Origin of the sequence: Porphyrobacter sp. AAP60 (genome assembly GCF_001296025.1) — a bacterium.
Lineage (GTDB): Bacteria > Pseudomonadota > Alphaproteobacteria > Sphingomonadales > Sphingomonadaceae > Erythrobacter.
The window spans coordinates 1-114087 of sequence record NZ_LJHV01000023.1; the positions used below are offsets into that span (position 1 = coordinate 1).

At 64.0% G+C, this 114087-nt stretch carries 105 protein-coding genes, 4 tRNA genes and 1 riboswitch (1 of these 110 only partly in view); of the genes, 47 read left to right on the forward strand and 62 right to left on the reverse strand.

Annotation, left to right across the window (positions count from 1 at the left end; translation table 11 throughout):
• Positions 1-440 (reverse strand): glycine zipper family protein (locus IP79_RS13240; RefSeq protein ID WP_197273826.1); only part of this gene is annotated, 440 nt, incomplete at its 3' end.
• A 290-nt stretch (positions 441-730) separates the two neighbouring features.
• Here IP79_RS13240 and IP79_RS13245 point away from each other — a divergent pair.
• Entirely contained in the window at positions 731-2368 is a 1638-nt protein-coding gene (locus tag IP79_RS13245; RefSeq protein WP_054119784.1) for an FAD-dependent oxidoreductase, read from the forward strand.
• 109 nt (positions 2369-2477) lie between these two features.
• Entirely contained in the window at positions 2478-4034 is a 1557-nt protein-coding gene (locus IP79_RS13250) for a hypothetical protein (RefSeq protein WP_054119785.1), read from the forward strand.
• Positions 4035-4053: 19 nt separating this feature from the next.
• On the opposite strand, the gene IP79_RS13255 is transcribed toward IP79_RS13250, so the two are convergent.
• Both IP79_RS13255 and IP79_RS13260 read right to left on the reverse strand, forming a co-directional pair.
• Positions 4054-4383 carry a hypothetical protein gene (locus tag IP79_RS13255; protein ID WP_054119786.1) on the reverse strand — a complete coding sequence of 110 codons (330 nt, stop codon included), beginning with the start codon at positions 4381-4383 and terminating at the stop codon, positions 4054-4056.
• A 122-nt stretch (positions 4384-4505) separates the two neighbouring features.
• Entirely contained in the window at positions 4506-6122 is a 1617-nt protein-coding gene (locus IP79_RS13260) for a phosphoenolpyruvate carboxykinase (protein WP_054119787.1), read from the reverse strand.
• 334 nt (positions 6123-6456) lie between these two features.
• On the opposite strand from IP79_RS13260, the gene IP79_RS13265 reads away from it, so the two are divergent.
• The 7 genes from IP79_RS13265 to IP79_RS13295 all read left to right on the forward strand — a co-directional run bounded on the left by IP79_RS13265 (position 6457) and on the right by IP79_RS13295 (position 11832).
• Positions 6457-7242 (forward strand): response regulator transcription factor, encoded by a 786-nt coding sequence (locus tag IP79_RS13265; protein WP_082337242.1) that lies wholly within the window; start codon positions 6457-6459, stop codon positions 7240-7242.
• Positions 7235-8788 carry a sensor histidine kinase gene (locus IP79_RS13270; protein ID WP_054119788.1) on the forward strand — a complete coding sequence of 518 codons (1554 nt, stop codon included), beginning with the start codon at positions 7235-7237 and terminating at the stop codon, positions 8786-8788. Before IP79_RS13265 ends, IP79_RS13270 begins: the two co-directional genes overlap by 8 nt.
• Entirely contained in the window at positions 8785-9267 is a 483-nt protein-coding gene (locus IP79_RS13275; RefSeq protein WP_233994214.1) for an HPr kinase/phosphorylase, read from the forward strand. The genes IP79_RS13270 and IP79_RS13275 overlap by 4 nt, the downstream gene beginning before the upstream one ends.
• Positions 9264-10190, forward strand: coding sequence for an RNase adapter RapZ (gene rapZ / locus IP79_RS13280; RefSeq protein WP_054119789.1), 927 nt, complete (start codon positions 9264-9266; stop codon positions 10188-10190). The genes IP79_RS13275 and rapZ overlap by 4 nt, the downstream gene beginning before the upstream one ends.
• Positions 10191-10282: 92 nt before the next feature.
• Positions 10283-10708: a PTS sugar transporter subunit IIA gene (locus tag IP79_RS13285; protein WP_054119790.1), complete on the forward strand. Its 426-nt coding sequence runs from the start codon at positions 10283-10285 to the stop codon at positions 10706-10708.
• An 11-nt stretch (positions 10709-10719) separates the two neighbouring features.
• Positions 10720-10998 (forward strand): HPr family phosphocarrier protein, encoded by a 279-nt coding sequence (locus tag IP79_RS13290; protein ID WP_054119791.1) that lies wholly within the window; start codon positions 10720-10722, stop codon positions 10996-10998.
• 33 nt (positions 10999-11031) lie between these two features.
• Entirely contained in the window at positions 11032-11832 is an 801-nt protein-coding gene (locus tag IP79_RS13295) for a TrmH family RNA methyltransferase (protein WP_054119792.1), read from the forward strand.
• A 4-nt stretch (positions 11833-11836) separates the two neighbouring features.
• On the opposite strand, the gene IP79_RS13300 is transcribed toward IP79_RS13295, so the two are convergent.
• Together IP79_RS13300 and rmuC are read right to left on the reverse strand one after the other, a co-directional pair.
• Positions 11837-12364, reverse strand: coding sequence for a DUF3291 domain-containing protein (locus IP79_RS13300; RefSeq protein ID WP_233994215.1), 528 nt, complete (start codon positions 12362-12364; stop codon positions 11837-11839).
• Between the two features lie 9 nt (positions 12365-12373).
• Positions 12374-13813: a DNA recombination protein RmuC gene (rmuC, locus tag IP79_RS13305; RefSeq protein WP_054119793.1), complete on the reverse strand. Its 1440-nt coding sequence runs from the start codon at positions 13811-13813 to the stop codon at positions 12374-12376.
• A 107-nt stretch (positions 13814-13920) separates the two neighbouring features.
• Between rmuC and IP79_RS13310 the strand changes: the two genes are divergently transcribed.
• Positions 13921-14319: a four-helix bundle copper-binding protein gene (locus IP79_RS13310; protein ID WP_054119996.1), complete on the forward strand. Its 399-nt coding sequence runs from the start codon at positions 13921-13923 to the stop codon at positions 14317-14319.
• Between the two features lie 45 nt (positions 14320-14364).
• On the opposite strand, the gene IP79_RS13315 is transcribed toward IP79_RS13310, so the two are convergent.
• The gene (locus IP79_RS13315) at positions 14365-14937 is read right to left on the reverse strand and encodes a peptide deformylase (protein WP_054119997.1); all 573 of its coding nucleotides are present in this window, start codon (positions 14935-14937) and stop codon (positions 14365-14367) included.
• Between the two features lie 41 nt (positions 14938-14978).
• On the reverse strand, positions 14979-15575 hold the full coding sequence (gene recR / locus IP79_RS13320; protein WP_054119794.1) for a recombination mediator RecR: 597 nt from the start codon (positions 15573-15575) through the stop codon (positions 14979-14981).
• Between the two features lie 53 nt (positions 15576-15628).
• Here recR and fmt point away from each other — a divergent pair, with 53 nt between their 5' ends.
• The 4 genes from fmt to IP79_RS13340 all read left to right on the forward strand — a co-directional run bounded on the left by fmt (position 15629) and on the right by IP79_RS13340 (position 19070).
• Positions 15629-16534 (forward strand): methionyl-tRNA formyltransferase, encoded by a 906-nt coding sequence (gene fmt / locus IP79_RS13325; RefSeq protein ID WP_054119795.1) that lies wholly within the window; start codon positions 15629-15631, stop codon positions 16532-16534.
• A gap of 125 nt (positions 16535-16659) precedes the next feature.
• Positions 16660-17151, forward strand: coding sequence for a hypothetical protein (locus IP79_RS13330; RefSeq protein WP_054119796.1), 492 nt, complete (start codon positions 16660-16662; stop codon positions 17149-17151).
• A 36-nt stretch (positions 17152-17187) separates the two neighbouring features.
• The gene (gene truA, locus IP79_RS13335) at positions 17188-17949 is read left to right on the forward strand and encodes a tRNA pseudouridine(38-40) synthase TruA (RefSeq protein ID WP_054119797.1); all 762 of its coding nucleotides are present in this window, start codon (positions 17188-17190) and stop codon (positions 17947-17949) included.
• Complete coding sequence (locus IP79_RS13340; protein WP_054119798.1) at positions 17946-19070, forward strand: zinc-binding dehydrogenase; 1125 nt, start codon at positions 17946-17948, stop codon at positions 19068-19070. Before truA ends, IP79_RS13340 begins: the two co-directional genes overlap by 4 nt.
• 206 nt (positions 19071-19276) lie before the next feature.
• Here the strand turns inward: IP79_RS13340 and IP79_RS13345 are convergent.
• Together IP79_RS13345 and IP79_RS13350 are read right to left on the reverse strand one after the other, a co-directional pair.
• Positions 19277-19363: transfer RNA gene (locus IP79_RS13345), tRNA-Leu, on the reverse strand.
• Positions 19364-19470: 107 nt separating this feature from the next.
• Positions 19471-20409 (reverse strand): zinc-ribbon domain-containing protein, encoded by a 939-nt coding sequence (locus tag IP79_RS13350; protein ID WP_082337243.1) that lies wholly within the window; start codon positions 20407-20409, stop codon positions 19471-19473.
• 167 nt (positions 20410-20576) lie between these two features.
• Here IP79_RS13350 and ftsE point away from each other — a divergent pair, with 167 nt between their 5' ends.
• From ftsE to IP79_RS13370, 4 genes are read left to right on the forward strand one after another with little or no spacing between them, the layout of a single operon-like run.
• Entirely contained in the window at positions 20577-21314 is a 738-nt protein-coding gene (gene ftsE / locus IP79_RS13355) for a cell division ATP-binding protein FtsE (protein WP_054119998.1), read from the forward strand.
• The gene (locus tag IP79_RS13360) at positions 21311-22255 is read left to right on the forward strand and encodes a cell division protein FtsX (protein WP_156318342.1); all 945 of its coding nucleotides are present in this window, start codon (positions 21311-21313) and stop codon (positions 22253-22255) included. The genes ftsE and IP79_RS13360 overlap by 4 nt, the downstream gene beginning before the upstream one ends.
• Positions 22256-22262: 7 nt before the next feature.
• Positions 22263-22796, forward strand: coding sequence for a YdcF family protein (locus IP79_RS13365; protein ID WP_054119800.1), 534 nt, complete (start codon positions 22263-22265; stop codon positions 22794-22796).
• Positions 22793-23485: a lysophospholipid acyltransferase family protein gene (locus IP79_RS13370; RefSeq protein WP_054119801.1), complete on the forward strand. Its 693-nt coding sequence runs from the start codon at positions 22793-22795 to the stop codon at positions 23483-23485. Before IP79_RS13365 ends, IP79_RS13370 begins: the two co-directional genes overlap by 4 nt.
• A gap of 257 nt (positions 23486-23742) precedes the next feature.
• Here IP79_RS13370 and IP79_RS13375 read toward each other — a convergent pair whose 3' ends face one another.
• The 3 genes from IP79_RS13375 to IP79_RS13385 all read right to left on the reverse strand — a co-directional run bounded on the left by IP79_RS13375 (position 23743) and on the right by IP79_RS13385 (position 27621).
• Complete coding sequence (locus IP79_RS13375) at positions 23743-25827, reverse strand: putative bifunctional diguanylate cyclase/phosphodiesterase (protein WP_233994216.1); 2085 nt, start codon at positions 25825-25827, stop codon at positions 23743-23745.
• Positions 25828-25990: 163 nt separating this feature from the next.
• A complete protein-coding gene (locus tag IP79_RS13380) occupies positions 25991-26983 on the reverse strand; it encodes an asparaginase (RefSeq protein WP_054119803.1) in 993 nt (330 codons plus the stop codon).
• 50 nt (positions 26984-27033) lie between these two features.
• The gene (locus tag IP79_RS13385; protein ID WP_233994217.1) at positions 27034-27621 is read right to left on the reverse strand and encodes a GNAT family N-acetyltransferase; all 588 of its coding nucleotides are present in this window, start codon (positions 27619-27621) and stop codon (positions 27034-27036) included.
• 139 nt (positions 27622-27760) lie between these two features.
• On the opposite strand from IP79_RS13385, the gene IP79_RS13390 reads away from it, so the two are divergent.
• Both IP79_RS13390 and IP79_RS13395 read left to right on the forward strand, forming a co-directional pair.
• A tRNA-Val gene (locus IP79_RS13390) sits at positions 27761-27836 on the forward strand.
• Positions 27837-27942: 106 nt separating this feature from the next.
• The gene (locus IP79_RS13395) at positions 27943-28695 is read left to right on the forward strand and encodes an SDR family oxidoreductase (protein WP_054119804.1); all 753 of its coding nucleotides are present in this window, start codon (positions 27943-27945) and stop codon (positions 28693-28695) included.
• A gap of 10 nt (positions 28696-28705) precedes the next feature.
• On the opposite strand, the gene IP79_RS13400 is transcribed toward IP79_RS13395, so the two are convergent.
• Complete coding sequence (locus IP79_RS13400; protein ID WP_054119805.1) at positions 28706-29272, reverse strand: TlpA family protein disulfide reductase; 567 nt, start codon at positions 29270-29272, stop codon at positions 28706-28708.
• On the opposite strand from IP79_RS13400, the gene argH reads away from it, so the two are divergent.
• From argH to IP79_RS13420, 4 genes are read left to right on the forward strand one after another with little or no spacing between them, the layout of a single operon-like run.
• Entirely contained in the window at positions 29253-30680 is a 1428-nt protein-coding gene (argH, locus tag IP79_RS13405; RefSeq protein WP_233994218.1) for an argininosuccinate lyase, read from the forward strand. The two genes, IP79_RS13400 and argH, sit on opposite strands and share 20 nt — an antisense overlap.
• Positions 30677-30928, forward strand: a complete 252-nt coding sequence (locus IP79_RS13410) for a hypothetical protein (protein ID WP_054119806.1) — start codon at positions 30677-30679, stop codon at positions 30926-30928. The genes argH and IP79_RS13410 overlap by 4 nt, the downstream gene beginning before the upstream one ends.
• Before the next feature lie 12 nt (positions 30929-30940).
• Entirely contained in the window at positions 30941-32200 is a 1260-nt protein-coding gene (gene lysA, locus IP79_RS13415) for a diaminopimelate decarboxylase (protein WP_054119807.1), read from the forward strand.
• Positions 32201-32207: 7 nt separating this feature from the next.
• A complete protein-coding gene (locus tag IP79_RS13420; RefSeq protein ID WP_082337226.1) occupies positions 32208-33137 on the forward strand; it encodes a precorrin-2 dehydrogenase/sirohydrochlorin ferrochelatase family protein in 930 nt (309 codons plus the stop codon).
• Here the strand turns inward: IP79_RS13420 and IP79_RS13425 are convergent.
• From IP79_RS13425 to IP79_RS13435, 3 genes are all read right to left on the reverse strand, one after another.
• Positions 33134-34141, reverse strand: a complete 1008-nt coding sequence (locus IP79_RS13425) for a MarR family transcriptional regulator (RefSeq protein WP_054119808.1) — start codon at positions 34139-34141, stop codon at positions 33134-33136. The genes IP79_RS13420 and IP79_RS13425 overlap by 4 nt on opposite strands.
• A gap of 114 nt (positions 34142-34255) precedes the next feature.
• Positions 34256-34810: a L,D-transpeptidase family protein gene (locus IP79_RS13430; protein ID WP_054119809.1), complete on the reverse strand. Its 555-nt coding sequence runs from the start codon at positions 34808-34810 to the stop codon at positions 34256-34258.
• Between the two features lie 33 nt (positions 34811-34843).
• Positions 34844-36133: an adenylosuccinate synthase gene (locus IP79_RS13435; protein ID WP_054119810.1), complete on the reverse strand. Its 1290-nt coding sequence runs from the start codon at positions 36131-36133 to the stop codon at positions 34844-34846.
• 154 nt (positions 36134-36287) lie between these two features.
• Between IP79_RS13435 and IP79_RS13440 the strand changes: the two genes are divergently transcribed.
• Positions 36288-37190 carry an alpha/beta hydrolase gene (locus IP79_RS13440; RefSeq protein ID WP_082337246.1) on the forward strand — a complete coding sequence of 301 codons (903 nt, stop codon included), beginning with the start codon at positions 36288-36290 and terminating at the stop codon, positions 37188-37190.
• Between the two features lie 82 nt (positions 37191-37272).
• On the opposite strand, the gene IP79_RS15560 is transcribed toward IP79_RS13440, so the two are convergent.
• The 4 genes from IP79_RS15560 to IP79_RS13455 form a co-directional block, all read right to left on the reverse strand.
• Complete coding sequence (locus tag IP79_RS15560) at positions 37273-37755, reverse strand: hypothetical protein (protein WP_156318343.1); 483 nt, start codon at positions 37753-37755, stop codon at positions 37273-37275.
• A 98-nt stretch (positions 37756-37853) separates the two neighbouring features.
• Positions 37854-38969 (reverse strand): ATP phosphoribosyltransferase regulatory subunit, encoded by a 1116-nt coding sequence (locus IP79_RS13445; RefSeq protein ID WP_054119811.1) that lies wholly within the window; start codon positions 38967-38969, stop codon positions 37854-37856.
• A gap of 224 nt (positions 38970-39193) precedes the next feature.
• Positions 39194-40780 carry a phosphoglycerate dehydrogenase gene (gene serA, locus IP79_RS13450; protein WP_054119812.1) on the reverse strand — a complete coding sequence of 529 codons (1587 nt, stop codon included), beginning with the start codon at positions 40778-40780 and terminating at the stop codon, positions 39194-39196.
• Positions 40781-40925: 145 nt separating this feature from the next.
• Entirely contained in the window at positions 40926-42104 is a 1179-nt protein-coding gene (locus tag IP79_RS13455) for a phosphoserine transaminase (RefSeq protein WP_197273828.1), read from the reverse strand.
• A gap of 186 nt (positions 42105-42290) precedes the next feature.
• On the opposite strand from IP79_RS13455, the gene IP79_RS13460 reads away from it, so the two are divergent.
• Complete coding sequence (locus IP79_RS13460) at positions 42291-43478, forward strand: glycosyltransferase family 4 protein (RefSeq protein ID WP_054119814.1); 1188 nt, start codon at positions 42291-42293, stop codon at positions 43476-43478.
• 34 nt (positions 43479-43512) lie between these two features.
• Here the strand turns inward: IP79_RS13460 and IP79_RS13465 are convergent, their stop codons facing one another.
• Entirely contained in the window at positions 43513-43947 is a 435-nt protein-coding gene (locus IP79_RS13465) for a hypothetical protein (RefSeq protein ID WP_054119815.1), read from the reverse strand.
• Positions 43948-44032: 85 nt separating this feature from the next.
• Positions 44033-44692, reverse strand: a complete 660-nt coding sequence (locus IP79_RS13470; RefSeq protein ID WP_054119816.1) for a PadR family transcriptional regulator — start codon at positions 44690-44692, stop codon at positions 44033-44035.
• Positions 44693-44806: 114 nt separating this feature from the next.
• Between IP79_RS13470 and IP79_RS13475 the strand changes: the two genes are divergently transcribed.
• The 3 genes from IP79_RS13475 to IP79_RS13485 all read left to right on the forward strand — a co-directional run bounded on the left by IP79_RS13475 (position 44807) and on the right by IP79_RS13485 (position 47102).
• Positions 44807-46120, forward strand: a complete 1314-nt coding sequence (locus tag IP79_RS13475; protein ID WP_054119817.1) for a replication-associated recombination protein A — start codon at positions 44807-44809, stop codon at positions 46118-46120.
• Positions 46117-47004 carry a hypothetical protein gene (locus tag IP79_RS13480; protein ID WP_054119818.1) on the forward strand — a complete coding sequence of 296 codons (888 nt, stop codon included), beginning with the start codon at positions 46117-46119 and terminating at the stop codon, positions 47002-47004. The genes IP79_RS13475 and IP79_RS13480 overlap by 4 nt, the downstream gene beginning before the upstream one ends.
• 22 nt (positions 47005-47026) lie before the next feature.
• Positions 47027-47102, forward strand: a tRNA-Thr gene (locus IP79_RS13485).
• A 53-nt stretch (positions 47103-47155) separates the two neighbouring features.
• Here the strand turns inward: IP79_RS13485 and IP79_RS13490 are convergent.
• From IP79_RS13490 to IP79_RS13505, 4 genes are all read right to left on the reverse strand, one after another.
• The gene (locus IP79_RS13490; protein WP_233994219.1) at positions 47156-47548 is read right to left on the reverse strand and encodes a ribonuclease HI; all 393 of its coding nucleotides are present in this window, start codon (positions 47546-47548) and stop codon (positions 47156-47158) included.
• Between the two features lie 10 nt (positions 47549-47558).
• On the reverse strand, positions 47559-48485 hold the full coding sequence (locus tag IP79_RS13495) for an acetyl-CoA carboxylase carboxyltransferase subunit alpha (protein ID WP_054119819.1): 927 nt from the start codon (positions 48483-48485) through the stop codon (positions 47559-47561).
• Positions 48486-48501: 16 nt separating this feature from the next.
• Positions 48502-52185: an SDR family NAD(P)-dependent oxidoreductase gene (locus IP79_RS13500; protein ID WP_054119820.1), complete on the reverse strand. Its 3684-nt coding sequence runs from the start codon at positions 52183-52185 to the stop codon at positions 48502-48504.
• Positions 52186-52289: 104 nt separating this feature from the next.
• Positions 52290-57746, reverse strand: coding sequence for an AMP-binding protein (locus IP79_RS13505; protein ID WP_324608196.1), 5457 nt, complete (start codon positions 57744-57746; stop codon positions 52290-52292).
• Positions 57747-58098: 352 nt separating this feature from the next.
• Between IP79_RS13505 and IP79_RS13510 the strand changes: the two genes are divergently transcribed.
• The gene (locus IP79_RS13510; protein ID WP_233994220.1) at positions 58099-60294 is read left to right on the forward strand and encodes a putative bifunctional diguanylate cyclase/phosphodiesterase; all 2196 of its coding nucleotides are present in this window, start codon (positions 58099-58101) and stop codon (positions 60292-60294) included.
• 73 nt (positions 60295-60367) lie between these two features.
• Here IP79_RS13510 and queF read toward each other — a convergent pair whose 3' ends face one another.
• Entirely contained in the window at positions 60368-60853 is a 486-nt protein-coding gene (queF, locus tag IP79_RS13515; RefSeq protein WP_054119822.1) for a preQ(1) synthase, read from the reverse strand.
• 146 nt (positions 60854-60999) lie between these two features.
• On the opposite strand from queF, the gene IP79_RS15565 reads away from it, so the two are divergent.
• The 9 genes from IP79_RS15565 to IP79_RS13560 all read left to right on the forward strand — a co-directional run bounded on the left by IP79_RS15565 (position 61000) and on the right by IP79_RS13560 (position 69442).
• Entirely contained in the window at positions 61000-62148 is a 1149-nt protein-coding gene (locus IP79_RS15565; RefSeq protein ID WP_156318344.1) for a hypothetical protein, read from the forward strand.
• 48 nt (positions 62149-62196) lie between these two features.
• Positions 62197-63054, forward strand: coding sequence for a sulfurtransferase (locus IP79_RS13525; RefSeq protein WP_054119824.1), 858 nt, complete (start codon positions 62197-62199; stop codon positions 63052-63054).
• A complete protein-coding gene (gene metC / locus IP79_RS13530) occupies positions 63051-64241 on the forward strand; it encodes a cystathionine beta-lyase (RefSeq protein WP_054119825.1) in 1191 nt (396 codons plus the stop codon). The genes IP79_RS13525 and metC overlap by 4 nt, the downstream gene beginning before the upstream one ends.
• Complete coding sequence (locus IP79_RS13535; protein ID WP_054119826.1) at positions 64238-65371, forward strand: mechanosensitive ion channel family protein; 1134 nt, start codon at positions 64238-64240, stop codon at positions 65369-65371. The genes metC and IP79_RS13535 overlap by 4 nt, the downstream gene beginning before the upstream one ends.
• Positions 65372-65438: 67 nt before the next feature.
• Entirely contained in the window at positions 65439-66206 is a 768-nt protein-coding gene (gene cobA / locus IP79_RS13540; RefSeq protein WP_054119827.1) for a uroporphyrinogen-III C-methyltransferase, read from the forward strand.
• Positions 66203-66502, forward strand: a complete 300-nt coding sequence (locus tag IP79_RS13545) for a DUF2849 domain-containing protein (RefSeq protein WP_054119828.1) — start codon at positions 66203-66205, stop codon at positions 66500-66502. Before cobA ends, IP79_RS13545 begins: the two co-directional genes overlap by 4 nt.
• Before the next feature lie 97 nt (positions 66503-66599).
• Positions 66600-68231, forward strand: a complete 1632-nt coding sequence (locus tag IP79_RS13550) for a nitrite/sulfite reductase (protein ID WP_054119829.1) — start codon at positions 66600-66602, stop codon at positions 68229-68231.
• Entirely contained in the window at positions 68221-68676 is a 456-nt protein-coding gene (locus IP79_RS13555; RefSeq protein ID WP_054119830.1) for a DUF934 domain-containing protein, read from the forward strand. The genes IP79_RS13550 and IP79_RS13555 overlap by 11 nt, the downstream gene beginning before the upstream one ends.
• Complete coding sequence (locus tag IP79_RS13560; RefSeq protein WP_054119831.1) at positions 68666-69442, forward strand: phosphoadenylyl-sulfate reductase; 777 nt, start codon at positions 68666-68668, stop codon at positions 69440-69442. The genes IP79_RS13555 and IP79_RS13560 overlap by 11 nt, the downstream gene beginning before the upstream one ends.
• Before the next feature lie 9 nt (positions 69443-69451).
• Here IP79_RS13560 and IP79_RS13565 read toward each other — a convergent pair whose 3' ends face one another.
• The gene (locus IP79_RS13565; RefSeq protein WP_156318345.1) at positions 69452-70042 is read right to left on the reverse strand and encodes a hypothetical protein; all 591 of its coding nucleotides are present in this window, start codon (positions 70040-70042) and stop codon (positions 69452-69454) included.
• A gap of 224 nt (positions 70043-70266) precedes the next feature.
• Between IP79_RS13565 and IP79_RS13570 the strand changes: the two genes are divergently transcribed.
• Positions 70267-70848 (forward strand): hypothetical protein, encoded by a 582-nt coding sequence (locus IP79_RS13570; RefSeq protein ID WP_054119833.1) that lies wholly within the window; start codon positions 70267-70269, stop codon positions 70846-70848.
• On the opposite strand, the gene IP79_RS13575 is transcribed toward IP79_RS13570, so the two are convergent.
• The 31 genes from IP79_RS13575 to IP79_RS13725 all read right to left on the reverse strand — a co-directional run bounded on the left by IP79_RS13575 (position 70845) and on the right by IP79_RS13725 (position 104616).
• Positions 70845-71762: an NAD-dependent epimerase/dehydratase family protein gene (locus IP79_RS13575; RefSeq protein ID WP_054119834.1), complete on the reverse strand. Its 918-nt coding sequence runs from the start codon at positions 71760-71762 to the stop codon at positions 70845-70847. The two genes, IP79_RS13570 and IP79_RS13575, sit on opposite strands and share 4 nt — an antisense overlap.
• Before the next feature lie 10 nt (positions 71763-71772).
• Positions 71773-72891: a glutamate 5-kinase gene (proB, locus tag IP79_RS13580; protein WP_054119835.1), complete on the reverse strand. Its 1119-nt coding sequence runs from the start codon at positions 72889-72891 to the stop codon at positions 71773-71775.
• Positions 72892-72903: 12 nt separating this feature from the next.
• Positions 72904-73968 (reverse strand): Obg family GTPase CgtA, encoded by a 1065-nt coding sequence (gene cgtA / locus IP79_RS13585; protein ID WP_054119836.1) that lies wholly within the window; start codon positions 73966-73968, stop codon positions 72904-72906.
• A gap of 165 nt (positions 73969-74133) precedes the next feature.
• Positions 74134-76053 (reverse strand): TonB-dependent receptor plug domain-containing protein, encoded by a 1920-nt coding sequence (locus tag IP79_RS13590; RefSeq protein ID WP_233994221.1) that lies wholly within the window; start codon positions 76051-76053, stop codon positions 74134-74136.
• Positions 76054-76215: 162 nt separating this feature from the next.
• A riboswitch (cobalamin riboswitch) is annotated at positions 76216-76408 on the reverse strand.
• Positions 76409-76598: 190 nt separating this feature from the next.
• Positions 76599-76674: transfer RNA gene (locus IP79_RS13595), tRNA-Ala, on the reverse strand.
• Positions 76675-76778: 104 nt separating this feature from the next.
• Complete coding sequence (locus tag IP79_RS13600) at positions 76779-77732, reverse strand: hypothetical protein (RefSeq protein WP_233994222.1); 954 nt, start codon at positions 77730-77732, stop codon at positions 76779-76781.
• Positions 77733-77873: 141 nt separating this feature from the next.
• Complete coding sequence (locus IP79_RS13605) at positions 77874-78620, reverse strand: Bax inhibitor-1/YccA family protein (RefSeq protein WP_054119839.1); 747 nt, start codon at positions 78618-78620, stop codon at positions 77874-77876.
• A gap of 138 nt (positions 78621-78758) precedes the next feature.
• Positions 78759-79559: a pyrroline-5-carboxylate reductase family protein gene (locus tag IP79_RS13610; protein WP_054119840.1), complete on the reverse strand. Its 801-nt coding sequence runs from the start codon at positions 79557-79559 to the stop codon at positions 78759-78761.
• Between the two features lie 12 nt (positions 79560-79571).
• Positions 79572-80078 (reverse strand): YbjN domain-containing protein, encoded by a 507-nt coding sequence (locus IP79_RS13615; protein ID WP_054119841.1) that lies wholly within the window; start codon positions 80076-80078, stop codon positions 79572-79574.
• 158 nt (positions 80079-80236) lie between these two features.
• On the reverse strand, positions 80237-81811 hold the full coding sequence (locus tag IP79_RS13620) for an SPOR domain-containing protein (protein WP_233994223.1): 1575 nt from the start codon (positions 81809-81811) through the stop codon (positions 80237-80239).
• A gap of 147 nt (positions 81812-81958) precedes the next feature.
• The gene (gene ftsZ / locus IP79_RS13625; protein ID WP_054120006.1) at positions 81959-83752 is read right to left on the reverse strand and encodes a cell division protein FtsZ; all 1794 of its coding nucleotides are present in this window, start codon (positions 83750-83752) and stop codon (positions 81959-81961) included.
• A gap of 158 nt (positions 83753-83910) precedes the next feature.
• Positions 83911-85236, reverse strand: coding sequence for a cell division protein FtsA (gene ftsA, locus IP79_RS13630; RefSeq protein WP_054119842.1), 1326 nt, complete (start codon positions 85234-85236; stop codon positions 83911-83913).
• Complete coding sequence (locus tag IP79_RS13635; protein WP_054119843.1) at positions 85236-86159, reverse strand: cell division protein FtsQ/DivIB; 924 nt, start codon at positions 86157-86159, stop codon at positions 85236-85238. Before IP79_RS13635 ends, ftsA begins: the two co-directional genes overlap by 1 nt.
• A complete protein-coding gene (locus IP79_RS13640; RefSeq protein ID WP_054119844.1) occupies positions 86137-87123 on the reverse strand; it encodes a D-alanine--D-alanine ligase in 987 nt (328 codons plus the stop codon). Before IP79_RS13640 ends, IP79_RS13635 begins: the two co-directional genes overlap by 23 nt.
• Positions 87120-88085: a UDP-N-acetylmuramate dehydrogenase gene (gene murB / locus IP79_RS13645; protein ID WP_082337249.1), complete on the reverse strand. Its 966-nt coding sequence runs from the start codon at positions 88083-88085 to the stop codon at positions 87120-87122. The genes IP79_RS13640 and murB overlap by 4 nt, the downstream gene beginning before the upstream one ends.
• Positions 88082-89515 carry a UDP-N-acetylmuramate--L-alanine ligase gene (gene murC, locus IP79_RS13650; RefSeq protein ID WP_054119845.1) on the reverse strand — a complete coding sequence of 478 codons (1434 nt, stop codon included), beginning with the start codon at positions 89513-89515 and terminating at the stop codon, positions 88082-88084. Before murC ends, murB begins: the two co-directional genes overlap by 4 nt.
• A complete protein-coding gene (gene murG, locus IP79_RS13655; protein WP_054119846.1) occupies positions 89512-90735 on the reverse strand; it encodes an undecaprenyldiphospho-muramoylpentapeptide beta-N-acetylglucosaminyltransferase in 1224 nt (407 codons plus the stop codon). Before murG ends, murC begins: the two co-directional genes overlap by 4 nt.
• Complete coding sequence (locus IP79_RS13660) at positions 90732-91955, reverse strand: FtsW/RodA/SpoVE family cell cycle protein (RefSeq protein ID WP_054119847.1); 1224 nt, start codon at positions 91953-91955, stop codon at positions 90732-90734. The genes murG and IP79_RS13660 overlap by 4 nt, the downstream gene beginning before the upstream one ends.
• Complete coding sequence (murD, locus tag IP79_RS13665; protein WP_054119848.1) at positions 91952-93322, reverse strand: UDP-N-acetylmuramoyl-L-alanine--D-glutamate ligase; 1371 nt, start codon at positions 93320-93322, stop codon at positions 91952-91954. Before murD ends, IP79_RS13660 begins: the two co-directional genes overlap by 4 nt.
• Before the next feature lie 10 nt (positions 93323-93332).
• Positions 93333-94403 (reverse strand): phospho-N-acetylmuramoyl-pentapeptide-transferase, encoded by a 1071-nt coding sequence (gene mraY, locus IP79_RS13670; RefSeq protein WP_054119849.1) that lies wholly within the window; start codon positions 94401-94403, stop codon positions 93333-93335.
• Positions 94404-94454: 51 nt separating this feature from the next.
• A complete protein-coding gene (locus IP79_RS13675; RefSeq protein WP_197273829.1) occupies positions 94455-95939 on the reverse strand; it encodes a UDP-N-acetylmuramoyl-tripeptide--D-alanyl-D-alanine ligase in 1485 nt (494 codons plus the stop codon).
• Complete coding sequence (locus IP79_RS13680; protein WP_054119850.1) at positions 95939-97414, reverse strand: UDP-N-acetylmuramoyl-L-alanyl-D-glutamate--2,6-diaminopimelate ligase; 1476 nt, start codon at positions 97412-97414, stop codon at positions 95939-95941. Before IP79_RS13680 ends, IP79_RS13675 begins: the two co-directional genes overlap by 1 nt.
• On the reverse strand, positions 97414-99129 hold the full coding sequence (locus IP79_RS13685) for a peptidoglycan D,D-transpeptidase FtsI family protein (RefSeq protein WP_054120009.1): 1716 nt from the start codon (positions 99127-99129) through the stop codon (positions 97414-97416). Before IP79_RS13685 ends, IP79_RS13680 begins: the two co-directional genes overlap by 1 nt.
• Positions 99130-99134: 5 nt before the next feature.
• The gene (locus tag IP79_RS13690) at positions 99135-99671 is read right to left on the reverse strand and encodes a hypothetical protein (RefSeq protein WP_054119851.1); all 537 of its coding nucleotides are present in this window, start codon (positions 99669-99671) and stop codon (positions 99135-99137) included.
• Complete coding sequence (gene rsmH, locus IP79_RS13695) at positions 99668-100624, reverse strand: 16S rRNA (cytosine(1402)-N(4))-methyltransferase RsmH (protein ID WP_054119852.1); 957 nt, start codon at positions 100622-100624, stop codon at positions 99668-99670. Before rsmH ends, IP79_RS13690 begins: the two co-directional genes overlap by 4 nt.
• Positions 100624-101028, reverse strand: coding sequence for an MraZ C-terminal domain-containing protein (locus tag IP79_RS13700; RefSeq protein ID WP_233994224.1), 405 nt, complete (start codon positions 101026-101028; stop codon positions 100624-100626). The genes rsmH and IP79_RS13700 overlap by 1 nt, the downstream gene beginning before the upstream one ends.
• Before the next feature lie 478 nt (positions 101029-101506).
• Positions 101507-102286: a hypothetical protein gene (locus IP79_RS13705; RefSeq protein WP_054119854.1), complete on the reverse strand. Its 780-nt coding sequence runs from the start codon at positions 102284-102286 to the stop codon at positions 101507-101509.
• The gene (locus IP79_RS13710) at positions 102267-102671 is read right to left on the reverse strand and encodes a hypothetical protein (RefSeq protein WP_233994225.1); all 405 of its coding nucleotides are present in this window, start codon (positions 102669-102671) and stop codon (positions 102267-102269) included. The genes IP79_RS13705 and IP79_RS13710 overlap by 20 nt, the downstream gene beginning before the upstream one ends.
• Positions 102672-102703: 32 nt before the next feature.
• Positions 102704-103744 (reverse strand): cysteine synthase A, encoded by a 1041-nt coding sequence (locus tag IP79_RS13715; protein ID WP_054119856.1) that lies wholly within the window; start codon positions 103742-103744, stop codon positions 102704-102706.
• Positions 103745-103904: 160 nt separating this feature from the next.
• Complete coding sequence (locus tag IP79_RS13720; RefSeq protein WP_082337228.1) at positions 103905-104273, reverse strand: DUF1905 domain-containing protein; 369 nt, start codon at positions 104271-104273, stop codon at positions 103905-103907.
• A gap of 25 nt (positions 104274-104298) precedes the next feature.
• The gene (locus IP79_RS13725; protein WP_054119857.1) at positions 104299-104616 is read right to left on the reverse strand and encodes a 2Fe-2S iron-sulfur cluster-binding protein; all 318 of its coding nucleotides are present in this window, start codon (positions 104614-104616) and stop codon (positions 104299-104301) included.
• Between the two features lie 106 nt (positions 104617-104722).
• Here IP79_RS13725 and IP79_RS13730 point away from each other — a divergent pair, with 106 nt between their 5' ends.
• The 3 genes from IP79_RS13730 to IP79_RS13740 all read left to right on the forward strand — a co-directional run bounded on the left by IP79_RS13730 (position 104723) and on the right by IP79_RS13740 (position 108390).
• On the forward strand, positions 104723-105340 hold the full coding sequence (locus IP79_RS13730; protein ID WP_054119858.1) for a DNA-3-methyladenine glycosylase family protein: 618 nt from the start codon (positions 104723-104725) through the stop codon (positions 105338-105340).
• Positions 105341-105538: 198 nt separating this feature from the next.
• Complete coding sequence (locus tag IP79_RS13735) at positions 105539-107500, forward strand: S9 family peptidase (protein WP_054119859.1); 1962 nt, start codon at positions 105539-105541, stop codon at positions 107498-107500.
• 83 nt (positions 107501-107583) lie between these two features.
• On the forward strand, positions 107584-108390 hold the full coding sequence (locus IP79_RS13740; RefSeq protein ID WP_054119860.1) for an SDR family oxidoreductase: 807 nt from the start codon (positions 107584-107586) through the stop codon (positions 108388-108390).
• A gap of 131 nt (positions 108391-108521) precedes the next feature.
• Here IP79_RS13740 and IP79_RS13745 read toward each other — a convergent pair whose 3' ends face one another.
• Entirely contained in the window at positions 108522-108821 is a 300-nt protein-coding gene (locus IP79_RS13745; protein ID WP_054119861.1) for a 4a-hydroxytetrahydrobiopterin dehydratase, read from the reverse strand.
• Between the two features lie 74 nt (positions 108822-108895).
• Between IP79_RS13745 and ccmA the strand changes: the two genes are divergently transcribed.
• The 3 genes from ccmA to IP79_RS13760 are packed head-to-tail and all read left to right on the forward strand — an operon-like array spanning position 108896 to position 110810.
• Positions 108896-109501 carry a heme ABC exporter ATP-binding protein CcmA gene (gene ccmA / locus IP79_RS13750; protein WP_054119862.1) on the forward strand — a complete coding sequence of 202 codons (606 nt, stop codon included), beginning with the start codon at positions 108896-108898 and terminating at the stop codon, positions 109499-109501.
• Positions 109498-110148: a heme exporter protein CcmB gene (locus IP79_RS13755; RefSeq protein ID WP_054119863.1), complete on the forward strand. Its 651-nt coding sequence runs from the start codon at positions 109498-109500 to the stop codon at positions 110146-110148. The genes ccmA and IP79_RS13755 overlap by 4 nt, the downstream gene beginning before the upstream one ends.
• Entirely contained in the window at positions 110148-110810 is a 663-nt protein-coding gene (locus tag IP79_RS13760; protein WP_233994226.1) for a hypothetical protein, read from the forward strand. The genes IP79_RS13755 and IP79_RS13760 overlap by 1 nt, the downstream gene beginning before the upstream one ends.
• Before the next feature lie 116 nt (positions 110811-110926).
• Here the strand turns inward: IP79_RS13760 and map are convergent, their stop codons facing one another.
• Positions 110927-111754 carry a type I methionyl aminopeptidase gene (gene map, locus IP79_RS13765; RefSeq protein ID WP_054119865.1) on the reverse strand — a complete coding sequence of 276 codons (828 nt, stop codon included), beginning with the start codon at positions 111752-111754 and terminating at the stop codon, positions 110927-110929.
• 32 nt (positions 111755-111786) lie between these two features.
• Positions 111787-112737: a PdaC/SigV domain-containing protein gene (locus IP79_RS13770; protein ID WP_197273830.1), complete on the reverse strand. Its 951-nt coding sequence runs from the start codon at positions 112735-112737 to the stop codon at positions 111787-111789.
• A gap of 63 nt (positions 112738-112800) precedes the next feature.
• On the opposite strand from IP79_RS13770, the gene IP79_RS13775 reads away from it, so the two are divergent.
• A protein-coding gene (locus tag IP79_RS13775) for a leucyl aminopeptidase family protein (protein ID WP_054119867.1) crosses the window boundary here: on the forward strand, positions 112801-114087 show its 5' portion. Its footprint extends 99 nt past the window's final position; 1287 of the gene's 1386 nt are visible here — the first part of the coding sequence; its start codon is at positions 112801-112803; the stop codon falls past the right edge of the window.

Here is a 114087-nt window from a genome sequence, read left to right on the forward strand (position 1 = left end):
GCGCCGCCGACCAGCGTGCCCACCGCCGCACCAATAATTGCGCCCGTAGGCCCCCCGAATGCAGCCCCAACGCTTGCACCTACGCCTGCACCGCCAAGAATTATGCCTGCTGCTGTTCCAGAATCCATCGATGACTGCACTTCTGGCTGCGACTCGTCTGGCTTCAGGCGACTGCCAACAATCAAGCGCATGGCCGGAATGAAATCTGACGTAATAAATTTCGACGTCGTCGATTTCATGAGGTGTTCAAGAATTTTTCTGTTTTCGGATTCATTTTTGGATTCCATCAGCTTTATGATTATTTCACCGTCACTCGATGTAATAATTTTATGTTCCTGAAGGATTTTCAAACCGTCCAAAGCAAAGTTTTTCGGCTTCTTTTTTGAAAATTCGGTAACAACGCCCTCGATGACACTTCTGGATAGCTTTCTGCCATTCATTTTTCATTCCCCCAATACTAATTGCAAAACGGCGTGACGAATACGAACCAATTCGAATCTTTGCCACTTGAATAAATTATCATCTAATCCGTTCAATAATTGCAAAAACACGTCAAAATCGTATCTATTTGACGAATTAAATCTATCTCTGGATCTATCCCATTCGCGCTCGGTTTCTCTACTGCAGTCCCCGCGCCGCTTTGCTGAAAAATTGCAAACCCACGGCCCTGACCCCATCTTGCAACCTCCGGCGGGCATCCTCCTCGCGCGGATGACGGCCGGAGGCGCGCATGGAAACACTCGGACAAGACCTTGAAACCATGCGCCGGGTGCCGCTCGCACCTGATCATGTCGATGCCATTTGCGCCATCGGCGGCGAGCGGCTTTACAAGGCGGGCGACATCGTGATGGACATTGGCGAGCCGATGGACCGGTTCGTTTATGTTCTCGAAGGGGACATCGAAGTGGTCGATCCCCACACCGGGGAGCGGTTGCTGCCCTCCAGCCTCGGCCCGACGCAATTCATGGGCGAAATCGGCTTCCTCAACGGCGGCACCAACATCATGCGGATGCGCGCAGCGATCGATACCCGCGTGATCGAAGCGCCGCGCGGGGCGATGCTGGATCTGATGAGCCGGGTGCCGGAATTGTCCGATCACCTCATCACCGTGTTCGCGGCACGGCGGCGCAAACAGTTCGAATCGCATAATGACACGATCAAGGTGATCGGTGCGGATCGCAATCCCCAGGTGCAGGCGGTGGAGCGCTTTCTGTCGCGCAACCGCATCCCGTTTCAAAGCTACGACATGGACGCAGGCGACCGCGAAACCGCGACCCTGTGCGACCTGACCGGCCATCAACCCGGCGTGATCGTCGGCGCGAAAACGCGGCTGGTTGACCCCACGCCGCGCAAGGTTGCCCAGTATCTGGGGCTCGATCTCGGCATCTGTTCGCAGCGCACCTATGATCTGCTGATCGTCGGCGGCGGGCCTGCGGGCGTGGCGGCGGCGGTCTATGCCGGAAGCGAGGGGATCGAGGCGCTGGTGATCGAAGATACGGCCGTCGGCGGACAGGCCGGCACATCCAGCCGGATCGAGAATTACATGGGCTTTCCCACCGGCATCAGCGGCACCGATCTGACATTTCGCGGGCAGGTGCAGGCGATGAAGTTCGGCACGCGCTTCGTGATGCCGCGCCGGGTCGAGGGTGTTTCGCGGCGCGAGGACGGGGCTTATTGCGCGACCCTCGACGATGGCGACGAAATCTGCGCCCGCGCCCTGCTGGTGGCAACAGGCGTGCAATACCGCCGCCTGCCGCTTGACCGGCTGGAGGCGCTGGAAGGCGCAGGGGTGTTCTATTCGGCCACGGAAATGGAGGCCCGCTTCTGCGCCAGAACCGAAGTGGTGGTGATCGGCGGTGGCAATTCGGCCGGGCAGGCGGCCATGTTCCTCAGCCGTGCAGCAGCCCATGTGCATCTGGTGGTGCGCGGCAGCAGCCTTGCGGCGTCGATGTCGAGTTACCTGTCACAGCGGCTGGAGGCCGATCCGCGCGTCACCATTCATTATCACAGCGAAGTCACCGCGCTGCATGGCGAGAATTGGCTGGAGGCGATCACGTTAAAGAGCGGGGGCAAGACCGGCGACAGCGATCAGCGCATCGATTCCCGCGCATTGTTCATCATGATCGGCGCAGCGCCCAACACCGGCTGGCTTTCGGGCCTCGCGGCGACTGACGAAAAAGGCTTCGTGCTGACCGGCGCAGCGGCAGGGCAAGACGATGGCTACGCCACCACCGCGCCCGGCATTTTCGCGGTGGGCGATGTGCGCTCGGGTTCCGTCAAGCGGGTGGCGAGCGCGGTCGGCGAAGGGTCTGTCGTGGTAAGCCGCATCTGGCAATATCTGGAAGACACGCGGATATCCGGGGAGTGATTTTTCCGCCCGCACAATTCGTCGCAAGCCTCTGGTGCTATGCGGCAAATTGAATAGACTGCCGCCATCCGCATGGGCATCGCAGACCCGGGCGGAAGGGGGCTTCACCATGATTACCGGCATTTTCCGACTTATCGCAGCAGGCATCGCCCTGCTCGCAGCGCAACCCGTTTGGGCCGAGTGGCACGAAGCGTCGAGCGATCACTTCGTGATCTACGCCGACGACAAAGAGGCCGATATCCGGACCTTTGCCGAAAACCTCGAACGCTATCACAGTGCCATGGCGTTCGTGCTGCGGGCCAAGGTCGAAAAGCCCAGCCCGTCGAACCGCGTGACGATCTTCGTGGTCGGCGACCAGCGCGATATGCGTGCGTTGAGCGGCAGCCGCACCATCGGCGGCTTCTACATCCCGCGTGCAGGCGGCAGCCGCGCTTTCGTGCAGGATATCCGCAACACCAAGGGTTATCCGCATTTCTCCACCATCGTGCTGCTGCACGAATACGCCCACCACTTTTTGATCTCATCCACCAGCTTTGCTCAGCCGCGCTGGCTGAGCGAGGGATCGGCGGAGTTCTTCGCTGCGGCTGGCTTCAATACTGACGGCAGTTTGCTGATCGGCCGACCGGCGCAGCACCGCGGAGGCGAGCTGGCATTCGCCGATCCCGTCCATGTGCGCGAACTGCTCGACCCGGAACTATACGAAAAGCAGAAGGGCAAGAAATACGACGCGTTCTACGGCAAAAGCTGGCTGCTCTATCATTACCTGACATTTTCGGATGACCGCGGCGGGCAACTCGGACAATATCTCGTCAACCTGTACAACGGCATGCCTGCCCTTGCCGCAGGTGAGAGCGCGTTCGGCGATCTCGATACGCTGGAGCGCGAGCTCGCCACCTATCTGCGCAGCAAGCGGATGCTGACTTTCGTGCTACCGCCAGACAAACTCAGCACGGGCAGCCCGATCACCTTGCGCAAACTTCCCCCCGGTGAAGCCGCGATCATGCCAGTCGTGATCCGTTCGCAGCGCGGCGTGAACGAAGAACAGGCCGCAGAATTGCTGGTCGAGGCGCGCGCCATTGCAACCCAGCATCCGGAAGACCCCGGCGTGCTCGCCGCGCTGGCCGAGGCGGAGTATGATGCAGGCAATGACCCCGAAGCCATCGCCGCGGCAGACGGCGCCATCGCCCGCGATCCTGCGCGCACAAACGCCTATGTCCAGAAAGGCTATGCGCTGTTCCGGCAGGCCGGCGAGGCAGACGAAAAGGCAGCCGCCTATGAAGCGGCAATGAAACCCTTTGGAGCGCTCAATGCCATCGAGAACGATCACCCGCTGCCGTTGATCTATTACTATCGCAGCTATGCAGAACGCGGTGCCGCACCGCCCGAAAACGCGCGGGCGGCGCTGGAACGTGCATCAAGGCTGGCTCCGTTCGATCAGGGCTTGCAGCTTAATGCCGGGATGATGCTGATCAAGGAGGGCAAGTTCGCGATTGCGCGCGATTTCCTGCTCCCGGTCGCCGCCAATCCGCATGGCGGGGGAGCGGCGGAGCGGGCGAGGCAAATGCTCGACTTGCTCGACAAGACGCCGCTCGAGGCCGTCATCGACCTTGGGGCACGACCTGACGACGAGGATATCTCCCCGTCGTCAGATGCGGCGAAGGAATAACACCCCCGCCCGCTTCCGTTCAGCTTTTGCTGCCGCCGAACAGGCCCTTGGCCATGCCCATGATGTCGTTCAGCGGGTTGCCGTCCTTGTCCTGATCGAGGATCGAGGCAAAATTGCTGAGCGATCCCTCGCCGCCAATCGCGGTGACGATCTGGCTGAGGATATCCGGGCTCATTCCGGTCTTTTCCGCCGCCAGCGTCACCGTATCGCCGTCCATGGTGTGGGTCTTGCCCAGTGCGGCAATCGCCATTTCGGCCATCTTGGGATCAATCCCCAACTTGGCCGCAAGGTTCACCACATCATCGGGTGCGCCGCCGATGTTCTTCAGAATCCCGTCAAGAATGCTCATTTTCCCGTCTTCCCCTTTGTCGATTCGCACACGCTTGTGCCGCAATTTCGCGACGATCCAAAGAAAAAGCCCCGCTCCGGTCTTGCGCCGGGCGGGGCTCTCCTCTCCAAACCGGGACGGGATCAGGCGGCGACGGGAGCCGGGGCTGCCTGGCGCACGCCTTCGTCAACATGGGCTTCGAACTGCGCGAAATTTTCGATGAACAATTGCACCAGTTTGGTGGCGGTCGCGTCATATTCCGCCCCGTCGGCCCAGGTGCTGCGCGGATCGAGGATGGTCTGATCAAGGCCTGCTTCGGCCAGCGCGGGCACGAATACCGGCACATCAAAGCCGAAGTTGGGATCCTTGCGGAACTCGACCTCGTCCATCTTGCCATCAAGCACCGCGTTCAACAGCGCACGGGTCGCCTTGATCGGCATCCGGTTGCCGGTGCCATACTTGCCGCCGGTCCAGCCGGTGTTGACCAGCCAGCATTCGGCGCTCCCCTTGCCGATGCGTTCCTTCAGCAGGTTGCCATAGACGCTGGGATGGCGCGGCATGAAGGCTGCACCGAAGCAGGTGCTGAAGGTGGCTTCAGGCTCGGTCACGCCAATTTCGGTTCCGGCGACCTTGGCGGTGTAGCCGCTGAGGAAGTAATACATGGCCTGATCCGCCGTCAGACGCGCGATCGGGGGCAGCACGCCGAAAGCATCGGCGGTCAGCATGATCACGTTCGACGGTGCCGGGCCGAGGTTCTTCTCGGACGTGTTGGGGATGAATTCGATCGGGTAGGCGCCGCGGGTGTTTTCGGTCTTCGACGAATCGGTGAAGTCCAGCTCGCGGGTGCTCTCGTCCATCGCCACGTTTTCGAGGATCGTGCCGAACATTTGCGTAGTGGCGTAGATTTCCGGCTCACCCTCGGCCGAGAGGTTGATCATCTTGGCGTAGCAACCGCCTTCGAAGTTGAACACCGCGGTATCCGACCAGCCATGTTCGTCATCGCCGATCAGCGTGCGGCTGGCATCGGCGGAAAGCGTGGTCTTGCCGGTGCCCGACAGGCCGAAGAAGATCGCGGATCTGCCGTCGGCGCCGATATTGGCGGAGCAATGCATCGGCATGACGCCCTGCGCAGGCAGCAGATAGTTCAGCAGGCCGAACACGCCCTTCTTCATTTCGCCCGAATATTCGGTGTTGCCGATCAGGATCAGCTTTTCGGTAAAGCTGACCGCGATCACCGTATCGCTGCGGCAGCCGTGGCGTTCCGGATCAGCCTTGAAGCTGGGCAGATTGATGATGGTATATTCGGGCGCGAAGCTGGCCAGTTCGTCCGCCGTGGGGCGCACCAGCAGCGTGCGCACAAACAGGCTGTGCCACGCCATCTGCGTGATCACGCGCACATTGACGCGATATTCGGGCTGCGAACCGCCGAACAGATCAGCGACGTAAAGTTCTTCCTGCCCTTCGAGCGCAGTGAGGAAATCGGCCTTGAGATTGGCGAAATGCTCTGGGCTCATCGGCTGGTTGATCGGGCCCCAGTTGATCGTGTCTTCGGTCGCGGCATCGCGGACGATGAACTTGTCCTTCACGCTGCGGCCGGTAAACTTGCCGGTTTCCACCAGCAGCGCCCCATCCTTCGTCAGCTTGCCTTCGCCCTTGGCGAGCGCCTGTTCCACCAGTGCGGCGGTGCCGAGATTGGCGTGAAGGCGGGCACGGGTGGCAAGGTTCTGGGCGGCCAGCGGGGTAGCGAGCGAGGTCAACATACGTCTCCTGGGCGGGGCAGCATCATGTGCGGGGCAGGGTCAAACGAAGGGGTCAAACAGACAGGTTCAAACAAACGGGAACAGACCGGCCGTTTCCAGCGAATCCATCCTTCCCGCGGTAACATCCCCGTAGCATTTGCGCATACGTATGCAACCTTGGGCGAATGGTGCTGCGATCACCACCTGATCCCTGCCGCGCGCCTTAGTTTGCGACTCTGTCTGCGTCAAACCGGGTGCGGCATAGCAATTGTGCGGCGCGGCCAATGCCAGCTTTCCCGCAGAACCTGCGCAGGCGATTGTTTCCCGCGTGCGTTGGCGCTACCCATGGGACACCATGTCCGACAGCACCAGCAGCCATCTGGACGATCCACGCGTCCCTGCCGAAGATCCCCGGCCCGAAGAAGCCCGTAAGCTGCAGATCGCGCTGGTTGATGATGATCGCAATATCCTCACCACCGTTTCGATTGCGCTGCAATCCGAAGGCTTTGCCACGCGGCTCTATTCCGATGGCGAAACCGCGTTGAAGGCGCTGCTCGACAATCCGCCCGACTTGGCCGTGTTCGATATCAAGATGCCGAAGATGGACGGGATGGAACTGCTGCGGCGGCTGCGCGCCCATTCTGCCCTGCCGGTGATCTTTCTCACCAGCAAGGACGATGAAAGCGACGAGGAGGCCGGGCTGCAGCTGGGCGCGGATGATTACATCGCCAAGCCGTTTTCCTTGCGCCTGCTGGTCGCCCGCATTCGCGCGATCCTACGCCGGGCAGAACCGTTGGCTGCGGGCGCCGATCCCACCGCCGCGCGCGAACCGGCGCAGCCCAATCTCAGCCGCGGCCGTCTGTTCATGGATCCTGCGCGCCATCAGGTGATGTGGGATGGCAAGGCTGTGAGCCTGACAGTCACCGAATTCCTGATCTTGGAAGCGCTCGCCATCCGCCCCGGCGTGATCAAAAGCCGCAACCAGTTGATGGACGCGGCCTATCCGGACGACGTGTTCGTGGATGATCGCACCGTTGATAGCCACATCAAGCGGATGCGGCGCAAGTTCAAGCTGGTCGATCCTGCCTTCGATGCAATCGATACGCTCTACGGCGCGGGTTACAGCTTCACCGATGCCTAACCGGTCGCGCGCAGGGGGCGAACAGCTGACTGCCACAGGGCGGTTTGCGCTGACCGGCCGTATTCTGGCGGTGAATATCCTGCCCCTGCTGGTGATGGGCGGCGGGCTGTTTTACCTGGATGGCTATCGCACCCAGCTGATCAACGAACGGTTCAAGCTGGCCCGGATCGAAGCCCAGATCACTGCCGAGGCGCTGGCCGGCGCAACACGCGAACGGCAGGAAGCGCTGCTGGTGCAGATCGGCAAGGAACAGCGCATGCGGTTGCGCCTGTTCGATACCGAAGGACGGCTGACAGCGGATAGTTTTGCACTGGCCGATCCTTCGTTCCGGTTCAACGACATCAGCGATGATGATTGGGAACAGCGCTTTGCCCGCTGGCTGGATCGCACAGTCGATACCATCGTCAGCGCGCAGGCAGTGCAGGATTATGTCGAACCCGAAGCGCAGGAAGCCGATGCCTGGCCCGAACTGGCCCGCGCGCGCGAGCTCGGCCTGTCGCAAGTGCGGCTTTACGATTGGCGCGATGGCACGCCGGTGATCACCGCCGCCGCACCTGTCGGCCTGCAAGGGGCAACCTTGCTGACCGTGCGCAACGCGGTCGACATTACCGAAAGCGTGCGCGATGCTCGGTCCACGCTGGGTTCGGCGATGCTGCTGATCCTCGGCGCATCGGCGCTGCTTTCGCTGTTTCTGGCGCGCACCATCGTAACCCCGCTCAGATTGCTGGCACGGGCTGCGGTGCGGGTGCGGCAAGGGCGCGAACGCGAGGTCGAAGTGCCGCGTCTGCCGCAGCGTAGCGACGAGATCGGCCTGCTCGCGCGCACGGTTTCGGACATGACCACCGCCCTGCGTCAGCGGATCGACGCGGTCGATAGCTTTGCCGCTGACGTGGCGCATGAAATCAAGAACCCGCTGGCATCGCTGCGCAGCGCGGTGGATACTCTGCAACGGGTGGAAGACCCGGCCTTGCGCGAGGAACTGATCGGGATCGCCGCACACGATGTGCGCCGGATTGACAGGCTCGTAACCGAAATCGCCGCTGCCAGCCGCGTCGATGCGGAAATCAGCCGGGCGACACTGGAACGGGTGGATCTGGCCGATCTGTTCGCAAACCTGATCCGCAGCCGCGAAGACCGGGCAATGAATGGCGGGCGAAGGATCGAGATTTCCGCCAGTATCGGCGGACACATTGTCATGGGGGTGCCGACCCAGCTGGAACGGGTGGCCGAAAACCTGATCGACAATGCCGTCTCGTTCTCCCCGCCCGAAGGGGTGGTCAGCGTGGCCATCCGGCAAAGCGATCGGCAGGTGATCACCGAAGTCTGCGACGAAGGGCCGGGTATTGCGGCCGAACGGCGCGAAGACGTGTTCCGGCGGTTTCATTCCGACCGGCCCGATGGCGAGAGCTTCGGCAACCACTCCGGCCTCGGCCTCGCGATTGGCCGCGCCATTGCCGAGGCGCATGACGGATCGCTGGTCGCCGATGCCCGTCCCGATGGCGGCCCCGGCGCGTGCCTGCGTCTGCGGCTTCCGGCGGCATCATGACAGACGCCGGCGCAATCGTGATGCAGGCGACAGCGGTTGCGATGGGTGGTTGCGCTTTGCTGATCGAAGGGCCGCCCGGCAGTGGCAAATCCAGCCTCGCCCTCGCCCTGATCGATGGCGGCGCGCAGTTGATCGGGGATGATGCTGTCACCCTCGCCCGCGTTGACGATCGTCTGATCGCCAGTGCGCCGCCCAATATTGCCGGGCTGCTGGAAGTGCGCGGAGTGGGCCTGATCCGGCTGCCGGTTGCCCTGCCCGCTCCGGTAGCACTGCTTCTCACTCTCGGAGGCACAGCGGCGGAGCGTTTGCCCGGCGCCCTGCAATGCCGTGACATTGTGGGCGTGGCCGTGCCGGTGCTGGCCTTCGATCCCGGTGCCATCGCGCCCGCCCCCCGTGCACGCGCGGCGCTGGCGCTGCACGGCATCGCGACCGAAGGCGCTTCCCTTTCGGCTTCAACCGCGCAAGATGTAGCGCCATGACCGACGCGCCTTCCCCTCCCCCTGATACCCCGGCCAAGCAGGAATTGCTGCTTGTCACCGGCCTTTCCGGCGCGGGCAAGTCCACCGCGCTCGCGGTGCTGGAGGATCTGGGCTGGGAGACGATCGACAACTTCCCGGTGCGCCTGCTCAAACGACTGGTCGCCATGCCCGAAGAACCGCGCGGCCCGCTCGCGATAGGGTTCGATTCGCGCACCCGCGGCTTTGTCCCGGCTGATGTTATCGCGCTGGTCAAAGACCTCAGCGAGCGGGACGATGTGGCGCTGACCTTCCTGTTCCTCGATTGCTCCGGCAGCGAACTGGAACGGCGTTACAACGAAACGCGCCGCCGCCACCCGATGGCCGATGGCCGCCCGGTGATGGAAGGCATCGCGGCGGAACGCGAATTGCTCGAACCGCTGCGCCGCTGGGCCGAAGTGATGATCGACACCTCGGCCATGACCAGCAATGATCTGCAAGGGCAGGTGCGCAAGCTGTTCGGCGCGGGCGAAGGCGAAGCCGCCATGACGCTGACGCTTTCCAGCTTCGGCTTTGCGCGCGGGATGCCGCCGCTTGCCGATCTGGTGTTCGACATGCGGTTTCTCGATAATCCGCACTGGGTGCCGGGACTGAAAGAATTGACCGGGCAGGATGCGCCAGTGGGCGAGCATATCGAACGCGACCCCGCCTTTGCCGATGTGTTTGCGCGCATCCGCGATCTGCTGCTGGTGCTGCTCCCGCGCTATCAGGTGCAGGGCAAGCCCTATGTCCATGTTGCCTTCGGTTGTACCGGCGGAAGACACCGGTCAGTTTACACCGCCGAACGGATGGCAGAAAGCTTGCGCGCTGCCGGATTTTCGCCCACTGTCAGACACCGCAATCTGGGCTCCCGCGCAGCCGACGAGATCGAACGCGATCGTCGTTAGTCGCACGCCCGCAGCGGTCTGGCATTGTCCAGATGAATGCAAAAGCGTAAGGCTCGCACCCCGGCGGCCTAGCAACGGACCTTTTTTCACGCATGATCGGCTTGATCCTGGTTACTCACGGTCGCCTCGCTGACCAATTTGTAGAAGCGATGGAACATGTTGTCGGCCCGCAGGACGGGATCGTCACTGTGTGCATCGGCCCCAATGACGATATGGAACAGCGCCGCGCCGATATCGCCGATGCGATCCAGGCGGTCGACAGCGGCGGTGGTGTCATTATCCTTACCGACCTGTTCGGCGGCACGCCGTCCAACCTTGCGATCTCGCTGCTTAATGCCGGACGGATCGAAGTGATCGCCGGGATCAACCTGCCGATGCTGATTCGCCTCGCCGGTGCGCGCAAGGTGATGGATGTGACCGCGGCAGTGCTTGCCGCACAGACTGCCGGACGCAATTATATCACCATCGCCAGCGAATTGCTCGGGCAGGAAACCGCCCCCGTCCGGGCCAAGGCCTGAAGGCGCGGCGCATGGGGGAAGCACGGCAAACCGTTCTGATCGTCAACCAGCGCGGGCTGCACGCACGGGCCAGCGCGAAGTTTGTCGGCATGGTGGCTGGCTTGCCCGAAGGGATGAAGGTCACTGTATCCAAACCGCCGCACAGCGCGGCTGGCGGATCGATCCTCGGCCTGATGATGCTGGGCGCGGCAAAAGGCGATACGGTGGAGGTTGCGGTCGAAGGCGATAATGCCGATGCCGTTCTGGCTGAACTGGTCGCGCTGGTCGCCAGCGGGTTCGGCGAGGATTGACGCGGGGCTGATCGGCCTTCAGCAATACGCCCCATGCGCAAGCACATCACCGGCTTTTCCAATCCGACCGTCAAATATCTGCGGTCCCTGCGCGACAAGAAGCATCGCAAGCAAAGCGGCCAGTTTCTGGTCGAAGGGCTGCGACTGCTTGAGGATGCACGCGCCAGCGGGCGCTTGCCGCAAACGCTGGTGATGGCAGAAGGGCGCGAACACGCCTTGCTGGCGCGCTTGGAAGCCGAGGTTGTGGCGGCGGGCGGCGAAGTGATTGCGACCACGCCCGATATCCTCTCCAAAATCACAGGCAAGGACAACGCGCAGAGCGTGGCCGGCGTGTTTGATGAGTGGGGTACATCGCTGGAGGCACTGGACCGCAGTGCTGCGCCGATCTGGCTGGTGGCGCAGGCCCTGCGCGATCCGGGCAACTTGGGCACAATGCTGCGCACCTGCGATGCGGTTGGCGCGGGCGGGCTCATCCTGATCGATGACTGCGCCGATCCTTTCAGCGCCGAAGCCGTCCGCGCGAGCATGGGCGCGGTGTTCACTGTGGGTCTGGCACAGGCGCGGTGGGAGGAGTTTCTCCCTTGGCTGCGCGGCGGTGCTGGCCAGCTGGTCGCGGCCAGCTTGCGCGATGCGGTGCCCTATCGCGGAGCGGCATTCGCTGCGCCGTGCTTCATTCTGGTCGGCAACGAATCGCAGGGCCTGCCCGAGGAATATGAAGCGGCGTGTGACCTGCGGGTGACGATGCCTATGCTGGGACGGGCAGATTCGCTGAACGCGGCCGTGGCGGGCGCGGTGCTGGCTTATGAAGTGCTGGCGGGGGTTGAAAGCAACTAGCGACTCAAGCGCGGCCCATACACCAGGGGTCCGGGTTCATATCAACCGGCGATTCAGCGCGGTCCGGTTGCGCAAACCGGGCTTTGAAGGTGAAAGCATGCGGCGATGGGCCGTAGCGATCCAGCATCCACAGCCGGGACAACCCTTCGCTGATGGTCGGCTCGTTCCCGGCCTCAATCCACCAGAGCGCCTGATAAGCGCCGTCGAAACGTTGAAAATACTCGCGGCGGCGCGCCATTTCTGGCGTATGCGCGCTGCGATAGACAAATTCGAACAGCGCGTCAGCATTGCGCCAAACTGACATGTTGACGATGAGCAGCGGATCAGGCGCGATCGCTATATCGGTGGCATTGCCAGCTTCGCTTTGCAGCCGCCAAACGAAGCCCGGAGATCTGTCGGCGAGCGCATTGATCCGTTCGAGCGCGTCGAAGAATGGCTGAACCTGCGGATCGCCTTCGGGCGCAGTAAGCCGCCCGATATTGATCTGGGCAAGATGCCAGGTGTCCGCCGCTGCTTCAGAATCTCTCATCATTCACTACCCCTATTCGGCCGCGTCGTTGCTTGCCGCAATCGCGGGATACTCCGCCTCAACCGCGTCCGCATCGGCAGCATTGTAGCGCGGCGCGCTTTCCACCAGCGGCACATCCTCGATCGCGCGTTTGCCGATTTCGACGCCCTTTTCCGCCAACCGCCGTCCGGACGACAGCACGTTGCGTTCAAAGCTGCCGACGAACTTGTTGTAATTGTTGACCGCGCTTTCCAGCCCGCCGCCAACGCGCTTGAGGTGCTGAGCGGCGGTTTCGAGCCTGCCATACAATTCCGCACCCATCCGCCCGATTTCTTGTGCCTCCTTGGCGAGTCCATCCTGCCGCCATACTTGCGCCACGGTCCTTGCAATTGCGACGAGATTGGTCGGCGTCGCGAGCAGCACGCGGCGCTCAAAGGCGAAGTCCCAAAGCTTCGGATCGGACTCAAGCGCTGCGGTGACGAAATGTTCGCCAGGGATGAACATGATGACGTAGTCAGGCGCTTCGTCAAACTGGCTTTGATAGCTTTTGGCGCTCAGTGTTTGGACATGATTCCGCATTGATTTGGCGTGCAGATCAAGGTGACGTTTGCGCTCTGCGTCATTGTCCGCCTCGAACGCTTCTTGGTATGCATTGAGCGAAACCTTTGAATCTACAACCAGCTTTTTCTGGCCCGGCACGTTAATAATCGCGTCGGGGCGCAGGCGCCCTTCGTCGGTTTCAATCGAATGCTCCATGATGAAATCTGTATGTTGCGCAAGGCCGCACTGTTCGAGAAGGTTCTGCAAAGCGCGCTCCCCCCAGCGCCCCCGCGCTTTGGGGGCGTTAGTCAGCGAATTGCCAAGCCGCTGCGCCTCGCGTCGGACGTCCTCTTGACCCTTGCGCATTTCCTCTATCACACCGGTCAGCTGCCCGAAGGCATCGGTGCGCTTGGCCTCCAGTTCGGCCACCTGCTTTTCGTAACTCGCCAGCCGGTCACCAACAGGGGCGAGCAACGCTTTCAGCTTTTCCTCGCTGGCTTTTTCCGAATGGCCAAGGCGTTCTTCTGCCCTCTTGAGGAATGCCTCCTGCGCCTTGCCCAGCACAGCCGCGCCGGTGTTTTCAAACTCTTTCAGCAATTTGTCGCGCGATTCTTCGAGCAGGCGTTTCTGTTCGGCAAAACCGGCGCGTTCAGCCCGGAACTGCGCGTTTTCGCCGCGCGCCGTTTCGAGTTGCTGGGCAAGCCCGTCGGCCCGCGCCGCCCGTTCGCCCAATGTCGCAACCTCGATCCGTGCTGCGCCCAATTCTGCAATGGCGCGTTTGAATTCGCTGGCCTGCTCCACGCCTGCCGCTTCGGCCGCCGACAGCCGCTTACGCAGGTCCGCAAGCGGGCGCGAGGCCACAAACCAGCCCGTCCAGACGCCCGCCAGAAGACCCGCAACCAACAGCGTCACAGCAAAAAATGTTTCAGTCATCGTCGGAACATAGGCCGAACATTAATTGCAGCCAACCCCTCCTTTTTCCCCAGATTCGGAACATTGCCCGGTCGCTCATGTTCAGTCTGGGTGAAGGAGAAACAGCCATGTCCATCAAGAAGATGATACAGGAGCATCCCAATGTCGGGGCTGACTTCAATGAAACGCTGGCGGAAGCCGTGCGCCATGCCATGTATTGCGCAGCCATTTGCAACAGCTGCGCCGACGCATGTTCAGCCGAAGACGGCGATATGAGCGCCTGCATCCGCCTCTGTACGGATTGCTCGGACATCTGCACTGCAACCTATCGCGTTGCGACCCGCCGGACGGCAGGCAATGTTGCTGTAATTCAAGCACAGCTTCGGGCGTGCATTACTGCTTGCGAGCAGTGCGCTGGCGAATGCGCGAAGCATGACAACGATCATTGCCGCCGCTGCGCACAGATGTGCCGGGAATGTGCAGATGATTGCCTGAAGGCGCTCAACAATATGGCGCAGGCTGCCTGACGATTACGCTGCAACCACCTGCCAAGCTGGCAGGTGGTCGCCCAATTACGCCGCCTGACGGATTTTCTTCAGCTTCTTCAGCGCCATCGCCTTTTTCAAGCGCGAGAGGTGATCGATGAACAGGATGCCTTCGAGGTGATCCATCTCGTGCTGCAAACAGGTTGCCATCAGGCCTTCGAGCGCCTCTTCATGGGTCGCACCGTCGAGATCCTGATACCGCACGCGGCACGTCGCCGGGCGTTCGACATCGGCGTAGATTTCGGGGACCGAAAGGCAGCCTTCCTGATAGATCGACAAATCCTTGGCCGGATCGAGAATAACGGGGTTGATGAATACCCGCGGTTCTTTCTTCGTTGCTGGGTGCGTGTGCGAATGCCCGTCATGCGCGCATTCGACCGGCTCTGCATCGGGATCGTCCGGTTGCAGATCGATCACCAGCACCCGCTTGGGCACGCCGACCTGGATCGCGGCAAGACCAATGCCGGGGGCATCATACATCGTCTCGAACATGTCTTCGACGAGGGTGCGCAGATCGGCATTGAACTCCTCCGGTTCAACCGGGATCGAGATGGTTTTCAACCGGGGGTCCGGCACTTCAAGGATTTCGCGGATAGCCATGCTGCGCAGATAGGCGAGCATTGCAGAGATTTCAACGCAGCTTAACCGACCGGCCTTCTTGCGCGTAAGGCCTGCGCCAGCGTGCCTTCGTCGAGGTAATCAAGCTCGCCGCCCACCGGCAGGCCGTGCGCCAGCTGCGTGACCCGCACGGGGAAGGCTTCGAGCCGCTCGGCAATGTAATGCGCGGTGGTCTGCCCTTCGAGCGTGGCATTCATCGCCAGCACCACCTCGTCCACCCCGCCGCCGTCGACGCGGGCGAGCAGGCTGGCAAGGTTGAGGTCTTCGGGCGCGATGCCGTCGAGCGCGGAAAGCCGCCCGCCCAGAACGTGGTAGCGACCGGGAAACAAACGCGCGCGGTCAAGCGCCCAGACGTCCGCCACTTCCTCCACCACACAAAGGAGCCGCGCATCGCGGCGCGCATCGGTGCAGATACCGCAGGGGTCACGTGTGTCGACATTGCCGCAGGTCCGGCATTCCACCAGCGTTTCGGACACTGCCGCCAGCGCCTCCAGCAGCGCGGGCAGCGCCTGTTCGCGGTGCTTGACCAGCCACAGCACCGCCCGCCGCGCCGAACGCGGGCCCAGGCCCGGCAGCCGGGCGAGCGCGGAACTCAGAGCCTCGATCTCTTGCGATGCCATGGGTGTAGAGATAGGGGCTGCGCTTCGCTTAACAAAGGCTGCGGGCAAGGCTTATGCGCATCATCTTCATGGGGACGCCCGAATTCGCAGTGCCGGCCCTGCGCGCGTTGCAGGAAGCGGGGCACGAGATCGCCTGTGTCTATACCCAGCCGCCGCGTGCCGCTGGCCGGGGGAAGCAGCTGCGCGCAACGCCGGTGCAGGTGGCGGCAGAATCGCTGGGCGTGCCGGTGCGGTGTCCGGTGTCGCTGAAAGGTGAAGAAGCGAAGGCGGAATTTGCTGCCCTGAATGCCGATGTGGCTGTGGTTGCGGCTTACGGCCTGATTCTGCCGCAAGCGGTGCTGGATGCACCGCGCCACGGCTGCCTCAACATTCACGCCTCACTGCTGCCACGCTGGCGCGGGGCTGCGCCGATCCACCGCGCGGTTATGGCGGGGGACGAGGTGACGGGCGTGACGATCATGCAGATGGAAGCGGGGCTCGATACCGGACCGATGCTTCACAAGATTGTCGTGCCGGTCGGGCGCAAGACCACGGGCGAACTGTTCGGGGAGCTTGGCGCAGTCGGCGCTGCCGCGATGCTGGAGGTGCTGGCTGATCTGGGGGCCTTTCCGCCCGAGGCACAGGATGATACAGCAGCGATCTATGCACCCAAGATCGACAAGGCAGAGGCGAAGATCGACTGGGCCAAACCCGCCGAGGTGATCGAGCAGCAGGTGCGCGGCCTTGCCCCCTTCCCCGGCGCATGGTTCGTGCTGGAAGGCGAACGGGTGAAGTTGTTGCTTGCAGAGCTTGCTGACGGCTCCGGTGCGCCCGGGGAAGTGATCGATAACGACCTGACGATCGCCTGCGGTGCGGGCGCGATGCGGCCCGTTCGCCTGCAACGCGCAGGTAAGCCAGCGATGGACCGGAGCGATTTTCTGCGCGGCAATCCGGTTCTAACAGGCATTGTCATCCAATAGCGGCGTCTGGCCCATTGACCCTGCCAGCGGCCGGTGGGATCAAACGGTCATCCGAAGGGGGAAAGCTTTCGCGCCGGTGACGGCTGGGAAGCACGCGCTCTGTTGCTGACACAAGGAATCCCGCAATGCGATCAACCTCTCTGGTCGGCCTGTGCGTGCTTGCTCTTGCATCCTGCGGACAAGCACCTGAAGGACTGGCCGAAGATAGCGCCCGGAACAACAAGGACGGTGCTGTTTCAGTCACCACAGCCAGCCTGTCTGCCACGCGCAGCAATCCGCCCGAAGACCAGTATATCGAATGCGTGAATGCCAAGCCCAATGGCACCACGACCCGCCATTTCTTCATCATCTATGGCGGCGCGCTGAAAAGCTATTCTTCGTTCCGGAACTATGCCCGCGATTTGTGCGATCCCGGCCAGCCGGATTGTGCGATGGGATGGCAGGGCGACAAGATCGGTTCCTACAGCAAGAACGGTAATGGCGTGATCAACCAGTTGCTGGTCGATCTGGACAGCATGACGATGGAACGCGCGGTGACGACCGCCGCACGCGGGGTCGAAATCTCGCAAGCGACCTGCACAGCCTCACCGCTTCCCGAAGGTATCATCATCGACTAAGGGCAGCGGCATGTTGCACGCTGCCGCTCTTTGTCGATGAACCGCTTTGCCCTCACTCTGGAATTTGACGGCACGCCGTTCCAGGGCCTGCAACGCCAGCGCCACGGTCCAAGCGTGCAGCAGGCGGTTGAAGAGGCGCTGTTCCGGATCGCTGGCGAGACGGTTACGCTGAACTCCGCCGGGCGCACCGATGCAGGCGTCCACGCGCTGGCGATGCGGTGCCATATTGATCTTGAAAAAGACATCACCCCGTTCCGGCTGATGGGCGCAATCAACGCTCAGCTTCGGCCCGATCCCATCGCTGTCACCGCCTGCGAAATCGTGCCGGACGATTGGCATGCGCGCTTTTCCTGCACCGGGCGGCGCTATCTTTATCGCATCGTCAATCGCCGCGCCCCGCTGGCCCTTCTGCGCGACCGGGCATGGCAGGTGTCACCCGCCCTTGATGCCGATGCGATGCACCGGGCTGCACAGGTGCTGGTGGGGCACCATGATTTTACCACCTTCCGATCAGTTCATTGTCAGGCCGCCGATCCCGTAAAATCGCTGGATTTGCTGGACGTCGAACGTGTCGGCGATGAGGTGCATATCCACGCCGCCGCCCGTTCCTTCCTGCATCACCAGGTGCGCAGCATGGTCGGCTGTCTCAAGCTGGTCGGCACAGGGACATGGGACAAAGCCCGCCTTGCCGCCGCCCTTGCCGCGCGTGACCGTGCTGCTCTAGGGCTTAACGCACCCCCGTACGGCCTCTACTTCGTGGAGGCGATTTACCCGGATTCGAGAGAGGAATCACAATGACGACCAATGGGACTACCACTGGAAAACAGCTTTTCACCACCCTCACCGCCGACGGCAAACTGACGCTGGAAGTTGCGGAAAGCGAGTTCCCCGCGCCCACCGGCAATCAGGTGCTCGTCAAGATGGAAGCCGCACCGATCAATCCGTCGGATCTGGCAATCCTCACCAGCGCGGCTGATTTTGAAACTGCCGAATACACTTCAGGCAAAGTTGTCGCCGCCATGCCCGAGCCGTTCCTGACCGGGAACAAGGGCCGCCACGGCCAGCGCCTGCCTGCCGGCAACGAAGGTGCGGGCACGGTTATCGCCACAGGTGACGGCGACATGGCCAAGGCCCTGATGGGCGCGCGCGTCGCCTGCGTTCCGGGCCATGCCTTCAGCCAGTATGCCATCGCCGATGCAATGATGTGCATCCCGCTGGGCGAACATTCTTCGGAAACGGGCGCATCAAGCTTCGTCAACCCGATGACGGCGCTGGGCTTTGTCGAAACTGCGAAGATGGAAGGCCATTCGGCGATCATCCACTTGGCTGCCGCATCGAACCTCGGCCAGATGCTGAACCGCATCTGCGTGGAAGACGGGATGAAGCTGGTCAACATCGTGCGCAAGGAAGAGCATGTCGAACTGCTGAAGTCGCAGGGCGCAACCTATGTGGTGAACTCCTCGGCCCCCACATACATGGCCGATCTGCGCGCCGCGATTGCGGAAACCGGCGCTTACCTCGGCTTCGATCCGATCGGCGGCGGACAGGCCAGCGACGGCGTGCTGAAAGCGATGGAACAGGTCGCATCGAGCCAGATGGGCGAATTCTCGCGCTATGGATCAAACCAGCAGAAGAAAATGTACATCTACGGCAGGCTCGATCTCAGCCCGACGATCCTGACGCCGTCCTATGGCCTGCAATGGAGCATCGCAGGCTGGCTGCTGACCCCGTTCCTCCAACGCGCAGGGATGGAAACCGTGGGCCGGATGCGCAGCCGCGTGCAGGCCAACCTCACCACCACCTTCGCCAGCCATTACAAGGCCAAGGTGACGCTGGAAGGGATGCTGGAGAAAGTCGCGATCTGCGATTACCGCCAGATGAAGACCGGCGAAAAATATCTGGTCACCCCCTGGGGGTGACAACTTCCCTCCTGTTTGAGGAGGGATCGGATGCTGGGGCGCGACATCTGCCAAAGATCGCGCCCCAGCCCGTACACGTGCAGCCTCTGGCGAGGACTTCTCGTGAGCGCGCATAGGCAAGGATCAAGAGCGAGGCCGGCGTGCCAGCCTACGGGGTCGGGACCCTCGTAAGAGGGAAAGACCTGGCGTCCAGCTTTGTCCGGAAATGGTGCGGTCGAGAAGACTCGAACTTCCACGGGCTTTCGCCCACAACGACCTCAACGTTGCGCGTCTACCAATTCCGCCACGACCGCACTCGGGTTTGCAGGAGCATCCAGATGGTGGCCCCTCGGTAGGAGCGGGCCCCTAGCAAGGGGTTTTAGCCTGCGCAAGCTCTTTGACAGGTCACAGTGTTCGGGGCTTATCTGGGAGCCCAGCCCAGATCGGCGACGGCAGCGCCGCGCGGTATGTTGGCGATGGCTTCGGTTACCGTCACAGTCTCGCCCGGGGCGAGTTGACGCTTGGCGGGAACCACCACCCAATCGCCTACTTTGCGTTCGCGTTGATCGCTGAAAACGACGAGCAGATTGGGCGCGGCCAGTGTTTCCCGCGCCGTATTGGTGATTGTGCCGCGCACCCGGAAGATGGTCTCGCCGCTGGCGAGGGTTTCCTTGCGTTGATCGGCCTTGGGAAAATCGAGTTCAAGTCCGGGCTGGCCGATTCCGAAAGTCGGACGGCTGATCGGAAGCCAATCGGGCAACCCGTAATAATTGACCGCAGCTATGGTGCCGGTTGCCAGCGCAGCAAAGATGGCGGCAGCAAAGGTCCACATCCGGAGCGTATTGCGACGCCGGGTGAAAGGTGGCCGGTAATCGAACCGCGAGGTTTCCTCGTCATCACCGTAATCATCGGCCAACGGTGGATCGGCTGGAAAGGCTGGAGCCGGCCTGTCCTCGTCGAGAACGGCGGGGGTGTCCATCTGCGGCACCACCCGGTCTTGCTCCGAAGGCTCCCTGAGCCCGCGGCGCATGGCGCGCACGCCGACGGAGGAATCTTCTTCGGCAGCCGGGGCAACGCCGACACCCTGCGGCGTGCGCCAGTGACTGATCGACGGGCTGGCAGGTTCCTGTTCCGGCTGAGCTTCAGGCTCGGGCGGCGGAGCAGGGGCTTCAGGTGACGGAGCAGCCGTTTCTGGCGGGGGCGCCGGTGCATCCTCAAGCGGCTGCACCAGATCCAGCGCGGGAGGGTCCTGGAACCAGCTGTGCTTGCATTTCGCGCAACGCACGGTTCGCCCTTCGCTACCGATGGCAGCTTCTGGTACCGCGTAACGCGTGTTGCAGGCTGGGCAAGCAATGATCATGTCGAACATTGCAATAGTCAGCGCACAATGTTGCACAAGAGCACGCGATGCTTTGCAGGGCATTTGCCGCCTGTTTTCCACATTGCAACTTCCTTTTAGGCCGCATCGGGGGGTGTTATTGCGATGTTCGACTTCCCCCGGGCCTGCCCCGCTGATAGATGCGCGCGATGAGTGACCGTCCCGCCGAGATCGTGAAATTCGACAATGTCGGGCTGCGATACGGCACCGACCCCGAGGTTTTGAGCAATCTCAGCTTCACGCTTTACCCCGGAAGCTTCTATTTTCTGACCGGCGCCAGCGGTGCAGGGAAGACCAGCCTGCTGAAATTGCTCTACCTTGCCCAGCGCCCTTCGCGCGGGGGCATCAGGATGTTTGGGCAGGACCTTATCACCATGCCGCGTGATCGCCTGCCCGATCTGCGGCGGCAACTTGGGGTGGTGTTCCAGAACTTCCGGCTCGTGCCGCACCTTACCGCCTTTGATAATGTCGCCCTGCCGCTGCGGTTGGCGGGAGCGGATGAAAAGCGGGTGATCAAGGCGGTGTCCGACATGCTCGACTGGGTCGGCCTTTCGCACCGCTCCCATGCTGTCCCGGCAACGATGTCGGGTGGTGAGCAGCAACGGGTGGCGATTGCCCGCGCGGTGATTGCCCGCCCGCGCATCCTGATTGCCGACGAGCCGACCGGCAATGTCGACCCCGAAATGGCGCTGAAACTGCTGCGCCTGTTCGAAGCCCTGAACCACCGCGTCGGCACAACCGTGGTGGTGGCAACCCACGATGTCCACCTGCTCAAGAAGGTGCCGGATTCGCTGATCATGCGCCTCAACAAGGGGCAATTGTCGGACCCCACCGGTGCGCTGCGCTATCCGCCGCGGCCTTCGGCAACATCGGGAAGCGGGACATGAACGCGCCCCCCCTGCCCGAAGCGCCCGACGGCGACGTCGCCGGTGGCTATGCCGGCCCTGCGCATGGCAAGTCTACTGCACGGCTCTTGCCCGCGACGCGGTTTTCCGGGCCGATCCCCTGGGTGATTGCCATCTTGATGGCGCTGGTGGTGATTGCCGCTGCGGGCGGGCTGGCGCTGCGCAATCTTGCCACCAGCGCCGGATCGCAACTTTCGTCGGCCGTAACAGTGCAGGTGATCGAGCCCAATCCCGATCTGCGCCTTGCCCGCGGCGAGCAGGCAGTGCGGGTCCTGACCGGTCTCGATAGCGTGCAGGCGGTGCGGCTGGTGCCTGAGGCCGAGCTTGTCGCGTTGCTCGAACCCTGGCTTGGGGCAGGCGCTGCGAGCGGGGATGTGCCGATCCCGGCGCTGATCGATGTCGAACTGAAACAGCGTGCCGGCGCGGCAGAGATCGCGCAGATCGAAGCTGCTTTGGCCGAAACGGTTCCCGGTGCGCGGGTCGATGCGCAGTCCGACTGGTTGCGCCCGGTTTATGGCGCGCTCGCGGCGCTGCAATGGCTTGCGGTAGGACTGATCGGGCTGGTGGCGCTGGCAACGGCGGCGGCGGTGTGGCTGGCGGCGCGCAATGCCTTCGCCGGCGCGCGCGACACGGTGGAGATCATCCACCTGCTCGGCGCCACCGACCGGCAGATTGCGGCTGTGTTCCTGCGCACGGTCTTGCACGAAGCAGCCTTCGGAGCACTGGTCGGCGCAGCCATGGGCGCGGGCGCGGTGTGGCTGCTGGGCCAGCAATTTGCGGCGCTGGATAGCGGGATGACAAGCGGGGGCGGGCTTGCGCTTGCCGATTGGCTTGTAATTGCCGCTGTACCGCTGGCCGGTGTGCTGCTGGCACTGCTCACCGCGCGGATCACCATTGCGCTTGCCCTGCGAGACATGCTTTAGGCCTTGGATGATCCGCCGCATTCTTTCACTGATGTTTCTGGCCTGGGCGGCCGGCTTCCTGTGGTTCGCCGCCGCTTTGCCGCAACCCGCGTCCGACGCGGAAGTCACAGATGCTGTGATCGTCCCGACCGGCGGGGCAGGACGTATCCCGCACGGGTTGGAGGTGCTGGAAAAACGCTCGGCCAAGAAAATGCTGGTGAGCGGCGTTGATCCCGAAGTGCGCCCGGCCGAATTCGCAGCCGAATTCGGGGTCGGGCAGGATCAGATGGAATGCTGCGTGACGCTCGGTTACGCGGCGGTCGATACCCGCTCCAACGCGGCTGAAACCGCCAAGTGGGTGGCGCAGAACGAAGTGCGATCGCTCAGGCTTGTAACGACCGACTGGCACATGCGCCGCGCGGCAGGCGAGCTTGATCGCACCCTGCCCGATCACGTGCGCGTGGTTCGCGACGCTGTGCCGTCGCAGCCCGATCTTGGCACCTTGTTTCTGGAATATCACAAGTTGATCGCGAGCCGCGCGGCAGGGCTGGCAGACCTTTGAACTGGTTGATCGCGGCGCTGCGCTCGTTCGTCTTTTACACATTGTTCTACGGCGTTTCGGCGCTGCTGGTGGTGGCCTCGGTTGTCGCAGTCATCGCCCGCAAGGCATGGCTTCGCCCGGTGGTGGCGACGTGGGGCGACTGGCACTTGTGGTGCGTGCGCCACCTGCTCGGCATCGAGGTGGTGCTTGATGGCACCCTGCCCCAGGGCCCGGTGCTGATTGCAGTCAAACACGAGGCCTTCTTCGAGGCGATTGATACCCCGCGCCTGTTCACCGACCCGGCGGTGTTCGCCAAGCAGGAGCTGTTCCGCATCCCGGGCTGGGGTCATTCGGCGCTGGTTTATGGCCTGATTCCGGTGGCGCGGGAGGAAGGGGCCAAGACGCTGCGGGCGATGCTGGCGGTGGCCAAACAGCGTGTGGCCGAGGGGCGCCCGCTGGTGATCTTCCCCGAAGGCACGCGGGTCGCGCACGGCACGCAGCCGGGATTGCAGGCAGGGTTCGCCGGGCTTTACAAGCTGCTGAAGCTGCCGGTGGTGCCCATCGCTGTGGATAGCGGCGCGACCTATCACCATGTGGTCAAGCGCCCGGGCCGGATCACTTACAAGATCGGTGAGGCGATCCCCGCAGGCCTGCCCCGCGACGAGGTCGAAGCGCGGGTCCACGCGGCGATCAATGCGCTGAACCCGTAGGCGATGGCCGCAATGTTTCACGTGAAACATTGCGGCACCGGATGGGGACGGCAGGGTCTAGACGCGGGCAAGAGACGGTCAAGACGGGGTCAAGACGGGGCAAGCGGCGGTCGGGGCGCGGCTGCTTTCAGGCAAGCAGAGGCGCTTGCGGGATGGCGGGCTGTGAGTGGTAAAGCGAATGGCGGATTTAGCCACCAAGCGGCAAAGGCTGACCCATTGGCCGGCGCCTATCGCAGAACTGCAATAGCTGCGTGCGCTCAGCTGGCCTTTCTGGGCCGGGGGTATCGGTTCTGCAGCGCGGCAAAGGCGGGAAGTGCCATCAACCCCGGCTGAAGGCAGCCGTCACCCGGCTGACAGCTTTCGTCCGCCAGCCACGCTTGCAGCTTCACGATGTCCATCGGCCGTCCCAATGCATACCCCTGCGCCAGGGTGCATCCCATGCGCTTGAGAGTGAGGCAATCTTCCATTGATTCAACCCCTTCCGCGATACATTCCACGCCTAGCGTTTCGCACATGCTCGTAATCGCGGTTACGATCTTGCCTACGCCCGGCTCTGCCAGATTACAGACGAAGCTGCGGTCGATCTTGATCTTGTCGATGGGAAGGCGGCTGAGATAGCTCAGGCTCGAAAAGCCGGTACCGAAATCGTCAAGAGCAATCGCGACCCCCATCCTGCGCAGGCGCTCGATATGCGTAATCGCGGTCTGGTAATCCTGCATCAGCGCGGTTTCCGTGATCTCGAAGGTCATGCGTTCCGGGGCAATGCCCTGCTCCACAATCGCCGCGATAAGCATATCGATTGTGCCGGGGCTGACGATGTCGCAGGTAGAAAGATTGAACGACAGGCCAAGGTCGCCGGGTAGCGCCGCCGCATTGGCAAGCAACTTCGCGAACAAAGTCGTGGTGATATTGCCCATTATGTTCAGCCGCTCGGCCACTTTGATGAAGCGCGTCGGATCGACTTGGCCCACCAAGGCGCTGTTCCAGCGCGCCAGAGCTTCGACGCCGCGCACTTTCGCCGTGTCGAGACAGATGATCGGTTGCAGTTCAACCTCGAGCTCGCTGGCAAGGTCGGCGGACAGAAGCGCGGATTCAAGCTCGGTCTCGGCGCGCAGGCGGGTTTCAAGCGCGGGCGTGAAGAAGGCATAGGCGCCGCGCCTTTCCGACTTTACATCGTAAAGCGCATAATCGGCCCGGTCGAAGACCGAGATTGCTGTTGTCCCGGCGAAGGGGAACGATGCAAAGCCGATGGAACACCCCAATGACAAACGATGTCCGTCAATCAGGAAAGGTTGATGCAGCAGGGTGATGACCTCTGACCCGATGGCTGCGGCGGTGGCATTGTCACCATCGATCAGCAGCCCGAATTCGTCACCGCCGAGCCGGGCGACCAGCAATGTGTCGCTGGCAATCGATTGCAGCCGTTTGCCGACCTCGACCAGCAGATGATCCCCTGTCGCATGGCCGTGGATGTCATTCACCGGCTTGAAGCGATCCAGATCCAGCACCCCGACCACAAAGCCATTCCCGGCCGCTGCGGATCGTTGAACGCGGTCTTCCAGATAAGACAGAAACAGGCGCCGGTTGGGCATACCCGTCAGCACATCGGTCATCGCAAGGCGGGCGTTTTCGACTGCGAGCCGCTCTGCCTTGCCGCGTTGCTGCGCAAGCTCGGCCCGCGATGTTATCAGCTCGGTGAAGGCTTCATGTGCGTTGAGCGAAACGCGGATCATCAATGTGGTTACCATCCCGGCGATCAACGCAACCATCAGGAACGCCTCATTGCCGCTGACGAGCTGATAGATCGCATAGGGCACCATCGTTGTGAGATTCACCAGCAGCGCCGCCTGCGGCAGATGCATCAGGCAGAAGATGCAGCCGGTCGCGGTCATCACCAGACAAATCGCCACGCCCGCACGCTGGGTCGGATCGCCGTAAGCATCGAGCAGGAAGGAGTATGCGACATAGGATATGCAGATCGGGAGAACTGCAAGGGTGGTGCGGTGGAGCAAAGCGCGGGCTTCGGCCACGCTGATCTGATCCGGTTCGGGCAGGAACCAGATCCACCACACCATCCGGACAGTGCCAACGGCCACAAAAAGGCCCGCGACCGTTCCGATAAGCAGAAGAGGTCCGGCGCCAGCCATCAGATAAAGGCTTGCAATCGCGATGATGATCAACAGGAGATACAGCAGCGGCACCTGCCGCTTGAGGTTGGCATATTGCCCGATCAGAACGTCCGGGTCTGTCGAATAGGCCCAGCTTGATGGCTTCAGCCAATGGGCGCTCACCAGTCGTCTGGCAGCAGATGCCACGCGCGGACGTTTTGTCTGCTCTGTCACAGGCAACGAAGCTCCAGAACGCGACCCTGAATGCCTCCGTTTAGCTGAGGTGATCGAACAAGGTCTTAACGCCGAACTACTGGTTCCGACGTGATGGCGGCGCCGGGGTCGCTGCCCGAAGGGCCGCTTTTGGCGGAAAACGGGGCTGAGCTGCCGCCGTCTTTCAGACTTTTTCCCCGTCAAATGCCGCCTGAACCTGCGCCGCATCGGTAATCCCGTTCGCGATCAGCACCATCAGCAGCATCCGCGCCTTGGCCGGCCCAAGGGCGCGGGCGGCGACCAGGCCGAGCGCATCGTCATCCACCTCGACATTGCGGTCGACAATGCCTTCATCGACGCGGGTGGATCGCACCACCGGCACGCCTGATGCCGCCGCATTGGCCAGCGCGCCCAGCACACAGGCGGGCGCATTGCCCTGTCCCATTCCGGCCAGCACCACGCCTTTGCAGCCGATGCCGAGCAGCGCCTTGACCGGCTGTTCGTCCATCCCCGCCCCCGCGGTCAGGATCGCCACGCGGGGGAGCGATTGGGGCCAGTTGAAACGCGCACTTTCGCCAACACGGTGCGCCGGGCCGAACCAGTCCAGCCCGGCGGGCGTGACGCGGGCAATGGCGCCGCGCGGGAAGCTCTTGAAGGCATCAATGCTGCTCGTCGCGGCCTTGCGGGCATCGCGCGCGGCCAGCACTGCGTCACCCATCACCAGCAATACGCCGCGCCCTGCTGCTGCAGGATCGCTCACCACCCGCACCGCATTGGCGAAATTGCGCATCCCGTCCGCCCCCACCGCATCGGCGGGCCGCATCGCGCCGACCAGCACGATGGGCTTGCCCGCAGGCAGCGTGAGATCGAGCAGGAAGCCGGTTTCCTCGGCCGTGTCGGTCCCGTGGGTGATGATCACACCTGTGATCGCAGGATCAGCCAGCGCGCCCGTGCAGGCCGCATGCAGCGCCTGCCATTCAGGCCAGCCGATGTCCTGCGAGCCGATCCGCGCCACTTCCTGCCCCGCCAGATCCGCCGCCAGCCCCAATGCGGCAAGATTGGCCAGCATCGTCTCCAGCGCCAGCCCGCCGGGCTGATAGGCCGCCGCCGTCGCGCTCGCGCCAGCACCCGCAATCGTGCCGCCGGTGCCCAGAACAAGGATGCGAGGATGTGTCATGCCCCGCCCCTAGCCGCCTGCGCCTTCTGCGGCCAGACAGGTTTGCAGCGTCAGCCCGTATCTTGCGCAAACTGTGCGAAAATCGCCGGAAGGCCGGGCACATCGCGCTCGGCCTTCAGCGCGGTGAGCGCTGCGGCAATATCGATTTCCAGCAGCGATACGCCCGCTTCGTACCCCGCCCCCTCCGCGCCGAGCGAACGGGCCAGCGTCAGCGCCGGGCGGTTTTCGGGCAGGATGTTGACGACAAGCTGTTCCAGCCCTTCGCGCTGGCAATCGAGCAGCAGCACGGCACACAGCAGACGCGCCAGACCGCGCCCGTGATATTCGTCGATCACAGCGACCGAGAATTCGGCAGAGTCGGAATCGTCGGCATCGCGAAAAGCGTGCACTACGCCGAGCGCGGGCATATCGGGCAGATCGGAGCGCAGCGCGCCCCAGGCGATGTGGTTATGCCCGTCCACCGTCACCAGCGCCCGCAGCACCTGCGGCGGTGCCTCGCGCATCCCGGAGAAAAACCGCAGGTAGCGCGATTGGGGGGAGAGTTTGGCGATGCCGTCTTTCAGGCGCTGTTCGTCATCCTTGCGCACCGGGCGGATGCACACCGGGGTGCCATCGTTAAGCTGGGTCTGGATGATCATGGCGCTGCCTTCCGGTGCCGGAGTTGCATCCGCCGATACCAGATTCGCCGGGCGCTCGCATCCTGCATCCCGGCGCATCGGCACAATGGATGCTTGACCCCCGCCCAATCGCCGCTAAATCCGCCCACACCACGCCGTGGGGCGGTTAGCTCAGTTGGTAGAGCATCTCGTTTACACCGAGAGGGTCAGCGGTTCGAGCCCGTTACCGCCCACCACGCGCACGTTGCAGCGCAACAGTTCCGGCCCCATTTGATCAGGCGCACATCGCCCGCAAAGCAGGCATGATGGCGCGTGACTGACCAACCGACAGGGAGAACAGCGGTGGATCTGCAACTCGACGGGAAAACCGCGCTGGTGCTGGGCGCAAGCAAGGGGCTGGGAAAGGCGATTGCCGATAGCCTTGCAGGTGAAGGCGTGGATGTCATCACCGTGGCGCGATCACCCGGCGCGGGAGATGCCAGCCGCCACATCGCCGCCGATCTCGACGATCCGGCCGCACCCGATCAGATCATCGCGGCGGTGCGCGCCACCGGGTGCCCGATCGACATCATCGTGCTCAACAGCGGCGGGCCGCCGGTCGGCAGTGCGGCAGGCACTGCTCCCGCCGCCTATGCTGCCGTGTTCGACCGTATGTTCAATGCCCAGCTGTCGCTGACGCAGGCTTTTCTGCCCGCGATGCGCGAACGCGGGTTCGGGCGGATCATCGCCGTTGCCTCGACCAGCGTGGTCGCGCCGGTTCCCGGCCTTGTGCTGTCAAACACCGTGCGCGCCGCGCTGGCTTCGTGGTGCAAGACGCTGGCTTCCGAAGTGGCCGGCGACGGGGTGACGGTGAACCTGCTGCTGCCCGGCCAGATTGCCACTGACCGCCTCGCAAGCCTGCATGCAGGCCGCGCGCAGGCCAGCGGATTGGCGCCTGAAGACGTGCTTGCCAGCGCCAGGGCTGCCGTGCCCGCTGGCCGGTTCGGCAGGCCCGAGGAGTTCGGCGATATCGCCGCATTCCTTGCCAGCCCGCGCGCTGCTTATGTCACCGGATGCGCTATCAAGGTTGATGGCGGGATGACAGCCGCGCTGTAGCGCCCCCGGCCTATTTCGCCGCGAGACTTTGGCGGATCAGAGCAATTGCTTCGGGCGAATCCCATTCGTAACCGCCCGCCACGCGCAGCACTTCCTTGCCGCCGGCATCGAACAAAATCGTCAGCGGCAGCGCGCCTTCGGGCGTGAACTGCGCCGATAATGCGGTTTCGGGATCGAGCCACGGCTCCAGCCGCTCGAAACCTTTCTGCGCGAAGAACGGCCCCACTACCTCGGCCCCGCGCAAGTCCTGACTGACGGTGATCACCCGCACTTCGCCATCCAGCTCTGCCGCAAGGGTATCAAGCTGCGGCATTTCCTTGACGCAGGGCGCGCACCATGTGGCCCACAGGTTGATGAGCACCGGTCCATCCTGCGCGGCGAGATCGAGCGTCTGGCCCGCCGCATCGCTGAACTGCATCGCTGGCAGCGGGGTTCCGGCAAACTTGCGATCAACCACGCCCGCCGCCGCTGGCGCGCTTTCAGCGCCTTCAGCCGGTTGCGCTGGGCCCTCGCCCGCCCTATCGCATCCCGCCAGTAGCAGGAGCGAAAAGCCGAGAATGAACGACAAGCGGGACATGACAGGCTCCGATGAAAAGGCGGCCAACGCCATGTGGGGCGGGCGCTTCGCTGCTGGCCCTAGCGCGATCATGCGCGAAATCAACGCCTCGATCCCGTTCGACAAGGCGCTGTGGCGGCAGGATATCGCCGCCAGCAAAGCCCATGTCGCGATGCTGGGCGTGCAGGGGATCATCGCAGGCGAGGATGCGCTGGTGATCGCCAATGGTCTGGATGCGGTTGCCGCCGAATACGAGACGGACGGCGTGCCCGAGGATTGGGACCGCGAAGACATCCACATGACCACCGAAGCGCGGCTGGCCGAACTGATCGGCCCGGTCGCGGGGCGCTTGCACACCGCACGCAGCCGCAATGATCAGGTGGCAACCGATTTCCGCTTGTGGGTGCGCGATGCTTTTGCCGAACTCGGCGCAGGGCTGGCCGCGCTGCAACAGGCGCTCGTCACCCGCGCTGGCGAGCACGCGGCCGACATCATGCCCGGCTTTACCCACTTGCAAACCGCGCAGCCCGTAACGCTCGGCCACCATCTGATGGCCTATTACGAGATGTTCCGACGGGATCGCGCGCGGATCGCGGATGCGACGGCGCGGATGAACGAATGTCCGCTGGGCAGCGCGGCGCTGGCGGGCACGGGCTTTCCGATTGATCGCGAAGCCACTGCGCAGGCGCTGGGCTTCGATCGTCCCACCGCCAATTCGCTGGACGCCGTGTCCGACCGCGATTTCGCGCTGGATTACCTGTGGTGCTGTTCTTCCACCGCGCTCCACCTCTCGCGCCTCGCCGAAGAATTGATCCTGTGGGCCAGCCAGCCGTTCGGCTTCATCCGCCTGCCCGATAGCCTGTCCACCGGCTCTTCGATCATGCCGCAGAAGAAAAACCCCGACGCCGCCGAACTGGTGCGCGGCCATTCCGGCCGGGTGATCGGCGCGCTCACCAGCCTGATGATCACCATGAAGGGCCTGCCGCTCGCCTATTCCAAGGACATGCAGGATGATAAGCCCCCGGTGTTCGAGGCCGCCGGCCTGATGGGCCTGAGCATCGCGGCGATGACGGGAATGATCGCAGGCGCAACCTTCAATACCGCCCGGATGCGCGCCGCTGCCGAGATGGGCTATGCCACTGCAACCGATCTGGCTGACTGGCTGGTGCGGGCGCGCGGCATCCCCTTCCGCGAGGCGCATCATATCACCGGCGCTGCGGTGAAACTGGCCGAAAGCCGGGGCATCGCGCTCGATCAGTTGCCGCTTGCCGATCTACAGGCAATCGACGGGCGGATTGATGACAGCGTGTTCGAAGCGCTGTCGGTGGATGCTTCGGTTGCGGCGCGCGCATCCTATGGCGGAACCGCGCCCGATCAGGTCCGTTTGCAAGTCACCCGCGCCGCCCGTGCGCTGGGATTGGAGGAATGATGCGAACCGCGATTGCCCCCGGGCTTGCCGTGCTGCTTGCCGCCCTGCTTTCCGCTTGCGGGACGCGCGAGCCGCTGACCCCGCTTGAAGGCGCCAGCCTGCCGACCGCGCCCTATGGCGCACAGACCAAGCCATCCGCCGAAGAACTGCTGCGCCGCGATGCGCTGGCGGCGCCGGAACGCAGTGTCGAATTGCGCCGCCGGTCGGAAGAACGGCAGGATGATCCCTTCGATCTGCCTCCCGAATAAAAAGCGAACCCAATGGACCATTTTGCGATATTTGACGGCGTTATGCACACCGAGGATGTGCCCCTGCCGGTGATTGCCGAAGCAGTCGGCACCCCCGTCTATGTCTATTCGCGTGCCACGCTGGAACGCCACGCGCGGGTGTTCCGCGAAGCGCTGGCTGCGGTGCCGGACAAGCTGATCGCCTTCGCGGTCAAATCGAACCCCAATCTTGCCGTGCTCAAGGTGCTGGGGCAGCAGGGTATGGGCGCGGACGTGGTCTCGGTTGGCGAAATGCGCCGCGCCTTGGCTGCGGGGATCGCGCCCGAAAAGATCGTGTTCTCCGGCGTGGGCAAGACCGCGGCCGAGATGAACGCCGCGCTGGATGCCGGGATCGGGCAATTCAATATCGAGAGCGAGGAAGAGGGCGAAGAACTCGCCGCTCTGGCCGCCGCCAAGGGCATGACAGCGCAGTGCACGCTGCGGATCAACCCCGATGTCGATGCTGGCACCCATGACAAGATTTCGACCGGCAAGGCCGACAACAAGTTCGGTGTGCCGATCAGCGAGGCCGGGCAGATTTTCGGCAAACTGGCGGGCCTGCCGGGCGTGAACCTGCGCGGCGTGGCCGTGCATATCGGCAGCCAATTGGCTGATCTGGCTCCATTAGAGGCGGCATTTATCAAACTCGGCACCCTGGTGGCGGCGCTGCGCAGCGCGGGGCATGTGATCACCCATGTCGATCTGGGCGGCGGGCTGGGCGTGCCTTACCGCGTTGGTGAAGTGCTGCCTGCTCCGGCAGAATATGGCGCGATGGTGGCGCGGGTGACGGCTGACTGGGGCGTGAAGCTGATCTTCGAGCCCGGCCGGGTGATTGCGGGCAATGCCGGCGTCCTGCTGACGCGGGTGGTGCGGGTAAAGCGCGGGATCAAGGATCCTTTCGTGATCGTCGATGCGGCGATGAACGATCTGGCGCGTCCAGCGCTCTACGGTGCCTATCATCACTTCGAGGCGGTGCAGCCTTCGGGCGCGCGGATGACGGCCAATATCGTCGGCCCGATCTGCGAAACCGGCGATACATTTGCCATGGGCCGCGAGTGCGACAAGTTGGAAGCCGGCGAACTCGCCGTGTTCCGCACCGCGGGCGCATATGGGGCAACCATGGCCTCATCCTACAATTCACGCGGGTTCGTCGCCGAAGTGCTGGTGCATGGTGACAAGTTCGCGGTGGTTGCCGACCGGATCGAGGCAGGCGCGATCATGGATGCGGAACGCGTGCCCGAATGGCTGATCTGAGCCGGTCATGAGCACCATCGCCAGCCTGCCGCTGTTCCATCAGATTGACGGGCAACAGGTGCTGGTGCTCGGCGATGGGCCTGCGGCGGAGCCGAAACGGCGGCTGGTCGAACGGGCTGGCGGGGTGATTGTCGATGACCTTGCCCGCGCTGTGGATGAAGGCGTTCGGTTGGCCTTTATCGCCTATGATGATGCCCGCGCATGCGAGGTTGCGGCGATCAATGCGCGCTGTGCGGGGATGCTGGTCAATGTCGTTGACCGGCCGGAATTATGCGATTTTACAACGCCTTCCATCCTGGACCGTGACCCGCTGCTGATCGCGGTTGGCACTGGGGGGGCTTCTGCTGGCCTCGCCAAGCATGTGCGACTTCGGCTGGAGCGGGCGCTTCCGGCGAGCCTCGGCTTGCTGGCAAAGGGTCTGGAGGCCGCCCGTCCTGCATTGCGCAAACGCTTTCCCGACGGGGCAGACCGGCGGCGCGTGGTGGATGCGGCATTGCGCGAAGGGGCTGTGCTCGACCCGCTTGATCCGCAATCTTTTCAGCGCGTTGATGCATGGCTTGCGGGTTCGCAAACAGCGCAATCAGGCGCGGTCTTCGACCTCACTCTGGCCAGTGCCGATCCCGAAGACCTGACCTTGCGACAGGCGCGTTTGCTGGGGGAAGCGGATGTTCTGTTGCTGGATGGTGATGTGCCGCCTGCGATCCTTGCCAGAGCCCGCGCAGATGCAGCCCGGTTGGTCTGGGATGCCACGGAAACGCCAAAATTGGCGGGTCTGGAGGGGGTCAAGACAGGGTCTGGCGCGACCGAGACGGGGTCTGGAGCGATCAAGCAGGGGTCTAATCCCGCTTCTGGCGCAACCGGACAAGCCAGCTCTGATACTGCCCCCGGCCTCACCCTGATCCTGCGCTGGCGGCCCGCCCCGCCAATTGTTGGTTAGGCTGCCAGTTCCAACGGCGTGCGCAAGCTGGCGAAATAACCCGCCATCGCGGCAATCGCCTTTTCGCTGAGTGCAATGAAAGCGCGCCGCCGGTCCGCCGGATCGGGCACGCGCACGAAGATGCCGCTTTCCACCATCTGGCTGAGCCAGCGCAGCGCCGTGGTGGCTGGCACGCCCGCCGCGATGCACAGAGATGTGACCGAGACCTGCGCCCCTTCGCCATGCGCTGCGGTGAGATCGAGCAGCATGTCCCACGCCGGATCGCCGAACAGTTCGGGATCGAAGAACCGCGTGCGGGCCTGACGGTTGGCGATCATCTGGCGGATAATCCGCGGATCGGGCAACACAAGTTCCGGCTTCGTCCCGCCAAAGCCGCCGACAGCTTCCGGCCCGCGATAATCGCGACGCACATCACCAACCGCCGCTGCGGGCGCGGACGCCGCCCCGGTCATCCGGTCAAGCGAGTGGGCAATCGCTTCGACCTGCTGCGACAGGCGCAGCAAGGCGATACGGTCTTCCTCTCCCATTTCGCGCAGGCGGGCGGCCCCGGCCTCTCCCATCACGCGGCCCACCGCGATCACGCGCTCAGCGCGGCTGGGGCTGACGAGGATCTGTGGATTGGACTGGTCGAGCACGGCAAACACATCATCCAGCCCATCCAGATTGGTGGCGACGATCAGCTTGGCCCCCGAACGCGCCACCCGCATATCGAGCCGCGCGAGGCCCGCCAGCATCATTCCGTCAATCCCCCGCGAGCCGGTGACCATGCAATCGACCACCACCACATCGCCCAGCAGCGCGATCGGCCCTTCGAGCAGCGCCCGCAGCGAACCACCATCGATGCTCCGGAAACCGGCTCCGCCAAGATCGGTAGCGATCTGCCGGCGAAGACCTTCATCCGCGCCGAAAATCGCGACACGCGCCGGCAGGCCCGCGCCGTCATCAGCCATGTCATAGGCAAAATCAGCCTGCGGGGATTGGGAGGATGTAGCGTTGGTCAGCATCGAATCGACTCCAACAATGTTGGAACGATTATGGAACAAAACCGGATCAGGTCAAGTAAATATGCGTAATCGCAGTAGGATCACGCCTCCGTCAGCCCTTCAGACTAGCCCCTTTCACGGCCGGATTTCGATCACGGTGCCATCAGGCACGATGCGCCACAGTTCCTCGATTTCGTCGTTGGAAAGCGCGATGCAGCCATCAGTCCAGTCGCCCGGCACGCGGCCGAACGGCAGGCCATTGGGCTGGCCGTGAAGGAAGATATCGCCGCCGGGCGAGCGTCCGTATTGGCGGGCAAATTCACGGTCGGCAGGCGCGGGATAGGAGATTTTCAGGCTGAGATGATAGGCGCTGCCGGGGTTGCGCCCTTCGATCACGTAGCGGCCTTCGGGCGTGCGTTCATCGCCTTCGAACTGCTTGTGCCCCTGCGGCTGATCTCCGAATTGCAAGCCCCGCCACACCTTGACCGGATGCCCGCCGGCATAGCCGATCATCATCCGTTCGGACTTGTCGACCAGCAGATAATCGATCTGGGAGAACGCCCGCTGCGGCACGATCCGCGCCGCTTCGCGCGCCAGCGGCGGCTGCGAAACAGGTGCTTCGGCCTGCTTGGGCTGAGGCGCGGCGCAGGCAGCAAGCGCGAGCAGAGGCAAAAGGGCGAGGCGCGTCATCCCGGAAAGGATAACGCGCCCTGCCCCGTTCAATCAATCCACAAACGGATCCCGCATCAGGATCGTGTCGTCACGTTCGGGCGAGGTCGAAACCAGCGCCACAGGGCATTCGATCAGTTCCTGAATGCGCTGGATATACTTGATCGCGTTGGCGGGCAGATCGGCATAGGAGCGCGCACCTGCGGTGCTTTCGTGCCAGCCGTCCATCTCTTCATAGATCGGCTCGCATTCGGCCTGATCGGCGGCGTGGCTGGGGAGGTAATCATACACCTTCCCGCGCAGCCGGTATCCGGTGCAGATCGCCACGCGGTCGAGGCCGTCGAGCACGTCGATCTTGGTCAGCGCGATGCCGGTCACACCGCTGATGGCGCAAGATTGACGCACCAGGACGGCATCGAACCAGCCGACGCGGCGCTTGCGCCCGGTGACGGTGCCGAATTCATGGCCGCGCTCGCCAAGGCGCTGGCCGATGTCGTCTTCCAGTTCCGTAGGGAACGGGCCGCTACCGACGCGGGTGGTGTAGGCCTTTACGATGCCCAGCACATAGCCGGTCGAATTGGGGCCGAGCCCGCTGCCGCTGGCTGCCGTTCCGCTGACGGTGTTGGAGCTTGTGACAAACGGATAGGTGCCGTGATCGACATCGAGCAGCACGCCCTGCGCACCTTCGAACAGGATTTTGGCCCCTGCGCGGCGCACCTTCTTCAACCGCTTCCACACCGGCTGGGCGAATTTCAGCACGAAAGGCGCAATTTCGCGCAGTTCTTCCAGCAGCGCGGCGCGGTCAACCGGCGGCTGGCCGAAGCCTGCCCGCAGCGCGTCATGGTGGGCGCACAGCCGATCAAGCTGCGGCTCCAGCGTATCGAGATGCGCCAGATCGCACACGCGAATGGCGCGGCGGCCGACCTTGTCCTCGTAAGCCGGGCCGATCCCGCGACCGGTGGTGCCGATCTTGCCCTTGCCCGCCGCCGTTTCGCGCAACCCGTCCAGATCGCGGTGCAGCGGCAGGATCAGCGGGCAATTATCCGCCACGGCAAGGTTTTCATCGGTGATCGAAACGCCCTGCCCTTCCAGCTTGGCGACCTCGTCACGCAGCGCCCAGGGATCCAGCACCACGCCGTTGCCGATCACCGACAGCGTGCCTGAAACGATGCCGGAGGGCAGCAGCGAGAGTTTATAGGTCTTGCCGTCGATCACCAGCGTATGCCCGGCATTGTGCCCGCCCTGAAAGCGCACGACCACATCGGCGCGGCTGGCGAGCCAATCGACGATCTTGCCTTTGCCCTCATCGCCCCATTGGGCGCCGATCACGGTGACGTTGGCCATTTGCTTCCTTACAATGCAGGGGAGAAACCGCCGGGACGCCTAGGCGGTTGGGCCTGTCAGGGCAAGGGCGCGAACACGTGCGCTGCACGGCGCGGCGAAAGGTTTTTGGCGATGCTGCGTTAAGACAAGGTATCGCACTGCAAAAGGAGCCATGATGAACACTGCTGCCAAAGCCCTGCTTGCCGCGATCGCATTGGCAGCGATTGCCGCCCCGATCCTTGGCCAGCAGGGCGGCACAGCCGGAGATACAGGCGCAGGATCACAACCGGCCGCGCCCGCACCGCGGACGATTTACTATGGCAGCGATTCGCTTCAGGCGCTTGACCTGTGGGTGCCCAAAGGTGCGAAAAAGGCGCCGCTGGTGCTGTTCGTGCATGGCGGCGGGTGGAAGCGCGGGTCAAAGGATAACGCGGGCAGCCGCGCCCTGCCGGGGCACTTGGTGGCGCAGGGTTATGCCTATGCCTCGATCGATTACCGGCTCGTGCCCCGCAACAGCGTGGAAGAGCAGGCGAGCGATGTCGCCGCGGCGCTGGCCTATCTGCTGGAGCGCGCCGATGCGCTGGGGATCGATCGCAGCCGTGTGGTTCTGACCGGACACAGCGCGGGCGCGCATCTGGTGGCGCTGGTGGGGACGGATGAACGCTATCTGCGCGCCGCAGGCCTCAGCTTTGCCGATATCGACGGGGTGATGCCCAATGACGGCGCGGCCTATGATGTGCCTGCGCAGATGGCGCAGGCGGGGCGGTTCATGGGCAAGACCTACGAACAGGCTTTCGGCACCGATCCCGCGCGCCAGCAGGCGCTTTCGCCCACCTTCCACGCCGCCGCGCCCAATGCGCCCGCATTTCTGCTGATCCACGTCCAGCGCGAGGACGGCGTGGCGCAGAACGCCGCCCTGGCCGAGGCTCTGCGGCGCGGGGGTTCGCAGGTCGAAATCGGCAGCTTCCCCGGAAGCGGCCGGCGCGGGCACATGGAGATCAACCGCAAGCTGGGCGAGCCGGATTACCCGGCCACCCCTGTTATGGATGCGTGGCTGAAGAAGGTGTTCGCAGGGTAGCATGTGCCAGTCGGGAACGGCTGCTTTCGGCAACACGCACTGCTAAGCGCCGTGGCGGCTTTTGGGTGGAAAACGGCCATTCCTAACGCGATAAATTAGGTGGAGTATTCTTGCTGAGATATTTTAGGATTTCCTCACGCTGCGCGAGATAGCCCTCCTGCCGATCTCCAGCCATTGGAGCATCCGACTCTAAAGCCTGTGAATTGTAGCGTAGCGCATCGTTCAGCAATCTGACTCTGTCGGATGGGCTAATTTCCCGATCCATTGCAGAGTTGGTCAAATGGCTAGCTTTCTCAACGAGGCATTCCGGATTTAGGGCTTTCAAACAACGGTCGAAGTACATGGCCGATTTGTTTTCATCGCCGGCAAATGAATAATGGAAAGCCAATTCCTTGTCGCCCCAACTTTCTCCGTCCGCCGCGGCTCGCTCAGCTTTAGCTAACAGTGCGGGAGGAAGCGGATAGGGAGTTCCGGGAAATGAGTCGTCCGAAATCTCGGAAACAGAGGCGTCCGAACAAGCCCACAAAAGAGTGGCGCACAGCAATATCCCGGAACGCGCAACCATACCTCAGATATATGCCCGCCCGACAATTTCAGCAACGGGGTCGTTTCCCGAACGTCAGCTTTTGCCGCGCAAGCACGGCCGGGCCGCCGTTCAGCAGGTCAGATCAGCTTGGGTTCGTCGCCATCCAGCACCCAGCCGCAGCCGAGCATTGCTGCATCCTCGCCCTCGGCAAGCTGCGCGACGGTGCGCCAGCCTTCGGCGCGCAGGCCGGCTGAAGCCACGCGGTCATGGCCTAGCGGTAGATAGACCATCCGCGCGGCTTCAGGCTGGGGGAGAGCCTCTGCCAGCCGGTCGAGATAGAGGGTGAAGCCGGTCGCGGCCTCATCGCTCCCCGCAATCCGGTAAGTGCCGCCGCGCCCGGCCGCACGGCGCAGGCCTTCGGCATAGAGGGTAAAGCCGAACCATGTCTGGTATTCGAACCCGTGGCGTTCTGTGGGGTCGAGCGTGATGCGGGCCGCATCCCCGATATGCGCCGCAATCTGCTCCAGCCCGTCAAGCCGCGATTTCAGCGCCCCGCCTGCGTCCACTGCGCGCAGAGCGGCAAGTGCCTCGGCGAATGGCCCTGTGGCATAAAGCAGTGGCAGATAGGCCGCGCCGCCCGCCGCCTTCAGCCCGCCTGCATCCTTGGTATCCAGCTCGCGCCGTACGGCTTCGATCTGGTCAGGGCCGAGCGGGAAAGCCTTGGCGCTGAGCGTATCGACCAGATCGGGCAGCGTGAAATCGACCGAGATGCCGGTGAGGCCTGCTGCCTTCAGCGCCTCGATCGCCAACATCACCACCTCGCTCGCCGCGGCCACAGAATCCGCGCCGATCAGTTCGGCCCCCAGTTGCAGCCGCTCCCGCGCGGGATCGAGCTGGCTTGCCTTGATCACGACCGTATCGCCGCAATAGGCCAGCCGCAGCGGGCGGGAGGCATTGGCGAGGCTGGTGGAAGCAATCCGCCCGACCTGCGGGGTCATATCGCTGCGTAGCGCAAGCGTGCGCAAGCTGGCGGGATCGACAAAACGGAACATCGCCCGCGCTTCGCCCGCAACCGCTCCGGCCATGCGCCCGGCCAGTGAGGCTTCGAATTCGAGCAGCGGCGGGCGCACCCGGTCATAACCATGCGCGTCCAGCACATCGAGACAGGCGCGCATCGCCGCCGTGATCCGCGCTGCTTCGGACGGCAGGCGGTCTTCAAGGCCTTCGGGGAGGAGATCGTTGGGTTGGGTCATAATGGCCCCCTTATCCGTTCGCCCTGAGCCTGTCGAAGGGCTGTTTTTCTTTTCGCGCGGCGCGTTAGAAGAAAATGCAGGGCTTCGACAAGCTCAGCCCGAACGGGTCGAGACGAATTCGGTTCGCATTACGAACCGCAAGGGCGCCTAATGGATCTGGCGCCCGCCGGCCGGAAGGCCGCCCCTTGGAGGGAAGCTGGCGCAGCCAGCCTCCCGCGAGAGAATTAGAACGCCAGCGCCTTGACCAGCTTCACGCCATCAAGCCGCTCAGCCTCGGCGATCACTTCGGGCGTCAGCGGTTCGTCGAGGCTCAGCAGCAGCACCGCTTCCCCGCCCGCTTCGCGGCGGCCGAGGTTGAAGGTGCCGATGTTGATGCCGTGGCTGCCCAGCAGGGTCCCGATGCGGCCAATGAAGCCGGGCTTATCATCGTTGACGATGTACAGCATGTGGCCCGACAATTCGGCTTCGATCCCGATGCCGAAAATCTCCACCAGACGCGGCGATTCGGTGCCGAACAGCGTGCCCGCAACCGAGCGCGGCCCCTGTGCGGTTTCCACCGTCACCCGCACCAGCGTGTTGAACGCACCATCGCGATCATGGCGGATTTCGCTGACATCCAGCCCGCGTTCCTTGGCGAGATAGGGCGCATTGACCATGTTCACCGTGTCGGAATAGCGGCGCATGAAGCCCGCCAGCACGGCGGCAGTGATCGGCTTGCCGTTCAGTCCAGCCGCCGCGCCTTCACGCTCGATGCTGATCTGGGTCAGGTTGCCGTGGGCCAGTTGCCCGACAAGGCTACCGAGCCGCTCTGCCAGCGCCATGTAAGGCCGCAGCTTGGGCGCTTCTTCCGCCGAAAGGCTGGGCACGTTCAAGGCATTGGTAACGCCGCCGTTGACGAGGTAATCGGCCAGTTGTTCGGCCACCTGCAACGCGACATTGACCTGCGCTTCGGTGGTGCTGGCACCAAGGTGCGGGGTGCAGATGAAGTTCTTCGTGCCGAACAGCGGGTGATCAGCGGCAGGCGGTTCGGTTTCGAACACGTCGAGCGCTGCGCCTGCGACCTGGCCGCTTTCCAGACAATCCTTCAGCGCCGCTTCGTCAATCAGGCCGCCGCGCGCGCAGTTGATGATGCGGATGCCCTTTTTGGCATTTTCCAGCCGTTCCCGGCTCAGGATGTTGCGGGTTTCGTCCGTCAGCGGCGTGTGCAGCGTGACGAAATCGGCGCGCGACAGCAGCGTGTCGAGATCGACCTTCTCCACACCCATTTCCACGGCGCGGTCTTCGGTCAGGAAGGGATCATAGGCGATCACCTTCATGCGCAGCCCGAGCGCGCGGGTGGCAACGATCGAACCGATATTGCCCGCGCCGATCAGGCCCAGCGTCTTGCCGGTGACTTCCACGCCCATAAACCCGCTTTTGGGCCACTTGCCGTCCTGCGTCTGGGCGTTGGCTTCGGGAATCTGGCGGGCCAGCGCGAACATCAGCGCTATGGCATGTTCGGCAGTGGTGATCGAATTGCCGAACGGGGTGTTCATCACCACCACGCCCTTGCCGCTGGCGTAGGGGATATCGACGTTGTCCACGCCGATCCCGGCGCGGCCGATGACCTTCAGGTTGGTGGCGGCATCAAGGATCGCCTTGGTAACCTTGGTCGAGGAACGGATGGCAAGACCATCATATTCGCCGATGCGGGCGATCAGTTGTTCGGGCGTTTCGCCGGTGATGACATCGACATCGCAGCCGCGCTCTTCGAAAATGCGCGCGGCGTTGGGGTCCATCTTGTCGGAAATGAGAACTTTGGGACGGGTCATTGTGAATACCTTCCACGAATTGGGAATCCCGTTCGCCCTGAGCCTGTCGAAGGGCTGCACTTCGCTTTGAAGGCAGCGCGACGAAAAAAGGCAGTGCTTCGACAAGCTCAGCACGAACGGAAGATAGGTTTAAGCGGAGACGGCCTCAGCCGTTCTTGACCTTTTCATAGGCCCACTCGATCCACGGCAGCAGGCGCTTCACGTCCTCCTGCTCCACGGTCGAGCCGCACCAGATGCGCAGCGATGGCGGCGCATCGCGGTAGCCGTTGAAATCGAACCCGACATTGCGTTCTTCGAGCAGCTTGACGATTTTCTTGGGAACGCCCGCCTTGTCGTCGTCCGACAGCGCATCGTACCAGTCGCCCTGAAACACCATGCACACGCCGGTATTGGTTTGCTGCGCCGGATCGGACGCCATGTTGCGCAGCCACGGGGTGGCCTCGATCCAGTCCTTTACGATCTTGGCGTTGGCATTGGCACGTTCGACCAGCGCCTTGCGCCCGCCGATCGACTTCGCCCATTCCAGCGCCGCGATGTAATCTTCGGTCGCCAGCATCGAAGGGGTGTTGATCGTCTCGCCGACAAAGATGCCGGCGTTGATCTTGTTGCCCTTTTTCATGCGGAACAGCTTTGGCATCGGCCACGGCGGATCGTAGCTTTCGATGCGCGCGACAGCCTTGGGGCTGAGAATCAGCATCCCGTGCTGTGCTTCGCTGCCCATCACCTTCTGCCAGGAATAGGTGGTGGCATCCAGCTTCGACCAGTCCATTTCCTGCGCGAAGATCGCGCTGGTGGCATCGTTGATGGTGATGCCTTCGCGGCCCGGCTCAAGCCAGTCGGTGTTCGGGATCATCGCGCCGCTGGTGGTGCCGTTCCAGGTGAACACCACGTCATTGCGCTGCGGAATGGTGGTGAGATCGGGGATTTCGCCATAATCGGCGGTCAGCACTTGCAGGTTGGGCAGTTTCAGCTGCTTCACCGCGTCCTGAATCCAGATATTGCCGAAGCTTTCCCACGCCGCGACCGTGACCGGACGCGCGGGATCAAGCATCGCCCACATGGCGGCTTCGATCGCGCCGGTGTCGGATGCGGGCATGATGCCGATCAGGTAATCATCGGGAATGCCGAGCAGTTCGCGGCTCAGATCGATCGCGTATTTCAGACGCGCCTTGCCCAGCGCCGAACGGTGCGAACGGCCAAGCGAATCGGTTTTGAGCTTGTCCAGCGACCAGCCGGGGAATTTCGCCGTGGGGCCCGAAGAAAAGAAGGGGCGTTCAGGCTTCAGCGTAGGCTCGTGCATGAGCCCGCGGGTGTACTCAGTCATGTATTCTCTCCTTGCAGAGAGCTCGCGCGGCGTTGGGACCGCGTGGCCCGCTCGCCGCACTAGAGTTGCGCGGGGAAGAGTCAACGCGAAATATCGTAACTGCGACCGATTGCCCTGCCGCAAGGATCAAATGGGTCGTTTGCACCACTCGCCAAGCGGCGCAATTGTTACTAAACGCAAGACTCCATGGAAACTTCCGATCTGCGCATTGCCCTGTTCAGCGGCAACTACAACTACACCCGCGACGGGGCGAATCAGGCGCTTAACCGTCTGGTCGGTTCGCTGCTGGCCAAAGGCGCGGCGGTGCGCGTCTATTCGCCCAAGGTTGCCAATCCCGATTTTCCGGCAACGGGCGATCTGGTCGGCCTGCCCAATGTGCCGATGCCGGTGAAGGGGCGCAGCGAATACCGGATGCCGACGCATCTTGGCGCCAGGGTAAAGCGCGATCTGGACAAGTTTGCGCCCAATATCGTTCACCTTTCTTCGCCGGACCCTTCTGCGCACGCCGCGCTGCGCTGGGCACAGGCGCATGACATTCCGGTGCTGGCCAGTGTCCACACCCGGTTCGAAACCTACCCGCGTTATTACAACATGGCGTTTCTGGAACCGCTGATCGTCAAGGGGCTGCGGCGGTTCTACAACCGCTGCGATGCGCTGGTCGCACCGTCACAATCGATGATCGATGAATTGCTGGCGATGCGGATGCATGACCGGATCGGGCTGTGGAGCCGGGGGGTGGATCGCACCATCTTTTCCTCCGCTCGCCGCGATCCCGAATGGCGGCGCAGCCTCGGCCTTGCCGATGATGATGTCGCGATCGTGTTTCTCGGCCGGCTGGTGATGGAAAAGGGGCTGGATGTCTTTGCCGAAACCATCGTCCAGCTGCGCAAGCGACAGGTGCCGCACAAGGTACTGGTGATCGGCGATGGCCCGGCGCGCGAATGGTTCGAAGCGAACCTGCCGGGCGGGATCTTTGCCGGTTTCAAGACCGGCGAAGGGCTGGGGCAGGCGCTGGCGAGCGGCGATATCTTCTTCAACCCCAGCGTCACCGAAACCTTTGGCAATGTCACGCTGGAAGCCATGGCGAGCGGGCTTCCCGTCGTCGCGGCGGGGGCAACCGGCAGCGCCAGTCTGGTTGCGGACGGGGTGACCGGGCGGCTGGTTGAGCCGACATCGAAAGATGCCGACGCGGTCGCCTTTGCCGAAGCGATCGCGCCCTATTGCCTCGACCCTGCCCTGCGCGCTGCTCACGGTGCAGCCGGCGAAACGCGGGCGTGCGAATATAGCTGGGAAGCGATCAACCAGGTCGTGGGCGAAATCTATGCCAGCCTGGTCGAGGAACGCCGCGCATTGCAGGCTTCAGAGGCGGCGTAATCTGCGCTCTCACGCTTAGCTGCTTGCGCGCGACCTACCGCAGCACTCCGGCCGCCGCCATTCGCCGGGCGTAGAACAGCAGTAACAGCGTCACCGCCCAGATCATCACATCGAGCGCCGGCGCCTGCATGCTCGCAGGCACAGTGATGAGGCCATAATTATAGACTGTGGTGCCGATCAATCCGACCAATGCGATCATCATCGCCGCCACCGCAAAGCGGGAACGCAGCAACAGCAGCACCGAACCCGCCAGCGCACCCCACACGCCCATCGCCCAGAGGGCGTTGGCCCATGCCGGGTAGCTTTGCATGAAAGTGATCTGTTCGGGCGTCATGCCCAGATCGGCCAGCCTGCCCAGCTTGGTCATCATATAGCTGAACACGCCCATCGCGTTGAACAGCAATGTGCCAATGCCGACCAGCCACAGGTGCCACGGCGCTTTGGCCGCGCCCAATGCTGCAGTATTCACGGGCGTCCCCTCCCCCCATTCGGCGCGACCCGAACGGGGGGAGGATACGCCTCTATTGCATCAGCCGCAATCGCCGCTGCGCGCCTCAGAGCCTTTCGATGCGCTTGGCCATTTCATCGATCATGTCGACGATTTCATTGATCGTGCCTTCATCCAGCTTGCCTGCCCGCGCACGGTTCTTGAGCACGCTTGCAAGGTTGCCCATCGCCCGGAAGACATCGTGCGAGCGCACTTTGTTTGCCCTGTGTCCGTGCAGCGCCAGACGGCCCATCAGTTCGGTGACTTCGTCCTTGCGCTCGTCAAGTTCGGCTTCGCCCGCAGCGGTCAGTTTGAAAGGCTTTTTGGCGCCTTCGGCTTCGGCCTCCTCGATCTTGCCTTCATCGGCCAGCATCTGGAGCGTGGGATAGACTGCGCCGGGGCTTGGCGCGTAGCTGCCATTGGTGGCCTCTTCGATTTCCTTGATGAGTTCATAGCCGTGGCGCGGCGCGTCGGAAATCAGCGCCAGCAGCGCCAGGCGCAATTCGCCGGTTCCGAACATCCGCCCGCGCCGTCCGCGACGGCGGCTCTCGCTGTCTTCGCCACTGAAATCGTCAGCACCTTCGCGATCATCGCGCCAACGCGCCTTCGCGCCGCCTTTGTCAAAGGCAGTCCCGCCAAAGTTCATGTTGCCGCTCATCGCCATCATGGCAATCGCTTCGCCCAGCTTGTCCCAGCCGTTACCGCGTCCATATCTGTTCCAGCTCATCGCATATCCTCCATGCGTTGTGATGCATCTAAGATATATCTTAGACCTATCATGACAAGAGGCATTCAGGCGCATGGTTCCATTTTCCGCTGGCGGGCCTATCACGCCCGATGAATGACTGATCTGTTCGGACAAGATGCAACCCCGCCCTCAGCCCAAGCGCCCGATGCCGACGCGCCGCTGGCCGACCGGCTGCGCCCTGCCACGCTGTCCGAGGTCGTCGGGCAGGAACATCTGACCGGGCCGGAAGGCGCGATCGGGCGGATGGTGGCGGCGGGCCGGCTTTCCAGCATGATCCTGTGGGGGCCGCCCGGCACCGGAAAAACCAGCATCGCCCGCCTGCTGGCAGACGCGGTAGGTATGCGATACGCGGCGATCAGTGCGGTGTTCTCCGGCGTGGCAGACTTGAAAAAGGCCTTTGCCGAGGCCGAGAAGATGGCCGGCGCGGGCCGCAAAACGTTGCTGTTCGTGGACGAAATCCACCGCTTCAACCGCGCGCAGCAGGATGGCTTCCTGCCCTATGTCGAACGCGGCGTGGTGACGCTGGTTGGCGCAACAACCGAGAACCCCAGCTTCGCCTTGAACGCTGCGCTGCTCTCAAGGGCGCAGGTGTTGGTGCTGAACCGGCTGGAAGAAGGCGCGCTGGCGGCGCTGCTGGCGAAGGCGGAAAGCCTCGAAGGCCCCCTCCCCCTCACTGCTGAAGCCCGCACCGCCTTGATCGCGCAGGCCGATGGCGACGGGCGGTTCGTGCTGGGGCAGGCCGAAACGCTCTATGCCGCCGGGCTATCCGAACCGCTGGACACGGCGGCGCTCGGCCAGTTCCTGCAACGCCGCGTGGCGGTGTATGACAAGGACCGTGACGGGCATTACAACCTCATTTCTGCGCTGCACAAAGCCGTGCGCGGCAGCGATCCGCAGGCGGCGCTCTATTATCTGGCGCGAATGTTGACCGCGGGGGAAGAGCCGCTGTTCCTCGCCCGCAGGCTGGTGCGCATGGCGGTGGAGGATATCGGCATGGCCGATCCCCACGCCCTGCCGCAATGCATGGCGGCGATGGAGGCCTATCGCTTCCTCGGCAGCCCCGAAGGCGAATTGGCGCTGGCGCAGGCGTGCCTCTATCTCGCCACCGCGCCCAAATCCAACGCGGTCTACACGGCGCAGAGAGCCGCCTGGAAATCAGCGAAAGACACCGGCAGCCTGATGCCGCCGATGAACATCGTCAACCCGGCGACCGGGCTGATGGAAAGCCTCGGCTACGGCAAGGGCTACACCTATGATCACGACACGCCCGAAGGCTTTTCGGGCGATGATTACTGGCCTGAAGAGATGGAGCCGCAGACCTTCTACACGCCCGTCGAACGCGGGTTCGAGCGTGAGGTGAAAAAGCGGCTGGAATACTGGGCCAAGCTGCGGGCGGATCGGGGGTGAGCCCCCGCTTCAGCCACTTCCTCGCCGTCGACTGGTCGGGCGCGAAAGGCGTGCGGCAAAAGGGGATAGCGCTGGCGCTGGCGCGGGCTGACGGCGGGCCGCCGGTGCTGGGCACCCCGCCCGATCCCAAGGGCTGGGCGCGCAGCGATGTGCTGGCCTTGCTGCGCGATCTGCCGGGGGCGACGCTGGTGGGCCTCGATCTCGGCATCGGCCTACCGTTCGCGGATGCTGGCGCCTTCTTTCCCGGTTGGGACGCCTCGCCCGCCGATGCCAGAGCGCTGTGGGCGCTGATCGACACGCTGTGCGCCGCAGACCCCAACCTTGAGGCTGGCGGGTTTGTCACCCACGCGCAGGCATCGCGCTATTTCCGCCACGGGCAAGGCGTGCAAGGCGACCGCTTCCTGCTTCCCGGCGCGGCGACCCGTGAAGGCCGTTTCCGCGTTGCCGAGGCAGCGCAGCGGGCGCAAGGCGTGCGGCCGGTCAGCAACTTCAACCTCGTCGGCGCGGCGCAGGTCGGCAAATCGAGCCTGACGGGGATGCGGATGCTCCACCGTCTGGCCGGCAAGGTGCCGGTGTGGCCGGTTGATCCGCTGCCGGAACAAGGTTCGGTCGTGACAGAAATCTACACCTCGGTCGCGGCGCGGCTGGGCGGGGTGAAAGGGGCGGCGACCAAGATCCGCAGCTTCGAGGCATTGAACGATGCGCTCGATCTGCTCGGCTCGCCGCCGGTCAGGGGCAGCGGCGCAATCGACGATCATTCCTCCGATGCGCTGCTGACCGCAGCATGGCTGCGCCGCGTACACACCAATGACGATCTGTGGCACCCGCCGGGCCTCACCGTTGAAGTGGAGCGAACAGAAGGGTGGACTTTCGGCGCGCTCTGATACAATGGCGCCACCACGGTCAGCCGGCTTAGCTCAGTTGGTAGAGCACCTGATTTGTAATCAGGGGGCCACGGGTTCGAATCCTGTAGCCGGCACCATTTTCCGTCCTGCTTTATTGCGGCCTTGGTCGAAGCGGGGGTTACCGCCAACCTTAACCATTGCGCCTGGCAAGAGCGATACCGGCAAGGTTTTGCCCGCGCTGTATCCATCTGACCCGTCTGGGTCGGCCATCCGCAGCTGCTGCTTCGAAGCGTGCGAGGTGGGCAGCGGCAGCGTCCGATCCGGGGCGTGAGGCGCCATTGACCAGCCGGACGACTTCCAGCGAATCGCCGATCAGATCGAAGTCCGCCTCCCCTAGAGATTGCGCGACCTGCAGCGCCATTTGCAGCGCCAGCCATTCGGCATCGGTGTTTGTCCCGGTGCCGAGATCGTCGAAGAACCGGGCAGCGCCGCGCGCAACCACGGCGACCTCGATGACGCCGGGATTGGGGCGGCAACCGCCATCGAAATAGACCTTGAGCCGTCGTGGTCGAACCGTCCGCACGGTTCGCCTCTTATCCCAGTTTGAGGAAAAAGTCCTCGCGCTCGCGCCGCAGTTCCGCTGGCGTCAGCGCTGCCAGCCCGTCCAGTTCTCCCCGCATTGCCAGTGCCAATCGCTTGACCATCGCATCCGGATCACGGTGCGCGCCGCCGGTTGGCTCGTAGACGATGCGGTGGATCACACCGAGTTTCAGCAAGTCGCCCGCCGTCACCCGCATGGCTTCGGCAGCGCTCGCAGCCTGCCCGGCACTGCGCCACAGGATCGAGGCGCAGCCTTCGGGCGAGATCACCGAATAGACCGCATGTTCGCACATCAACACGCGGTTCGCAGCCGCCAGCGCTACCGCGCCGCCCGATCCGCCCTCGCCGATGATCACCGCTATAAGGGGCACGCCCAGGCCCAGACACGCCTCGGTCGAACGGGCAATGGCTTCTGCCTGCCCGCGTGCTTCGGCATCCACGCCGGGGAAAGCGCCGGGAGTATCGACCAGCGTGATGACCGGCAGACCGAAACGATCCGCCAGTTCCATCAGCCGCATCGCCTTGCGGTAACCTTCGGGCCGGGCCATGCCGAAATTGTGGTGGATGCGGGTGGTGGTGTCCTCGCCCTTCACATGGCCGATCACCACCACCTTGCGCCCTTCGAACCGCGCAAACCCGCCGATGATCGCGTGATCATCACCGAACACGCGGTCGCCTGCGATGGGCAGAAAGTCGGTGAACAGCCCCGCGACCAGCCGTTCGAACCGCGGGCGCTGCGGGTGACGTGCGACCAGCGTACGTTCCCACGGGGTAAGGCGCGCATAGGTATCCGCCAGCAGCTTGCCCGCACGCTCTTGCAGCATCCGCGCTTCCTCGGTGCTCTCGGGCAAGGCCGCGAGTTCAGCGACATGCTTGTCGAGCGCCTCGATCGGCTTTTCGAACGGCAGGTACTGGATCACCGCCCCTGCGCTCCGGTCAAACCGTCATCGACATGCCGCGATAGATCCGCGCCCGATAGCGCGAATCCTCCGCGTCCGGCAGCGGTGCGCCGACCAGCAACACCGCACGGGCGAAGCGCCGCACCTCTTCCAGATGCTCGTCGAGATCGCGCGGTTCTTCGGACTGCACGCGGCGCGTCAGGTTGATCTGGTTGACCGGCACATCATGCACCAACCGCTCGTTCTCGACCGCCAGCGTCGCGGTGAAAGCGTGAAGCGTGGTCTTGATGAAGTTCGCCAGCGCAAAGGCCGGGGACTTGTCGCCCATCGGCACATCGGGCGAGGTCAGCACCAACTGGCAATCATCATACAGCGACGCACGGCGGGCGATGCGGAAATGATGGGTGAGGTTATCGGAGACCACCTGCCGGAATTCGTCGGGGGTGAGAGGGTCGGCCGCATCGAACAGCTTGCCGGGGAGCGCTGCGAACGGTGTTGAAAGGATCGTGGTGGGTTTGCCCCACTGGACAATCGCCGCATCCATCGCCGCTTCGATGTCGTCACCCGCCACCAGCGAGGTCAGCGCGTCCGCGCTGTCGCCTTCCAGCTGGGCCTTGATCGCGTCAAAGCCCTCCGCCGTGCGGCTGACCAGCACCACGCGGGCGACATGGCAATCCTCGATAAAAGCACGTGCTGTTTCAGCGAGGTAATCGACGAGATGTTCGCCGATGATCCACACCGTCTTCCCGCGCATCTGGTCAAGCCGTTCCTGCTTGGGGCTGCCGAACAATTCGCGTTCGGTCGTCGAGCGTTCGACCGAAAGCCCCCCCGAAGGCATGAAGGTTTCGCCCGACACAGCGCGGTCAGCCAGGAAGAACACCGTCGCCTGCGCCACGTCGATCTCGGTCGGCATCTTGCCGAGGTAGAGTTTGGAAAGCACCCCGGTGCCCACCTTCTTGGCCTCGACCGCGATCTTGTCGGCCGGCAGGAAAGGCGCGTTTTCAGGCGGGACGCGCAGCAACCAGTCGGCGTCGGCCTCGGGCGTGGCCGGACGATCAGCCCATTCGGGCGCATCGAGAAAATAGCCGCCCTGCCGCAGCCGCCCGACCAGCGCAGCGGCAATCGCGGGTGTCAGCAGATACCGATCCCAGCTGCACTCCCCGTCGCCTTCGCGCGCGCAGGCCAGCGCCAATTCGCGCAATTCGCGCGGGTTGTTGGTATCGTGGCTCATCTTGACGGTATCGTTGCGGGCGAGCCGCGCCAGTACCGCTTCAACCCGCACCCCGCGCCGCAGCGCCTTGACAGTGGCGGCGTGAACCGCGTTCAGGCGCTTGTTTTCAAGGATCAGTTTGCCGCGCCGTTCGAACAATCCGGGCTTGCCGCCGGTGCCTGACAGGCGGTCACCATCGACCGGGCCGGGGGCAATCGCGTTGAACTGCACTTCGGGGCCGAGGTAACGCGCCATGCTTTCCACCATCGCCCGCTGGCCGGATTTCGACACAGCGTAATCGGCGCGGTTGGGATAGGCGACCGCGAGATATTTCTCGCCGCCGAAATAGGACGAGACATTGAGGATATATCCCGATCCTTGCGCCTTCATCAGCGGCGCGACGTGGTGCATCAGGAAGTAATTCGACACCAGGTTCGCATCGAGCGTGTAGTTCCAGGCATCGACCCCCATGTCGACAACCATGTCCTCCGCGCCCGCAACGCCTGCATTGTTGATCAGGTAATCGATCCGCCCGAAGGCCTTCAGCGTCGCATCCACTGCGCCCTTGAGGCTGTCGAAATTGCTGACATCGACATTGGCGAGCGTCTGCACGCGGCGTTCGACTCCGGAAAAGCCGATGTCTTCCAGCTCCGACACGATCCGCGCGCGGGCGACTGCGAGTTCGCTTTCGCGCCGGGCAACCATCATCACCCTGCCGCCTGCCAGCGCGAGCAAACGCGCCACCTGTCCGCCGATCCCGGCCGAACCGCCGGTGATCAGCGCCACCTTGCCCAGATGCAGGCCGGTGATGTTTTCGCTGAAGCCCGGCATCGCCTTTCTCGCGCCTGTCGCCTCGCCGATATTGCCGGGGACGTAGAGCGTGATTTCACCCAGCTTGCTTTCCTTCAGCAGGATGCGCGCGGCATGGCCTGCGGTGAAGCGGATGTTCTCGGCTTCGGTATTGGTGAAGCGCACGATCTGGTTGCCCCATTCCGCTTGCCGACGACGCCCATGCGCGGTGTCGATCGCGCTTTCGTCGCGCCAGATGCGGATCAGCTGTTCGGTCGCGGCGCGCAGGATGTGGGCGTAGATGTCGCCTTTCCCGTCGCTGGCGTGGCTGACGAAAACGAAGCGCGGCGGTTGCAGCAGATTGTCGTGGCGTTTCCAGTACCGGCTCATGGTCCGGGCCAGCGCCATGCTGCCTGCCAGTTCGGAATCCATCATCGCTTCGATCACGGAATCGTCTGCTTCGGTGAGCGCGCCGCTGAGTTCGCCTGCGCCCAGCATCGGCAGGAACAATGCGCCGCTGATCGGCGTGCCGCCCTTCGTGTAATCCTCGAGCGCGGCTTCCATTGCGCCTGCGTCTTTGCGGTTGAAGCGGATGATGGTGAGGTCGCCTTCCACTCCCATCGCCTTGCAGCGCTTTTCAGCGATGGCGACATCGGCTGCACGCGGCAGGCCAAGCACAACCGCTGCCCCGCAGGCCAATTGCACCTGCGCGATTTCCAGCGCCTCTTCAAAATTGTCGCCCGCCGCGATCAGCACGGCGAGGCCGGTGCCGTCCATCGAACGCATGGTCGGGCGTGCGAGGTAGGTTGCGCGCTCTTCCTTGCGCACGGTCATGCCGTGGGTGACTTCGAAATCGTGGCCGTTGTAGGCAGCGCTCTCATCGCTGCCGAGGAACACGCAAGTGGTGGCGATATCGGTTGGCGTGGGGAAGGTTTTGGCCTTGTCGTTCCCGCCAGTGGCGCGCTCCAGGCTCATCATGTCGAAGAATTGCGTGGCGGTGGTGCCCGCTTCATCGCCGCGCGCAGAATCCATTGCGGCGAAAACGTTGCGGATGCGCTCGCTCTCGATCGGGCCGGGATAGACGAGGTTCACGCGGATGCCGCGCCCGCCGAGTTCAAGGCTGAGTTCGCGGCTCCACGCGTTCATCGCCGCCTTGGGGACGACATAGGCGGCGCGCGCGTAATAGGGCGTGCGGCTGAAAATGGTCGATACGTTGATGATCGACCCGCCTTCGGGGATATGCGGCGCCGCGGCGCGCGCGACGTTGAAGGCGACACCGAAGATGTTGCGCAGCGCATCACCCACGGTTTCGCTGTCGGTGCTGCCCTGCTTCTGGAGCGCGCCGAGTTCTTCCGCCGAAAGGGGCAGACTCTCGATCGGCTGCTTCGGGCCTGCCGAACCAGCATTGTTCACCAGAATGTCGATCCGCCCGAACTTGGCGACCACTTCGGCGATCGCAGCGCGGACGGAAGCGATATCGCCACCATCCAGCGCGACAGTGGCGATGCGCGCAGGGTCTGCTCCAGTCGCCTTGATCAGCGCCTCGGCAGCAGCGGCCGTGCGATCAGGCGTGCGGCCTGTCATCACCACGGTTGCGCCTTCTGCAAGGTAATGCGTGACAATATGACCACCCAGATTGCCCGCCGCACCGGTGACAACAGCGATTTTGCCGGCAAGGCGGCCGGTGGTGGTTTGGGCAGACGCAGCTTCAGACTTGGCCACAGCACTCTCCTCACAAAATTATAATGCAAGCGCATCTGGCTTGCCGGTTCGTTCAAACCCTGGGGAGGAGAGCTAAGAACGTTTCAAAAAGCGCAACGCTGGGATCAGCCGTCCGGTTCCCCGGATGTGCCCGCCGCCGCCAGTGCCGCCCACGCTTCGAGCAAGGCATCGCGGCTGCGCAGGCCCATTTCGGGTAGCGCGTGATTGACGACATAAGTCGATCCGGTGTGCCGGTTCTCCCACATCGCCTGATGCGCTTCGGGCAATTCATCCCAAGCGACCACCTGCGGCTCTGTCACTTCGAGCAGTCCGGCCGCGATCATGTCGTTCATGCGTGCAACTTCATAGGCGTTGCACAAGTGGGTGCCGAGGATGCTTGCGGTCGGCATCAGGATTGCACGCTGCCGCGTCCAGACCTGCGGCGCGTAAAAGGTGAAGCGGCAGCCGGTCAGATCCTCGGCGAAGATCACACGGCCGGTGAAAGGCTTCACCAGTGAGGTCGAGATGCCGAGCGTGTCCTGCCCTGCCCGCTCAAACACCAGATCGGGGTTGCCACGCGGATTGTCGGACGATCGCAGAATTTTGCCCACCGCCGAACCGAAGGGCTTCATCACGCGATCCTGATAATCGCGCACTGCCGCCTTGAAGACCTCGATATCCGCTTTCGCATCGGGCAGCCGCGGCATGGTGTCGGGCCAGTAGAAATTCGCGCCTTCGCGCCGCCGGATCGCTTCCAGGCTGACAATGCCTTCGATCGCATCCTCCAACCCCAGCGATTGCAGGAATTCGCGCTGGCCATCGGTGGTGGTGGCGATCACGCTGCGGGCGTTGAACCGGCGGGCGGCCTCGATCATTTGCAGCCCGGTTTCATCGAGCAGTTCCTTGCTGCCCGGCCCGTAGTAAATCAATACCGCCTCGCCGCCCCGCAGCGCGGCGCGGCGGAGCATATCTTCGGGTGTGGCCGTGCCCGGCTTGCCCATGAAGCTGAAGTGATAGCCCGATGACGCGCCGTAGAAAGCGAGCGTGCCGCCTTCGGCCAGCAATTGGAAGCTGCGCGGGAAGGCCGTCTCGCCCGCATGGCTGACGACATAATCAGCCAGCTTGCCGCCGTTCAGCGCCTTGTATTCCTCGACCAGCGGCGCGCCTGCGGCCTCCCATGCTTGCGCCTCGGAAGCATCTTCCGGCACAACCGAATAGAGATCGGCGAAGCGCGCATCCTTGCGGTTGATCGCGCCGACCGCGCCCTGCACATCGGTAATGAAGCTGGCGCGTTCTTCCGAGGACACCAGCCCCGTCACCTGCAATCCGGTGCGCACCGAAGACCGCAACGCGTCCAGCCCCGTCCCCGTCGCCGCGCCCTCGACGAACAGCGTCCGCCCCGGTGCAATCTGCAAAGTGGTGAACAGGCAGCGCGCAATCGTGCCGAGGTTCAGCACATAGCTGCCCGCCTGTTCCAGCGTCAGATCGGGCGGCAGCTTGTGCATCTGCGGCGCCTGCACCGTCAGGAACTGCGCGTGGCTGCCGGTTTCGGTCTCGTAGCCCTGGATCGAGAAATCGGCATACATCGGATCATTGCCGACCAGCGGGCTGAGGAGATCGTTAGTCCCCGAATAGACCGTCACCAGATCGCCGACCTTGATCCGCCCCTGCGCCCGCGTCTCGGACCCCAGCGCCGCGACCAGCGCGATGCCGCCCGATCCGGTGATCTGCACGTCTTCCTCATGGGAATCGAAGGGCGATACGGGGATGCCCGTCAGCGCCCAGATGTCGTTGAAGTTGACCTCGCTCGTCAGCATGTAGAGCAGCGCTTCGTTGGGTGCAGGCTCCGGCACCGCGACGATCAATTCTTTCTCGTGGCTCGCCGGAGGGCCAAACCGGGGGCTCCCGGTGTCGGGATCGCGGGCGATGCCGAAAGCATATTGGTGGCGCGGGATCGGGGTCACGCCCGGATAGAAGGGCGCGCCAACTGGCAGCAGATCGCCTGCCGCCTCAAGCGCTTGCGCGCGCATTTCATGCTCGGCATCGATCCACACACCGTCGCGCCGCACCGGGAGCGGGGGCGCAACCTTGTCCATAAATTGCCGGATACCGGTCTTGCCGCCGTCAGGATCGACGATCGCATCGGCGAACAGCGCGGCTTCCTTGGCAAGCCCGGCGGTGATGCCCTGTTCAAGGCCGACACGCACCGCTTCCAGCGCGCGCTTGCCCGCACCGCCGCGTCCGGCCCAGTCGAGCTGACGCAGAACGCGCTGGAGGAAATCGTCCTGCATCACGGTATCGAGTCTGACGCCCGCCGCCGTGTCCCAGCGCGCCGCCGCTGCCTGCCGTTCGGCAAAGGCTGCCCCCAGCGGGCTTTCTTCGCCATGCTTCACATAATCGCGCACTGCTGCGTGGGCGGCCGAGAGCGCATCCGCCGCGCCGCTCACCAGCTCGTCAACGAAACCCATGGCTTCGGCGGCATCGACATCAATGCTGCGCCCGCCGAGGATCAGGTCGAGCGCATCGCGCAGGCCCTCGTCCCCGCGCCGGTCGATCAGCAGGCGCGGCAAGCGTTGCGTGCCGCCATAACCGGGCAGCAGGCGCAGGCGGATCTCGGGCTGGCCGAACCGCGCCACAGGCTCGGCAATGCGGTAGTGGCAGGCGAGCGCGAATTCCATGCCCCCGCCCAACGCCACGCCCTGCACCGCCGCGACGCAGGGCTTGCCCATGCGTTCGATCGTGCGGAAGGCAAGGTGCGCGTTGTTGGGCAGCACCAGCGCTTCTTCGCGGGTGTGGATTTCCTCCAGCATCTGGCGAATGTCAGCACCGGCAACGAAGGACGATGTGCCTTCGCCAGTGAACACCACAGCGACCACATTGGGATCGCGTGCCAGCGTCGACGTGACCAGCACCAACTCGTCAATCGCCCGTTCGTTGAGCGCGTTGACCGGCGGGTTGGTGACAGTGACAGTCGCCACCTGCTTGCCTGGGGCCACGGTGTTGTACTGGATCAGGAAATACCGGTGGCGGTCGAACAGCGCCTGTTCGTCGCTCAGGCGCTGTTTGCGCTGCCAATCACCGATCACGCTGCGCAACTCGTCCAGCGCCTCGGGATTGCGCAGGGTCGTGACGTCACCGACATCCTCGCCCACCACCAGCGCGCGCACCATGCGGCGCATATATTTGCCGCTGCGGGTTTCGGGGAATTGCGAGACTTCGATGAAGTCGGCGGGAACGGCGACCGCTCCCTTCTCCGTCCGCACAAGATCGAACAGGCGGCGCTTGTCCTCGATGGTGAGCTTGCGCCCGGCAACCGGCACCACGAATGCGAGCGGGGTCAGCCCCTTTTCGCGGTGCGGCGCACCGACCACCAGCACGTTGCCGACGGGAGAGTCCGGCGCGAGCGCCTTGTCGCGCAGCACTGCACCTTCGATCTCCTCGGTCCCCATGCGGTGGCCGGAGACGTTGATCACATCGTCAGACCGGCCGTGGAGCGAGAATGAGCCATCCTCGTGCGCAATCGCAAAGTCGCCCTGGGTATAGGCCCATGCGCCCTTCCAGCGCCGCCAATATCCTTCCTCCCAGCGCGCCGCATCGCCGCGCCATGCGGGATCGACCCGGCCATCATCGACCTTGAAGCCTTCGATATCGCCCCAGATCGTCCGCGCCAGATAGGGATAGGGCGCGGCGATCACGATTTCGCCCTTTTCGCCCATCTCCGCCCGCCGCCACGGCACACCGCCAGTGTCATTCCGGGCGAAGGGAACGTCCGAAGCTGCTTCTGCTTCGGCATCCTCGACCCAGACATCGCCCACGATCCACGGCAGCGGATAGGCGTGCGCATCGGGCCGCAGCGGGAAATCGTCATTGCCGAACATATGCGTCCACGCGATTCCGCCGTGTTCGGTCGCCCAGTATGAATTGATGTAGCGCGGGGTAACGTGCTCCATCCCGAAGGCCTGCACCGAGGGCGAGACCGGCTCGGCGCAAAAGGTCGCAACCCGAAGCCCGCTCATGTCGTAACGCTGCAACTCGGCAAGGTTATCGGGATCGGACATGATCGCTTTGAGGAATGTCACCCCCGCCTTGAAGATCGTGACATTGTGCCGCTCGATCATCGAGGCGAACCGGCCCGCGTGCGGAAACACCGGAGAACCTTCGGATACCAGCGTCGTTACCCGCGTCATCAGCGGGGCGCAGATCAGATAGCTTTGCCCGGTGATCCAGCCCGGATCGGCCACCACGAACAGCGTATCGCCGGGGCGCGCATCAAAGCTGACCTTCATCGTCTCGGCCACGCCTGCGGCATAACCGTGCGCGTGGACGATCCCCTTGGGCTTGCCGGTGCTGCCCGAGGTGTAGATGAAGAACATCGGGTAATCGGCATCGACCGGCAGCGGCTTTGACGAAGCCCAGATTGCGCGGATAAACTCAGCGTCTGGCAGCGCCTGCAGATCGGCTTCGGTCGCAACATCGAGCCCGGCGGCCCGCGCCTTTTCCAGCACCGTCACCAGCGCTGCGTTGGTCAGTTCGTGGCTCCAGCGGTCGCGTTCCTCGCGCCAGATCACATCGGGCTGCGCGGTGTGGCGGCACACGATCACCGCTTCCACGCGCGGCGGCAGGGTGACGAGGCTTGATGCAATCGCGATCCGCACGCGGGCAGCATCGGCGGTGCTGATGCGGCCTTCTGCGCCGAGGGTGATCAGCGCACGGCCCACGCCGCGCATCACGTCCGAACGGTCTACAGTGATTTCACCATAAAGCGCCTCGCGCACCGTATCGACGATGGTCGCGGCGTCTTCAGCCGGAATCCCCATTTCGAGGCCAGAGAGGATCTCCAGCGCAGTCGTCACCGGCACGAAATTGTCGAGCGCGGGATCGGTATAGGCGTTCTTGAACGCGGCGACCTGCGCGTTGCGGTAGCTTCCGTCAGAGGTGACGATCACCCGCGCGCCGGTATCGGCAATGCGGTCTGACAGGGTTTTGTCGGAAAAGCCGCCAAACACAGCGGTGTACACCACGCCCATGCGCTTGGCCGCTTCGGTCCAGTAGATCTGCGGCACGATGCTGGGCATGTTCAACGCCATGCGATCGCCCGGCTTCAGGCCCAGAGCCTCCAACGCGACGGCGCATTTCGCCACTTCGAGCAACAGCTTCTTGCGGCTGACGGTAAAGCAATCGAGCGGCGCGCCCTTGCCGCCAAGCGCCGACATGTCCCAGCGGTCACCTTCGAACACCAGCGCGGCTTCATCGCCGTACCCCGCCAGCACATGGCGATCGAGTTCGCTGAAAGCCGCATTGGTGCGGCCACCGACGAACCAGCGCCAATGCGGTGCCTGCGAGCCATCGAAGCCGGTGTGCCAGGGGGTGAAACCGGCGGGAAGATCAGGGCTGACGGTTGCTGCCGAGGCGGCATCCCAGCCGTGCCAGCGGCCATCGTCAGCCTGCGCCAGCCACGCGCCATCCGGGCCGATATCGCCGACAAACCAGTGCATGCCCCGCGCAGCAATATCGCCATGAAATGCGCCCGGATCGGCCAGCGCGGCAGCACGCATCGTGTCCCATTCGGCGCGGGTTCGCACAGGATTGGTCCGGGCAGCAGCGCTGCTCGCGTGCAAGGAATCCACAGGAATGACACCGTCCCCCAAAATTGCGAAGACGCGCACTGCGTGATCCCTAACGCACGGCGGCTATGCAGCATTATTACACATCACGCATCCGATCAGCAAGAAAATGCCAATTTGAGCGCGTGTTGCAGTAACGCCAACAACGCGAATGCGTTCCGTGCATTTTTCACATCTGTCGTGGCCGCGCGATGCCGTAAGGGCTTTTTAAACACGTGGGCGCTATCGCTCCCAACCTGATGTGGATTGCTTGGCTGTTGCGAGTGCAGGCCGGACGGCGGATACACCATCTCTAGGTTAAGGACGGGCGTTGGCACTGGGCTTTCTTAAATCGGTACGCGATCAGGCAGCGCAGGCACGTACGCCCGCTGCTGCCGCCGCACCGCAGCTACCGGCGGCCCGGCCCGAACGCGTGTCTGTGCTCAGCGAGGTTGAACAGCTTGGTGTTGGCATGTTCTGGGCGACCGATGCGCAGGGCCGGCTTTCGTTCCTGTCGCAGCGCGCCTTGCAGGATCTGGAGACCGATGGCGGTGACCTGATCGGCAAACCGCTGGTAGATGTATTCAGCGATATCGACAGCGAACCGGGCGCTCCGACGCAGCGGTCGCTTTCCTTCAAGCTCAAGGCCCATTCCAAACTGGATGAACATGTCATCGCCTTGACAGACGCGCGCGGCTCTATGCGCTGGTGGCGGTTGAATGGCCGCCCGCTAACGAATGCCAAGGGCGAATTCATGGGCTATCGTGGCAGCGCAGTCGATATATCGGGGCAATATGCCTATGAAACCCGGGTGGCGCGGCAATCGCAGATCGATGAACTGACCGGCCTCGCCAATCGCCGCAAGCTGGGTGACAAGCTCAACGCGATGCTGGGCGCGTTCCGCATCAGCAAGCGCAGTTGCGCGATGTTGATGATCGATCTCGACCGCTTCAAGCAGGTCAATGACACGATGGGCCATCCGGCAGGCGATGAATTGCTCAAGCAGGTGGCGAAGCGGCTGACATCGCTCGTCAAAGATCGCGGCGAGGTGGGCCGATTGGGCGGCGATGAATTTCAGGTGCTGCTGCCCGACATGGACGATCGCGGGACGCTGGGCGAGCTTGCGAACCGGATCGTGCAATCGATCTCGCAGCCCTACACGATCAACGGGCGCCGGGCGATTATCGGCACATCGGTGGGGATCGCGATTGCGCCCTATGACGGGGTGGACACCGACGAGTTGACCCGTGCAGCCGACATGGCGCTGTATTCCGCGAAGGAAACCCGCGGCGGCACCTTCTGCTTTTTCACCAGCGAACTGCGCGATGCCGCATCGAAAAGCGCCATGCTGGGCGACCGGCTGCGCGATGCGGTTGACCGTGACGAGCTGAGCCTGGTCTATCAGCCGCTGGTCGATCCCGAAACCAATGTGGTCAGATGCTTCGAAGCCTTGCTGCGCTGGCATGATCCCCAGGAAGGCTTCATTTCGCCCGCGCTCTTCATACCGGTTGCCGAGAATGATGATCTGATCATCCGGATTGGCGAAATGGCACTGCGGCGCGCCTGTGCCGATGCGTTAACGTGGCCAGAGACGATCCGCGTCGCAGTCAATGTTTCGGCCAAGCAATTCATCCGCCCCGGCTTTCACAAGACTGTTGCCGCCGCGCTTGAGGCATCGGGCCTTCCGCCCGGAAGGCTCGAGCTGGAAATCACCGAAAGCGTGTTCGTGGGTGATCTTGAATCGGTCGACGCGATCTTCCGCGATCTGAAGAAGCTGGGCGTGCGCCTTGCCCTCGACGATTTCGGCACCGGCTATTCATCGCTTGGCTATCTCAAGGGCGGACATTTCGACAAGCTCAAGATCGACCAGAGCTTTGTGCGTGGCTGCACCGAAAACGGCGATATCAACCCGGCGATCATCTCCGCAATTGTCGCGCTGGCCAAGGCGTTGGGGATGGAAACCGTCGCCGAAGGGGTCGAGGCGATGGACGAACTCGCGCTGGTGCGCGAACGCGGCGCGGATCTGGTGCAGGGCTATATCTACTCGCGCCCGCTGAAGCAGGAGGATCTGCTGCCGCGATTTGCCGATGGCACGATGAAAGTCACCGCCGAAGGCCCGGCGCGCCACCGCGCCGAACGCATATCGATGTTCCGCAAGGTGGGCCTGATCCACGAGGACCATTACTACGATGTAATCTTGCGGAACCTTTCGAAAACAGGGGCGCGGATCAACGGGCTGGCGGGCGTGCCGATCGGCACCGAAGTGGTGCTCGATCTCGGCCACGGACAGCTGGTGGTGAGCAAGGTGGTCAACGCCACCGAGGCGAGCCAAGGTCTCAAATTCGAGACCGCGCTGGTCAGCGATGGTTCGGGCGGGTTCATGACCCGGCACCGCATTTCGCCCTATTCGCTGGCCGAAGCAGGCATTCCGCTGGCCGCATTGGGGGCCGGTGCCTTCCCGCTGGCCCGCTGGCGCGAAGCCCACAAGAGCGTGCCGAGATTCGTGCAGCTAGATCTCAGTATCTGATCGAACCGTGCCGATGTTTCACGTGAAACATCGGGCAGAGGCAGGTCTAGGCAGGGTCAAGCGCAGGTCTGGATCACCCGCGTCCGCGATAGGATGCCACGCCTTGATCGGGCAGCCACAGATCGGCCGGCGGCGCGGATGACTGCCAGAACACATCGATCGGAATCCCGCCGCGCGGATACCAGTATCCGCCGATCCGCAGCCATTGCGGGCGCATTTCTTCGAACAACCGCACCCCGATCCCCACGGTCACATCTTCGTGAAAGCCGTTATGATTGCGGAATGAACCGAGGAACAGCTTGAGGCTTTTGCTCTCCACAATCGTTTCGCCCGGCACGTAATCGATCACCAGATGGGCGAAATCCGGCTGGTTCGTCACCGGGCACAGCGAGGTGAATTCGGGACTGACGAAGCGCACCAGATAGGTCAGGCCGGGCCGCGGATTGGGCACGTAGTCGAGCACCGCCGTTTCAGGCGAGGTCGGCAGCGGCGTATCGCGACCGAGGAATTGCGGGGCGCCCGAAGGCTTGGCGGCGGGGTTTTCGGGTGTCGAATCCATGCCGCGCTGTTGCCCCGAATGGGGGATGCACGCAAGCATGGAACTGGACGGGGGGCAGCAGTCGCCCCTATGGGGACAGGCCCCGTTCAGCCCGGCGGCCGCACAGCCGCTTCCCTTTTCCAAACCAGTTTGCAAGCCACCCTGCCATGATCGCCCAGCCTGCCCGCCTGTTTGCTGCCCGCCTGTTTTTCTGCGCTGCCGCAGCGATGGCTCTTTCCGCGCCGCTGGCTGCGCAGCAAAGCCCGCAAGACTTCCAGTTGCCCCCGCCTACGCCAACACCGACTCCGGCGCCCGCGGGGCCAGCCGACGAACGCGGCGGCGTGGTGATACCGCCGCAACCCGTGCGTGCACCCGCGCCCGCGCCGACGGTGACGGCAAGCCCGCTGCCCGCCCCATCCTCTTTACCACTGGCCCTGCCATCTCCCAGCCCAAGGCCGAGGGCCACCGCCAGCGCGGCCCCGAACACTGCTGCGGCCCGACCCGCGCAGACGCCTTTGCCCCCGGAAACCCCTGCACCAACGCCCGCACCGACACCTGTGCCGGACGAAGCCGTCGCCCCGCCATCCACAGTGCCGCCCACAACACCACCGCCGTTACCGCTGCCTGCACCCGATGGACCCGCCGCCGATCCTGACGTGCCCGAAAATACCCCCACGCAATCCGCCCTGCCCGATTGGTGGCCACAGGCGGCGGCATTGCTGGTCGCGCTGCTGGCGTTGGCAGGCGGCATTGCCGTGTGGCGCAGCCGCCGCCCCAAGGTGCTGCGCCTTGCCGCGCCGCCGCCGGGGATGGAAAACCCCGATGCACCCGCGCCGGAATTGCCCCGGCTCGACGTGACGCTGGATGTCATTTCCGCCACCCGCAGCATCATGAAGTTCACGCTTGCCTATCGCGTCAACCTGTCCAACCGCACCGATCGCGCAGTGAGCGATCTGAGCCTTGCGGTGCAGCTTGCCAGCGCCCGGCGCGGGGGCGACAATGCCCCTTCCAGCGGCGCAGCGCAGCAGGCGCTTGGCGTGGCGCGGATCGGCCCGCACCAGAACCGTAGCATCAGCGGCGAAATCCAGCTTCCCTTGGCCGATATCGAAGTTCTGCGGCAAGGCAGCGCCGCGCTGTTCATTCCTCTGCTGCACGTGACACTGGAAGGCGAAGGCCAATCGCCGCTGACCCGCAGTTTCGTGATCGGCAACCCCAGCGCCAGCGGCTCTGCCCGGTTGCATCCGATCCGGCTTGACCAGCCGCCCGGATCGGTGCCCGGCCTGCGCGCCCAGCCCATCGCGATACCGGAAAGTTAGAAGCGCGGCGGCCTTGCGCCGTGATTTGAGGGCGCTAGGGTTGGCGGCATGACGACACCTGTTCCCGATCTCGTATCGACCGGATGGCTGGCCGAGCGCCTTGAATCGCCCGGCCTTGCCATTCTTGACGCATCCCACCACTTGCCCGCCGCGCAGCGTGATGCCGGAGCCGAATTTGTCGCCGGGCATATTCCGGGCGCGCAGTTTCTTGGCCTCGCCAGCCTGATTGACGAAGCATCGAGCGTGCCGCAGGCGTTCCCGCGGCCCGATCAACTCGGCGCCCGTCTGGGCCTGCTGGGGATCGAACCCGGCGATACGATCATCCTTTATGATGACAGCGCCATTCGCACCTCGGCCCGCGCATGGTTCATCCTGCACGCCAGCGGGTGGGAAAATGTCGCGATTCTCGATGGCGGCTTGGCGAAATGGCGGGCAGAACAACAGCCGCTGGCGGCTGGCATCCGCCACGCGGCGCCGCTTTCGCCCACCCGCCTTGCCCCGCCGCGCGGCGTGCGCAGCAAGGCGCAGATGCTCGCCAATATTGAAACCGCCGAAGAACAGGTGCTCGATGCGCGTAGTGCCGACCGGGTGTTCGGCACCGGCATTGATCCTGTCCACGGCCTGCCGATGGGGCGCATTCCCGGCGCGCTCAACCTGCCGTTCACCGATGTACTGAATGCCGACGGCACCTACAAATCGCCCGCCGAACTGCGCGACATCTTCACCGCCGCCGGGATCGACCTGCATCGCCCGATCGCGACCACCTGCGGCAGCGGCATCACCGCCAGCGTGCTGATGTTCGCCCTGCATCTGATCGGGGTGAAAGATGCGGCGCTGTATGATGGCAGCTGGAGCGAATGGGGCGCTGATCCTTCCACCCCGAAGGAACAGGGCCCTGCAACATGAGCGGCGACGATACCGACAAGCCCTTGCGCCCTGCCACGCGCGTTGTGCGCGGTGGGCGGCGCAGCGAATGGACCGGCCCGGTCGTCAACCCTCCGGTGTGGCGCGCATCCACTCACCTTTATGATTGCGACGCGGATCGCCATGCGGCAGGCGGCAACAATGCCGACGGGCAGTTTTTCTATGGCCGCCGCGGCGCGCCGACCCAGTGGGCGCTGGCCGAGGCTCTGACCCAGCTTGAACGCGGGGCGCATGGCACGGTGCTGTATCCCAGCGGCGTGGCGGCGATTGCGGGGTGCATGCTTGCCGTGCTGAAGCCGGGCGACCGGCTGCTGATGGCTGACAATGCCTATGATCCCTCGCGCAGCATGGCGACCGGGCTGCTGGCGCGCATTGGGGTGGCCACCACCTTCTTCGACCCGCGTGATGTTGAGGGGTTCGGGGCGTTATGCGCGGCGGGAGCGAAGGCCGTCTGGCTGGAATGCCCCGGCAGTCTGACCTTCGAGGTTTGCGATGTGCCCGCGCTGGCCGCCATTGCCCGCGAACATGGCGCGGTCAGCATGATCGACAACACCTGGGCTAGCCCGCTCGGGTTCGCCGCGCTGGAACACGGGTGCGACATCGTGATGATGAGCCTGTCCAAACACGTTGGCGGCCATTCCGATCTGATGATGGGCAGCGCCAGCGCGGGCAAGCGCTGGTACACCGCGTTGCGGCGCACATCGCAGGAACTGGGGCAGATCGTCTCGCCCGATGACGCAGCGCTGGCCGCGCGGGGCTTGCGGACGATGGCAGTGCGGCTTGAGGCTCAGACCCGCTCGGCCCTGAAAATTGCGACATGGCTGGAAAGCCAGCCGCAGGTGGCCCGCGTGATGTGCCCGCTGCTGCCTTCCGATCCCGGCCACGCATTGTGGCAGCGCGATTTCACCGGCGGCTGCGGATTGTTCGCCTTTGTACTGGCGAGCGATGATCCCCAAGCCTCGGGCAAGGTGGCAGACGCGCTGGAATTGTTCGGCATCGGTTATAGCTGGGGCGGTTTTGAAAGCCTTGCCCTGCCGGTCCGGCCCGAAGATTACCGCAGTATCATGCCCGGTACCGGCGGCGCCCCTGCAATCCGCCTTGCCATCGGGCTGGAGGATGCCGATGATCTGATCGCCGATCTCGGCCAGGCGCTGGAGAATGTGACATGACCGCGGCGCTATCCCTGCCTGAAGCCGAGACGGAAACGGAAACCGAAACTCCGCCAGATCCCGCGGCCACTGCCAGCCCGGTCCCTGAAGCCTCGCCCGAAGCTGCTGCGTCAGAGCCGGCTGTGCCCGAAGCTATTGTCAGCGGCGCGGATTCCGTTCGCCAGGATATTGCCGGACGCAGCCAGACGATCGGGGATATTCTCGATCAGCTCGACAGCCTTGCATTGTCAGTCGGCGATTGGCGCATATCCGCCTTCGATGTCCTGTTTGCCGTGGCCGCCGGATTGCTGGTGCTGGGCTTCGCCGTGGTGGCAACCCGCCTGATGCGCAGCGCGCTGCGCCGGATCACCAGCCTTGACAGCACCCAGCGCGTGCTGGCCGAAAAGATCGCACAGATCGTAATCTGGGTGACGACATTCTTTATCGGCATCGATCTACTCGGCATCGATCTGACCGCGCTGGCGGTGTTTTCGGGCGCATTCGGCCTCGCCATCGGCTTCGGCCTGCAAAAGACCTTCGGCAACCTGATTTCGGGAATCATCCTGCTGCTCGACAAGTCGATCAAGCCGGGCGACGTGATCGCAGTGGCCGACCAGTCCGGACAGCAGACCTTTGGCCAGATCCGCAAGATCGGCATCCGCGCGATTTCGGTCGTCACGCGCGATGAACGCGAATACCTGATCCCGAACGAAAACCTGATGATCAACCAGGTCGAAAACTGGTCTTACTCATCCAGGAATGTGCGCATCCAGATCCCGGTCGGGGTGAGTTACAACACCGATATGATGCTGGCCGAAAAACTGATGCTGGAGGCTGCGGGCAAGTCCAAGCGCGTGCTGGAAACGCCGCCGCCCACGGTCTGGTGGGGCGGATTTGGCGATAACTCCGTCGATTTCACGATCCATTGCTGGATCAGCGATCCCGAACAGGGTGTCGGCAATGTCCGCAGCGAAGTGTTGAAGGGCCTGTGGTGGCTGTTCAAGGAGAACGACATCGAAATCCCTTACCCGCAGCGCGACATCAATCTGCGCGACAATGCGCAGATGCAGGCACTGATCGCAGCGCTTGGAGGGCGCTTGCCGGATGCTTCGCAGGACACCTCGCCGAACTCTGGGGACGATAGCGAATAGTTCAGCTACGCGCTGGGCAATCCATTCTCGCTGGCATGGCCGGGCGTCGTGGCCCATCTGCCCTGTCATGCAGCAAACTGGCACCATCTATCTCGTCGGCGCAGGGCCGGGTCCGGTGGACCTTCTCACCCTGCGCGCCGCCCGCCTGATCGAACGGGCGCAGGTCATCGTCCATGACGGGCTGATCGGGCCCGATATCCTGTCGCTTGCGCGGTCCGATGCGCGGCTGATCTCGGTCGCGAAACAGCGCGCCCGCCACACCCTGCCGCAAGACGATATCAACGCTCTGCTGGTGGCAGAGGCCGTGCAGGGCCATGATGTCGTGCGCCTCAAGGGCGGCGATCCCTTCATCTTCGGGCGCGGCGGCGAAGAGGCGGAAACTGCCCGCGCCGCAGGCGTCCGCGTTGAAGTCGTGCCCGGCATCAGCGCTGCAAACGGCGCAGCGGCGGCAAGCGGCATCGCGCTGACCCACCGTGACGCATCCAGCATTGTCAGCTTCGTCGCCGGCCAGTGCAAGGGCTTGGCCGAGCAGGATTGGTCCGGCCTTGCAGGCAAGGGCCGCACGCTCGTGATCTACATGGGCGTATCCACTGCCGCGCAGATTGCGGAAAAGCTGATGGCAGACGGTCTTGCCCCTTCGATGCCCGTTGCCGTGATCGAAAACGCCGCCCGCCCGGAAATGCGGGTGTTGCGCGGCTTGCTGGCGGGCCTGCCCGATCTGGTCGAGGCCAAAGCAGTGAAAAGCCCCGCGCTGATCGTGATCGGCGAAGTGACCGCGCGCGAGGATATCGCGCTCGCCGCCCTCGCCCGAAACGCCAAGGAGGCGGCGCAATGAAAATCCTCACCGGCAATGATCTGCGCAGCGGCGCGGTGACGTGGTGGAACGGCAATGGCTGGTCGCTGTTCGTCGATGATGCTGTCGATGTGGGCGACGAGGCGGAGGAAATCCTCGCCCGCGAAGTCGCCACGCGCCGGGTCAACGTGCCCTACGTGATCGAAGCCACCATCGACGCTGCCGGCCATGTACGGCCTGCGCATATCAAGGACCGGGTGCGCGCACTCGGCCCGACCGTGCGGCGCGACCTCGCCGTGCCGACCGCCGACAAGACCGGCTGGGACTGGGTGATCTGATGAAGCGACACCCCCTAATTTCCGTTCGTGTCGAGCGCAGTCGAGACACCTACGCAAGCCGCCTTCTCGACTTCGCTCGAAGCGAACGGAGTTTCTGATGTACCAATACGATTCCTACGATCAGGCGATGGTGGATGCCCGCGTGGAAGAATTCCGCGATCAGGCCCGCCGCCGTCTGGATGGCAAGCTGACCGAAGACCAGTTCAAGCCGCTGCGGCTGATGAACGGGCTCTATCTGCAACTCCATGCCTATATGCTGCGCGTGGCGATCCCTTACGGAACGCTCAGCGGCGGGCAGATGGAAGCGCTGGCGGACATCGCCGAGAAGTATGACCGCGGCTATGGCCACTTCACCACCCGCCAGAACATCCAGTACAACTGGATCAAGCTGGAAGATGCCGCCGATATCCTCGCCGACCTGTCCAGGCACGAAATGCACGCGATCCAGACCAGCGGGAACTGCATCCGCAACATCAGCGCCGATCACTTCGCCGGTGCCGCCGCTGACGAGGTGGTCGACCCGCGCCCCTATGCGGAATTGCTGCGCCAGTGGTCGAGCTTCCACCCCGAATTCACCTACCTGCCGCGCAAGTTCAAGATCGCAGTGATCGCATCGGAAAAAGACCGCGCGGCGATGCGGCTGCACGATATCGGCATCCGCATTGTCAGCCGAGATGGCGAAGTCGGTGCCGAGGTCTACGCGGGCGGCGGCATGGGCCGCACCCCGATGATCGCGCCGCTGATCCGCGATTTCGTGCCGATCGACCAGCTGATCACCTATGCTGAGGCCGCCTTGCGGGTCTACAACCGCTATGGCCGACGCGACAACAAGTACAAGGCGCGGATCAAGATCCTCGTCCATGAACTTGGCGCAGCGGAATATACCCGGCAGGTCGAGGAAGAATTCGCCCACATGCTGGCCGTGGGCGTTGAACCCCCGCGCGAGGAACTGGCGCGGATAGCGGCCTATTTTGCCCCGCCCGCTTTCGTTGACGGGCCCAAGACGCTCGACCGTTCCGATCCGGATTTCGCGCTGTGGGTGGATCGCAACACGCACCGGCACAAGCATGATGCCTATGTCTCGGCTGTCATCAGCCTCAAGCCCGCGGGCGGTATTCCCGGCGATGCCACAGCGGAACAGATGCGCGTTGTTGCCAAGCTGGCGCGCGATTACAGCTTTGACGAATTGCGGGTGATGCACACCCAGAACCTGCTGCTGCCGCATGTGCGCATCGCCGATCTTCACGCCGTGTGGAGCGCGCTGGACGCGGCAGGCATGGGCGCGCCCAACATGGACACGATCGAGGATATCATCGCCTGCCCCGGCCTTGATTATTGTAGCCTCGCCAACGCCCGCTCGATCCCGCTGGCCCAGCGCATTTCGGAAAGCTTCGCCGCCAAGGGCCGCACCGAAGTGGTCGGCGAATTGAAGCTGAAAATCTCCGGCTGCATCAACGCCTGCGGACACCATCATGCGGGCCATATCGGCATCCTTGGTGTCGACAAGAAGGGCAAGGAGAACTTCCAGCTTTCGCTCGGCGGGTCGGAGGCGGAAGACGTCAGCCTCGCCAAGATCACCGGCCCCGGCTTTGACGAGGATGGGGTGGTCGCCGCGGTCGAGACAGTCACTGACGTTTATCTTGGCGCACGTCAGGACGGCGAGCGTTTCCTCGATACCTACCGCCGCATCGGCATGGAGCCTTTCAAGGAGGCATTGTATGGCGGATAATCTCGGCACCAGCCCCGATGAAGTGCAATTCCGCTTCCGCGATGACGAACCCGTCGATCACGGCACCGTCACCGTCGATGCCTGCTGCGACCAGACCAACGCAACCGCTGTCCGGATCGAGCCGGGTGACGATGCGCGCCTGCTGCTGCCATATCTCGATCGCCTTGCACTGGTGGAGGTCAACTTCCCCGGCTTCGGCGACGGGCGCGGCTATTCTTCTGCCCGCATCCTGCGCGAAGCGGGCTACACCGGCGAACTGCGCGCGGTTGGCGATGTGCTGATCGATCAGCTTTCCCATATGCGCCGCTGCGGGTTTGACAGCTTCGCCCCCGACAAGCGGCTGGATGAAGACGACGCGCTGCGCGCCTTTGCAACGTGGGAAAACGTCTATCAACGCGCCGCCGATACGCGGCGGATCATTGCGGACAAGCGCCATGAAGCCTGAACTGGGACTCTCGGGCGAGCCGCGCACCCGCGACGCGCTCGACCTCGCGCCGCGCTTTACCGAACATGATGCGGTGCGGCTGAACCGCATGTTCCGCGGCGCTTCGACGCAGGACATGCTCGAAGCGGTCATCCGCGACGGGTTGGCAGGCGATCTGGCAGTCGTCTCCAGCTTCGGCGCGGAAAGCGCGGTGCTGCTGCATCTGGTTGCCAGCGTCGATCCTGCTGTGCCGGTGCTGTTCCTCGACACCGGCAAGCATTTTGCCGAAACGCTGGCTTACCGCGACACGCTGGCAGAGCGCCTGGGCCTCAATCTGGTGATCCTGACACCCGATCCGGCGGATCTGGCCGCCAAGGACGAAACCGGCCTGCGCTGGTCATACGATCCCGATGGCTGCTGTGAAATCCGCAAGGTACGCCCGCTGGCAAAGGCGCTGGCGCAATATGATGCGAGCTTCACTGGCCGGAAATCATTCCAGGCCGCCACCCGCGCCAATCTGCCGCGTTTTGAAGTGGACACATCTGACGCGCAGGGACGGCTCAAGATCAACCCGCTGATCGATTGGGACGCGGGCCAGATCGAAGGCTATTTCATCGCCCATGACCTCCCCCGCCACCCGTTGATCGCGCAAGGCTATCCGTCAATCGGCTGTTCCCCCTGCACCACCCAGGTCGCGCCGGGCGAAGACCCGCGCTCGGGCCGATGGAAGGGCTGGGACAAGACCGAATGCGGCATCCACAAGCCGGGCGAGGAGCCGTTTTTGTAGGGGCGTTCGCTATTTCCCGCCAAGCGCGCGGCGCAGCCGTTCCTCCTCGCGCGCGCGGGCCAAGGCGCCGGGTTTCGACATTTCCGGATCAAGGAAGGTCGGGTTGCCGAAGACAATCGCCTCCTTGCGCAGATCGGGATCGGCAAGGCCGGGAATGAAGAGCTGCCGGATCATCGGCTTGCCCTTGCCCACCGGGTCAATGGTGCCCGATGATGAATGCGCCACATCGCCAAGACCGGTGTAAGCCCACAATGGCGAACGCGACGTGCCCTGGATGAACAGGCTCAGGTCGCTCCATTCTTCCGGAACAGCGCAAGTCTGTCGCACGGCAAAGGCAACGGATTCGCCGATGGTCGAGGCATATTGCTCGACAAGTTTGAAATTGCGCCAGTCGAGCCACCATTCGCCCGCTGCAACCTTGCCGACAAATGACCCGCCGCCGCGCCACGCCGATCCGCCAAACCGGACGAGCGTAGCTGTGGCCGGGATCAGAATACGCTCCGGCGCAATAATGCCGCCATTATAGCCGCCGTCGGGGGAATGGTAATCGCCATCCGGCCCGTGCTGCAGCCGACCGAACTGATAACCGCGTGCCATCATCAATGATTCGGGCCGCTCAAATGCCATCTGGTTAAGTGCCACAATTCCCCCCTCGCATTTGCGCCTGTGACAGCGCGAATCCCCCATGCCTCCCACGGCTTACGGGCGGATGCTATCATGCCTGACGGCCTGTGACGACAGGTGACGTCAGGCTGACGCCGACAAAATTGCAGGCCTTTTCAGCTGCACCTTCACATCCAAATAGAATGGGTTAGGCTGCCACCATGCTCGCCCTGCTCCTCGCCGCCGCTCAGCCGGCTGAACCCGCCCCCGCACCCGATTGCTCCTATGATTGGGAGGCGATGCTGACGCTGGATCGGCAGGCGTTTGATCAGGATTTGCAAGGCGGCGGATGGCGCGCCCTTGGCATGAAGGACGGATGCGAGATCGCCGCAGCCGAATTGATCCGTGCATGGCGGCATGAAAAGCGCGATCACGAGGCCATCTTGTATTGGCACGAAGGCCAGATGCGCGCTTTCGGCGGCCAGACCGCCGAAGCCATCGCGTTGTTCCGGCGCACCTATAACCCGCCGGAATTCGACCGCGAATTTGGCTGGAACTTCTACGTTTCAGGAACTATCGCCTTCCTGCTCGGAAAGCGTGATCAGCTGCAGGAGTCTATTGCGGGGTTGAAGGCGCTGAAGGCACCGAAGCCCGACGATAACAGCCTCACGCTGTCTGATGGTACCGTGATCCAGATGAGCTGGCCGCCCAACCTCAACGTGCTCGAAGCTTTCGAGCGTTGCTGGGGCAAGACCTACAAAGAAGCCTACGGCACCGAAGCCTGCGCGGCGCCGAAACCCTAAAGCCACCCCTCACGCCGATACCACGCCGCCGTAGCCTTCAACCCCTCTTCACCCGCAATGCGCGGCTGCCAGATGCCCGGCGGCGGCTTGCGATCAAACCGCGCGACCCAGTTGGGGTGTGCCATATAGCCCACGCGGTCAGCCGTCAGCTTGGCGCGGTCGCCGCGCAGTAGGCGGTCGGCGGTGGCGGCGGCTTCCAGCACCGCACGCGGCAGATGCGGCGCGAACACGCTGCGCTTTCCCACCGCCTGCCCTATGGCCTGGGCGAGTTCCTTGTGGCTCCATCCCCCCTCGCGCCCGTCATCGGGTTCGTAGATTTTCTTCTTCGTCGGCGCGGCGTTGCCTGCCGCCAGCGTCACCAGCAATTCGGCCAGATCATCGGCATGGATGATCGAACTCGCTCCGCCCGGCGGCAGCGGGACAAAGCCCCATCTGGCGGTGCGGAACATCTCCAGATAATCGATATCGCGCGGGCCATAGACACCGGGCGGACGCACTGTCGTCCATTCGAGCCCCGAGGCCTCCACCAGCGCCTCTGCCCCTGCCTTGGACGCGCCATAGGCCGACAGCGCAGGCATCCGCGCCGAAAGTGACGAGACAAACACCAGCCGCTTTACGCCAGCGCCCGCCATGGCAGCGATGACATTGGCGGTGCCGGTGACATTGGCGCTTTCGAACTGCGCCGGATCAGGTGTGTTTGTGAGCCCCGCAACATGGATCACCGCACCCGCTCCGGCGACCAGCGCGGCGAGCGCCGCCGTATCGCCAAGATCGCCGCGCACCCACTCAACACCCGCCCGCGCAGGCTGATCGCGCCGCGCCAGCGCCTTCACCTGATGGCCCTGCGCCAGTGCCGCATCCATCACTGCACTGCCGACAAACCCGGTCGCGCCGGTGATTGCCAGAAGGCTCACGGGCGCCCGATCACAACAACACCATGTGATCGCGGTGGATCACGCAGGATCGCGGGGCATAGCCCAGCAGTTCGGCCTGATCATCGCCGCGCTTACCCGCGATGAGTTGCGCGTCGGCAGCATTATACTCGGTCAGGCCCTGGGCCAGCCTTTCGCCCTTCATGCTGAGCACGCTGACCAGATCGCCGCGCCGGAAGTTGCCCGAAACCTCGACAATGCCCGCCGCCAGCAGACTGGCCCCGCTCCGCAGTGCCTGGGCACAGCCCTGGTCCACCCGCAATTCGCCCGCAGGCGCCAATCGCCCGCCCAGCCACGCCTTGCGCGCCGAATCCGATCGCACCGGCAGGAACAGCGTCCCCGTGCCGGCTGCCAGCGCATGGGCAATAGGCGCATCATGCGTGCCATTGAGGATCGCCAGCGCAATTCCGGCGCGCGTGGCAATCTGCGCGGCTTGCAGCTTGGATGTCATCCCGCCCGATCCAAGTCCGGAGGATGATTCACCGCTTGCCATCGCTCTGATCTTCGGTGTGACAGCCTTGACCACCGGCACCAGCTTTGCGCCCGGTTCCCGCGGGTGACGATCATACAGCCCGTCAATATCCGAAAGCAGCAGCACCAGATCGGCGTTCGCTGCCTGCGCGACGCGCGCGGCCAGCCGGTCGTTATCGCCAAACCGGATCACAGCAGTTGCCACGGTGTCGTTCTCGTTGATGACGGGGATCGCACCGGCCTCCAGCAGACGGTCCAGCGTGGCGGAGACATTGAGATAGCGGCGCCGTTCCTCAAGATCGCCAAGCGTCAGCAAGACCTGCGCTGCCGTGATCCCCTGGGCGCCCAAGGCGCGCGACCACAGATCGGCAAGACCGATCTGCCCCACCGCCGCTGCCGCCTGAGCATCGGCCAGACTGCCGCGCCCGCCTTTGGGCAGATCGAGCCGCGCTGCGCCCAGCGCAATCGCGCCCGAACTTACCACGATCACCTGCGCGCCATGGCGGCGCAGCGCCGCAAGATCGCCGGCCATCCGCATCAACCACTCTTCGTTCGCCTGTCCGCCGCCGACCAGCAGTGCAGAACCGATCTTGACCACGATCCGCCGCGCGGTGGTGATATTGGCAAGTTTATCCAGCATAGGCCCCTACTTTCAGAGCGGCGACCACGCGTCCGCGTCGCCCTCGTTCTCGACTTCCACTGTCTTGGTTTCGGTCGAGGTGCGATCCGGCAGGTAGCCGAGTACCGCGTCAAGCAGTTCGGAGATGCCAGCGCCAGTCACGCCAGACACCGCAAAAACCTTGTCCGCGCCTGCGGCAAGCAGTTCTTCGCTATAGGCCTCGACCAGTTCGGCATCGGCCAGATCGAGCTTGTTCAGCACCACCAGCCGCGCCTTGTCTTCAAGGCCCGCACCGTATGCCGCCAGTTCGTCCTCGACGATACGCATCGCTTCGGCTGGGTCGGCGTCTTCGGTGCCGGTAATGTCGATCAGGTGGATCAGCACCCGGCATCGTTCGATATGGCCGAGGAAACGGTCACCGATCCCGACGCCTTCCGCCGCGCCTTCGATCAGGCCGGGGATGTCGGCCAGCACGAATTCGCGGCCCTTGTGGCGCACCACGCCCAGTTTGGGCACCAGCGTAGTGAAGGCATAGTCGCCGACCTTGGCGCCTGCGTTCGACACAGCATTGATGAAGGTCGATTTGCCCGCATTGGGCAGGCCAACCAGGCCCACATCGGCGAGCAGCTTCAGCCGCAGCCACACCCAGGCTTCCTCACCCGGAATCCCGTCCTGATGCTGGCGCGGCGCGCGGTTGGTGGAGGTTTTGTAGCTGGCGTTACCGCGCCCGCCGATTCCGCCTTCGAGAAAGACGACGCGCTGGCCGACCTGCGTGAAGTCAGCGAGCACTTCGTCCTTGTCTTCGGAGAAGATCTGCGTCCCGACCGGCACCTTGATCACCAGCGGCTTGGCGCTGGCACCGGTGCGATCCTTGCCCATGCCGTGCCCTCCGCGCGGCGCTTTGAAATGCTGCGAATAGCGGAAGTCGATCAGGGTGTTGAGGCCGGCGACAGCTTCGAACACGATATCGCCGCCGCGCCCGCCGTCACCGCCGTCGGGCCCGCCGTATTCGACGTACATCTCACGCCGGAAAGAGACGGCCCCGGGGCCGCCTCCGCCGGACTTCACATAGATTTTGGCTTGGTCGAGAAAATGCATGGGGGGCGCATAGGGAATAATTGCTGCAAATGCGAGGGCTTTGGGCGGCGGTCCCCTCGGCCCATAGGGCGGCTAGGGCGCCAAAGGATTCTGGCGCCCGCCCGCAGCGATGCGACTTTCAGGTCGCGTGAGCGAGGATTTCGCACCCCGGATGGGGTGCGGAACTCAAAAACGCGCCTCAACCCCCACAACCGCCGATCGCCCCGGCGAGACGAAGCTGAATACCTGCTCGTATCGCTGGTCGAGCAGGTTTTCGGCGCGGGCAAAGGCGCTGATGCCGTCTGCCAGCGTCACGCGGGCATTAAGGTTGATCAGCGTGTAATCGTCCAGCGTTACCCGCACAGGGACGAAACTGGGGTCGGTGAAGGCCACATCGGGCGTCGCTCCATTGTGCCGCACGACCAGCGTGGCTGACGCCGCATCACCGGGCGCAGTCCATGTCAACGCGGCGCTGGCGATATGTTTGGGGCGGCGCACTTCCTCCACGCCGTTTTCCTCGGCATCGAGGTAGCTGTAGGCCGTATCAAGGCTCCACTGTTCGGCAAGCCGGGCATTGAGCGACACCTCCACCCCGCGCTGCTTGCTTTTGGTTGTCCGGTTGGCGGGGGTGGCAATGAACGCCGGAGCGGGGAAGGTGGTGAAAATCTCGCCCTCCAGTTCGCTGTCGAAATAAGTCACCGAAAGACGAGCGAAATCGCCGAAGTCCTGATCCACGCCCACTTCCCACCCCGTCGATTTTTCGGGCCGCAGCGCTTCATTGCCGATGAACCGGCCATCGATAAAGCCGAACAGCTCGAAGAAGCCGGGGTTCTTGACCCCGCTGCCCGCCGCTGCGCGCAGCCGGGTGGTTTCGGTGATGCGGTAGCCTGCGCCAACGCGGAAAGTCGTGGCATCGCGGAAGCGGTCGTTGATGTCATGTCGCAATGCTGCCGATAGGTCTACGGCCTCGCCGGAATAGCGGTATTCGGCGACAATCCCGGTCTGCTCGATCGCGCGCTGCCCGGTAAATCCGCCGCTGGCGGCGAGCGCGTTGCGAAAGCTTTCGCGCTCCCAATCGGCGGCGAGGGTCAGGTTGTGTTCGTCAGCGAGCTTGAATGCCGTGACGTAGGACGCCTTGACCCGGTCGCCTTCGCTGGCCGAAGTCAGGCCGAAAGGGCTGTCTGTCTCGCGGTCGATCTCGGCCACCTGCGCAGAAAGATCATGCGTCCAGCGCCCGTCCAGTACCTCGGCCCGCGCACCGATGAGGGCATAGACCGCTTCGTTGACGTAGCCCACTCCGGGGCTGTCGATGGTGAATCCGAAGATGGGGCTGGTGAAATCGAAATCGCTGTCGTTTGTCCGTCCTTCGGTGCGGATGAAGCGGGCGGCGGCGCGCAGGGCGAAGCCGTCGGCCACTTCGACGCCGCCCTTGCCCGATACGGTATAGCTGTCGCGCCCGATGTCGCGGGTGCCGCCTCTGGCATTGGGCTGCCCATCTGTGCTGACCACCACGACGGAGAGCGCTGCATCCCAACTCTCACCGTTCGCGCCGTAACGCAGCGCGCCGTTGATGGTGCCCTGCGTTCCGCCCTCGATCCGCGCGGCAAAGCCCGGCACAGCGCGCCCGCTGGCACTTTCATAGGCGACCACGCCGCCGATGGCGTCCGGGCCGTAAAGCGCCGATTGCGGCCCCCGCAGCACCTCGACCCGCGCGCCGACTTCGGCTTGCAGGGTGCCGATGTCGAATTCGCCCGCGAAGGGATCGGAAACCTCGATCCCGTCGACAAGCACGAGAACGTGGTTGGCTTCCGAACCGCGCAAACGGATCTGGGTCTGGCCCGCGATGCCCGCAACTGCCACGCCGGGGACATCGCGCAGCACATCGGCAATGTCGCGGGTCTGGCGGTTTTCGAGCATCCGGCTTTCGATAACCGTCACCGAGCCAGTGTAGTTCTCGGTATAAACCACCTCGCGGCTTCGGTTCGCATTGACGAGGATACCCTCTTCCCGCCTGCGTTCGATCAGGGTGACGATCTGATCGCTGGCGACCGCCGCGCCATCATTCTTTCGATCAGCCTGCTGCGCATGACCAACGCCATGTACCATCAGCGCCGCTCCTGCGACGCTGCACAACAATTTCAGATTTCTCACGGATTCCTCCCGTTATGCGCAACATAAAGGCCGCGAGGGGATCCCATCCCTCACAGTCCGGTGATGTCGCTCACAACGAAAGTCTTTTTTCCGCGCCTGACCAATCCCTGAGCCAAGCAAAGAGCGACACGCCCCGGTCGGTCTCCTGGCTCACGGATCAACGCATCCGGCGCTCGCCTTCCCGGAGGCCCGAAAGCCCCCAGTGGCTGCCCCTGCTGAAGGGGCGCACACCGCATACTCACCGCTTACAGTTGCAGGGACAGCTGCGGAATCAAACCGCATTCCCGTTACCGAAACGCGGGAGCAGCGATAGCGTCAGGCAAAGCTGACGGCAAGGTGTGTAAGGCATGGCAAGAATGGGAGTGCCGGAACGGCGCGTAGCGCCGCAAGCGCGACTGCGCGTTGCCGCTTATGCGGCGAAGCCAAGCAGCGCGGACGCGCTGCGCCCGGCGTCTGAGGGCAAAAACCGGGAATCCAGTTTTCAGGCGGAGCCTGAAAACTGGTGGAGCCGAGGGGGATCGAACCCCTGACCTCGTCATTGCGAACGACGCGCTCTCCCATCTGAGCTACGGCCCCGTTCCAGGTTTTCACGCCTGACCGCATGCTATCAGGCGAAGGCGCGGAATAGCGCTGCACAAAGCCGCTTGCAACGGCATTTCATGCCGCTGCAAGCGCTGCAATTACTCGCCCGGCGCAGGCGCGGGGTTGGTGGCAAGCGGTTCCACCACCGGCTGCGAAATCACGCCTTCGGTCACCGGAATCACCGGCACGGCTACCCCGGTTTCGGGATCGATCACGGTCTGCGCTGCATAGGTTGGCACCGGAACACCGCTCATGCGGGCTTCCTGAACCGCCACCCAGCCCGGCTGCGAAGCGCCGTATTGTGCGCCCCATTTGTCGTCCCACTGCGCCGAGGCCTGCTGATAGGTCTCATATTCGCTGAAAAACTGATCAAACGGCAGCAGCAGCAGGTCGAAATTCTCACGGGCAAAAGCAAGCGGATCGGTTGGCGGGGTCAGCAAGGCGCGGTTCGACACGTCGAGCGCAGCGCGGCAAAATCCGCCGCGTGCCGCCGGAAGGGCAAAGAAATTGTAGACCTGCGTGGTATAGCCATCACGCGCCACCATCGCATCGCGGCGCACGCGGAAGCGGCTGTTATAGCCCTTTTCGATCCGGTCGTTGACGCCCTTCAGCGGCCTGACATTCGCGGTCAGGAAGGCGCGGTAGCCGTCAAGGATCGGCGCGTATTCGGGCGACAGGCAATTGAGCGCCGCCACGTTCCAAGCGGATCGCAGGTTCCAGACCAGCTGATCATCGCTGAGGTTGCTGTTGACCGTAATGCGGCGTCCATCCGGCCCGCGCTGCGGAATATCCATCACGTAATGTGCGCCGCCCGGCGGCAGCGGACGATAGGGCACCGCTTCGACCACGGGCGGTGGCGGCGGAGGCGGAGGCGGCGGGGGCGGCGGGGGCTTGGCACAAGCCCCAAGAATAGCACTGCCCACGACCAGCGTAGTAATCGTCAGGCCGAAGGGTGTCCGAGTTTGCGAAGGAATCGAAGGCGTGTGCGGAGCCGCGCTCATGTAAGTAACCTCTCTTGCTGCGGGCTGTGCTGCCGCTTGCGGTGCGATCATGTTCGCCCCGGGCTTGCTCCAGCCTTAAGCGCATTCGATAGCTGTGTCGGAACACAAAGCAAATGCCCGGAACCTGTGAAAGGCTCCGGGCATCCGACATTTCAACATTTGTGCGGCGAGCCGTGTGCCCGCGCAGTACGATTACTCGCGGTTGCCGAGGAAGCTGAGCAGGAACTGGAACATGTTGATGAAGTCCAGATAGAGGCTCAGCGCGCCGAGGATCACGGCCTTGCCCGCGAATTCGGTGCCACGCAGATATTCATACTCGTTCTTCAGACGCTGCGTATCATAGGCGGTCAGGCCGGCAAAAATCAGAACGCCGATGAAGCTGATCGCGTAGTGGAACGCAGGCGACTGCAGGAACATGTTGAGCACCATTGCCACCAGCAGGCCGATCACGCCCATGATCAGGAAGCTGCCCATGCCCGACAGGCTCTTCTTGGTGGTGTAACCCCACAGCGACAAGCCGGCAAAGGCCGCCGCAGTGGCGAAGAAGGTCGTGGCAATCGAACCGCCGGTGTAAACCAGGAACACCGATGACATCGAAAGGCCCATCAGCGCGGCAAAGCCCCAGAACATCAGTTGCAGGGTCGCAGTGCTGAAGCGGTTGGCGCCAAAGCTCATCGCGAACACGATGGCGAGCGGCGACAGCGCCACGATCCAGCGCAGGATACCGCCGGTGAAGATCGTTTCTGCCACACCGCTGGAGAACGCCAGCAGCGCGACAACACCCGTCAGCAGGATGCCCGAGGTCATGTAATTGTAGATCGAGAGCATGTGCGAACGCAGGCCCTCGTCAAAGCTTGCGCGTCCGGCGACATCGCCTCCGGCGCGGGGCACGGAGCCCAACCGCTGCGCATTGCGCGAGGTGTCATTCCAGTCAGCCATTGTGAAACCCTTAGTCCTTCACACGGAGCACGAGGTGTCGCGCTCTCCATGGAAGTGAATATCGGGCCTTTCTTTGCGCATTTCAAGCGAAACCGGATTGCAAAGCGCGCAATTCGTTCAGCTTAACAGCGATTAATGTTAATTGCCTTGCGAAAGGGCCGCACCCTTGTCTGCCGTGGCGCGCAAGGTTGCGGTCAGCAGGCGGCGCAGGGCCGCGCCGTCATCAAGCACGTTGAGCCCTTCGCGGGTCATCCCGCCGGGGCTGGCGACGCGGTCAGCCAGCGCTGCCGGGCCGACATCGGCCGAAGATGCAAGGGCAGAGGCCCCCTCTACCGTGGCGAGTGCCAGCTTGGCCGCGGTGGGTTCATCGACCCCCAGATCCACCGCCGCACCGGCCAGCGCATCGATGAAGCGGTACACGAACCCCGGCCCCGAACCGGCCAGTGCGGTGACAAGATCGAACCGCGTTTCATCGTCGAGCCACACGGCACTGCCAAGTGCATCGAACAGCGCGAAGACACTATCCCGGGCCCCATCGCCAAGGCCGGATTCGCACAGGATAACAGGCGATTTATTGATGCGGGCAGCAAGATTGGGCATCACCCGGATGTGCGCATCCGCTTGCGGAAAAGCCGCGCCCAGTTGCGCGCGCGTGATCCCGGCGAGCAGAGAGAAAACCGACGTTCCGCTGGTAATATCCTGTAACCCAGGCGCCAGCGCGCCCAGTTGCTGCGGCTTGAACCCCAGCATCACCGCATCATGCGCGCCTGCCGCCACCGCCTCATCTGAAGAACGATACAAGGCCACGCCTGCGGGTGCTTCCGGCAAAGCGGGATCGAGGATAGCAAACCGCGAGGGTTCAAGGCCCGCCGCCAGCCATCCGGCCAGCATTGCCCCGCCCATATTTCCGCAACCGACAATAAGAAGCTGTTTGATCATGCCCCTATGGTTTCAGGCCTCGCCCGCCGCGTCAACCATAGCCGCATCCAGCGCCTCGCGCGGGGTCTTGCCGCCCCACAGCACGAACTGAAATGCTGGGTAGAACCGGTCGCACTCGTCGATCGCGCATTCGACCAGCGATTGCGCCATGTCGAGGCTCAGACGCCCGTCATCACCCAGCAGCGCGCCGTGGCGGTACAACAGCACATCGCCGTTCGACCAGATGTCGAAATGCCCCAGCCACACCTGTTCGTTGACCAGGCTCAGCAATTCGTAGGCGGCGGTGCGTTTATCTTCGGTCACGCGGATATCGGGCAGGCAGATGAATTGCAGCACACTGTCTTCGGCGCGCCAGATCGCGCGCAACTGATAATTGGCCCAACTGCCCTGCACTTCGCCGCTCATCTCGTCGTCCGAGACCATTTCATACGGCCAACCGCGCGCCGCAAACAGACTTGCGAGCATATCGACGGGGGCGGCATCGTCCTCGGCGGAATAGTCCATTTCGCTCACTCTCATCGATATTCTTTCGCAGGGGGAGGCGCATGACGCGCCGTCCGGGCACGTTTGAACGCCGCACATGGGGCTTGGCAATGCAAGCCAGCTGTCCGGCTGGGGAGAACCGGACAGACCTGTGCAAAGCCTGTGCAAAGAAAGTGGGGGATGCCCGCAAAAACCTATTTAAGCGGTTGAATTTCTTCGCCTTCAGGGCTGACGTAAAGGAAGCTGTCCAGACCTTTGTCCTTCAGTTCCTTAACCATCGCCTGTGCCTTGTCGCGATTGGCCACCGGGCCTGCCAGCAGACGGTTGGCCGCGCCCCAGCGGGTGGTATGCGGATTGAGCTTTGCCAGCGGAGCGCCACCCGCTTTCGATATCCGCCGCCAATCGAAGCCGAGTGCGTCGATATTCTTGCCGGTCGCCACCTGCACCCACACGCGGCTGGGGTGGACGGGTTTGGCCGGTTCCTTGGGCCTGGGCTTTTCAGGCGGCGGCGGCGGGGCTTCGCGTTTTACCGTGATACGGCTGATGTCGACGGCATCGCCGCTCACCCGCGCATCGGGCAGAGGCGCGCTGCCGAAATCGGCAAATGCATCGGCCACGCGCAGCGGCTGGGACGGGGGTGGTGGTGGCGTCGACACCGGGACTGGCACTGGCGCTGGCGCCGGCGCTGGCGCTGGCGCTGACGCAGGCTGGGCGACAACAGGCGCAGAAACGGCTGTTGTAACGGCGACGGCTGGTGTCGGAGCCGGAGCTGGTGCCGGGGGCGACACAGGCACAGGCACAGGCACTGGCACTGTCACAGGCGCAGGCGCGGAAACGCTCGCGGGCGTTACATTTTGCGCTGCAACCTGCGACGAGGCTCGCGGCGGCGTCAGCTCTGCCAGGGTCGGCGGGGGCGCGGTGCGCGCATCAAGCGGCGGACCGGAAGGTGCCAGCCTGCTGCCAGCGCGCTCTTCCTGCGCGAACCGCGCCAATCGTGGATCATCGCGCCCGATATCCGCCGCGCGCGGAAACAGGCCGAGATTGGCCGCAGCGGCCTGCTGCGGCTTGGTCAGGCGCGGCATATAGCCAAGGTAGGGCACCAGCCGGGTCGCCATGTCGCGCGGCATGACCTGTTCGACAATGGCAGCGGCGCGTTCACCATCACCCAGAATCGCCAATCCGAACGCACGGGCGCGCTGGGCGGCGGTGTCGCGCCGGTCGAGCAGCGGTCGCAGCGCTTCTTCGAACCGCGCACGGTTGCCGCTGATCGCATGGCTGATTGCGAGCCGGCGGCGGGCTTCGTCATTGGCAGGATCAAGGATCAGCGCCTGCGTGTACGCAGCCTGGGCGGCAGGATGTTCGCCTACCAGATCCAGCGACAGGCCCTGATCGGTCAGGATCAACCGTTCTGGCACGCCTGCGGCCACGGCCCGTTCGAACTGCACCAGCGCCTCGCCCGCGCGGCCTGATCGCAGGTAAACCCCGCCGAGGCCCTGCGCCACACCCGGATGGCCCGGATCAACCTCTGCCGCGCGCCCGAAAAAGCCGATTGCCGCTTCCAGATCATCGATGCCCATCGCCGCCTGTCCGGCTTCAAGCAGGGTATCGCGATCGCGCGGCGCCTTGGCTAGCGCCACCAGCGCCCGGTTCAACCGCTGGACTTCTGATGACGGCAACGCCTGCACAACCGGCTGCGCCACCATTTCCTGCGCAGTCAGCGGTCCGGCGGCCACACCGGCCAGCAGCAACACGCCAAGCGTCGACGCCACGGAGGAGTGAACGGAAGCAGGCAAAGCGGTTTTCATAATCTTGCTTCTAGCGCGCGCAGTCTCTTCTGCCAAAGGCAGGCAGCGGCGCGCGCGATCAACGGCATTGCAGGCGCGCCAGACCGACCGGCCGGCAGCGCCCACGCCGCGTCACTGATTGTTTTGCCGCCCGAGAAAGCGCGGAATGCTGAGCGCTGGGCCATCATCATCCCCGTCGCCATCATCATCCTCGTCCCGCGCGGTGCTGCGCGAAAGGTTGGCCATGCGTTCAAACAGCGTGCTGCCCGCGCCCGCTGCTGCACCGCCGCCACTTGCCACGCTATCGCCAGCCGCGCCGCCCAGCAGAGTGCGGCGACGACCGCCCCCCAGCTTGGCTTCTACCGGTCGGTCTTCGGCCGCCAGCTTGTCGGCGCTGGCGAGCAGATCATCCTGAACGGGTCGGGTATAGGCCTCCGGTTCGGCTTCGGCACTGGTATAGGGCGTATATTCCGCACCCAGATCGAGCGCGTCATCGTCTTCATCGGCAGCAGTAGCCGCGGGCGGCGACCTGAGCCCGCTTTGGCCGTGGCCCTGTTCGTCTGCACTGCGCAATCCGGCGAGCGGATCGACGATGCCATCGACGTCATCGTCATATTCATTGCTGTAATCGTCAGCCTGCATCCCGCTCAATTCGAACGGCTGGGCCGCGGAAGGCTCGCGCTCTTCTTCGGCTTCAGCTCCGGCCTCTACCATGGTTTCGGCCTCGTCCTCTTCCTCGATCAGGTCGAGCGGCTCGTCACCATAGCTGATAGTCGGTGACGCGGTCGGCGGGGTCAGGCTGAATGACGGCGCTTCAGATGCGGGCGGCGTCGCAGAAGGGGCTTCGACAGGCGGGAGTTCTTCCAGCCCCTCGTCTTCCGAAAGTTCCAACACCGGACGCTTGGGCGCGCGCGATGCGCCGAGCGAGATCGGCTGATGCCGTTCGGTCGTGCTGATGGCGCTCTGTTCGATCCCGGTGGCGACCACCGAAACGCGGATCTTGCCCTTGAGATCGGGATTGAACGCGCTGCCCCAGATGATGTTGGCATCTTCATCCACCAGTTCGCGGATGTGGTTGGCGGCTTCATCCACTTCGAGCAGGCGCATATCGTCGCCGCCGATGATCGAGATGATCACCCCGCGCGCGCCCGCCATGCTGACCCCGTCGAGCAGCGGGTTGGCAATCGCCTGTTCGGCAGCTTCGAGCGCGCGGTTTTCGCCTTCGCCCTCGCCCGTGCCCATCATCGCCTTGCCCATCTCGCTCATGACAGAGCGCACGTCGGCGAAATCGAGATTGATAAGGCCCGGCATCACCATCAGATCGGTGATGGAACGCACGCCCTGCTGCAGCACTTCGTCTGCCAGCTGGAACGCCTCCTTGAAGGTGGTTTCCGCCTTGGCGACCAGAAACAGGTTCTGGTTGGGGATCACGATCAGCGTATCGACATGGTTCTGCAGTTCGGCGATCCCTGCCTCGGCAGAGCGCATCCGGCGGGTACCTTCGAACAGGAACGGCTTGGTCACCACGCCCACGGTCAGCACGCCCATGCGGCGCGCGGCTTCGGCGATCACGGGTGCAGCGCCGGTGCCGGTGCCCCCGCCCATGCCCGCCGCGATGAAGCACATGTTGACGCCTTCAAGCGCCTTTTCGATTTCCGCCACGGTTTCTTCGGCGGCGGCCTTGCCCACTTCGGGCCGGGCGCCTGCACCAAGCCCGCCGGTGATATCCGGGCCCAACTGGATACGGCGTTCGGCGGGCGAAGTGCTCAGCGCCTGCGCGTCGGTGTTGGCAACGATGAATTCGACGCCTTCGATCTCGGCTTCGATCATGTTGGCGATCGCGTTGCCGCCGGCCCCGCCGATCCCGATTACGGTAATGCGCGGGCGCAGATCGTCAGTCGCAGCCGGTCCGATATTGATGCTCATCAGCTTGTCCTCCAAGCGCAGGAAACCCAAAATTTTTCAGCGTGCGCCCGATTTAATCGGTCTGTGACATAAACTCGGTGCACATTTTATAGCCGCGAAGCCCTTATCCACAGTGCTCGGCAAGGCAGGATACCGTAACGGACACCCCGCCTGCCGCATCAGAAGTATTCCCTGACCGCCCTCAGCAGCCTTCCGACCAGCGCCGTCGCGCCCGTCTCCTTGGCAAAACCGCGGTAAACCCCGCCCCGGCCTGCGCCCACCGCGCGGATATCGACCGGGTCTTCTGCGGCATAAAGACACAAGCCCGCCAGCGTCGCAAAACCGGGCGCATGGTGCGCTTCGGGCATGCCCGACAATTGCGGCGGACGGCCCAACCGCACCGGCTGCCCCAGCGCACCCTGCATGAAATCGGCCATCCCGGCAAGTTCTGCCCCACCGCCGGTCAGCACAACCTGCCCTGCGCGCGAACCGGAAAAGCCCATTCCTTTAAGCGCCTTGCCGATTTCGCCCGTCAGGATCGCCAGCTGCTGGGTCACCACGCCGACCAGTTCGGCGCGGACGATCCGGTTCTTGTCATCCGCCCCGCGCGCCAACGGGCCAACGGCGGCGCCATCGCCCCCTGCCTCTCCCGGAGCGCTGACCGGGATCAACTCGCGGTGATCGGCAGGGCTCGCCACCGCCGAGCCGGCAACGCATTTCAGCCGTTCGGCTTGCGAGCGGCGGATTCCGAAGCTGCTGGCAATCGCATCGGTAATATCGGCCGATCCCATCGGCACCGCGCGCAGGCCCAGCAGCATCCCGCCTGCAAACACCGCCACATTGGTGACATCCGCGCCGATTTCGACCAATGCCACGCCCAGTTCGCGTTCCTCGATGGTCAGGCAGGCGTGCCCTGCGGCAAGCGGCGCGGCGACCACGCCCTCCACCTCCAGATGCGCGCTCTGCACCGCTTCGGTCAAATTGCGTACCGGCGCGCCATCGGCCAGCATGACGTGGATATCCACGCCCAGCCGTTCGGCATGAAGCCCGCGCGGATTGGCGACCCCGTGCGCACCGTCGAGCGTGTAATGCGCCGGCTGCGCGTGAAGCACAGTGCGGCCATCGGGCTGGATCATCTCGCGCGCGTGGATCAGAAGCTGATCGACATCCTCGTCCTCGATCCGCCGTCCGCCGATCTCGATATCGACCGAGACGACCGAGCTGGCGAGGCCCGCCCCGGCGCAGGCTATCCAGACCGATCGCACGTTGCTGTTGGCACTTTTCTCGGCGCGCTCCACTGCATCGCGGATGGCGAAGGTGGCGGCGGCCATATCGGTGACATAGCCGCGCTTGATCCCCGCACTGGCACGGTGGCCGGAGCCGAGCACCTGCAATTCGCCGCTTTCGGTTTCGCCCATGATCATCGCCGAAATGCGGAACGATCCGATATTCACCGCCGCAAAGGTTCGGGCGAGGCGGCGGGTGGCATTAGCGCGCGAGGCCATCAGTCCATCCCCCCGGCCCCGGCAGCAACCGACGGGGCTTCACGAACGCCTTCGGGAAGTCGCATGTAAAGGCGCGGAGGTGATCGCATGTCGAAGGCCAGCACCTTACCGCCCAGCAGGCGGTTCTGCCCGTCAAGCCGTGCAAACTTGACCAGTGCGCTTGCCCCTTCGACCTCCCCTTCGGGCAGGGCCAGCAATTGTCCGGTCTTGAAGGTCAGGTTCCAGCGGCGGTTGCCGACCCATTCGGCAGCTTCGACCTGCGGTGCGAGCGCAGGCGCGGCATCAAGCAACTGGTCCAGATTGCGAGCCTGCTTGCCCGCCCCCGGCCCGGCGAGCCGCAGCATCCCCTTGGCCTTGTCCGCGCTGACCGGCTCCAGTTCCACCCCGCCGTCATCGATCAGCACCAGGCGATCCGCCTTTTCCAGCACTGCGTGCGGTTTGCGCTCGACGATGTCGATCGCCAGCGTGTGCGGCAGCTGGATTGAAACGCGGGCATCCTCGACCCACGGCAGCGCGCACAATTCGTCGCGCAAGGCGGCGGCGTCCACTTCGGGCATTGGGCGGGAGCGTTGCCCCAGCGCGCGGGCATAGACCTGCTGTTCGTCCAGCCGCGATGTGCCGGTGACGCGCACATTGCGCACTTCAAACCCGGCATCAGCGGCAATCCGCGCCACCTGCGCCTGCGCCAGCGCGGGCACACCGGCCAGACTGGCGATGATGAAGGCGACGCCCACGGCTCCGCCGATGATCATGGCCAGCCAGATGCGGCTCCACTGTTCTTCGGTAAAGGGCAAAACGCCCATGATGGTATCGACAAAGCCGCTCGCACGGCCCTGAGCGCGGCGCGCGGTCACAGCGCGGCTTTGCGCCTTTGCGGCGCGGCGCACGCCGGTGGTGCCGTTACGCCGGATCTGCTGCGCCATGCGCTCCTCCCTTGGCTGCGTGCACCCGCAGGGCCTCTGCCACCAGTAATTCGACCAGATCGGCATAGGGAATGCCGCAGCCCGCTGCCTGTTCGGGCACGAGGCTGAGCGGGGTCATGCCCGGCTGGGTGTTGGTTTCCAGCACGAACAACCCGCCCTCGCCCGCTTCGTCATCCCAGCGGAAATCGGTGCGGCTGGTGCCGTGGCAGCCCAAGACCTGATGCGCCTTGACGGCATAGGCTTCGCACAGGGCGGTGATTTCGGGCGGGAGTTTGGCCGGGAAGATATGCTGCGTGCGGCCTTCGGTGTATTTGTGTTCGAAATCATAGAAGCCGTTGTCGATGACCAATTCGGTCACGCCCAGCGCGCGCGGGCCATCCGGGCCGTCGATCACAGCGGCGGTGAGTTCGCGGCCCTTGATGAAAGGTTCGGCGAGCAGCTCGGCAAACTCCTGCCACGGCCCCTTGGCATCGGGCGAGATCGGGTTGCCGACATTGCTGCTGTCAGTGACGATGGCGACTCCGACCGAGGAACCTTCGTTCACCGGCTTCAGAACATAAGGACGCGGCAGGGGGTCGCGTTCGTAGAGTTCTTCGCGCGTTACGATCCGTCCGCCGGGCATGGGGATGCCGTGAGGCACCAGCGCCTGCTTGGTCAGCACCTTGTCGATCGCGATCACCGAAGTGGCGAGGCCCGAATGGGTATAGGGCAGGCCCATCAGATCGAGCATCCCCTGCACCGTACCATCTTCGCCCGGCACGCCGTGGAGCGCATTGAACACGACATCGGGATTGGCGTCATGGAGGCGCAGCGCAACATCGCGGCCCATGTCGATGCGGGTGACGCGGTGACCTTTGCTCTCCAGCGCATCGGCCACGCCCGCACCGCTGGTCAGCGACACGGGGCGTTCATTGGCCCAGCCACCCATCAGGACAGCGACGTGGAGAGGTTTGGGGAGGGTCACGGACGTCCTACTCGCTGGATTTCCCACTCAAGGTTCACGCCCGATTGCGCATAGACCTTGTCACGCACCATTTCGCCCAAGCCTTCGATATCGGCGCTGGTGGCGGTGCCCGTGTTGATGAGGAAATTGGTGTGCTTTTCGCTGACCTGTGCGCCGCCCAGGGTCAGGCCGCGGCATCCCGCTGCATCGACCAGAGCCCACGCCTTGTGGCCATCAGGGTTCTTGAAGGTCGATCCGCCGGTCTTGGTGCGCAGCGGCTGGCTGGCTTCACGCGCGGCGGCAATGCGGTCCATCTCCGCGCCGATTGCCGCCGGATCACCGGGATGGCCGCGAAACCGCGCCGCAACCACAATCGCGCCTTCGGGCAAGGCAGAGTGGCGATAGGAATATTCCAGTTCGGCCGCATTCAGGGTGATGAATGCGCCCTCGTGCAGGATCACGGTGCAATCGAGCAGCACATCGGCAACCTCGCGCCCGTAAGCGCCGCCGTTCATGCGCACAAAGCCGCCGACGGTGCCGGGGATGCCGCGCAGAAACTCCAGCCCCGCAATGCCCGCATCGCGCGCGGTCGAGGCGACCAGAATGCCGCTTGCCCCGCCGCCGCAGGTAATTTCGTTCTCGCCCGTCACTGCGACGCCTGCAAACGCCTTGCCCAGCCGCACCACCACGCCGGGAACTCCGCCATCGCGCACGATCATGTTCGATCCGAGGCCCAGCGCCATCACCGGAATATCCCCGCCGAGCCGTTCGAGGAAGGCCTTCAGATCTTCCAGATCAGCCGGCTCGAACAGCCAGTCCGCCGGACCGCCGGTCTTGAACCAGGTATAGGGCGCAAGCGGCGCCTTGCAGGTCAGCTTGCCGCGAATACCTTCGAGCGGCACGGGTGACGACACGCCGCCTTCGACAGCGCAGGTCGGCGCTGCGCCATTATCATATTCGTAGCTGTCACCGGGCTGGTTCATGCCGCGCCGCGCCTCGCCGCAACCGCAGGAGCCAGCCCCGCCGCCCAGCGGGTGATATCGCCCGCGCCCAGGCATACGACCATGTCGCCCGCGGCAATCTCGCCCGCCAGCACCTCGGCCAGCGCATCCGCGCCTGCGATTTCCCGCGCCGCGCGGTGCCCCCGCGCCTTCATCCCCGCCACCAGCGCAGCGTGATCAACGCCCGGCAGCGGCTCCTCGCCCGCCGGATAAACCGGCGCGACAAACGCGATATCGGCATCATCGAAGCATGACTGGAATTCGTTCATCAGATCGTTGAGGCGCGAATAGCGGTGCGGCTGGGCGACAGCGATCACGCGGCCATCTGTGCCCGCAACAGCCTCGCGCGCGGCGCTGAGCACGGCGCGGATTTCAACCGGGTGGTGGGCGTAATCATCGATCACGGTCACCGCGCCGCCATCCACTGCCACGCTGCCGACCTTGGTAAACCGCCGCCGCACGCCGCCGAAGCGGGCAAAGCCGGTGCGGATCACGTCGTCAGAGCAGCCCATCTCGATCGAGACGGCAATCGCGGCGAGCGCGTTCTGCACGTTGTGGCGGCCCGGCATCGGCAGATGCACGCCTTCGATCCGGCGATCTTCAAGACCACGCTGGCGCACGATTACATCGAAGGTGTTGCCGCCTTCAGCCGAGCGCACGTTGACGCCGCAGATATCGGCTTGCAACGAGAAGCCGTAAGTCACCACCTTGCGATCTCGCACCTGCCCGATCACCGCCTGCACTTCGGGGTGATCGATGCACAGCACTGCCGCGCCGTAGAACGGGACGTTGTGGATGAACTCCACGAAGGCGCGCTTCACCCCGTCAAAATCACCGTAATGATCAAGATGTTCGGGATCGATGTTGGTGACGACTGCGATGGTGCCGTCGAGCCTGAGGAAGCTGCCATCGCTCTCGTCAGCCTCGACCACCATCCAGTCGGAATCGCCAAGGCGCGCGTTGGAGCCATATTGTTCGATGATCCCGCCGTTGATCACGGTCGGATCAATCCCGCCGGCATCCAGCAGCGTGGCGATCATGCTGGTCGTGGTCGTCTTGCCGTGCGTGCCCGCCACCGCGACCGTGGATTTCAGCCGCATCAGTTCGGCCAGCATCTCGGCGCGGCGCACCACCGGGATGCGGTTTTCCAGTGCGGCGGCGACTTCGGGATTGGTGCGGCGCACTGCGGTGGAGGTGACGACCACCGCCACGCCCTCCACATTTTCGCGCGCATGGCCGATATGTACGGTGATCCCGCGTGCGCGCAGGCGCTCGACGCTCGGCCCTTCGGCAATGTCGCTGCCTTGCACGGTGTAGCCAAGGTTGCGCATCACCTCGGCAATGCCGGACATGCCAATCCCGCCGATGCCGACGAAGTGGATCGTGCCGATATCGGTGCCGACGCCCTTCATGCGTCAGCCCGGTCTTTCGCAGCCTTGCGGGTCGCGGCTTGCGGCCGCGTGGCAGTCTGCGCGCTACGCGGCGCCGCCTCGCCCACCCGGATCACATCCATCAGATCGATCCCGCTCATGCTTTCGACCAGGTCAGCCAAATCCTTCGCCGCATCGGGTCGCCCGCAATTGAACGCGCCATGCGCCGCATTGGCGAGGCTGCCGGGGTTCATCGCCATTGCCTGAATCTGCTTGGCGAGTTCCTTGGGCTGGAAAGCGTCCTGCCGGATCATTCGCGCGCCGCCCGCCTTTACAACCTCGCGGGTGTTGGCGGCCTGATGATCGTCGGTTGCGATCGGCAGCGGGATCAGGATGGCCGGGCGGCCCACCGCGGTCAGTTCCGCAATCGTCGAAGCGCCCGCGCGCCCGATGAACAGGTGCGCATCGGCCAACCGTTCGTGCATGTCTTCGAAATAGGTGCCGAGTTCGGCGGGAATGTCATGCTCGGCATAGCGCTTGCGCACAGCATCAAGGTCTTCCGCGCGGCATTGCTGGGTCACCTGCAAACGCTGGCGCAGCGCAGGCGGCAGCATCGCCAGCCCATCGGGCACCACTTCGGACAAGACCCTTGCGCCCTGCGATCCGCCGGTCACCAGAATACGCAGCAGACTGTCTTCGGTGAAGGCGGGGAAATCCTGTTCCCGCAAAGCCAGCACCTCGGCCCGCACCGGATTGCCGACCAGATGCACCTTGGGCGCATGCTTGGGCTTCAACCGGTCAACCCTGGCATAGGAGGTCGCAATTGCATCCACCTTGCCCGCCAGCAGGCGGTTGACGCGTCCCAGCACCGCGTTCTGTTCGTGAACGATGCTGGGCAGGCTTGCCGCCGTTGCAGCCAGCAGCGCAGGCAGCGCGGGGTATCCGCCGAAACCGACGATGGCCGAAGGCGCGAAGGTTTCAAACAGACGCAGCGCCATGCTGCGCCCTTCCAGCACAGCGCGAACGCCGCCGACCCAGCCGAGCGGGTTCTTGCCGAAGCGCCCGGCGGGCAGGACATGGGCGGTGAGGTAATCGGGCTTGCCGGGGATCGCAGCCCCGCGTTCATCGGTGATCAGCGCCACGTGATGGCCGCGCTGGTGCAATTCTGCCGCCAGCGCGAAGGCCGGGATCAGGTGCCCGCCGGTGCCGCCTGCGGCCAGCACAAAATGGCGCGTTGCGCCCGTGCGTGCTTCGCTGGTCATGGGCGTTCCTCCTTGCGTTCGATCAGATCGCGCAACGATCCGCCCTCGCGTGCGAGGAACGGATTGCGCCGTGAGATCGCCAGCAATAGCCCAAGCGTGAAGCACACCGCCAGTGTCGATGATCCGCCATAGGAAATCAGCGGTAAGGTCATCCCCTTGGAAGGGAAGAGTTTGAGGTTCACCAGGATGTTGATGAAGGCCTGCCCGCCGAACTGGGTGATCAACCCCACGCTGGCGAGCAGCGCGAACAGGTTGTCTTCGTTCACCATCCGCAACAGCGCACGCAGCACCAGCGCGCAATAGAGCAGCACGATCAACGCACAGGCGATCAGGCCGAATTCCTCTCCGATGACCGAGAAGATGTAATCGGTATGGGCTTCGGGCAGGTTCATCTTGCGGATGCCGAGCCACAGGCCGCTGCCTGTCCATCCGCCTGCCAGCAAGGTGCGCTGGGCCAGATCGACCTGATCGAAGGCCGTGCCGCCGCCCAGAAACCCGTCGATCCGGTGGCGGGCGTTATCGTAGAAGAAATAGGCCAGCGTCAGTCCGGCCGCGCCAATCCCGATCATCGCGCCCACACGCTGCCACGGGATGCCTGCCAGCAGCATCATGACCAGCCAGATGCCGGCAAACAGGATCGCATCGCCCAGATTGGGCTGGGCCATCAGCAGGCCCGCGATCAGCGCCATCAGCCCGCTGACGTACCACATCACCGGCAGCGCCCCGTCACGCAGCCGCCAGCTGAGGATCCACGCGCAGATGATCGCAAACCCGGGCTTGAGGAATTCGGACGGCTGCAGGCTCATGCCGACATTGATCCAGCGCCGCGCGCCGTTCTTTTCCTCGCCGAAGATCGGCACCACGAACATCAGCGCCAGCATCACCGCACCCACCAGAATGCCCACGCGGCGGGCCTGATCGCGCGACAGGAATGAAAGCCCGATCATCAGCGAAAGGCCCATCAGCTGGAACACAATGTGGCGCTTGAAGAACATGAACTCGTCCAGCGTCACTCTCGAGGTGGAAAGCTGATCGGCGCTGGCGGGCGATGCAGCGGCCACTGCGACGATGCCTACCGCCACCAGCAGGCCGATCAGCAGCAGCAGCACCTTGTCGATCTCCCGCCACCAGATGCGCACCATGTCCTGCCAGCGACGCTGTACGGGCACAGGTGGCAGATAATTGCCGCGCACCGCAGGGGTGTAAGCGGGCGCAGTCATGGCAGAATGCTCCGGCTGGCAGTGTCATCGCCGGTATCGCAGCCGGTGATCGCACCAACCATCTGGCGGAAGTGTAGCCCACGCTTTTCGTAATCGCGGAACTGATCGTAACTGGCGCAGGCGGGCGACAGCAGCACCACATCGCCCGGGCGGGCAGCGGCTTCGGCGCGGCGCACCGCTTCACTGATCAGCTCGCAACGTTCAACCTGCACCCGCCCTTCGAGCAGGTCGGCAAACATCGGTCCTGCCTCACCCACGGTATAGGCGGCCGCGACATTGCCAAGATGATCGCCGCAAGCGCCCAGCCCGTCATCCTTGGGCAAGCCGCCGACGATCCAGTGGATGCGGGGCGCGCCTGCGTTGATGGCTGGGTCGGGCGGGAATGCGGCCAGCGCCGGGGCGGCAGAGGCGGCGTTGGTCGCCTTGCTATCGTTGATGTAGAACACGCCCTTGGCCTCGCACACCCGCTCCATACGGTGGGGCAGCCCGCGATAGCTGGCGAGGCCTGCGGCGATCTGTTCATCGGCAAGACCCAGCTGGCGGCAGATCGCAACTGCAACAGCGGCGTTTTGCGCATTGTGCGGGCCCGCCAGCGAGGGCGAGCGCCCTTCCGCCAGACCGGCTGCATCAAGTTCGGCCGATTTCACCCGCACCAGCGGGCTGCCCGCGCCCGCAATCCGGTCTGCAATGGCGGCAGACGGCACGTCTTCATCGCAGATCAGCGCGGTGCCGCTGGCCTGCATCTGGAACAGGCGCTCCTTCGATGCGGCATAGGCTTCGAACCCGGCATAGCGATCAAGGTGATCGGGGGTAATGTTGGTCAGCGCGGCGATATCGCAATCGAGCGTGAAGGTGAGGTCGATCTGGAAGCTGGACAGTTCCAGCACATAAACCCCGCCTTCTGGCAGCGGTGCCTGCGCCAGAATGGGGTCGCCGATATTGCCGCCCATCACAGCTGGCACGCCCGCTTGCACAAGGATGTGGTGAACCAGCGCGGTGGTGGTCGATTTGCCGTTGGTGCCGGTAATCCCCACCACCTTGTGCGGCGGCAGGCTGGGGCGCGCGGCGGCGAAGAGTTCGATATCGCCGATCACCGGCAGGCCATAATGCCACACATGCGGGCCAATCGGGTGACTGTTCAACGGCACGCCGGGCGATACGATCACGCCTGCAAAGCCGGTGAGATCCAGCTCCAGCGGATCGATGATCCGGCAGCGGCCCTCGAATGGGGCGCGCGCCACATCCTGCCTGTCCCACGCGATAACCTCCGCCCCGCTCGCCAGCAGCGCTTCAGCGGCAGCCGCGCCCGATCGGGCAAGGCCAAGCACCGCGTAACGCTGACCGGCAAAGGCGGGGGAGGTGATCACGGAACGCGGCTCACCTCAGCTTCAGGGTGGAAAGGCCGATCATCGCAAGCACGATGGCGATGATCCAGAACCGGATCACCACTTTGCTCTCGCTCCAGCCCAGCTGTTCGAAATGGTGGTGGATCGGTGCCATGCGGAACACGCGGCGGCCTGTGCGCTTGAACCAGAACACCTGCACGATCACACTGACCGCCTCGACCACGAACAACCCGCCGACAATCGCCAGCACGACTTCGTGATGCGATGCGACCGCAATCGCGCCCAGCGCTCCGCCCAGCGCCAGACTGCCGGTATCACCCATGAACACCGCAGCGGGCGGCGCGTTGAACCACAGGAAGGCAAGACCCGCGCCCATGATCGCCGCGCAGAAAATCGCCAACTCGCCTGCACCCGGCACGTGCGGGATGCCGAGATAGGTGCTGTAATCGGCGCGGCCCACCAGATAGGCGATGATCGCAAAAGTGCCCGCCGCGATGATCACCGGCATGATCGCCAGCCCGTCCAGCCCGTCGGTCAGGTTGACCGCATTACCCGCCCCCACAATCACGATCGCGGCGAACACATAATAGAACGGCCCCAGCGGGATGCTCACGCCGGTCAGGAATGGCAGATAGAGGTTGGTGTTGATCTGGCTGACGATGATCCAGGCGGCGACGCCTGCCACCACGAATTCGCCCAGCAACCGCACCCGCGCCGGAACGCCTGCGTGGCTGTTCTTCGACACCTTGTCATAATCATCGAGGAACCCGATGATTCCAAAGCCGATGGTCACTGCAAGGCAGGCCCACACGAACGGGCTGGAAAGGTCCATCCACAACAACAACGCAAGCGTCAGGGCGGTCAGGATCATCAGCCCGCCCATCGTAGGCGTGCCGCGCTTGGCAAGGTGGGTTTGCGGCCCGTCTTCGCGGATCGGCTGACCCTTGCCCTGCCGCACCCGCAGCAGGTTGATGAAGCGCGGACCGATGAACAGGCCGATAATCAGCGCGGTCATCAATGTCGCGCCCGCGCGGAAGCTCTGGTAGCGCACCAGATTGAGGATGCCTTCGAACCCAAGCCACTCGGCAAGCAGATACAGCATTTAGTCGTCCTTCGGTGCCCCGTGATAGGGCCAACCGCCCCAGAGCGTGCTCTAACCGCGGGCGTGTTCGATCAGATGTGACACCAGCTTGCCCAACCCCACCGAATTGGACCCCTTCACCAGCACCGCATCACCATGGACAAGCCCGTATTGCCCCAGCGCCGCGATAGCTTCGGCAGGGGTTTCGCAATGCGTGAAGCTTGCGCCCTTGCCAAGCATCGGCGTGGCAGCTTTCCCCAACTCGTCAGCAAGGGCCTGCATCTCTGCGCCGACAAGGATAGCATGGGTCACGCCCGCTTCGGCGATCGGTTCAGCCAATTGGCGGTGAAAGGCATCGGCAAAATCGCCCAGTTCCTTCATACTGCCCAGCACCGCGATCCGCCGGGTGGCAGGCGTGGTCGCCAGCGATTTGAGGGTCGCGCGCATGGAAGCCGGGTTGGCGTTGTAGCTTTCATCGATCAGCAGCGCCGTGCCGCCTGCAACGCCGAGCGTGTGGCGCGCGCCGCGTCCCTTCAGCCCGCCCATCTCCGCCAGCGCAAGGCCCGCAGCCGCCAGGTCGCCGCCTGCCGCGCGCACCGCCGCCATGACGCCCAGCGAATTGGTGATCCAGTGTTCGCCCGGCTCGGCAATGGTATAGCACACGCGGATATCGCCGAGGTCAGCGGTAATCAGCGACCCGCCGCCTGCCGCCGGAATGGCATCAAGCAGCCGCACATCGGCGCCCTTGGCGCGTCCGAAGGTAACAACCTTCGCTCCGCACGCTTTGGCCTGCGCGATCAGCCGGTCGGCATGATCGGCATCAGCGGGAATGACCGCGATCCCGCCGGGCACGAGGCCGGTGAAGATCTGCGCCTTTTCATCCGCGATAGCCTCAAGACTGCCGAGGTTTTCGATATGGGCGGGCGCGATGGTGGTGATCAGCGCGACATGCGGGCGCACGTGATCGGCCAGCGGCGCGATTTCGCCCGCGTGGTTCATGCCCATTTCGAACACACCGAACTTCGCGCGCGCCGGCATCCGCGCAAGGCTGAGCGGCACGCCGACATGATTGTTGTAGCTGCGCACCGAACGATGCGCCGCGCCGCGGCTGGCGCGGTCGAGACAGGCGAAGATCGCCTCTTTCACCCCGGTCTTGCCGACCGATCCGGTGATCGCGATCCGCACCGCTTCGCCAGCGCGATCCCGCGCCGCATGAGCCAGCGCATGCAGCGCTGCCGTGGTATCTGCCACCAGCACGTGCGGAAAATCGACCGGGCGATCGGTGACGGCGGCAACCGCCCCCTTTGCAAAGGCCTGGGCCACGAACTTGTGACCATCCATCGCCTCACCCTTAAGCGCAACGAACAGATCGCCCGGTTTCACATCGCGCGAATCCATCTCGACGCCCGAAGCCTGGAAATCGTGGCTGGCGGTGCCGCCCGTGGCAGCGGCGATTTCGGCCGCGCTCCACAGCGCCATGGGCAAGGCATCGCGGGCAGTGACCGGCCATTCGCGCAGCATCGGGTGAAGGGCAGGCGCGTTCAACGGAACAGACATCAACACTGCCCTCCGGCACATTGCCGCGCCACTTCGACATCGTCGAAAGCTTCGATCCGCATTGTTTCTCCTGACCCGAATATTTGACCCTGCTCGTGGCCTTTGCCGGCGATGAGCACAATGTCCCGCGCTCCAGCTTCCCCAACTGCGGCAGCTATGGCAGCGCGGCGATCACCAATTTCGCGCAAGCCACCGTTTGCGCCCGCCATGATCGCGGCGCGGATGGCGGCGGGATCTTCGCTGCGGGGGTTATCATCGGTGACAATGGCAATATCGGCGGCGCGCGCGGCGACAGCGCCCATTTCGGGCCGCTTGCCCGCGTCACGATCTCCGCCTGCGCCGAACACCACGATCAGCCGCCCGCCTTCCGCCACATGCGGTCGCAGCGCGGCAATCGCGGCCTCCAGCGCATCGGGCGTGTGGGCATAATCGACATAGGCCGGCGCGCCCGCCGGATTGAGCGCGGCGCGTTCCAGCCGCCCGCGCACGGGTTGCAAGCGGGTGAGCGCATCGAACACCGCCGAAGCGTTCACGCCGGACGCAAGCGCAAGGCCAGCCGATACCAGCGCATTGGCCGCCTGATAGGCACCGATCAGCGGCAGATTGACCTTCCGCGCCTCGCCTTCATATTCGATGGCAAGAACCTGTCCCAACTGCCCGGGTTCGCGGGAAACCAGCCGCAGGAAGGTCCCGCCCTCGCCCACGCTGCGCACGTCGAGCCCGCGTGCTGCCGCCTTGGCAATCGCCTGCGCGGTCCATGGCGAACCATCGCCTGCGTCATGGATCACCGCCGGGCTGCCGGGCGCAACGACCTCGGTGAACAACCGCATCTTGGCGGTGAAATAGGCTTCCATGGTGCCGTGATAATCGAGGTGATCGCGGCTGAAATTGGTGAAGGCGCTGGCCGAGACAGCCAGCCCTTCATTGCGGAACTGATCAAGCCCGTGGCTCGATGCCTCGTAAGCCACATGGGTCACGCCTTCCCGCGCCAGCCCGCTCATATTGCCTAGGAAGGTGACAATGTCGGGCGTCGTCAGGCCGGTGGATACAGAACCATCGGGCGTGGTTACACCCAGCGTGCCGATGCTGGCCGCACGCTCGCCCGCCATGCGCCAGATCTGGCGGGTCATTTCGACGCAGGAGGTCTTGCCGTTGGTGCCCGTCACCGCGACGATGGTGGGCGGATAGGGCGCGAAAAAACCCGCAGCGAGGCGCGCAAAGGCGCGGCGGGGTGCGGGATCGGCAATGTGCAACGCGCCTTCGACGCGGGCTTCCAGGCGGGCCACGATGGCAACCGCGCCTGCTGCGATGGCGGGGCGGATGAAATCCTCGCCATTGACGCTTGCGCCTACGAAAGCGCCGAAAACGGTTCCGGGGGCAACCTTGCGGTGATCAATGGCAAAGCCGGTTACTGCCGCATCGCTTGCGCCCGCAGCGTCCAGCCCTGCCGTTGCCAGAAGATCGGCCAGTCGCATCAGCGCTTGTCCACCAGATAGCGCAAGTCGGAGATATCGACATCGCGGCTTTCATCGGGCTGCACGCCCAGCATCGGCCCGATGCGCGGTACCAGCCTGCCCACCACCGGCGCGGAGGTGAAAGCGGCGGTGCGCTGAAAACTGCTCGCCACAGTGCCCTTGGGCTCGTCAATCACCACCACCACAACATAACGCGGGGCATCCATCGGGAAAGCGGCCGCGAAGGACGATACAATCGTGTTGGTCTTGTACCTGCCGTTCTCGTTCTTGTCGGCCGATCCGGTCTTGCCGCCCACCCGGTAGCCGGGCGCATCAGCGCTTTTGCCGGTGCCATAAAGCGAAATCATCCGCAGCATCTGGCGCATCCGCGACGAGGTCGATTCCTTGAACACCCGCCGCCCGCGCGGCACATCGGCTGGATCAAGCTTCATCAGCGTCGACGGACGCCATATCCCGCCATTGACCAGCGCCGCGTAGGCGCTCGCCAGATGCAGCGGGGTGACATTGAAACCGTGGCCGTAGCTCACCGTCATGTTGGTGATACGGCTCCACTTGCCTTGCGGCCACAGCGGCATGCCCCGCGCGGGCAGTTCGATGAAGGGGCGGCTGTCCATCCCCAGATCGATCATCATGCGGCGCAGCCGTTCAGGGCCAAGTTCGTCGGCCACGCGCGCGGTCACGGTGTTAGACGAATAGACCAGCGCCTGCGGCACATTGAGCGTTGCGCCCTTGGGATGCTGATCGCGTAGCGTGCGGCCTGCGACCTGCACCGGCGAGGCATCCCACGCGCGCCCAAAATCGCGCACCACGCCCGCATCGATTGCGGCAGCGATGCTCAACGGCTTGAAGGTCGAGCCGAGTTCGTAAACCCCGTTGGTGGCGCGGTTGAACACGTTCTTCGCCCCGGCTGCCCCTGCGGTATTGGGATCGAATTCGGGCAGGCTCGCCAGCGCCATCACTTCGCCGGTATCAACGTCCAGCACGATGCCAGCCGCGCCCAGCGCATTGGTGGCAAGCATCCCGCGGCGCAGTTCATCCTCCAGCGCGCCCTGCACCCGAACGTCGATCGACAGCGCTACCGGATCTCCGCGCAGATCGGGATCATCAAGCCGCGCATCCAGCACCTGCTCCATCCCGATCTTGCCGCCTTCATCCTCGACAACGTAACCCAGCACATGCGCCGCCAGCGTGCCTTGCGGGTAATAGCGATCACTTTCGCGCGGAATTTCCAGCGCGATTTCGCCCAGACCGAACACCTTGTTCGCCTCTTCCGGCAGCAGGCGTCGGCGCAGATAGCCTGCCCGGCCCGAAGCAAGGCGGCTGGCCATGCGGGCTTCGTCGATATCGGGGAAGATCGCCTTCAGATCGCGGGCGACCTTTTCCGGCGTGTTGACCAGTGGGGCGCCGTTATCGCCCATCGCCTTGGGATCGAACCACAGCGCATATGCCGGGAAGGCGCGGGCCAGCGGTGCGCCGTGGCGATCGGTGATTTCGCCGCGGGAAGGCAGCAGCGCTTCCTGCAGGCTGGTGCGCTGCGGCGCATTGCCGACCAGGCCGAGTGAGAATATCCGCAGCAGCGCCAGCACAGTGATCGCGGCAAAACCCAGCGCAATGAACAGCAGCCGCAGCCGCGCGGTCAGCAACAGGTGCGAACGCAGCTGGACAAGGCGGACACGGCCTGCAGGAATGGTGGGGAAGGCCGCTTGGGCAGCCATCCCGTTCATTCCGCTGCCGCCTTGGCGCTGAGCGTCTGGGCATTGGCAGCGCGGATCGGGGAGGCTTCGATCAGGAAATCGCCGAAAGCATCGCTGAACACCTCGCCCGCGTCCTTTTCGCTGCTGGCCGAAGCCAGTGTCACCGTGACACCCGACAATGGTGAACGCATCGGCGCAGCGGGAACAGCATTAGCATCGCCCGTATCGGCGCGGGCCAGCCGGATCGGGGCTGGCGCATCGGGGCCAAGCCGCTGGCCAAGGCTGGCCAACTGGCGTTCGCCATCAAGAAACTGTCCTGCGCGGGGAGACTGGTAGCCGAATTCGACCGTGTTCCATTCAGCCAGCTGACGCTGGCTCGCGCGGGTCTGGAATTCGGTTTCCAGCAACAGGGTTTCGCGTTCCAGCGCGATCAACTGCCGTTCGGCCAGCAGCACTTCGCTGCGCACTGCATGCACCTTGACGCTGAGGACAACGACCATCGCCACGCAAATCGCGAGCACCGCCATCCACCCCAGCGAACGTGCCTGAGTGCTGCTGATCATGCGGCATGACTCCGTGCAGGGGCGCCGGTGCGGATCGCGTGGCGCAAGGTGGATGAGCGGGCGCGGGGATTGGAATCGAGTTCGGCATCGGAAGGGCGGATACCCTTGGAAACCTGGCTGAACACCGGCGGCGGGCCAGCGATTTCGCCGGGCAGGTGGCGCGAAACGGCGCGCCCTGCACCGCTGGCGGCGCGCAGAAAATGCTTCACGATCCGGTCTTCCAGGGAATGGAAGCTGACCACCGCCAGAACGCCGCCCTCGCCCAGCAATGCCTCTGCGGCCGCAAGCCCGGCTTCGAGTTCGCCCAGTTCGTCGTTCACATGGATGCGCACCGCCTGAAAGGTGCGGGTGGCCGGGTCTTTCTTGTCATGCGGCTTGTGCCCCAGCGCGCGGCGCACCACGCGCGCCAGTTCGCCCGTAGTCACCAGCGGGCGCGCAGCCACGATGGCGCGGGCCACGCGGCGCGACTGGCGTTCCTCACCATAGCGGTAGAGCACATTGGCGATGGCTTCTTCATCGGCGGTGTTGAGGAAATCGGCAGCGCTTTCGCCCGATTGGCTCATCCGCATGTCCAACGGGCCATCATGCATGAAGGCAAAGCCCCGCTCACCCTGATCGAGCTGCATCGAGGACACGCCGATATCCATTACCACCGCATCCACGCTGGCAACGCCAATCGCCGCAAGTTCGGAGCGCATCTGCGAAAACCGTGCGGGGTGCAGGTGCAGGCGGCCTTCGTAACGGGCGACCATGACTTGCCCCGCTTCGATCGCATCGGGATCGCGATCAAAGGCGTGAACCTGCGCGCCCGCTTCGAGCAGCGCAGCAGTGTATCCGCCCGCGCCAAAGGTGGCATCCACAATCGTCATGCCGGGGCGCGGGGCAATCGCGGCGACCACTTCATCGAGCAGCACGGGAATGTGGGGAGCAGTGCCGGAAGGTTCGGGCGTCATCACGCTGCCCCCTTTTTGGCGGCGGCGATCAGCTTGGCACAGGCGGCCTGCGCGCCCTTCCAGGCAGTATCCATCTGGCCGAGTTCTTCGGGGTTCCAGACAAAGAAGAAATCGCCCGCGCCCTGAAAATACAGCCCGTCACCCACCTTGCCCAGATCGCGCAAGTGTTCGGGCATGACAAAGCGCCCGCTATCATCGAACGGCAGCTGTTCGAAACCGAACAATTGCTGGGCGCGCACATCGCGGTCAAAGGTCGGGTCGTTCAGGCGGATGGCGCGTTCTTCTTCGCGTTCGAGCTGTTGTTCGAGTTTTTCGGTGCGCGACTGGCCGAATCCGATCAGGCAATCGAACCGGTCATGCGCGGCAAGACACAGGATGCGGTTGCCGCCGGAGCTGTCTTTCACAGTCTTGCGGAAGGCGGGAGGCAAGACAAAGCGGCCCTTATCGCCAGCAGGCGAGTAGGCTTGTCCGCTATATCCTCCAAAAGCAGACACGTGCCTGCGTTCCCCTCATGCCCCGGCGCGGCAAACTCCCCCATGGAGCCCGTCCGCTGATCCGACATGCCTTTCCCCTCACCGGCCACGCGCAAGCGGATCCGGTGCGCCAGCCCCACCGGCTGGACGCAGTTCAAACAGGCATGTCTGATGGCCCCCGGTATTATCGGGGAAGCATCGGGGATGGAAGGGATTTTTCCGGGAAAATGCGGGAAAACTTGCTAAAAATCTGAATCTAATGATTTTTCTGTCGATAGGCAGGAATACTGATGCGCCAATTCATGGCAGGAATCGGTCGCTGGGCGGTGATAAAACAGGGGTTTTCCCGCGATTTCCCGGATTTGCGGCGACTCCGAGTCCCGCTGTTCCCGCGATTTCCCCGAACACATCATTCAAAGGCTGCGGCCAACACCGCGCGCAAGTCTGCCCCGCCCTCACCCGCGAGTTCGGGATGCTCGAACACCGCAGCATCGGCGATCAGCGTGACCTGCCCTTCGCCCACCTTGCACAGGGCAACAGCATCCTTCGCCGCGAGCCTGCAGGCAGCAGCGCCGGGATCGGTGATGGCAACCTTGCCGGCCAGTGCGAGCGGGAGGCGGGTCTTGCCCATCATCGCTCCGACAACTGCTGCCTCCTGCGCCTCGTCAAAACTGACCGCCAACCCCCACAGCGCCACCACCGGAGGGATCAGGGCATTATCGACCGGGCGGCGCGGATCGCCCAGCGCCAGATCATATTCGCCCGTCAGAGCCGGATCGAGCACCAGCAAAAGCCGCCCGCCTGCCCGCACCCATTCATCCAGCGCGACATTATCCGCAGGCGAAAGCCCGCGCGGCTGGATCACCGCCAGCCGATCAAGCCCCGTCAAAGGGTCGGTTTCGGGCGCATCGGGTGACAGGCCCGGCTGAGAGGAAAGCGTATCGAGCAGCGTCAGTGTGTAGCGCTGTTCCATTGCCACCCGCTGCCACGGCGGCGGGGCGCGTCCTGCGGCAAGATCGGTGATTTCCGCGCCCTCGGGCCAGTAGAGCGGCAGGCTTGTCATCAGGCCGAGCGGCTGACGCATCCCTTCTGCTTCGGCGTCGGCCTTGGCAGGAGCGGCTTCGGGCGAACAGGCCGCCAGCGCCAGCAGCGCTGCGGCCAGTCCCGATCTACTGTTGCGGCGCGGCATTGCCTGCCCCCTGCGCATCCGGCGGCGGCGGCGGCAGATTGAGCGGCGTGGCCGACGGGGTAGGCGCGGGATCACCGGCGATATCGGGCACCACACCGGCATCGGCCAGCGGATTGGCCTGCGATGCCACGGGTTTCGGTTCGGTCGTTGGTGCGGCTTCTGGCACAGCGGCTTCCTGGGCCAGATCGGCCTGCGATCCGATGATGCTTGCCAGACCCACCAGCAGCACCATCGCCCCGATTCCGAACAGCCCGACCTGAAGCCGCTGCAAGGCTTCGGCCCGGGTCTGGCCTGCGGGTGTTTCGTCCTGCAGCGCGGTTTCCGGTTGGCCGGGCAAAGCCGGGTGAGCGCTGCGGGATGGCGCGAACAGACTGCGCTGGTTCATGCGCCGCAACCGATCCATGATGCTCGGGCGGCTCATGCGGCGCTGGCCGATGCGCCATTCGATGCAGGGGCGAGCCAGTCGAACACCGGCAGGCCTTTGGCCGCCAACCATTCGGCATTGTAGAGCGTCGAAAGGTAACGGAAGCCGGTATCGCACAGGATCGTGACCACTTGCGGATTCTCGCGCCCCTCGGCCACCAACTCGCGGCCCAGCGCAATCGCGCCCGCCACATTGATCCCGGATGACAGGCCAAGGCACAGGCCTTCGTCCTTCAGCAAGCGTTCGACCCAGATCAGCCCGTCCTCGTCGCTGATGCGGTATTGCGTGTCGATCGCCGCGCCTTCGAGATTGGCGGTGATCCGGCCCTGCCCGATGCCTTCTGCGACCGACGATCCTTCAGCCTTCAATTCGCCGTGCGCGTAATAATTGTACAGCGCCGCGCCGTGCGGATCGGTCAGCGCGATGCGGATGTTTTCGTCGAAGGCTTTGAGACCAAGGCCCACGCCCGCAATCGTGCCGCCGGTGCCTGCTGCGCAGGTGAAGCCATCGACGCGGCCGCCAAGCTGCTGCCAGATTTCCGGCGCGGTGCCTTCGATATGGGCGCGGCGGTTGGCGATATTGTCGAACTGGTTGGCCCACACCGCGCCCGGCGTTTCTTCGGCCAGACGGCGCGAGGTGTGGACGAAGTGGCCCGCATCGGCAAACTTGGTCGGCGGCACCAGCACCAGCTCGGCGCCCAGCGCCCGCAGGGTGTCCATCTTTTCCTTGGACTGGTTGTCGGGCATGACGATGATCGTCTTGTAACCGCGCGCATTGGCCACCAGCGCTATGCCGATGCCGGTATTGCCCGCCGTGCCTTCGACCACGGTGCCGCCCGGCAGCAATTCCCCGCGCGCCTCGGCATCGCGGATGATCCACAGGGCGGCGCGGTCTTTCACCGACGATCCAGGGTTGGCGAATTCGCACTTGCCGTAGATGTCGCAGCCCGCCGCGTCGCTCGGCCCGGCAAGGCGAACCATGGGAGTATTACCGATCAGTGCGAGGGTATCGCCAAAGGGGCGTGTAATGTTCATCGCAGTGAATTAGGCGCTTGGACGGCGCGGGGCAATGGCTGGGTGCTCTATTCGTCATTGCGAGGAGCCGCAGGCGACGCGGCAATCCATGGACCGGTGGTGCGTCCAAAAGGAGACGGTCAGTTCATGGATTGCTTCGCTTCGCTCGCAATGACGAGGATCAGGCAAGAGCAAGCGTCGCCTCCACCACGGCGCCTTCCCCGATCTTTTCGGCCTTGCGCACTGCGGCCTTGAGCGGCAGCAACCAGCCGCCCGCCTGCTTCGAGGGAAACAGCGATGTCCGCCATGTTGTGCCGCCGATAGTCGCCTCGACGTAAACCGATCCCCATGCGGCGGCATTGGTGGCATGGGCGCGGATCGCCGCTGCGGTTTCGCCATCGATGGTCAGGAAATACCACGATCCCTTGGCCGGAGCGCCATCGCTCCCCTGCCACAGCCACACCGGCCCGCGCACGTGCCACGGCCCTGCCGCAGCATCGGGCGCATGGCCGAGTTCGTCGCGCAGAAACCGGGCCAGATCATCGTGCACCGGCCCGTTCCTGCGCGCCGAAAGATCAATCTTCCGGAGCGATGGTGACGTGCAGCCCGTCAAGTTCGGCGCTCAGCGCGATCTGGCACGACAAGCGGCTGGTTTCGGTGCGGTGATCGCTGGATTCGAGCAGATCGTCCTCGTCTTCGCTCATCTTGGGCAGCTTGTCGGCGAAAGCCGGATCGACATGCACATGGCAAGTCGCGCACGAACAGCATCCGCCACACAGCGCCAGCAGCTCGTCAAACCCGTTGTCGCGGATCGCTTCCATCACGGTGAGGCCGTCATCGACGGTGATCTCGCTGGTGGCGCCTTCGCGGTTGGTGACGACCAGTCTGGGCATGGAGTTCAGTTCCTTTTCGGCTATTGCGCGCAATGTTCGGCGCTGAGAGATGCTTGACGGGCTGCTAAGACAGTCTGCCGATCAAGGCAAGTTAAGGAAAGTGGCAGTGGGACTGACAGCGGAAAAATTGCGCGATGATCTGGATGCGCTGGCCTTGCGTGAGCCGCAACTCGCCAGCGCGCTGACCCGCGTTGGCTATCCCGAAGCCCGCATCCGTGCGCCCGGTTTCGAAACGCTGCTGCGCACCATCGTCGGCCAGCAGGTCTCGGTCGCGTCGGCGGCATCGGTGTGGAACAAGCTGGAGACGGAACTGGGCGCGGGGTTCACGCCCGCCTGCCTGCTGGAACGCGATTTCGATACCCTGCGCGCTTGCGGGCTATCGCGCCAGAAACAGGGCTATGCCCGATCCCTGTGCGAACTGGTGGCGGCAGGCGAGCTTGATCTGCATCACCTGCCTGCCGATGACGAGGAAGCGATCGCGCTGCTCACCCGCATCAAGGGGATCGGGCGCTGGTCAGCGGAAATCTACCTGCTGTTTGCCGAAGGCCGCCCCGATATCTGGCCTGCCGGAGACCTTGCCGTGCAGGAAGGGGTCAAACGCCTGCTCGATCTGGAAGAACGCCCGCTGGAAAATGCCACGCGCAGGCTGGCGGAAAGCTGGTCTCCGCAACGCGGGGCCATGGCGATCTTCACATGGCATTTCTACGCCAACCCGGCGCTTTAGCTTAGCCAAGCTTGCAGGCGCATTTCATGTGCCTTACATGTGCAATACAGTAGATGAAATGGGCATTGATCGGAGAAACTCATCATGGCGTCATTCCACCATATTCGGAACCTATGTCTGACCACCGCGGCGGCGAGCGTTCTGGCCCTTCCCGCTGTCAGCCTTGCCGATAATCACGCCCCCAAAGATGGAACCGCAATGACCACGACAGCCGAAACTGCCCCCCTGATCCCGCGTGACGCTCTGTTCGGCAATCCTGTTCGCGCAGCCGGACAGATCAGCCCGGACGGGAAATGGCTCAGCTGGCTCGCGCCCAAGGACGGGGTGCTCAACATCTGGGTTGCCCCGGCGAACGACCCCGATGCCGGGCGCGCCATTACCAGCGCGACCGACCGTCCGATCCGCCAGCATTTCTGGTCGCCCGACGCCAGTTCCGTCATGTATATTCAGGACAAGGGCGGGGATGAGAATTTCCTGCTTTACGGCATCAACATCGCCACCGGCGCGGAAACCACGCTGACCCCGTTCGAAAAGACCCGCGTGCAGATCGTCGGCGCTTCGTCGACGATCAAGGACAAGGTTCTGCTGGGCCTCAACAACCGCGACCCGCGCTTCCACGATGTGCACATGCTGGATCTGACCACTGGCAAGCTGACGCTGGTACTGGAAAACAGCGGCTATGCCGGGTTCATGGCCGATGACACGCTGACCCTGCGAATGGCGCTGCGCCAGAACGCGGCGGGCGGCACCGATTATTTCCGCGTGACCGATAACGTCGTGGCTGCCGAACCGTTCGAAAGCACGGCGATGGAAGACGCGCTGACCACCTCGCCCGCTGGCTACACTTCCGACGGCAGCACGCTTTACTGGATCGACAGCCGGGGCCGCAACACCGCCGCACTGATCGCGCAGGATAGCGCCTCGGGCGAAAAGCGGATCATTGCCGAAGATGACAAGGCCGATATCGGCGGTACGCTGCGCGATCCTGTTACCGGCGTGGTAGAGGCCTATGCGGTCAATTATCTCAAGAACGAATGGACCGCGATCGACCCCGAAATCGGCGTATCGCTCGATTTCCTCAAGTCCAAGCTCGAAGGCCAGTTCGGCATCGCCAGCCGCACGGACGATGACAGCATCTGGATCGTCGGCAATGATCCGCTGGTCAAGCCCGCCGCGACCTATATCTATGATCGCAAAGCGGGCACGCTGACCCCGTTCTATACCTCGCGCCCCGCGCTGGAAGGGGCACCGCTGCAACCGATGTACCCGATCGAAATCGCCAGCCGCGATGGTTTGACCCTGCCATCCTATCTTACCCTGCCGCCCGGCAGCGATACCGATGGCGACGGCAGGCCGGACAAGCCCGTGCCGATGGTGCTGCTGGTGCATGGCGGGCCGTGGGCGCGCGATGGATATGGCTTCAATGCCAACCACCAGATGCTCGCCAATCGCGGCTATGCGGTGCTCAGCGTCAATTTCCGCGGCTCGACCGGGTTCGGCAAGGATTTCATCAATGCCGGGAACCTGCAGTGGGGCCTGAAAATGCACGACGACCTGATCGACGCTGTCGAATTCGCGATCGGCGATTTCATCGCGCAGCCCGACAAGATCGCGATCATGGGCGGATCATACGGCGGCTATGCCACGCTGGCGGGGCTGACCTTTACGCCGGACATATTCGCCTGCGGTGTCGATATCGTCGGCCCGTCGAATCTGGAAACCCTGCTGAAAACGATCCCGCCCTATTGGGAGCCGCTGGTGAAACAGTTCCACACCCGCATGGGCGATCCCAACACCGAAGAAGGTCTGGCAATGCTCAAGGCAGCCAGCCCGCTCTACAAGGCGGACAAGATCGTGAAACCGCTGCTGATCGGGCAAGGCGCAAACGATCCGCGCGTGGCGCAGGCGGAAAGCGATCAGATCGTGACCGCCATGAAGTCTGCCGGAATTCCCGTGACCTATGTGCTTTACCCCGATGAAGGCCACGGCTTTGCCCGGCCTGAAAACAATATCGCCTTCTATGCCATTGCCGAAAACTTCCTCGCCGCCTGCATCGGCGGCCGGGCCGAGCCGGTGGGCGATGCGCTGAAACCGTCGAGCGCGCAGATCGTCGAGGGCGCGGAGCACGTGAAGGGGCTGGAAGCGAACCTTGGGGGATAGGCCCGGACAGGCGCATTTGCGTTGCTGACAAGTGCGATTTCCCGTTCTAATCAGGTTGCAAATAGCAATCGAGAGGGGATCACGTGGGACAGCAGCGCAGCATTTTCATCACCGGCGGGGGATCGGGCATCGGTCGCGCCACCGCGCTGCATTTTGCCGCCAAGGGCTGGTTTGTCGGGGTGGCTGACATCAACGAAGCGGGGATGGCCGAAACGCTTGGCCTGATCGCAGGCGATGCGAAGTGGTCGGGCAAGCTCGACGTGCGTGACCGGGCAGCATGGGATGAAGCACTTGCCGCCTTTGCCGCCGCTGCCGGGGGGCGGATCGATGCCGTGATCAACAATGCCGGGATCGGCACGGGCGGATCGCTATCGGAACTCGACCCGGACGAGATCGACCGTTGTCTCGATATCAACCTCAAAGGCGTGCTCTATGGCGCGCAGGCGGGCTATCCTTACCTGAAGGCGAGCGCGCCGGGATCGGCACTGGTCAACATTTCCAGCGCGGCGGGGATTGTCGCTTCGGCAGGGATGAGCGTTTATTGCGCCACCAAGTTCGGCGTGCGCGCCGTGTCCGAAAGCCTTGATGCCGAATGGGCGGGCGACCGGATCACAGTCGCCTCTGTGTGCCCCGCCTTCATCGAAACGCCGCTGCTGAACGGCACCGGCAACCGCAAATCCAACGAAGCGATCCGCGACCGGGTGACAGCCGCCGGGCTGGAAATCACCCCGGTGCAGGAAGTCGCCAAGGCGGTGTGGGACGCGGTGCACGGCACGAAGCTGGATTACTTCATCGGCGCCACATCAAAACGCATGGCCTTCGCCAAGCGCTGGATGCCCGGCAAGGTGCGCAAGCAGTTGCGCGGCAGTTCGGGGCCTTTGGGGCGGTGAGGAAAGCTCCCGTCTGACCGATTGGCGCTGTTTCGGTCGTGCTAGCGACCGCAAGGCCGACTGGCCGCCCGCAGCGACGCGGCCTTCAGGCCGCATGAGCGAGGACACCGCACGCCGGAGGGCGTGCGAAATCACAAAAGCCCGTCAATCGTGCGCGCCAGTTTCGCATCGCGCTGCGACAGGCCGCCGCTTTTGCCTGCATCATGGGTGGTCAGCGTTATTTCGACCTTGGCATAGACGTTGAACCATTCGGGGTGGTGATCCTGCGCTTCGGCCTGCAGGGCAACACGGGCCATGAAGCCCCAGGCTTCCGAGAAGTCCGCAAACTGGAACGTGCGCGTGATCGCCTTGCCTTCGCGTGCCAGTTCCCATGCGGGATGATCGGCCAGCAGTTTCTCGATTTCGGCTGCGTCTAGTTCGGGGAGGGACATGGGGGGCTCCTGTGAGGGGTCGCTTGTTTGCGTCGCTTGTTTGCCGGGCCCCTTTTCCCTAACGCTGACGGCCAATGCAAGCGCCCTCGCCGTCCCTCATCGCTGAAAACCTTGCCTGCCGCCGGGGCGACCGGCTGCTGTTCCGGCGCCTGTCCTTTGCGCTGGAGGCAGGCGCGGCGTGCCATGTCACGGGCGCGAACGGCGCGGGCAAGACCACGCTGATCCGCGCTGTGGCCGGACTGACAACGCCCTATGCAGGCGAAGTGCGTCGCACTGGCGCGCTGGGATTGCTCGATGAACGCACCGGGCTCGATCCCGACCTGCCGCTCGATAAGGCGCTGGCATTCTGGTTCGGAATCGACAGGGTGGCTGGCGCTGACGAGATCATGGCGCGGCTGCGGCTCGATCCGCTGGCCGAAGTGCCGGTGCGCTACCTTTCCACCGGCCAGAAAAAACGCACCGCCCTCGCCCGGTTGATGGGACAGCAAGCGTCGATCTGGCTGCTCGACGAGCCGCTTTCCGGCCTCGACAGCGCGTCGCAGGGCCTGGTCAGCGAACTGGTGCGCGAACATTGCGCGGGCGGCGGAATCGCGCTGATCGCCTCGCACCAGCCGCTCGACGTGCCGGGCATGACCGCCTTCGCGATCGAGGATTTCGCCCCGACAGGAGAGGACGCATGATCGCCGCCCTGCTCCGCCGCGATCTGGCACAATTTTTCCCGTTCACGGGAAGCGGTGCCGCACTTCCCGTGGTGTTCTTCGTAGCAGTGGCGATGCTGTTTCCCTTCGCGGTCGGGCCGGATGCCAATCTGCTGGCAAAAACTGGCGGCGGCGTGGTGTGGATCGCGGCGCTGCTGGCAGCGATCCTGCCGCTGGAAAAGCTGGTGGCGCGGGACATTGACCTCGGCTTTTTCGACCAGTTGAAGCTGCGCGGGATGGCGGAAGAAGCGATGATGGCAGTGCGCCTTGTCGCCCACTGGCTCAGCTTCGGCCCGCCGCTGGTGCTGGCGACCTTTCCCGCTGCCGCGCTGCTGAAGATTGAAGGCGAGACGTTCCAGATCCTGATCCTCGGCCTGCTGGCGGGCACGCCGGGCCTCGCGGCAATCGGATTGATGATCGCCGCGCTCACTGCATCCTTGCGCGCAGGCGCAGCGCTTTCGGGCCTGCTGCTGATCCCGCTTGCCCTGCCGATCCTCATTTTCGGAGCCGGCGCGCTCGCCCGTCAGGATCAAGTCAGCCTCGGGTTCGTTGCAGCCATAAGCCTCGCGCTGGTGGCAATCGCTCCGTTTGCCGCAGGCGCCGCAATCCGGGCGGCAAGGGAGAACTAGTGAGAGCGCCAGAAAGCCACGTTCGCGCCAACACATTGATGGGCAACATCGCGCTGGGGCTGCTGGCCTTCACGCTGTTCGCCTTCGCGCTGAAGGCGGCGGCGCACCCGCAGGTTCACGTGCGCTACACCCCGATTGTGGTGTTCCATGCGGTCAGCATGATCGCCTGGCTCGCGCTGCTGGCGATCCAGGCCTTCGCAGCCGCGCGCTTCAAACTGGCAGCGCACCGGGCGACGGGCCGCGCCTCGATTGCGCTGGTGGGGGCAATGCTGGTGAGCGGGGCGGTGATTGCGTGGCGGATCGGGCAGGAACTGGGCCGGCCGGAGGTAACGGTGGTGAATATCGCGGCTTTCGTCACTTTCATCCCGCTCTATTTCGCCGCGCTGCATTTCGCCCGCCGCCGCGACATCGCCGCACACCGCCAAGCCATGCTGATCGCGACGCTCGCGCTGATGACCCCCGCCTATGCCCGCGTGGTGCAGGTTCTGGGCCTGCCCGATCCGGTCGCGATTGGTGTGCAGCCGCCGATCACGATTGCGATTGCGGTGGCGTATGACTGGGTGCTGCATGGGCGCGTGACGCGGCCCACGCTGGCGATGTTGGGATTTTCGGTGGCGGTGGTAGTGGTGATGGTTGGGGTGTTGGCGGTGTGGTTTCTTTAGTCACCGCCCGTCATTGCGAACCGCAGGCCAACCAATCCATGGCTTGAGCTCGCAGCCAGACGCAACGGCAGACCATGGATTGCCGCGTCGCCTTCGGCTCCTCGCAATGACGAGGCTTACACGTAAGGCGGGCAATCCCTGCCTGTCGGGCTCTTGGTGAAGATCTCGTTGCCCGTTTCCGTAATCGCAATCGAATGCTCGAACTGCGCCGACAGGCTCTTGTCCCGCGTCACCGCTGTCCAGCCGTCGCCCAGCACTTTCGCCCACGGCTTGCCGAGGTTGATCATCGGCTCGATGGTGAAAAACATCCCCGGCTTCAGCTCAGGCCCCGTCCCGGCCTTGGCGGCGTGGACGACTTCGGGCGCGTCGTGGAACAGGCGGCCGAGGCCGTGGCCGCAGAACTCGCGCACCACCCCGTAACGGAACTGGTTGGCGTAGGCTTCAATCGCAGCGCCGATATCGCCCAGCCGCGCGCCGGGCTGCGCGGCCGCGATGCCGAGCATCAGGCATTCATAGGTCACCTCGACCAGCCGCCGCGCCTTCAGCGTCGGTTCGCCCGCGAAGAACATCCGGCTGGTATCGCCGTGCCAGCCATCCACCAGCGGGGTCACATCGATATTGAGGATGTCGCCATCCTTCAGCACCTTGTCACCCGGAATGCCGTGGCAGATCACATGGTTGATCGAGATGCAGGAAGAGTGCGCATAGCCGCGATAGCCCAGCGTTGCGGGCACGGCGCCCGCATCCAGCATCATCCCGCGTACGGCATCATCAATGCTGCCGGTGGTGACGCCGGGCTTCACCAGATCGGCGCAGGCATCGAGGATTTGCGCGGCCAGCGCCCCCGCCTTGCGCATCGCGGCAAAGCCATCCGGCCCATGCAACTTGATGGAGCCATCGCGGTAGACGGTCTGATCGCCGTCAACGAGTTGATAATCGTGCATCGCACTCACATAGCGATGCGCGAGGCAAAAAGCTACTTTGCTGCTGCAAAAGCGGCTTTGTATTCGGGCTTCACCGCCTTCAGCACCGCAGCGGTGACCGGCAGCGTCACTTCGTAAGTGCCCTCGGCATAGGAACCCGCGACATATGGCGCAGCCAGCAGGCCGATGCGGTTGAAGGTCTGCTTGTTCGATGATCCCGGCAGCACGGTGAGATCGGCAATCGGCGGGCACTGGAAGAACCCGTCGTCCGAATAATCATCGCCCATGCGCTTCATGCGTTCCACCTTCAGCGCCTTGCACCACGCATCGCCCAGCGCAGTCTGCAAGGCTGCGGGAGAGGTGAACATGGCCTTGGGATCGAAAGCGGCCTTGGCCTCGCGGTCCCACACCAGCGCATCATGGGCGGAATTGCCATGCGCGCCGCCGGTGTAGACGTAGAAATCGGCGGAGAGCGACAGGTAACGCGGCAGATCGGCAACCACCTGCCACGATTTTTCGAACCCGCGATTGACGCAGGAAACGCAGTCCTGCCCTGCAAATTCGCGGATCGCTTCGTTCCATTCTGCCTTTTGATCGGCCAGCAGCGTATCGCGTTCACCAGTCAGGCGTCCGACCAGTTCGGGCACGGCGGAAACCTGCGCAGGCCAGCTATAGGCGAATTCGCGCACCGCCTCGTCCTTGCTGGAATTGTCCTCGAACGCGACCGCCCCGGCAGCCTGCTCGGCGGCGGCGGCAGCGCTAGCGGTAGCGGCGGCATTACCGCCGGCCGAAGCGGTGGCAGTCGCCTTTCCTACCCCGGTCTTGTCGGCCACATCTTCGGGTGATGAACAGGCGGCCAGCATGGCGGCGCAAAAGGCCAGACCAGCGGTCTTCAGGCCCCGGCTTGCCCCGTCCAGACCCCCTCTAGACCCGTCTTGACCCCGCTTAGACCCCCGCTTGCCTGCGCTGGGCCAGTGTTTCACGTGAAACATTGCGGTGGTCATCGGCCTTTCCCTCCTGTCCGAATCTGCTGGTGACAATCGCGGCGCGGCGATTATGGAACAGGCATGAGCAAACCTAAAGCACTGATCCAGCCCGATCGTGGGCAAGACGCAATTGCCATCCATCTGGTGAACAAGGACGGTCTCGAAGCCTTCGCCAAAACCCTCACCGCAGGCCAGCGCGCCAGCCTTGCCGGGCAGAAATTCGAAGGCGGCGGCTATCAGGTCGGGATCGTGCCAGACGGGGAAACATGGTTTGCCGTGGGGGGCGTGGCCAACCCCGAAAGCCTGTCGAGCTGGTGCCTCGCCAAGCTTGCGGAAGAACTGCCCGAAGGCACCTATCGCCTTGCCACCGGGGACGCAGGCCCGGCCATGTTCGGGTGGATCACCGGGCAATACCGTTTCGCCCGCTACAAAAGCGATGACAAGCCGGCCGGCGCAAGGGTGCTGCTGACCGCGCAGGCCGGGCAGATCGATGGCTACACCGCCGAGGCCGAGGCCGAATGTCTGGTGCGCGATCTGGTCAACACCCCCGCCGAAGACATGGGCCCCGCCGCGCTGGAGGCCGAGTGCGAAAGGCTGGCCAAGGCGCACAAGGCCGAACTGGCCGTGGTGCGCGGCGATGCGCTGGAACAGGGCTATCCGATGATCCACGCGGTGGGCCGGGCCGCCGCCCGTCACCATGCCCCGCGCCTGCTGCACCTCACCTGGGGCGATCCGGCGCATCCGGTACTGGCGGTGGTCGGCAAAGGGGTGTGCTTCGACAGCGGCGGGCTCAACATCAAGCCGGGCGCCGGGATGCGGCTGATGAAGAAAGACATGGGCGGCGCAGGCCACGCGCTGGCGCTGGCCGGACTGGTGATGGGAGCGCGGCTGAAGGTGCGGTTGCACCTGCTGATCCCGGCGGTGGAGAACGCCATTTCGGGCGGTGCCTTCCGCCCCGGCGATGTCCTCAAAAGCCGCAAGGGGCTCACCGTCGAAATCGACAATACCGATGCCGAAGGGCGCTTGATCCTTGGCGACGCGCTGACCCGCGCTTCGGAGGAAAACCCCGATCTGATCGTCGATTTCGCCACGCTGACCGGTGCAGCGCGGGTGGCGCTCGGCCCCGATCTGCCCGCGATGATGGCGCGGCAGGATGATACGGCAGAGGCATTTCTGGCCGCAGCCAAGACGAATGACGATGCCGCCTGGCGGCTGCCCCTGCACGAGGCCTACCGCGAGTATCTTTCCTCGGATATTGCCGACATGGTCAATTCGGCAAGCAACCCCTTTGCGGGCGCCAGCGTCGCCGGATTGTTCCTCGATCGGTTCGTGGGAGAGGGGATCGACTGGGTGCATTTCGATACCTTC

Bases quoted from the DNA above. Each gene is read 5' to 3' on its own strand.
- IP79_RS13455 (WP_197273828.1), bottom strand. From the start codon at position 42,104: ATGACTGAGTACACCCGCGGGCTCATGCACGAGCCTACGCTGAAGCCT.
- IP79_RS13300 (WP_233994215.1), bottom strand. From the start codon at position 12,364: ATGATGAGAGATTCTGAAGCAGCGGCGGACACCTGGCATCTTGCCCAG.
- IP79_RS13260 (WP_054119787.1), bottom strand. From the start codon at position 6,122: ATGTTGACCTCGCTCGCTACCCCGCTGGCCGCCCAGAACCTTGCCACC.
- IP79_RS13535 (WP_054119826.1), top strand. From the start codon at position 64,238: ATGACCGCGGCGCTATCCCTGCCTGAAGCCGAGACGGAAACGGAAACC.
- IP79_RS13725 (WP_054119857.1), bottom strand. From the start codon at position 104,616: ATGCCCAGACTGGTCGTCACCAACCGCGAAGGCGCCACCAGCGAGATC.
- IP79_RS13310 (WP_054119996.1), top strand. From the start codon at position 13,921: ATGTCCATCAAGAAGATGATACAGGAGCATCCCAATGTCGGGGCTGAC.
- IP79_RS13275 (WP_233994214.1), top strand. From the start codon at position 8,785: ATGACAGACGCCGGCGCAATCGTGATGCAGGCGACAGCGGTTGCGATG.
- IP79_RS15560 (WP_156318343.1), bottom strand. From the start codon at position 37,755: ATGGTTGCGCGTTCCGGGATATTGCTGTGCGCCACTCTTTTGTGGGCT.
- IP79_RS13545 (WP_054119828.1), top strand. From the start codon at position 66,203: ATGAAAATCCTCACCGGCAATGATCTGCGCAGCGGCGCGGTGACGTGG.
- ftsE (WP_054119998.1), top strand. From the start codon at position 20,577: ATGAGTGACCGTCCCGCCGAGATCGTGAAATTCGACAATGTCGGGCTG.
- IP79_RS13385 (WP_233994217.1), bottom strand. From the start codon at position 27,621: ATGATCATCCAGACCCAGCTTAACGATGGCACCCCGGTGTGCATCCGC.
- IP79_RS13410 (WP_054119806.1), top strand. From the start codon at position 30,677: ATGATGCGAACCGCGATTGCCCCCGGGCTTGCCGTGCTGCTTGCCGCC.
- IP79_RS13295 (WP_054119792.1), top strand. From the start codon at position 11,032: ATGCGCAAGCACATCACCGGCTTTTCCAATCCGACCGTCAAATATCTG.
- IP79_RS13315 (WP_054119997.1), bottom strand. From the start codon at position 14,937: ATGGCTATCCGCGAAATCCTTGAAGTGCCGGACCCCCGGTTGAAAACC.
- IP79_RS13680 (WP_054119850.1), bottom strand. From the start codon at position 97,414: ATGCGACTGGCCGATCTTCTGGCAACGGCAGGGCTGGACGCTGCGGGC.
- mraY (WP_054119849.1), bottom strand. From the start codon at position 94,403: ATGCTGTATCTGCTTGCCGAGTGGCTTGGGTTCGAAGGCATCCTCAAT.
- murB (WP_082337249.1), bottom strand. From the start codon at position 88,085: ATGAACCAGCCCGGTGACAGCTACGAATATGATAATGGCGCAGCGCCG.
- IP79_RS13705 (WP_054119854.1), bottom strand. From the start codon at position 102,286: ATGCCGCGCCGCAACAGTAGATCGGGACTGGCCGCAGCGCTGCTGGCG.
- IP79_RS13430 (WP_054119809.1), bottom strand. From the start codon at position 34,810: ATGACGCGCCTCGCCCTTTTGCCTCTGCTCGCGCTTGCTGCCTGCGCC.
- IP79_RS13445 (WP_054119811.1), bottom strand. From the start codon at position 38,969: ATGACCCAACCCAACGATCTCCTCCCCGAAGGCCTTGAAGACCGCCTG.
- IP79_RS13420 (WP_082337226.1), top strand. From the start codon at position 32,208: ATGAGCACCATCGCCAGCCTGCCGCTGTTCCATCAGATTGACGGGCAA.
- IP79_RS13435 (WP_054119810.1), bottom strand. From the start codon at position 36,133: ATGGCCAACGTCACCGTGATCGGCGCCCAATGGGGCGATGAGGGCAAA.
- IP79_RS13770 (WP_197273830.1), bottom strand. From the start codon at position 112,737: ATGACCACCGCAATGTTTCACGTGAAACACTGGCCCAGCGCAGGCAAG.
- IP79_RS13560 (WP_054119831.1), top strand. From the start codon at position 68,666: ATGAAGCCTGAACTGGGACTCTCGGGCGAGCCGCGCACCCGCGACGCG.
- proB (WP_054119835.1), bottom strand. From the start codon at position 72,891: ATGCTGGATAAACTTGCCAATATCACCACCGCGCGGCGGATCGTGGTC.
- IP79_RS13550 (WP_054119829.1), top strand. From the start codon at position 66,600: ATGTACCAATACGATTCCTACGATCAGGCGATGGTGGATGCCCGCGTG.
- IP79_RS13330 (WP_054119796.1), top strand. From the start codon at position 16,660: ATGCGATCAACCTCTCTGGTCGGCCTGTGCGTGCTTGCTCTTGCATCC.
- IP79_RS13470 (WP_054119816.1), bottom strand. From the start codon at position 44,692: ATGAGCTGGAACAGATATGGACGCGGTAACGGCTGGGACAAGCTGGGC.
- IP79_RS13400 (WP_054119805.1), bottom strand. From the start codon at position 29,272: ATGTCCCGCTTGTCGTTCATTCTCGGCTTTTCGCTCCTGCTACTGGCG.
- IP79_RS13350 (WP_082337243.1), bottom strand. From the start codon at position 20,409: ATGATCATTGCTTGCCCAGCCTGCAACACGCGTTACGCGGTACCAGAA.
- IP79_RS13610 (WP_054119840.1), bottom strand. From the start codon at position 79,559: ATGATCAAACAGCTTCTTATTGTCGGTTGCGGAAATATGGGCGGGGCA.
- IP79_RS13365 (WP_054119800.1), top strand. From the start codon at position 22,263: ATGATCCGCCGCATTCTTTCACTGATGTTTCTGGCCTGGGCGGCCGGC.
- IP79_RS13250 (WP_054119785.1), top strand. From the start codon at position 2,478: ATGATTACCGGCATTTTCCGACTTATCGCAGCAGGCATCGCCCTGCTC.
- IP79_RS13685 (WP_054120009.1), bottom strand. From the start codon at position 99,129: ATGGCTGCCCAAGCGGCCTTCCCCACCATTCCTGCAGGCCGTGTCCGC.
- IP79_RS13270 (WP_054119788.1), top strand. From the start codon at position 7,235: ATGCCTAACCGGTCGCGCGCAGGGGGCGAACAGCTGACTGCCACAGGG.
- IP79_RS13265 (WP_082337242.1), top strand. From the start codon at position 6,457: ATGTCCGACAGCACCAGCAGCCATCTGGACGATCCACGCGTCCCTGCC.
- IP79_RS13380 (WP_054119803.1), bottom strand. From the start codon at position 26,983: ATGACACATCCTCGCATCCTTGTTCTGGGCACCGGCGGCACGATTGCG.
- metC (WP_054119825.1), top strand. From the start codon at position 63,051: ATGAGCGGCGACGATACCGACAAGCCCTTGCGCCCTGCCACGCGCGTT.
- serA (WP_054119812.1), bottom strand. From the start codon at position 40,780: ATGACCCGTCCCAAAGTTCTCATTTCCGACAAGATGGACCCCAACGCC.
- IP79_RS13570 (WP_054119833.1), top strand. From the start codon at position 70,267: ATGCTCGCCCTGCTCCTCGCCGCCGCTCAGCCGGCTGAACCCGCCCCC.
- IP79_RS13735 (WP_054119859.1), top strand. From the start codon at position 105,539: ATGACCACGACAGCCGAAACTGCCCCCCTGATCCCGCGTGACGCTCTG.
- IP79_RS13340 (WP_054119798.1), top strand. From the start codon at position 17,946: ATGACGACCAATGGGACTACCACTGGAAAACAGCTTTTCACCACCCTC.
- truA (WP_054119797.1), top strand. From the start codon at position 17,188: ATGAACCGCTTTGCCCTCACTCTGGAATTTGACGGCACGCCGTTCCAG.
- ftsZ (WP_054120006.1), bottom strand. From the start codon at position 83,752: ATGAGCATCAATATCGGACCGGCTGCGACTGACGATCTGCGCCCGCGC.
- murC (WP_054119845.1), bottom strand. From the start codon at position 89,515: ATGAAGGGCGTCGGCACCGATATCGGCACGATCCACTTCGTCGGCATC.
- lysA (WP_054119807.1), top strand. From the start codon at position 30,941: ATGGACCATTTTGCGATATTTGACGGCGTTATGCACACCGAGGATGTG.
- IP79_RS13590 (WP_233994221.1), bottom strand. From the start codon at position 76,053: ATGGTACATGGCGTTGGTCATGCGCAGCAGGCTGATCGAAAGAATGAT.
- IP79_RS13690 (WP_054119851.1), bottom strand. From the start codon at position 99,671: ATGATCAGCAGCACTCAGGCACGTTCGCTGGGGTGGATGGCGGTGCTC.
- murG (WP_054119846.1), bottom strand. From the start codon at position 90,735: ATGACCAGCGAAGCACGCACGGGCGCAACGCGCCATTTTGTGCTGGCC.
- IP79_RS13565 (WP_156318345.1), bottom strand. From the start codon at position 70,042: ATGATGGCACGCGGTTATCAGTTCGGTCGGCTGCAGCACGGGCCGGAT.
- IP79_RS13440 (WP_082337246.1), top strand. From the start codon at position 36,288: ATGAACACTGCTGCCAAAGCCCTGCTTGCCGCGATCGCATTGGCAGCG.
- rsmH (WP_054119852.1), bottom strand. From the start codon at position 100,624: ATGACGCCCGAACCTTCCGGCACTGCTCCCCACATTCCCGTGCTGCTC.
- IP79_RS13285 (WP_054119790.1), top strand. From the start codon at position 10,283: ATGATCGGCTTGATCCTGGTTACTCACGGTCGCCTCGCTGACCAATTT.
- IP79_RS13675 (WP_197273829.1), bottom strand. From the start codon at position 95,939: ATGTCTGTTCCGTTGAACGCGCCTGCCCTTCACCCGATGCTGCGCGAA.
- queF (WP_054119822.1), bottom strand. From the start codon at position 60,853: ATGGATTCGACACCCGAAAACCCCGCCGCCAAGCCTTCGGGCGCCCCG.
- IP79_RS13360 (WP_156318342.1), top strand. From the start codon at position 21,311: ATGAACGCGCCCCCCCTGCCCGAAGCGCCCGACGGCGACGTCGCCGGT.
- IP79_RS13715 (WP_054119856.1), bottom strand. From the start codon at position 103,744: ATGAACATTACACGCCCCTTTGGCGATACCCTCGCACTGATCGGTAAT.
- IP79_RS13475 (WP_054119817.1), top strand. From the start codon at position 44,807: ATGACTGATCTGTTCGGACAAGATGCAACCCCGCCCTCAGCCCAAGCG.
- IP79_RS13600 (WP_233994222.1), bottom strand. From the start codon at position 77,732: ATGATCGCACCGCAAGCGGCAGCACAGCCCGCAGCAAGAGAGGTTACT.
- fmt (WP_054119795.1), top strand. From the start codon at position 15,629: ATGCGCATCATCTTCATGGGGACGCCCGAATTCGCAGTGCCGGCCCTG.
- IP79_RS13660 (WP_054119847.1), bottom strand. From the start codon at position 91,955: ATGACTGCGCCCGCTTACACCCCTGCGGTGCGCGGCAATTATCTGCCA.
- IP79_RS13425 (WP_054119808.1), bottom strand. From the start codon at position 34,141: ATGCTGACCAACGCTACATCCTCCCAATCCCCGCAGGCTGATTTTGCC.
- IP79_RS13255 (WP_054119786.1), bottom strand. From the start codon at position 4,383: ATGAGCATTCTTGACGGGATTCTGAAGAACATCGGCGGCGCACCCGAT.
- rapZ (WP_054119789.1), top strand. From the start codon at position 9,264: ATGACCGACGCGCCTTCCCCTCCCCCTGATACCCCGGCCAAGCAGGAA.
- rmuC (WP_054119793.1), bottom strand. From the start codon at position 13,813: ATGACTGAAACATTTTTTGCTGTGACGCTGTTGGTTGCGGGTCTTCTG.
- argH (WP_233994218.1), top strand. From the start codon at position 29,253: ATGAACGACAAGCGGGACATGACAGGCTCCGATGAAAAGGCGGCCAAC.
- IP79_RS13460 (WP_054119814.1), top strand. From the start codon at position 42,291: ATGGAAACTTCCGATCTGCGCATTGCCCTGTTCAGCGGCAACTACAAC.
- IP79_RS13555 (WP_054119830.1), top strand. From the start codon at position 68,221: ATGGCGGATAATCTCGGCACCAGCCCCGATGAAGTGCAATTCCGCTTC.
- IP79_RS13615 (WP_054119841.1), bottom strand. From the start codon at position 80,078: ATGAGAGTGAGCGAAATGGACTATTCCGCCGAGGACGATGCCGCCCCC.
- IP79_RS13245 (WP_054119784.1), top strand. From the start codon at position 731: ATGGAAACACTCGGACAAGACCTTGAAACCATGCGCCGGGTGCCGCTC.
- map (WP_054119865.1), bottom strand. From the start codon at position 111,754: ATGCACGATTATCAACTCGTTGACGGCGATCAGACCGTCTACCGCGAT.
- IP79_RS13525 (WP_054119824.1), top strand. From the start codon at position 62,197: ATGACGACACCTGTTCCCGATCTCGTATCGACCGGATGGCTGGCCGAG.
- IP79_RS13755 (WP_054119863.1), top strand. From the start codon at position 109,498: ATGATCGCCGCCCTGCTCCGCCGCGATCTGGCACAATTTTTCCCGTTC.
- cgtA (WP_054119836.1), bottom strand. From the start codon at position 73,968: ATGCATTTTCTCGACCAAGCCAAAATCTATGTGAAGTCCGGCGGAGGC.
- ftsA (WP_054119842.1), bottom strand. From the start codon at position 85,236: ATGGCCTCGCGCGCTAATGCCACCCGCCGCCTCGCCCGAACCTTTGCG.
- IP79_RS13710 (WP_233994225.1), bottom strand. From the start codon at position 102,671: ATGAACCAGCGCAGTCTGTTCGCGCCATCCCGCAGCGCTCACCCGGCT.
- IP79_RS13635 (WP_054119843.1), bottom strand. From the start codon at position 86,159: ATGGCGCAGCAGATCCGGCGTAACGGCACCACCGGCGTGCGCCGCGCC.
- ccmA (WP_054119862.1), top strand. From the start codon at position 108,896: ATGCAAGCGCCCTCGCCGTCCCTCATCGCTGAAAACCTTGCCTGCCGC.
- IP79_RS13745 (WP_054119861.1), bottom strand. From the start codon at position 108,821: ATGTCCCTCCCCGAACTAGACGCAGCCGAAATCGAGAAACTGCTGGCC.
- cobA (WP_054119827.1), top strand. From the start codon at position 65,439: ATGCAGCAAACTGGCACCATCTATCTCGTCGGCGCAGGGCCGGGTCCG.
- IP79_RS13290 (WP_054119791.1), top strand. From the start codon at position 10,720: ATGGGGGAAGCACGGCAAACCGTTCTGATCGTCAACCAGCGCGGGCTG.
- IP79_RS13605 (WP_054119839.1), bottom strand. From the start codon at position 78,620: ATGGCTGACTGGAATGACACCTCGCGCAATGCGCAGCGGTTGGGCTCC.
- IP79_RS15565 (WP_156318344.1), top strand. From the start codon at position 61,000: ATGATCGCCCAGCCTGCCCGCCTGTTTGCTGCCCGCCTGTTTTTCTGC.
- recR (WP_054119794.1), bottom strand. From the start codon at position 15,575: ATGGCATCGCAAGAGATCGAGGCTCTGAGTTCCGCGCTCGCCCGGCTG.